102 protein-coding genes, 2 tRNA genes and 1 pseudogene (2 of these 105 running past the window's edge) are annotated in these 115,343 nt (G+C 62.0%); 29 read left to right on the top strand and 76 right to left on the bottom strand.

From position 1 onward, the window contains the following. The 3 genes in view from D3250_RS10825 to D3250_RS10835 are tightly spaced (at most 8 nt apart) and all read right to left on the bottom strand, a layout consistent with a single transcriptional unit that may run on beyond the window. Window positions 1-692: the 5' portion of a MaoC family dehydratase gene (locus D3250_RS10825; RefSeq protein ID WP_119903390.1), read on the bottom strand. The gene continues 226 nt to the left of window position 1, outside the view; 692 of the gene's 918 nt are visible here — the first part of the coding sequence; it begins with the start codon at window positions 690-692; its stop codon lies beyond the left edge, outside the window. A gap of 6 nt (window positions 693-698) precedes the next feature. After that, window positions 699-2,057 (bottom strand): 3-oxoacyl-ACP reductase, encoded by a 1,359-nt coding sequence (locus D3250_RS10830; RefSeq protein WP_119903391.1) that lies wholly within the window; start codon window positions 2,055-2,057, stop codon window positions 699-701. Between the two features lie 8 nt (window positions 2,058-2,065). Next, entirely contained in the window at window positions 2,066-3,355 is a 1,290-nt protein-coding gene (locus D3250_RS10835) for an acetyl-CoA C-acetyltransferase (protein WP_119903392.1), read from the bottom strand. Window positions 3,356-3,591: 236 nt separating this feature from the next. Between D3250_RS10835 and D3250_RS10840 the strand changes: the two genes are divergently transcribed. After that, the gene (locus D3250_RS10840; RefSeq protein WP_119903393.1) at window positions 3,592-5,661 is read left to right on the top strand and encodes an acyl-CoA dehydrogenase family protein; all 2,070 of its coding nucleotides are present in this window, start codon (window positions 3,592-3,594) and stop codon (window positions 5,659-5,661) included. 8 nt (window positions 5,662-5,669) lie between these two features. Here D3250_RS10840 and pepN read toward each other — a convergent pair whose 3' ends face one another. Next, window positions 5,670-8,285 (bottom strand): aminopeptidase N, encoded by a 2,616-nt coding sequence (gene pepN / locus D3250_RS10845; protein WP_119903394.1) that lies wholly within the window; start codon window positions 8,283-8,285, stop codon window positions 5,670-5,672. Between the two features lie 38 nt (window positions 8,286-8,323). Between pepN and D3250_RS10850 the strand changes: the two genes are divergently transcribed. The 3 genes from D3250_RS10850 to D3250_RS10860 are packed head-to-tail and all read left to right on the top strand — an operon-like array spanning window position 8,324 to window position 11,711. Beyond that, on the top strand, window positions 8,324-9,934 hold the full coding sequence (locus tag D3250_RS10850) for a circularly permuted type 2 ATP-grasp protein (protein ID WP_119903395.1): 1,611 nt from the start codon (window positions 8,324-8,326) through the stop codon (window positions 9,932-9,934). Further along, complete coding sequence (locus D3250_RS10855; RefSeq protein ID WP_119903396.1) at window positions 9,928-10,860, top strand: alpha-E domain-containing protein; 933 nt, start codon at window positions 9,928-9,930, stop codon at window positions 10,858-10,860. The genes D3250_RS10850 and D3250_RS10855 overlap by 7 nt, the downstream gene beginning before the upstream one ends. Beyond that, on the top strand, window positions 10,857-11,711 hold the full coding sequence (locus D3250_RS10860) for a transglutaminase family protein (RefSeq protein WP_119903397.1): 855 nt from the start codon (window positions 10,857-10,859) through the stop codon (window positions 11,709-11,711). Before D3250_RS10855 ends, D3250_RS10860 begins: the two co-directional genes overlap by 4 nt. On the opposite strand, the gene tatC is transcribed toward D3250_RS10860, so the two are convergent. From tatC to D3250_RS10915, 11 genes are all read right to left on the bottom strand, one after another. After that, window positions 11,702-12,445: a twin-arginine translocase subunit TatC gene (gene tatC / locus D3250_RS10865; protein ID WP_225973285.1), complete on the bottom strand. Its 744-nt coding sequence runs from the start codon at window positions 12,443-12,445 to the stop codon at window positions 11,702-11,704. The genes D3250_RS10860 and tatC overlap by 10 nt on opposite strands. A 79-nt stretch (window positions 12,446-12,524) precedes the next feature. Next, complete coding sequence (tatA, locus tag D3250_RS10870; protein WP_119903399.1) at window positions 12,525-12,776, bottom strand: Sec-independent protein translocase subunit TatA; 252 nt, start codon at window positions 12,774-12,776, stop codon at window positions 12,525-12,527. Between the two features lie 60 nt (window positions 12,777-12,836). Then, window positions 12,837-14,828, bottom strand: a complete 1,992-nt coding sequence (locus tag D3250_RS10875) for a helix-turn-helix transcriptional regulator (protein ID WP_147383528.1) — start codon at window positions 14,826-14,828, stop codon at window positions 12,837-12,839. Continuing rightward, the gene (locus D3250_RS10880; RefSeq protein WP_119903401.1) at window positions 14,803-15,207 is read right to left on the bottom strand and encodes an FKBP-type peptidyl-prolyl cis-trans isomerase; all 405 of its coding nucleotides are present in this window, start codon (window positions 15,205-15,207) and stop codon (window positions 14,803-14,805) included. Before D3250_RS10880 ends, D3250_RS10875 begins: the two co-directional genes overlap by 26 nt. 1 nt (window position 15,208) lies before the next feature. Next, window positions 15,209-16,489, bottom strand: coding sequence for an FKBP-type peptidyl-prolyl cis-trans isomerase (locus D3250_RS10885; protein WP_119903402.1), 1,281 nt, complete (start codon window positions 16,487-16,489; stop codon window positions 15,209-15,211). Window positions 16,490-16,523: 34 nt separating this feature from the next. After that, a complete protein-coding gene (gene pafA / locus D3250_RS10890) occupies window positions 16,524-18,014 on the bottom strand; it encodes a Pup--protein ligase (protein ID WP_119903403.1) in 1,491 nt (496 codons plus the stop codon). 3 nt (window positions 18,015-18,017) lie between these two features. Then, the gene (locus D3250_RS10895) at window positions 18,018-18,221 is read right to left on the bottom strand and encodes a ubiquitin-like protein Pup (RefSeq protein ID WP_119903404.1); all 204 of its coding nucleotides are present in this window, start codon (window positions 18,219-18,221) and stop codon (window positions 18,018-18,020) included. Window positions 18,222-18,230: 9 nt separating this feature from the next. Further along, window positions 18,231-19,949, bottom strand: coding sequence for a depupylase/deamidase Dop (dop, locus tag D3250_RS10900; protein WP_119903405.1), 1,719 nt, complete (start codon window positions 19,947-19,949; stop codon window positions 18,231-18,233). Further along, window positions 19,946-21,550: a proteasome ATPase gene (gene arc, locus D3250_RS10905; RefSeq protein ID WP_119903406.1), complete on the bottom strand. Its 1,605-nt coding sequence runs from the start codon at window positions 21,548-21,550 to the stop codon at window positions 19,946-19,948. The genes dop and arc overlap by 4 nt, the downstream gene beginning before the upstream one ends. Then, window positions 21,540-22,574 carry a tRNA (adenine-N1)-methyltransferase gene (locus D3250_RS10910; protein ID WP_119903407.1) on the bottom strand — a complete coding sequence of 345 codons (1,035 nt, stop codon included), beginning with the start codon at window positions 22,572-22,574 and terminating at the stop codon, window positions 21,540-21,542. The genes arc and D3250_RS10910 overlap by 11 nt, the downstream gene beginning before the upstream one ends. Then, window positions 22,571-23,272 carry an HAD family hydrolase gene (locus D3250_RS10915; RefSeq protein WP_225973286.1) on the bottom strand — a complete coding sequence of 234 codons (702 nt, stop codon included), beginning with the start codon at window positions 23,270-23,272 and terminating at the stop codon, window positions 22,571-22,573. The genes D3250_RS10910 and D3250_RS10915 overlap by 4 nt, the downstream gene beginning before the upstream one ends. A gap of 124 nt (window positions 23,273-23,396) precedes the next feature. Between D3250_RS10915 and D3250_RS10920 the strand changes: the two genes are divergently transcribed. Next, window positions 23,397-24,278 (top strand): PAC2 family protein, encoded by an 882-nt coding sequence (locus D3250_RS10920; protein ID WP_225973312.1) that lies wholly within the window; start codon window positions 23,397-23,399, stop codon window positions 24,276-24,278. Between the two features lie 34 nt (window positions 24,279-24,312). On the opposite strand, the gene mshC is transcribed toward D3250_RS10920, so the two are convergent. Together mshC and D3250_RS10930 are read right to left on the bottom strand one after the other, a co-directional pair. Beyond that, window positions 24,313-25,584: a cysteine--1-D-myo-inosityl 2-amino-2-deoxy-alpha-D-glucopyranoside ligase gene (gene mshC / locus D3250_RS10925; protein ID WP_119903409.1), complete on the bottom strand. Its 1,272-nt coding sequence runs from the start codon at window positions 25,582-25,584 to the stop codon at window positions 24,313-24,315. Window positions 25,585-25,713: 129 nt separating this feature from the next. Next, on the bottom strand, window positions 25,714-25,983 hold the full coding sequence (locus D3250_RS10930) for a hypothetical protein (RefSeq protein ID WP_119903410.1): 270 nt from the start codon (window positions 25,981-25,983) through the stop codon (window positions 25,714-25,716). 68 nt (window positions 25,984-26,051) lie between these two features. Here D3250_RS10930 and D3250_RS10935 point away from each other — a divergent pair, with 68 nt between their 5' ends. Continuing rightward, on the top strand, window positions 26,052-26,294 hold the full coding sequence (locus D3250_RS10935; RefSeq protein ID WP_119903411.1) for a DUF5703 family protein: 243 nt from the start codon (window positions 26,052-26,054) through the stop codon (window positions 26,292-26,294). Window positions 26,295-26,298: 4 nt separating this feature from the next. On the opposite strand, the gene D3250_RS10940 is transcribed toward D3250_RS10935, so the two are convergent. After that, complete coding sequence (locus tag D3250_RS10940) at window positions 26,299-27,588, bottom strand: M20/M25/M40 family metallo-hydrolase (protein ID WP_119903412.1); 1,290 nt, start codon at window positions 27,586-27,588, stop codon at window positions 26,299-26,301. A 152-nt stretch (window positions 27,589-27,740) separates the two neighbouring features. Between D3250_RS10940 and D3250_RS10945 the strand changes: the two genes are divergently transcribed. The 3 genes from D3250_RS10945 to D3250_RS10955 all read left to right on the top strand — a co-directional run bounded on the left by D3250_RS10945 (window position 27,741) and on the right by D3250_RS10955 (window position 29,352). Next, window positions 27,741-27,998, top strand: a complete 258-nt coding sequence (locus D3250_RS10945) for a type B 50S ribosomal protein L31 (protein ID WP_119903413.1) — start codon at window positions 27,741-27,743, stop codon at window positions 27,996-27,998. A gap of 64 nt (window positions 27,999-28,062) precedes the next feature. Beyond that, window positions 28,063-28,149, top strand: a tRNA-Leu gene (locus tag D3250_RS10950). A 303-nt stretch (window positions 28,150-28,452) separates the two neighbouring features. After that, window positions 28,453-29,352: a VOC family protein gene (locus D3250_RS10955; protein WP_119903414.1), complete on the top strand. Its 900-nt coding sequence runs from the start codon at window positions 28,453-28,455 to the stop codon at window positions 29,350-29,352. 10 nt (window positions 29,353-29,362) lie between these two features. Here the strand turns inward: D3250_RS10955 and D3250_RS10960 are convergent, their stop codons facing one another. Next, window positions 29,363-30,256, bottom strand: coding sequence for a sulfite exporter TauE/SafE family protein (locus D3250_RS10960; protein WP_225973287.1), 894 nt, complete (start codon window positions 30,254-30,256; stop codon window positions 29,363-29,365). A 4-nt stretch (window positions 30,257-30,260) separates the two neighbouring features. Then, the gene (locus D3250_RS10965) at window positions 30,261-31,046 is read right to left on the bottom strand and encodes an ABC transporter ATP-binding protein (protein ID WP_119903415.1); all 786 of its coding nucleotides are present in this window, start codon (window positions 31,044-31,046) and stop codon (window positions 30,261-30,263) included. A 49-nt stretch (window positions 31,047-31,095) separates the two neighbouring features. Between D3250_RS10965 and serB the strand changes: the two genes are divergently transcribed. The 6 genes from serB (at window position 31,096) to pgl (ending at window position 39,613) form a co-directional block, all read left to right on the top strand. Then, entirely contained in the window at window positions 31,096-32,064 is a 969-nt protein-coding gene (serB, locus tag D3250_RS10970; protein ID WP_158583130.1) for a phosphoserine phosphatase SerB, read from the top strand. A 73-nt stretch (window positions 32,065-32,137) separates the two neighbouring features. Next, window positions 32,138-34,246, top strand: coding sequence for a transketolase (gene tkt, locus D3250_RS10975; RefSeq protein WP_225973288.1), 2,109 nt, complete (start codon window positions 32,138-32,140; stop codon window positions 34,244-34,246). Window positions 34,247-34,278: 32 nt separating this feature from the next. Further along, a complete protein-coding gene (gene tal, locus D3250_RS10980; protein WP_119903418.1) occupies window positions 34,279-35,421 on the top strand; it encodes a transaldolase in 1,143 nt (380 codons plus the stop codon). Window positions 35,422-35,497: 76 nt separating this feature from the next. After that, a complete protein-coding gene (locus D3250_RS10985) occupies window positions 35,498-37,150 on the top strand; it encodes a phosphoglucose isomerase-related protein (RefSeq protein WP_119903419.1) in 1,653 nt (550 codons plus the stop codon). A gap of 101 nt (window positions 37,151-37,251) precedes the next feature. Continuing rightward, window positions 37,252-38,721: a glucose-6-phosphate dehydrogenase gene (gene zwf / locus D3250_RS10990; RefSeq protein ID WP_225973313.1), complete on the top strand. Its 1,470-nt coding sequence runs from the start codon at window positions 37,252-37,254 to the stop codon at window positions 38,719-38,721. Window positions 38,722-38,782: 61 nt separating this feature from the next. Beyond that, a complete protein-coding gene (gene pgl / locus D3250_RS10995; protein WP_119903421.1) occupies window positions 38,783-39,613 on the top strand; it encodes a 6-phosphogluconolactonase in 831 nt (276 codons plus the stop codon). Window positions 39,614-39,622: 9 nt separating this feature from the next. Here the strand turns inward: pgl and secG are convergent, their stop codons facing one another. The 11 genes from secG to uvrA form a co-directional block, all read right to left on the bottom strand. Next, entirely contained in the window at window positions 39,623-39,865 is a 243-nt protein-coding gene (gene secG, locus D3250_RS11000) for a preprotein translocase subunit SecG (protein ID WP_202922934.1), read from the bottom strand. 75 nt (window positions 39,866-39,940) lie between these two features. Further along, a complete protein-coding gene (tpiA, locus tag D3250_RS11005; RefSeq protein ID WP_119903423.1) occupies window positions 39,941-40,753 on the bottom strand; it encodes a triose-phosphate isomerase in 813 nt (270 codons plus the stop codon). Then, window positions 40,750-41,988: a phosphoglycerate kinase gene (locus D3250_RS11010; protein WP_119903424.1), complete on the bottom strand. Its 1,239-nt coding sequence runs from the start codon at window positions 41,986-41,988 to the stop codon at window positions 40,750-40,752. The genes tpiA and D3250_RS11010 overlap by 4 nt, the downstream gene beginning before the upstream one ends. A gap of 60 nt (window positions 41,989-42,048) precedes the next feature. Next, window positions 42,049-43,056: a type I glyceraldehyde-3-phosphate dehydrogenase gene (gap, locus tag D3250_RS11015; RefSeq protein ID WP_119903425.1), complete on the bottom strand. Its 1,008-nt coding sequence runs from the start codon at window positions 43,054-43,056 to the stop codon at window positions 42,049-42,051. Window positions 43,057-43,282: 226 nt separating this feature from the next. After that, window positions 43,283-43,906 (bottom strand): superoxide dismutase, encoded by a 624-nt coding sequence (locus D3250_RS11020; RefSeq protein WP_119903426.1) that lies wholly within the window; start codon window positions 43,904-43,906, stop codon window positions 43,283-43,285. 151 nt (window positions 43,907-44,057) lie between these two features. Then, the gene (gene whiA, locus D3250_RS11025) at window positions 44,058-45,038 is read right to left on the bottom strand and encodes a DNA-binding protein WhiA (protein ID WP_119903427.1); all 981 of its coding nucleotides are present in this window, start codon (window positions 45,036-45,038) and stop codon (window positions 44,058-44,060) included. Between the two features lie 71 nt (window positions 45,039-45,109). After that, window positions 45,110-46,132: a gluconeogenesis factor YvcK family protein gene (locus tag D3250_RS11030; RefSeq protein WP_119903428.1), complete on the bottom strand. Its 1,023-nt coding sequence runs from the start codon at window positions 46,130-46,132 to the stop codon at window positions 45,110-45,112. A gap of 24 nt (window positions 46,133-46,156) precedes the next feature. Continuing rightward, entirely contained in the window at window positions 46,157-47,047 is an 891-nt protein-coding gene (gene rapZ, locus D3250_RS11035) for an RNase adapter RapZ (protein ID WP_119903429.1), read from the bottom strand. Between the two features lie 9 nt (window positions 47,048-47,056). Next, entirely contained in the window at window positions 47,057-48,940 is a 1,884-nt protein-coding gene (gene uvrC / locus D3250_RS11040) for an excinuclease ABC subunit UvrC (RefSeq protein WP_119903581.1), read from the bottom strand. Then, a complete protein-coding gene (locus D3250_RS11045) occupies window positions 48,933-49,688 on the bottom strand; it encodes a lysophospholipid acyltransferase family protein (RefSeq protein WP_119903430.1) in 756 nt (251 codons plus the stop codon). The genes uvrC and D3250_RS11045 overlap by 8 nt, the downstream gene beginning before the upstream one ends. A gap of 40 nt (window positions 49,689-49,728) precedes the next feature. Beyond that, window positions 49,729-52,638, bottom strand: coding sequence for an excinuclease ABC subunit UvrA (uvrA, locus tag D3250_RS11050; protein WP_225973290.1), 2,910 nt, complete (start codon window positions 52,636-52,638; stop codon window positions 49,729-49,731). Between the two features lie 108 nt (window positions 52,639-52,746). Between uvrA and D3250_RS11055 the strand changes: the two genes are divergently transcribed. From D3250_RS11055 to D3250_RS11065, 3 genes are read left to right on the top strand one after another with little or no spacing between them, the layout of a single operon-like run. Then, on the top strand, window positions 52,747-53,412 hold the full coding sequence (locus D3250_RS11055) for an MBL fold metallo-hydrolase (RefSeq protein ID WP_119903432.1): 666 nt from the start codon (window positions 52,747-52,749) through the stop codon (window positions 53,410-53,412). Further along, window positions 53,391-56,027, top strand: a complete 2,637-nt coding sequence (locus D3250_RS11060; RefSeq protein ID WP_119903433.1) for a DEAD/DEAH box helicase — start codon at window positions 53,391-53,393, stop codon at window positions 56,025-56,027. The genes D3250_RS11055 and D3250_RS11060 overlap by 22 nt, the downstream gene beginning before the upstream one ends. Beyond that, a complete protein-coding gene (locus D3250_RS11065; RefSeq protein WP_119903434.1) occupies window positions 56,024-57,307 on the top strand; it encodes an alpha/beta fold hydrolase in 1,284 nt (427 codons plus the stop codon). The genes D3250_RS11060 and D3250_RS11065 overlap by 4 nt, the downstream gene beginning before the upstream one ends. A gap of 9 nt (window positions 57,308-57,316) precedes the next feature. Here D3250_RS11065 and uvrB read toward each other — a convergent pair whose 3' ends face one another. The 6 genes from uvrB to polA all read right to left on the bottom strand — a co-directional run bounded on the left by uvrB (window position 57,317) and on the right by polA (window position 68,002). Next, on the bottom strand, window positions 57,317-59,449 hold the full coding sequence (uvrB, locus tag D3250_RS11070; RefSeq protein ID WP_119903435.1) for an excinuclease ABC subunit UvrB: 2,133 nt from the start codon (window positions 59,447-59,449) through the stop codon (window positions 57,317-57,319). A 21-nt stretch (window positions 59,450-59,470) separates the two neighbouring features. Continuing rightward, window positions 59,471-60,067, bottom strand: coding sequence for a dephospho-CoA kinase (coaE, locus tag D3250_RS11075; RefSeq protein ID WP_264080535.1), 597 nt, complete (start codon window positions 60,065-60,067; stop codon window positions 59,471-59,473). 14 nt (window positions 60,068-60,081) lie between these two features. Beyond that, window positions 60,082-61,875 carry a BCCT family transporter gene (locus tag D3250_RS11080; RefSeq protein ID WP_119903437.1) on the bottom strand — a complete coding sequence of 598 codons (1,794 nt, stop codon included), beginning with the start codon at window positions 61,873-61,875 and terminating at the stop codon, window positions 60,082-60,084. Window positions 61,876-62,016: 141 nt separating this feature from the next. Then, entirely contained in the window at window positions 62,017-63,519 is a 1,503-nt protein-coding gene (gene rpsA / locus D3250_RS11085) for a 30S ribosomal protein S1 (protein WP_119903438.1), read from the bottom strand. 261 nt (window positions 63,520-63,780) lie between these two features. Further along, window positions 63,781-65,166: a GNAT family N-acetyltransferase gene (locus tag D3250_RS11090; RefSeq protein WP_119903439.1), complete on the bottom strand. Its 1,386-nt coding sequence runs from the start codon at window positions 65,164-65,166 to the stop codon at window positions 63,781-63,783. A 34-nt stretch (window positions 65,167-65,200) separates the two neighbouring features. Further along, the gene (polA, locus tag D3250_RS11095) at window positions 65,201-68,002 is read right to left on the bottom strand and encodes a DNA polymerase I (RefSeq protein ID WP_225973291.1); all 2,802 of its coding nucleotides are present in this window, start codon (window positions 68,000-68,002) and stop codon (window positions 65,201-65,203) included. Between the two features lie 41 nt (window positions 68,003-68,043). On the opposite strand from polA, the gene D3250_RS11100 reads away from it, so the two are divergent. Then, window positions 68,044-68,565, top strand: a complete 522-nt coding sequence (locus D3250_RS11100; RefSeq protein WP_119903440.1) for a hotdog fold thioesterase — start codon at window positions 68,044-68,046, stop codon at window positions 68,563-68,565. On the opposite strand, the gene D3250_RS11105 is transcribed toward D3250_RS11100, so the two are convergent. Continuing rightward, window positions 68,566-69,690 (bottom strand): glycosyltransferase family 4 protein, encoded by a 1,125-nt coding sequence (locus D3250_RS11105; protein WP_158583131.1) that lies wholly within the window; start codon window positions 69,688-69,690, stop codon window positions 68,566-68,568. Window positions 69,691-69,793: 103 nt separating this feature from the next. Here D3250_RS11105 and D3250_RS11110 point away from each other — a divergent pair. Further along, a tRNA-Gly gene (locus tag D3250_RS11110) sits at window positions 69,794-69,867 on the top strand. 34 nt (window positions 69,868-69,901) lie between these two features. Further along, window positions 69,902-70,993, top strand: a complete 1,092-nt coding sequence (locus tag D3250_RS11115) for a glycosyltransferase family 2 protein (protein ID WP_158583132.1) — start codon at window positions 69,902-69,904, stop codon at window positions 70,991-70,993. Here the strand turns inward: D3250_RS11115 and D3250_RS11120 are convergent. Genes D3250_RS11120 through D3250_RS11175 form a run of 12 tightly spaced genes read right to left on the bottom strand, consistent with a single transcriptional unit; the run spans window position 70,953 to window position 82,471 of the window. Beyond that, complete coding sequence (locus D3250_RS11120) at window positions 70,953-71,927, bottom strand: glycosyltransferase family 2 protein (RefSeq protein WP_158583133.1); 975 nt, start codon at window positions 71,925-71,927, stop codon at window positions 70,953-70,955. The two genes, D3250_RS11115 and D3250_RS11120, sit on opposite strands and share 41 nt — an antisense overlap. Beyond that, on the bottom strand, window positions 71,917-73,113 hold the full coding sequence (locus tag D3250_RS11125) for an LCP family protein (RefSeq protein ID WP_119903444.1): 1,197 nt from the start codon (window positions 73,111-73,113) through the stop codon (window positions 71,917-71,919). The genes D3250_RS11120 and D3250_RS11125 overlap by 11 nt, the downstream gene beginning before the upstream one ends. A gap of 16 nt (window positions 73,114-73,129) precedes the next feature. After that, window positions 73,130-73,867: a ribonuclease III gene (gene rnc / locus D3250_RS11130; protein WP_119903445.1), complete on the bottom strand. Its 738-nt coding sequence runs from the start codon at window positions 73,865-73,867 to the stop codon at window positions 73,130-73,132. A gap of 19 nt (window positions 73,868-73,886) precedes the next feature. Then, the gene (rpmF, locus tag D3250_RS11135) at window positions 73,887-74,090 is read right to left on the bottom strand and encodes a 50S ribosomal protein L32 (protein ID WP_119903446.1); all 204 of its coding nucleotides are present in this window, start codon (window positions 74,088-74,090) and stop codon (window positions 73,887-73,889) included. Window positions 74,091-74,125: 35 nt separating this feature from the next. Further along, window positions 74,126-74,713, bottom strand: coding sequence for a YceD family protein (locus D3250_RS11140; RefSeq protein ID WP_438830150.1), 588 nt, complete (start codon window positions 74,711-74,713; stop codon window positions 74,126-74,128). 11 nt (window positions 74,714-74,724) lie between these two features. Continuing rightward, window positions 74,725-75,633 (bottom strand): UTP--glucose-1-phosphate uridylyltransferase GalU, encoded by a 909-nt coding sequence (gene galU, locus D3250_RS11145; RefSeq protein ID WP_119903447.1) that lies wholly within the window; start codon window positions 75,631-75,633, stop codon window positions 74,725-74,727. A 9-nt stretch (window positions 75,634-75,642) separates the two neighbouring features. Beyond that, on the bottom strand, window positions 75,643-76,137 hold the full coding sequence (gene coaD / locus D3250_RS11150; protein WP_119903448.1) for a pantetheine-phosphate adenylyltransferase: 495 nt from the start codon (window positions 76,135-76,137) through the stop codon (window positions 75,643-75,645). A 2-nt stretch (window positions 76,138-76,139) separates the two neighbouring features. Then, complete coding sequence (locus D3250_RS11155) at window positions 76,140-77,366, bottom strand: glycosyltransferase family 4 protein (protein WP_119903449.1); 1,227 nt, start codon at window positions 77,364-77,366, stop codon at window positions 76,140-76,142. A gap of 30 nt (window positions 77,367-77,396) precedes the next feature. After that, window positions 77,397-77,981 (bottom strand): 16S rRNA (guanine(966)-N(2))-methyltransferase RsmD, encoded by a 585-nt coding sequence (rsmD, locus tag D3250_RS11160; protein ID WP_119903450.1) that lies wholly within the window; start codon window positions 77,979-77,981, stop codon window positions 77,397-77,399. Window positions 77,982-78,026: 45 nt separating this feature from the next. Then, window positions 78,027-80,345 (bottom strand): ATP-dependent DNA helicase RecG, encoded by a 2,319-nt coding sequence (locus tag D3250_RS11165; protein ID WP_119903451.1) that lies wholly within the window; start codon window positions 80,343-80,345, stop codon window positions 78,027-78,029. Beyond that, a complete protein-coding gene (locus D3250_RS11170; RefSeq protein WP_119903452.1) occupies window positions 80,342-81,385 on the bottom strand; it encodes a DAK2 domain-containing protein in 1,044 nt (347 codons plus the stop codon). The genes D3250_RS11165 and D3250_RS11170 overlap by 4 nt, the downstream gene beginning before the upstream one ends. An 18-nt stretch (window positions 81,386-81,403) precedes the next feature. Next, window positions 81,404-82,471 carry an LCP family protein gene (locus D3250_RS11175; RefSeq protein ID WP_119903453.1) on the bottom strand — a complete coding sequence of 356 codons (1,068 nt, stop codon included), beginning with the start codon at window positions 82,469-82,471 and terminating at the stop codon, window positions 81,404-81,406. A gap of 68 nt (window positions 82,472-82,539) precedes the next feature. Between D3250_RS11175 and D3250_RS11180 the strand changes: the two genes are divergently transcribed. Then, window positions 82,540-83,079: a DUF3515 family protein gene (locus tag D3250_RS11180; RefSeq protein ID WP_119903454.1), complete on the top strand. Its 540-nt coding sequence runs from the start codon at window positions 82,540-82,542 to the stop codon at window positions 83,077-83,079. A 25-nt stretch (window positions 83,080-83,104) separates the two neighbouring features. On the opposite strand, the gene D3250_RS11185 is transcribed toward D3250_RS11180, so the two are convergent. Both D3250_RS11185 and D3250_RS11190 read right to left on the bottom strand, forming a co-directional pair. Then, a complete protein-coding gene (locus tag D3250_RS11185) occupies window positions 83,105-84,040 on the bottom strand; it encodes a co-chaperone YbbN (RefSeq protein ID WP_119903455.1) in 936 nt (311 codons plus the stop codon). A gap of 35 nt (window positions 84,041-84,075) precedes the next feature. Further along, on the bottom strand, window positions 84,076-86,190 hold the full coding sequence (locus D3250_RS11190; protein ID WP_119903456.1) for a hypothetical protein: 2,115 nt from the start codon (window positions 86,188-86,190) through the stop codon (window positions 84,076-84,078). A 143-nt stretch (window positions 86,191-86,333) separates the two neighbouring features. On the opposite strand from D3250_RS11190, the gene D3250_RS11195 reads away from it, so the two are divergent. Then, window positions 86,334-86,642, top strand: a complete 309-nt coding sequence (locus D3250_RS11195) for an Rv1322 family protein (RefSeq protein ID WP_225973292.1) — start codon at window positions 86,334-86,336, stop codon at window positions 86,640-86,642. A gap of 25 nt (window positions 86,643-86,667) precedes the next feature. On the opposite strand, the gene nucS is transcribed toward D3250_RS11195, so the two are convergent. The 21 genes from nucS to D3250_RS11300 all read right to left on the bottom strand — a co-directional run bounded on the left by nucS (window position 86,668) and on the right by D3250_RS11300 (window position 108,423). Beyond that, entirely contained in the window at window positions 86,668-87,360 is a 693-nt protein-coding gene (nucS, locus tag D3250_RS11200) for an endonuclease NucS (protein ID WP_119903457.1), read from the bottom strand. Between the two features lie 104 nt (window positions 87,361-87,464). Further along, window positions 87,465-87,728: a F0F1 ATP synthase subunit epsilon gene (locus tag D3250_RS11205; RefSeq protein WP_119903458.1), complete on the bottom strand. Its 264-nt coding sequence runs from the start codon at window positions 87,726-87,728 to the stop codon at window positions 87,465-87,467. A 5-nt stretch (window positions 87,729-87,733) separates the two neighbouring features. Beyond that, window positions 87,734-89,191, bottom strand: coding sequence for a F0F1 ATP synthase subunit beta (gene atpD / locus D3250_RS11210; protein WP_119903459.1), 1,458 nt, complete (start codon window positions 89,189-89,191; stop codon window positions 87,734-87,736). Between the two features lie 13 nt (window positions 89,192-89,204). Next, window positions 89,205-90,098: a F0F1 ATP synthase subunit gamma gene (locus D3250_RS11215; RefSeq protein ID WP_119903460.1), complete on the bottom strand. Its 894-nt coding sequence runs from the start codon at window positions 90,096-90,098 to the stop codon at window positions 89,205-89,207. 41 nt (window positions 90,099-90,139) lie between these two features. Beyond that, window positions 90,140-91,768 (bottom strand): F0F1 ATP synthase subunit alpha, encoded by a 1,629-nt coding sequence (gene atpA, locus D3250_RS11220; RefSeq protein WP_119903461.1) that lies wholly within the window; start codon window positions 91,766-91,768, stop codon window positions 90,140-90,142. 82 nt (window positions 91,769-91,850) lie between these two features. After that, window positions 91,851-92,678 (bottom strand): F0F1 ATP synthase subunit delta, encoded by an 828-nt coding sequence (locus D3250_RS11225; protein WP_119903462.1) that lies wholly within the window; start codon window positions 92,676-92,678, stop codon window positions 91,851-91,853. Further along, entirely contained in the window at window positions 92,678-93,238 is a 561-nt protein-coding gene (locus D3250_RS11230; protein ID WP_119903585.1) for a F0F1 ATP synthase subunit B, read from the bottom strand. The genes D3250_RS11225 and D3250_RS11230 overlap by 1 nt, the downstream gene beginning before the upstream one ends. Before the next feature lie 80 nt (window positions 93,239-93,318). Next, entirely contained in the window at window positions 93,319-93,522 is a 204-nt protein-coding gene (locus tag D3250_RS11235) for a F0F1 ATP synthase subunit C (protein ID WP_119903463.1), read from the bottom strand. 83 nt (window positions 93,523-93,605) lie between these two features. Further along, window positions 93,606-94,415: a F0F1 ATP synthase subunit A gene (atpB, locus tag D3250_RS11240; protein ID WP_192892600.1), complete on the bottom strand. Its 810-nt coding sequence runs from the start codon at window positions 94,413-94,415 to the stop codon at window positions 93,606-93,608. 172 nt (window positions 94,416-94,587) lie between these two features. Next, on the bottom strand, window positions 94,588-94,986 hold the full coding sequence (locus tag D3250_RS11245) for a hypothetical protein (protein WP_119903465.1): 399 nt from the start codon (window positions 94,984-94,986) through the stop codon (window positions 94,588-94,590). Continuing rightward, on the bottom strand, window positions 94,983-96,128 hold the full coding sequence (locus D3250_RS11250) for an MraY family glycosyltransferase (protein WP_119903466.1): 1,146 nt from the start codon (window positions 96,126-96,128) through the stop codon (window positions 94,983-94,985). The genes D3250_RS11245 and D3250_RS11250 overlap by 4 nt, the downstream gene beginning before the upstream one ends. After that, complete coding sequence (locus D3250_RS11255) at window positions 96,125-96,781, bottom strand: L-threonylcarbamoyladenylate synthase (protein ID WP_438830154.1); 657 nt, start codon at window positions 96,779-96,781, stop codon at window positions 96,125-96,127. The genes D3250_RS11250 and D3250_RS11255 overlap by 4 nt, the downstream gene beginning before the upstream one ends. 4 nt (window positions 96,782-96,785) lie before the next feature. Beyond that, entirely contained in the window at window positions 96,786-97,739 is a 954-nt protein-coding gene (prmC, locus tag D3250_RS11260) for a peptide chain release factor N(5)-glutamine methyltransferase (RefSeq protein ID WP_119903468.1), read from the bottom strand. A 24-nt stretch (window positions 97,740-97,763) separates the two neighbouring features. After that, entirely contained in the window at window positions 97,764-98,840 is a 1,077-nt protein-coding gene (prfA, locus tag D3250_RS11265) for a peptide chain release factor 1 (protein WP_119903586.1), read from the bottom strand. A 123-nt stretch (window positions 98,841-98,963) separates the two neighbouring features. Next, window positions 98,964-100,871, bottom strand: coding sequence for a transcription termination factor Rho (gene rho / locus D3250_RS11270; RefSeq protein WP_225973293.1), 1,908 nt, complete (start codon window positions 100,869-100,871; stop codon window positions 98,964-98,966). A gap of 208 nt (window positions 100,872-101,079) precedes the next feature. Next, window positions 101,080-102,114 (bottom strand): homoserine kinase, encoded by a 1,035-nt coding sequence (gene thrB / locus D3250_RS11275; RefSeq protein WP_119903469.1) that lies wholly within the window; start codon window positions 102,112-102,114, stop codon window positions 101,080-101,082. A gap of 7 nt (window positions 102,115-102,121) precedes the next feature. Beyond that, on the bottom strand, window positions 102,122-103,204 hold the full coding sequence (gene thrC / locus D3250_RS11280) for a threonine synthase (protein ID WP_119903470.1): 1,083 nt from the start codon (window positions 103,202-103,204) through the stop codon (window positions 102,122-102,124). Window positions 103,205-103,216: 12 nt separating this feature from the next. After that, on the bottom strand, window positions 103,217-104,569 hold the full coding sequence (locus D3250_RS11285) for a homoserine dehydrogenase (protein ID WP_225973314.1): 1,353 nt from the start codon (window positions 104,567-104,569) through the stop codon (window positions 103,217-103,219). 41 nt (window positions 104,570-104,610) lie between these two features. Next, complete coding sequence (gene lysA / locus D3250_RS11290) at window positions 104,611-106,119, bottom strand: diaminopimelate decarboxylase (protein WP_119903471.1); 1,509 nt, start codon at window positions 106,117-106,119, stop codon at window positions 104,611-104,613. After that, window positions 106,076-107,734: an arginine--tRNA ligase gene (gene argS / locus D3250_RS11295; RefSeq protein ID WP_119903472.1), complete on the bottom strand. Its 1,659-nt coding sequence runs from the start codon at window positions 107,732-107,734 to the stop codon at window positions 106,076-106,078. The genes lysA and argS overlap by 44 nt, the downstream gene beginning before the upstream one ends. A gap of 17 nt (window positions 107,735-107,751) precedes the next feature. Beyond that, window positions 107,752-108,423, bottom strand: coding sequence for a LysE family translocator (locus D3250_RS11300; RefSeq protein WP_158583134.1), 672 nt, complete (start codon window positions 108,421-108,423; stop codon window positions 107,752-107,754). 81 nt (window positions 108,424-108,504) lie between these two features. Between D3250_RS11300 and D3250_RS11735 the strand changes: the two genes are divergently transcribed. The 5 genes from D3250_RS11735 (at window position 108,505) to D3250_RS11330 (ending at window position 111,831) form a co-directional block, all read left to right on the top strand. Then, entirely contained in the window at window positions 108,505-109,455 is a 951-nt protein-coding gene (locus tag D3250_RS11735) for a LysR family transcriptional regulator (protein WP_147383529.1), read from the top strand. A 133-nt stretch (window positions 109,456-109,588) separates the two neighbouring features. Beyond that, entirely contained in the window at window positions 109,589-109,996 is a 408-nt protein-coding gene (locus tag D3250_RS11315; protein ID WP_119903475.1) for a YciI family protein, read from the top strand. A 12-nt stretch (window positions 109,997-110,008) separates the two neighbouring features. Further along, window positions 110,009-110,497 carry a sigma factor gene (locus tag D3250_RS12155; RefSeq protein ID WP_119903476.1) on the top strand — a complete coding sequence of 163 codons (489 nt, stop codon included), beginning with the start codon at window positions 110,009-110,011 and terminating at the stop codon, window positions 110,495-110,497. Continuing rightward, window positions 110,475-110,822, top strand: a complete 348-nt coding sequence (locus D3250_RS11325) for an ArsR/SmtB family transcription factor (RefSeq protein ID WP_119903477.1) — start codon at window positions 110,475-110,477, stop codon at window positions 110,820-110,822. Before D3250_RS12155 ends, D3250_RS11325 begins: the two co-directional genes overlap by 23 nt. 31 nt (window positions 110,823-110,853) lie before the next feature. Beyond that, window positions 110,854-111,831 carry an SRPBCC family protein gene (locus D3250_RS11330; protein WP_119903478.1) on the top strand — a complete coding sequence of 326 codons (978 nt, stop codon included), beginning with the start codon at window positions 110,854-110,856 and terminating at the stop codon, window positions 111,829-111,831. Between the two features lie 64 nt (window positions 111,832-111,895). On the opposite strand, the pseudogene D3250_RS11335 reads toward D3250_RS11330, so the two are convergent. Further along, window positions 111,896-112,858 (bottom strand): annotated as a pseudogene (locus tag D3250_RS11335) (TerC/Alx family metal homeostasis membrane protein); the annotation flags it as partial. Between the two features lie 286 nt (window positions 112,859-113,144). On the opposite strand from D3250_RS11335, the gene D3250_RS11340 reads away from it, so the two are divergent. Continuing rightward, a complete protein-coding gene (locus D3250_RS11340; RefSeq protein ID WP_119903480.1) occupies window positions 113,145-113,369 on the top strand; it encodes a helix-hairpin-helix domain-containing protein in 225 nt (74 codons plus the stop codon). 3 nt (window positions 113,370-113,372) lie between these two features. Here the strand turns inward: D3250_RS11340 and D3250_RS11345 are convergent, their stop codons facing one another. Next, window positions 113,373-115,295 (bottom strand): hypothetical protein, encoded by a 1,923-nt coding sequence (locus D3250_RS11345; protein ID WP_119903481.1) that lies wholly within the window; start codon window positions 115,293-115,295, stop codon window positions 113,373-113,375. 11 nt (window positions 115,296-115,306) lie between these two features. Then, window positions 115,307-115,343, bottom strand: partial view of a rhodanese-like domain-containing protein gene (locus D3250_RS11350; RefSeq protein ID WP_119903482.1) — the end only. It continues 545 nt past the right edge of the window; only the last 37 of its 582 coding nucleotides appear in the window; the start codon falls outside the window, past its right edge — the gene reads right to left on this strand; it ends in the stop codon at window positions 115,307-115,309.

A 115,343-nucleotide genomic window follows, 5' to 3' on the forward strand; every position in this document is an offset into this window, starting at 1 on the left:
TGACCAAGCGCCTTACCAGTCAGAGTGCTGAGGTGTATGGGATTGTAGTCTCCGGAGACCGCCGCGTACTGCCTGCCAGCATCAGCTCCGAGTGTCCACACTCCAGTCTTCGACGGTGGAGTGAACTCTTGCCGCACCTGAGTCGCAGCCTCCGTCTTGGAATAGAGGTACGTGCCCAATCCAAGGTAACGGGATCTGCTCGTGTACAACTGGTCTTGGGGCCCGGCTGTCTTGACATCAAGTCCCTTCGGGTAGAACTCAAGGACGATGTCCACTTGGGTCCCGCGACGGTGTGACGCAAAATTCTCGGCTCGGGCCAGGATCTGCAGCGGGGTGCCCGCGTGAACCGACTGGTGGTGGTTGACCTCGTTTGACAGATGAACCATGCCCATCAGTGGCAGTGGAAAATCATCCCGGGACATCAGAGCCATCTGCACTGGGAAGCCGGCGATGTGGAGCATCACAGACGGCAGCGACCGCCGATGCGAGCCGTCGAAGGACTCTCCGGCGACCAGCCGCCGGTACTGCTCAGCCTGATCTTCGGTGAGACCAGGGTGCTCGGCGAGCACGGGTCGCTCCGGCAGCGCTTTGAGGCTCCCGCCAGGAGACAGCTTTGCCCGTGCCGCGCTGAGGACCGCCTTTTGGTACAGATGCTTCAGCTTCGGCAGTGGAATGCGAATCGGATCACTCATGGGTTTTCACGCTCCTACCAGGTTCTGGCCACAGACGCGCAGCGTCAGCCCGGAGGTGCCGGCGGCCGCTGGGGAGGCCAGATAGGCAATAGTCTCCGCCACGTCCTCCGGACGCCCTCCTTGGTTCAGGGAGTTCAATCGCCGCGCCACCTCACGAGTGGCCAAGGGCATCTTCGCGGTCATCTCAGTCTCGATGAAACCCGGAGCGACAGCATTCACGGTGCCGTGCCGGGCCTGCAGCTGAGCTGACGAGGCAGACACCATACCCATCACACCAGCTTTGGAGGCCGCATAATTCGACTGGCCACGGTTGCCCGCAATACCCGAGGTGGAGGCCAGTGAGACCACGCGTGGTCCCACTGTGCCCTCAGGACGGTTGAACAGCTCTGAGTTGAGCAGAGCCCGATTCATCCTCAGCTGAGACTCAATATTGACCGCGATCACGGAGTCCCATCGTGAGCTGTCCATATTTGCCAGCAGCTTGTCCCGAGTAATGCCGGCGTTGTGCACCACTATGTCCAACCGGCCGTAGTACTGCTCAGCATGATCAAGAATTCGTTCCCCGGCGTCATCGCGGGTGATGTCCAGCTGCAGGGCTGTGCCGGAGACTTCATTGGCCACCCGGGCCAGCTGCTCGCCCGCCGCTGGCACATCTACCGCAATGACTCGTGCTCCATCACGGTGCAGGGTGCGAGCAATCGCCGCTCCGATGCCGCGTGCCGCACCGGTCACTACAGCCACCTGCCCTGCCAGTGGGGCTGCCCAGTCCGTAGGCAGTGTCCCGTTGACGGAGTCCACGGTGATGAACTGGCCGGAAACAAAAGCTGAGCGCCCCGAAAGCAGGAAGCGCAGGGCTCCGGCCACCGAGGGTGCTGCCATATCCAGCTCTTCGTGGAGCACGATGCCGTTAGCCGTGCCGCCGGCCCGCATTTCGTGAGCTAAGGAACGAGTCAAACCCTCCACGCCCTTGCGAGCGGCACGTACTGCCGGATCCTCAGTGTGTTCCGGATCGCGGAACACCGTGATGACACGCGCGGAGGATTTCAGCTGCTTCAGCAGCCCACCGACTCCAAGGACGGTCTCGCTGAGTTGGGCGGGCGTGGCCACCGAGTCAAACATTGCCACCACTGCGGCAACTCTGTCCTTGGGGCCGATGTGCCTGCGCACGTCCAGCCCCCAGCCCAGCAGATGACGCGCCAAAGTGTCCGAGGCCTCGGTCGAGCCGATGACCATCACGGGCCCGTGGATGATGGGATCCTCCGGCCGATAGCGGCGGAGCTTAGCCGGCTGCGGCAGTCCCAGTGCGCTGGTGAGCTTCTTGCCAAAGCCGGTGTTGGCGAATTCGGTGTAGGAGTCCTGAGCCATGAAGCACCTCACCGCCCTTCGATGATTGCAGTGATTCCCTGACCGCCAGCGGCGCAGACCGAGATGAAGCCGAGTTTGCCCGGCTTCCCGTGGAGCAGCTTGGCAAGCGTCGCCACGATCCGTCCGCCGGTTGCCGCGAAAGGATGACCCGCAGCCAGTGAGGAGCCGTGGACGTTAAGCTTGCTGCGATCGATGCTGCCCAGCGGCTGATCCAGCCCCAGGACATCCCGACAGAAGTCCGCGGACTCCCAGGCTTTCATCTGCGCGAGCACCGTCGAGGCGAATGCCTCGTGGATCTCGAAGTACTCAAAATCTTCGAACGTGAGACCGTTGCGCTTGAGCATACGGGCTGCAGCATAGGTCGGGGCCATCAACAGGCCCTCCGCACCATCGACGAAGTCCACTGCCCCTTGCTCATAGTCCACAAAGTTCGCCAGCTTGGGCAAGTCGTGGGCATCGGCCCACTCCTCCGAACCCAGCAGCACCGCAGAGGCCCCGTCCGTCAGCGGAGTGGAGTTGGCCGCTGTCATGGTGGCGTTCTCACCCAGGTCCTTGCCGAAGACTGGTGAAAGCTTCGTCAGCTTCTCCATGCTGGAGTCGGCCCGCAGGTTGTTGTCAGCGTTGAGTCCCTTGAACGGCGAGACGAGATCGTCGAAGAAGCCGCTCTCATATGCAGCCGCCAAGTTCTTGTGCGATGCCACCGCCAGTTCGTCCTGCTCCTGACGGCTGATGCCCCACTTATCAGCGGTGATGGCCATATGCTCACCCATGGACAGACCGGTACGCGGCTCCCCAGTGCCTGGTGCCTGCGGAGCCAGGTGCCCGGGCCGAATCTTCGCCAGAGCCTTCAGCCGCTGTCCCGCGCTCTTGGCCCGCGTGGCTTCCATCAGGATCGCCCGCAGCTCATCGCTGACCACGATGGGAGCATCGGAGATGGAATCGACCCCACCGCCGATCGCTGAGTCGATCTGACCCAGCTTGATCTTGTTGGCCAGGGAACCGATCGCTTCGGTCCCGGTAGCACAGGCCATCTGCACATCGTAGGCCGGAGTTCTGGGGTCCAATGGGGTGCCGAGCGCCGATTCGCGCACCAGGTTGAAGTTCTTCGAATGCTTCAGAACCGCTCCACCAGAGACTGCGCCAAGCTGCTCGCCCTGCAATCCGTATCGGGCCACCAAACCATTCAGCGCTGAGGTCAGCATGGCCTGGTTGGAAGCCTTTGCGTAGGCGCCGTGGGCACGGGCGAAGGGAATTCGATTTCCACCGATGATGACGGCGTCGCGCGGTGTTTCTGCCATGGTCTGCTCCTGAGGGATCGCCAATATTACTCGTCAGTATCTTAGACTACCTGTGTTAGCTGTCACTTTCACCCTAGGGGTCTCTTCGTCTGTGCACTCGCCGGTTCTGGCGAGCGGCGTGGCCCGTCATCCGTCAGATTACTGTCGCACATTCGATCGAGTAGCCAAGTTACTGGTCAGTATCTTAGACTGGATGTGTTGACTATCACTGACCCAAGACACTGAGGAGTTCACCCATGGGCGCTCACGACGACGCCACCACCGGCCCCATCGACACTGCCGCAGTGGACAAATCTCACCTCGAGGAGCTCATGCTGGGCCGCTGGGCTGAGACCCGGCGGACGGCCCGGGCTGTGTTAAGAGATCCCATGTTCCACAAGGTGGAGAACCTCACCAAGGAGGACCAGCGCGAGCGCACGCTCAAGCAGTCCCACGCTTTGGTGGAGGCCAACGCCGTGCACCGCGCCTTCCCAGAAGAGTTCGGCGGGGACAACGACCACGGCGCCAATATCGCCGCTTTCGAAGAACTGGTCACGGCTGATCCCTCCCTGCAGATCAAGTCAGGTGTCCAATGGGGGCTCTTCGGAGCCGCGGTCCTCCACCTTGGGTCATACGAGCACCAAAAGCAGTGGTTGCCGGGCATAATGGACTTGTCGGTGCCTGGCGCCTACGCCATGACAGAGTTTGGCCACGGTTCTGACGTCGCCGCGCTCGGCACCACAGCCACCTATGACGCGGCTGCGCAGGAATTCGTCATCAATACGCCATTTGAAGCTGCGACCAAGCGCTACTTGGGCAACGCCGCCCTCCACGCCACGGCGGCGGTGGTCTTCGCGCAGTTGATCACCCATGGGGTCAATCACGGCGTGCACTGCTTCTACATGGAGATAAGGGACGCTGACGGGAATCCGCGGCCCGGTGTCACCATCAACGACGACGGCCACAAAGGTGGCCTCAACGGCGTGGACAATGGCCAGCTGAGCTTCGACCACGTGCGCATACCCCGGTTCAACCTCCTCAACCGATACGGGGATGTCGCCGAGGACGGCACTTACACCTCATCCATCACCTCCCCGGGGCGGCGTTTCTTCACGATGCTCGGGACTCTGGTCCAGGGCCGAGTGTCCCTATCCGGTGCGGCCATCGCGGCCTCCAAACTCGCACTGATCGGCGCGGTGACCTACGGCAATGAGCGCCGACAGTTCAATGCCACCTCCACCACTGAGGAAGAGGTGCTTCTGGACTATCAGCTGCATCAGCGTCGGCTGATTCCGCGCCTGGCGAAGACGGTGGCGCTGGGATTCGCTCAGGAGAAGCTGCTGGGGAAGCTCGACGAGGTGTTCTCCGGCAAAGACGACTCCGATGAGAACCGTCAGGAGCTAGAGACTCTTGCCGCGGCGGTGAAAGCCGTGGCCACCTGGCACAGTCTGGACACTCTGCAGGAAGCCCGCGAAGCATGCGGAGGTGCCGGATTCATCTCTGAGAACCGGTTCACCTCGCTCCGGGCCGACTTGGATGTTTACGCCACCTTCGAGGGAGACAACAACGTCCTCCTGCAGCTGGTCGCCAAGCGGCTGCTCGCAGACTACGCCGCCGAGTTCAAGAACGCCGATGTGGGCGCGCTCGCAAGCTATGTTGCGAATCAGGCTGGCGATCGGGTGATGCACCGGTTCGGCCTGCGTCGGGCATTGCAGGGAGTGCGTGACACGGGCGATGAACGGCGCAGCGCCAATTGGTTCAAGCAGACTGAGGTGCAGCGCGAACTCCTGGCCGGCAGGGTCCGCCAGATGGTGGTGGATGTGGCTGGAGAGCTGCGCCCCGTGGCCAAGCTTCCGGCTGAGAAGCAGGCCAAGGCATTCAACGAGCATCAGTTTGAGATCATAAATACGGCCAAAGCCCACACCGACCTGCTTCTTTGGGAAGCCTTCACCGACGGGCTCGAGAGTATCCAGGATCAAGGCACCCGCCAGGTCATGACATGGCTGCGCGACATCTACGCGCTCACCACCATTGAGGAGACCCTCGATTGGTATCTGGTCAACGGGCGGATCTCGGCCCAGCGCGCCAGAACGCTTTCGCCCTACATCAACCGTTTGGTGGCGAGAGTCCGTCCCCATGCCCAGGACGTTGTGGACTCCTTCGGATATGAGCCCGAGCATATACGGATGGAGGTGGCTTCCGGCGCCGAATCACGCCGTCAGGAACAAGCGATGGAGCATTATCGTAAATTGCGTGCTTCCTCGGAGGCGCCGCTGGATGAGAAGACGCTCCTGGAACGGGAGCGGGCGGCGGCAAGCCGTCGGTAGGCCCGTTTTTACATAGCAGCCTGCTGCGCTCGCAGTGAGCGCAGCAGGTGGTCCTCCTCCTCCAGGACGATTCGCCGCAGCGCTGTCGGTGCTGAGCCGTTCTCTTCCAGCCACTGCCGCGCCCGGCGCGCCATAGGATGGTCGGTCGGCTCCTGGCCGGCATCCAACTGTTGCACCCCGGGAAACAGTCCCCGGACAACGCGCGTCGCCTGCCCCTGGGACATGCGCTCCCACACCTCGGTGAGCGAGTCGAAGTACTGCGTCTCATAGCCTTTCGCGACACCGTGCGGATCGGCGGTGAAGCCATCCACGGTCGCTGTCAGGTGATCATTGGAGAGTTCAACGCCGTCGGCGTCCATGCCAGCAAGGGCCTGCTGCAGGGCCGCCTCCTTGATCTCCGGGTCAGGACGTGCGGCCAGCGCAAGACGATGCGCGATCCCGGCGCGGGCTGAAGTGCGGCGGTTGATCTCTGCGTCCAGCTCCTCCTTTCCGACGCGCCCATGCGCAGCCAGCGCCTGAAGGTACGACCAGCGCAGTTCCTCATCCCGTTCTGAGAGCAGCTCTGACTGCAGGTGATCCAGCTGGCTGGGGTGGCGCCGAGACACTGCGGCCAGCGTCCGAGTTGCGGCCAGACGGGCGTCGCTCGGCTGCGCCGCCGCAATGAACTCGGCCAGCCCTGCGGAAAAGCGTGCTTCTTGTTCCTCCTGTCGGCCTGCGGGAGTGTAGAGCTCGCAGGCCTGATTGGCCTGCCGGAGCAGTGACTGAACAACGGAGACCTCGGGGATATGCAGACCCAGTTGCAGCACTGCGTCCACGAACCGTTCAGCAACCAGCAGTCCGTCTCGGACCATGGACCACAGCGATGCCCAAACGGTGGCACGAGCCAGTGCGTCGCCGATCGGGTACGTCAGGGCCGCGTCTACTGAGGCGGCGTCCAGAACAACCTTGGCGTAGGTGAGATCCTGATCATTGGGCAGGACCACCCGAGGTGTCTCCTGCGCGGGAAGCTGAAGTCCAGGAACAGGCGTGAGTCCCTCCGGAGCTGTAGTGCTCAGTTCGGCGGGTACGGACTGCGCCCGAGACAGCACGCCTGTGCCGTCCAGGGTGAAAAGCCCTATCTGAATCACATGTGGCCGGCTGATGTGCTGTCCAGTCGCCGGATCCGTCCCTGACTGGTGCACCTGAACGAGTCCAGCTTCATCCCATGGGGCGCTGAGCACCGGTAGTCCGGAGGTCTGCAGCCATGCTGCGGACCAGTGGCTCATATCTTTGCCTGTCGCCTCTTCCAACACGTCTAGGAAATCCGCCAATCTTGCGTTACCGAAGGCGAAGCGAGCGAAGTAACGGCGAGCCGCCTGCCGGAAAGCCTCGGCGCCGGCGTAGGCAGCCAGCTGCTTGAGAACACTGGCGCCTTTGGCGTAGGTGATGCCGTCGAAGTTCTGGTCGGCCGCCTCGAGGTCAGGAATGTCGGCCACGATGGGGTGCGTGGTCGGCAGCTGGTCCTGTACATAGGCCCAACCCTTCCGCGAGCTCGCAAAAGCCACCCAGGCAGTGGTGAAGTCTGTGGCGGCGTCGACCGCGTATGAGCCCATGTAGTCGGCGAAAGACTCCTTCAGCCACAGATCGTCCCACCACTGCATAGTGACAAGATCGCCGAACCACATATGCGCCATCTCATGAAGGATGGTGTTTGCGCGCGTCTCATGCTGCGCTTCGGTGGCGCCGGTGTCGAACACGTGCTTCTCGGTGAAGGTAACAAGACCAGGGTTCTCCATCGCGCCTAGGTTGTACTCCGGCACGAAGACCTGATCGTACTTCCCCCAGGGGTAGGGGTAGGAGAACTCTCGGTGAAAGAAGTCCAACCCCTGCTTCGTAATCTTCAGGATCTCCTCGGCATCCAGGTACTCGGCCAAGGAGGCTCGGCAGAGCACCGCCAGGTCGATGCTGAACTCCTCGGCGTCTGGTGCGGCGCCGCGCCAGCTGTCACTGACCAGGTGGTAGGGACCGGCCAGCAGGGCCGTGACGTAGGAGCTCATCAGCTGTGTCTCAGCAAACTCGACGCGCACTACGCCGTCGCCTGCCCGGCGGCGGGATACTTCCGGGGCGTTAGAGCGCAGCTGCCACGACTCAGGTCCTGTGATCGAAAACCGAAACCGCGATTTTATGTCCGGCTGGTCGAATACTGGAAACACACGGCGGCAGTCGGCCGGTTCGTACTGGGTGTACAGATAGACCGACCCGTCACTCGGGTCCACGAAACGGTGCAGCCCTTCCCCTGACCGGGAATAGCGTGACACGGATTCGATCTCCACCACATTTGTCCCGGCGACCAGTCCCTCAAGAGTGATACCGGCAGCGCCCGCCGCCTCCGCGGGATCGCGCTCAGCTCCGTTGATCTTCAAAGAGTTCACAGACTCGCCCATGTAATCCAGGAAGGGCGCACCTGTCTGACCCTCAGCCGAAGCGGGGTCGAACACCAACTCAGTGCGGCTCGTCACTGGATAGGACGTGGCACCCTCTTCGGCGGCCGACGAAAGATCGACATGCACCGTGTATGACGACACACTGATGCAAGATGAGCGGAATGCGGCCTGGCGCCGAGTGAGGTTCGCAATTTCTGACATAGTGTTATTCAAACAGACCCACAGAGGACAGTAGGAAAATGTCAGATCTCTTCGCCGAGTACCCAAAGGCCATGCAGCGGTCCACCGCGTTTGACGAGATGTTCTCGCCAGAGGCCCAGCTACGTTCCGAATACTCTGGGGTGAACGATGTGCTCCAGTCACTGACCGTCCCAGACGTCTCAGCACGCGCTGAAACCATGGCCCGTACCTTCCTGGACCGCGGCGTGACCTTCGACTTCGCCGGCGAGGAGAGGGCATGGCCGTTGGACATTGTGCCGCGAATCATCCCCGGCGAAGAGTGGAACAGCATCTCGGCCGGAGTCGCCCAGCGCGTGACCGCTCTGGAAATGTTCCTCAACGATGTCTATGACCGGATGGAGATTGTCCGCGACGGTGTGATGCCCCGGTCTCTCATCACCACCAGCGCCCACTTCCACCGCCAGGTGCACGGCTTCTCAACACCGGGCGGTGTGCGGGTCCACATCTCAGGCATCGACCTGGTGCGCGACGACACAGGCACTTTTCGGGTTCTCGAGGACAATGTACGCGTCCCCTCCGGAGTCTCCTACGTCTTGGAGAACCGGCGGGCGATCGCCAAGGGGCTTCCGGAGGCATTCTCGGGTGCGGCGATCCGACCTGTGGAGGAGTACCCTCGGCGGCTGCTCTCCGCACTGCGCCGCACGGCACCCGAAGGCGTGGACGATCCCACAGTGGTGGTCCTGACTCCCGGGGTGTACAACTCCGCCTACTTTGAGCACACGCTGCTCGCCGGCATGATGGGGGTGGAGCTGGTAGAGGGCCGGGACTTAGTCTGCCGCGCGAACCGGGTGTATATGCGCACCACCGAAGGCGAGCAGCGCGTGGACGTCATCTACAAGCGGCTCGACGATGACTTTCTTGATCCGCTGCAGTTCCGGGCCGACTCGATGTTGGGAGTTCCCGGCATCGTCAATGCGGCCCGGGCCGGAAACGTCACCATCGCCAATGCGGTGGGCAACGGTGTCGCCGATGACAAGCTCGTCTACACCTACGTACCTGACATCATTCGGTACTACCTCAATGAAGAGCCCCTCATCCCCAATGTCGACACATTCCGGTTGGAAGAGCCTGAGGCCCGCGAAGAGGTCATGGACCGGCTGGCAGAGTTGGTGGTCAAGCCGGTGGACGGGTCCGGGGGCAAGGGACTGGTCATTGGTCCGGACGCCAGCCGAGATGAGTTGGAAGCCCTTCGCCAAAAGGTACTCGCCGACCCGCGCGGGTGGATCGCCCAACCTGTCCTGCAGCTGTCGACTGTTCCGACCCTCGTTGATGAGACTTTTGGGCCCCGCCACGTGGATCTGCGCCCCTTCGCGATCAATGATGGGGAAGATGTGTGGGTCCTTCCCGGTGGACTGACTCGGGTGGCCCTCACCGAGGGCTCTCTGGTCGTCAACTCCTCTCAGGGTGGCGGATCCAAAGACACCTGGGTCGTGGATCAGGACGGCGCCGAGACAGGAGAGGTCTCCACGGCTGTTCCCTGGAGTACCAGACGCGCCCATCGCTCTACCCAGCGGGTCTGGCCGTCGGCCTTCCACACCGACACCAACCCGTCCTCAGACGCCTACGATGAGCAGCAGCAGCAGCAGAACCAAGGGGGGGCCCCATGCTGAGCCGAATTGCCGAATCACTGTTCTGGATCGGTCGGTATGTGGAGCGCGCCGACGGCACCGCTCGTATCCTCGATGTGCACCTTGAGCGCCTGAATCAGCTGCCGTTGGCGGAGCAGCGCACGGTCTCCGCGAATCTCATGTCGGTCATGGGGGTCGATATCAGTGACGATGATTCCCCTCCCGGGCTTCAGCAGCTGGTCACCCGGATGGCCTTCGACCTCCGGCAGCCAAACTCAATCGCCGGGTCACTCTCCGCCGCTCGCGAGAATGCGCGGCGTGCCCGAGAGACGGTCTCCGCCCCAGTGTGGGAGTCACTCAACGCCACTTGGAACGGACTCACCAGTCACCGGCGGGACGTAGTGGGAACTTACCGGTTCTGCACCTGGGTGATTGAACGGACTGCCACAGTACAAGGAATGGCCGACTCGACAATGAGCCGAGATGACTCCTGGCAGTTTCTGGCTCTGGGTAGGTCTCTGGAGCGGGCCGATATGACCGCCCGAATGCTCGCCACCGGTGACGAGGAAGCTTTCCGGCTCTCCTGGGCCAATATGTTGCGCTGCGCTGGTGCCTATGAGTCGTTCCTGCGCAGCCGCCGTGCCGCCTTCGGTGATACCTACGCCGTGGAGTTTCTGTTGTTGGACCGCCTGTTCCCGCGGTCGGTAGTATCGTCGCTGCGTCAGGTTGAGCAGGCGCTGATCGCATTGGACCCGGAATACAGCCGTACTGGGAAGATGGACTCGGCTCGTCGGCTGGTCGGTCAGGCCTGCACCTTCCTGGAGTACCACCACTCCGAGGATCTCCTTGGAGAGCTTCCCGAACACCTGGAAAGGGTTCGCGCAGCATGTTCGGGTGCCTCCAACGCCATCACCTCGAAGTACTTTGCGCAAGCGGCCGAGCAGGCCTGGACAGGAGAGCACATATGACCCGGCTGCATGTCGTTCACACCACCGATTACCGTTACGGGGCTCCAGTGACGGTTTCGTACAATGAGGCGCGCGTGACCCCGCAGACTGACGCTGCTCAGGTGGTGTTGGAGACCGACCTGCGGATCTCTCCCTACGCCACGGCACTGTCGCACTACCGAGACTACTGGGGAGCCAAGGTCCACACCTTCGATCTGCACTCCCGCCACGAAAGACTGACGGTGACTTCAGAAGCGCTGGTGGAGGTCCACCGCACGGAGAAGCAGCACGCGCCTGAGGATCTCTTGGACTGGGAGGAGCTCACAAGCGACACCAATGTCGAGGAGTTCAGCGACTTCCTTCCGCAGTCCAGGCTCTCCGATCCGGGCGAGTCGCTCGCCGGCGCCGCCCACGGGATCGCCGCCGGGAAGACACCGCATGAGACTGCCCATGCGATCATCGCCTGGCTTCGCGAGGAAATGGAGTATCAACCAGGCACCACCGCGGTGCACTTCAATGCTGAAACCTCATTCTCTGAACGCCGCGGAGTGTGCCAGGACCTCTCACATGTGGTCATTGGGGCATTGCGCGCGGTGAACATCCCTGCTCGCTATGTCTCGGGTTACATACACCCCAACCCAGAGGCCGCCCTCGGCGAGACGGTCGTCGGTCAGTCCCACGCATGGCTGGAATGGTGGGACGGACGCTGGCACACTTGGGATCCCACCAATCACAAACCGGCGGGCGGCCACCACATACTGGTGGCCCGTGGCCGGGATTACGCTGACGTGACACCCTTCAAAGGCATTCTCTCCGGGGGCGGGCCGGACACCGCTCTTGGGGTCGAGGTGACCATCACTCGTCAGGCCTGAGCGGCAGCTTCGCGCTTCGCCTTTCGCTTGTCGTGGAGCAGGCAAAGTCCCACGGCGAGGGCGAACAGCAGCGTCAGTGGAATCATGATGAAGAACATGCTCACGGCTTCCCCGCCAGGGGCCGCCAGGGCGGACATCACCGCAATCAGCATGACTACGCCGCGCCAAGAATTCAGGATCTGCTGACCGGTGACCAGGCCCATCATGTTCAGTCCTACCAGGATCACCGGGATGACCATTGCGATCCCGCAGGCCAAGAACAAGTGCAGCACAAAGGTGAAGTAGACATCTGGGGCGATGATGTTCGACGTGCCCTCAGGATTCAGCGAAAAGAAGAACTCTATGGCCCGCGGCAACAACGTGTACGCCGTCCAAATCCCGGTCAGGAAGAGGGGCACGCTGACGGCGATGAACGCGATCGCGTACCGTTTCTCTCGCTTCTCCAGACCGGGCATGATGAATGCCCAGATCTGGTATAACCAAACCGGGGAGGAGATGACCACGCCCACAAAGAGTGAGAGCCTGATCAGCAGGTCTAGAGGTTGTCCCACGGCATTGAAGGCCAGTGCGGTCAGTCGCCCGTCGTCGTTGTTGCTGTGCTCAACCACTGGCTGCTGCAACGCCGCGACCAGCCATTCGTAGAGGAAAAAACCGGCAACTGCACCCAGGACTACTCCTGCAGCAGCAATCAACAGCCGCCGGCGCAGCTCCCGGAGGTGCTCACGAAGGGACATCCGCCCCTCCGGATCTCGTCTACGTTTCCGAGAGCCCCTGCCGGCCGGACGCTCCCGTTCGGCCAGAGTCATCACAGCCTCAGGAGTAGTCGCGGCGTTCGCGGCTCTCGTGCACATCCGCAGTGGGGTCTATCACTTTGCCCTCAACTGCGCTGGGCTCTGCGTCCGTGGCACCCTCATCCTGGTCTTTATCCTGCATGGTCTTAACCTCAGACTTGAAGATCCGTGCGGACTCCCCCAAAGACCTCGCCAGCTTAGGCAGCTTCGTCGCTCCGAAGAGCAGCAAGAGAATCAGCAGCAGAATCAACCACTGCCACCCAGCAATATTCATCACGACGTCCTTTCCTTGAACCCCTCTAGTGTAGCCGCGGCTGCGGTGCGGGCACACATTTCACTTCTGTTGTTGGCCCAACAGCTCGAGCGCGCGCTCTGCGACTTCCTCGCGCAGCTCGACCGGTCGAATGACTTCGACGTCCCCTCCGGCCCTGAGACATGTGCCGATCACAGCTTCCTTAGTGACGAAAGACGTCAGGATCGTTCGCGCTCCCGTCACCTTCTCAGTGTGCTGCTTCACCGGGTGGTACAGGAAGGCCTGACCCGCCGCGCTGGGCGAGAACCGAAGGACTACGGATACGGAATCGGCTGTCACCGGCACCTGCGGTCCGCTGCTATCGCTGAGACTCAGGGCTGCGCTGCGCTCCCCCTGCGGGTCGTGGGGCAGGGGTTTCAAATCAGCGATCCGATCCAGTCGGAAGAAACGCTCTCCCTGCGCGCGACGGCACCAAGCACGCATGTAGGTGTGCGGCCCGTCGTGGACTACCTGGACGGGTTCGACCACCCGCGTGGAGCTGCGGCCGGAGATGTCGGTATAAGCCAGCTCGACCGCATGACCGGCGGAGCTGGCCTGCTGAGCGGCTCTCAGCACAGCTCTGTGTGCGGCTTGCGGAGCCAGCGACATGGACTCCGCGGCGTGAGCAATCGGCTCCGGCACGATTGCCATGACCTTTCTCTGGAGGCTCTCTGCCGCTGCAGCGATGTGCTCGTCCCCTGGCGGGCAGAGCTCAATGAGGCTCTTCAGCGCGATCAGCAGGCTCATCGCCCCGGGTTTCGTGAGGGATACCGGTCTATCCATAGCACCGCCGGAGGCTCTGAGTTCAATCGGCTGGTCCGCTGTCAGGTATTCGGTAATGAACTGCTCGTCGTTCAGGGGCGGAAACGGCGTAACGTCGAGCGTGTCAGGATATTGGTCCGTGGTCACCAGGCTGATGCTGAGCAGATCCCTCAGCAACTGGTCAGGGGTCAGGGAGTATTTCTCCAGAAGTTCGCTGGGCCGGATCCCACCCCGGGTCAGGAGCAGGGCGATCATGTTGATGACTCGTTCAGTCTTGGTGGACGCGTCGTCCCGGCGCCTTCTGGAGGTGCCGCGCGTGAGCTTCGGCAACGTCCCGGGGGCCTCATCTTGGTGTACCCGCAGAGCCCCTTCAACTGCATCGTGTTCTGTGAACCCCGCGACGTTGCGGTCTACTTCAGCCGCGACATCCAGGGCGGCGTACCGGCCTCCCCGCGTAATCTGCTTAAGAGTCACTGACTCGGGCTCGCTGAGTGAAGCGGCTGGCAGTGTGCTGATTGTCCCGGAGACTCGATCAAGACGGAAGGTGCGCTGGGCGTCTCGGTCCAAGTCGTGAGCCAGGAGATACCAATGCCCGCGGACTCCCATTCCCAGCGGCACCACTCGCCGAGTCTCAGCCTGGCGCCGCCCGCGACCAGTGTATCGGAATGTGATCGCCGCGCGGAGACCGATCCTGGAGATATCCAGCAGGTGGGCGACCTCTGTGTCGGATCCGATCGAGGACTGAACGACCCTCGGTGCCGCCGGAGAGCCAGCAGCGTCGTCGTACTCCGGATCGATGGCCCACACGGCATGCTGGAGTCCAGCGATGGTATTCCGGGCGAATTGCAGCTGGGCGCGGTACAGTGCCGAACGCTCTTGGCTGGTCAGAGACAGGTCGGGCAACCCGTACTGAGTCCGACTGATCCGGTAGCGGTAATCGTCCTCCGCAGTGGGCTCGAGGAGTTTTATTCCGCAGCTTCTCAGGTGTTCCTTGTCGTGGCCGAAGAGCTTCTCCAAAGCGTCGTCGGCGCGTTGGCGCTGACTTCCTACGAGCCGGTCACGTTCGTCTCGGCGCGCTCTGTAAAGCTCGATCTTGTCGAAGATCTGCTCCCTGGTCAGGCCCCCGGGGCGGTTCAGCAGTGCATTTGCTAGGGAAAGTGCCCGGACCACGCCGTCTTCAGCTGCAGCAGTCTGCGGCGCCCCCTCAGCAGTGCCCTCCTCATCCAGCTGCATGATCGCTGAGGCGTCAGTCGGCTTTCTGTACCTGGACAAGGTCCACCACGAAGATCAACGTTTCGTTGGGCCCAATTGCCCCTCCGGCGCCGGATTCTCCATAAGCTAGGTGCGGCGGTATTTCAAGACGACGCCGTCCCCCCTCCTTCATGCCGATCAGCCCCTGGTCCCAGCCCTGGATAACCTGGCCGATGCCTGCGGTGAAGTCCAGCGGAACACCCCTGTTCCATGAGGCGTCGAACTCCTCGCCAGTAGCCCACGACACGCCCACATAGTGGCAGGAAACCTGGTCACCAGGGACCACCTCCGGGCCGGAGCCGGGAATCAGCTCCTCAATGACCAGTTCCTCCGGCAGGGTCTCCCCGGGAAAGTCGATCTCCGGGCGGCTGCGATCATAGCTGCGTTGTCCGAATGACATGTCACTCATCCTCATCGTCGGTGTCGTCTGCGTCAGGAGCGTCTTCAGCGTCGCCCTCATCTTCAGGCATCTGCTCGAACATCGTCTCCAGCTCTTCAATGGAGGTGACGCCGAACTGCACGGCGAGTCCTTCAAGCTCTTCGGCGGTCATGCCGGTCTCTTCAGCCAATTCTTCGAGCCGTTCGCGGTCCTCATCGCTGAACTCAAGCTGCGGGACTTCTCCCTGCTCCGGCTGTCCCTCCTGACCACCCTGAAGCTCCTCCATGGTGTCATTGTCGATAGTTCGAGCGATGTCGACCACGAAGATCAGCGCGCCACCGGGCTGCCCGTCCTCAGTTGTCCCGTCCTCGTTGGTGGATTCGCCGTAGGCAAGATCTTCCGGGATGACCAGGAGAACTTGGTCGCCGACACTGTGCCCCGGGATGCCTTCGAGCCAACCCTCAATCACGCCGCCGGTAAGGGAGAAGCCGAACGGCTCACCCGCAGAACCCGGATCAGCAGATTCACCGTCGTCTTCGTCGTCCTCGTCAGAGTCAGATTCGGTGATCCAGGAGGTGTCGAACTCCTCTCCATCCTCCCAGCGCCAGCCACGATACTGGACGAACACGTAGTCGTCCTCCGCGACTTCCTCACCGTCGCCCGCAATCAGGACTTCACTGCTGAGCTCATTGGGAGCATCAGCCGCTGGATCGTGATCTCCGAGCTCCGGAACCGTGCCGATCTCGGATTCGATCTCCGGCAGCTCACCAGACTGCTCCTGTTCCTCACCGTCTGCGTGGGCAGGTGATTGGCCCAGTACCTCAAAGAGGTAGATGGTCGGCTCGCCAATCCCCTGCTCTGCGTCGGGGACCAGGTAGAAGGCAACATCGGAGCCAACCGTCACGCCCTCCTCGCTGAGCCCCTCCGCGAAGAACTGTTCCACCTCAAAATCTGATGCGGCCAATGCGGGCAGTGCCATGAACGGGTCGATGGGATCTTCGTGGGAACTCTGCTGAATTTCGCCGGTGGAAGGGTCAACAATACTCAGCTGATAGTCCATCAGTGAGTCGCTGCTGATCTGTTCCCCGTCACCTTCATTGACCACATAGGACGAGTTTTCTTCGGCTTCGATGTCGTCGTAGATCACCACGTCGGGGGCTCCGCCCTCGCCGTCATGGTTCACCTCTATGTCGGCCAGCGCCTCAGATTCGCCAAGTCCGGGATCCTCGGCACAGGCCGTCAGCAGCAGGAGCGCAGCGGCTGAAAGGGCGAGCGGGGCTTGGGCTTTGGAATGGATGTGCATCGGATGGAACTCTACTATCTCCGGTTGACTTTCGTCAGATCAGTGGTGGCTCCGGCACAACTGTGCCAGGCGCGAGGGAGTATTTGTCGGTGAGCGCAAGGGTGACCCCCTGCTGGATGCGCTCGTGGAGGCTGCGCTCTCTCAAGTGGTTCTTCCTGTCTCCGAGTCTGTCCAACAGCGACTCGATACGCTCATCGTGCTGAGCGAAAGGGTCTTTAACCATGATGGCCTCCAGGGGCCGGTCGGTGAGTTTGTGGTGAACCCAATCCACCGTGCACTCTGCACCGTAGACACGGGCCGTAGAGAGAAACTCGCCGCGAATAGCTGCTCGAGTCGGCGGAGGGGTCGTCATGGCTCGGGTGACCTGTTCATCTGTAACGAAGTCGGTGGCCCGGCCACGGCGGACTAGCAGGTGGAACAGTCCGCGGTCGGGGTTGACGTCGTGGTAGGCCATATCGATCTGCTCCAACCGAGGATGGTCCATGCCCAATCCCCGCTGGTTGCTGACGTCTTCCACCAGCCGCTTCTTGATCGCCCAGTCGATGTCCTGGTCGATCAGGCTGTGATCGCCGCTCTCGACGGCCTCAAGTGCACGTTCCCAGAGCTCGAGTATCTGGTCGACGTGTTCGTGGTGTGCTCCGTGCTCGGAGATGAAACGGCTGACGCGCTGGAAGATTCCGCGCTGGATCTGCACAGCTGTGACCTGCTCACCGTTGCGGGTGCGCACCCCGGCCCGTCCAGTGATGTCGTGACTGATGGCGCGGATAGCCGCAATGGGGTTCTCCAGTTCGAAGTCCTCGATGGGGACCCCAGCTTCGATCATTCTGAGCACCAGGTCAGTGGAGCCGTAGCGAAGCAGTGACGTTGCCGTCGACATATTGGAGTCGCCGACAATCACGTGGAGCCGCCGGTGGTTGGCCGCGTCAGCGTGTGGCTCATCTCTAGTGTTGATGATGGGCCGGGACCTGGTGGTCGCGCTGGAGATCCCTTCCCACATGTGGTCCGCTCGCTGGGAGAAGGCGAAATGCGCCTCACGGCTGTCCTCAGCCGGCACAACGCGCCCAGCTCCGCTGATGATCTGTCTGGTCACCAGAAAGGGCAACAGGATTCCTGAGAGTCTGCGGAAATGAGTCGTGCGGGGTATGAGGTAGTTCTCGTGACTTCCGTACGAGTTGCCAGCGGAATCAACATTGTTCTTCAGCACGTAGACCTGCCCGGTGAAACCGTCCCGGTGGATGCGTTCCTCTGCTTCTACGGCAAGGTCATGCATCACTCTCTCTCCCGCCCGGTCCGAAGCGATGAGATCGATCAGGTCGTCGCACTCTGCGGTGGCATATTCGGGGTGGGAACCGACGTCGAGATACAGACGCGAACCGTTCGGGATGAAAATATTGGAGCTTCGGCCGAACTCCACCACAGGTCGGAAGAGGTACCGTGCCAGCTCGTCAGGTGGAAGGCCTCGCCCAGTCTCAGGCCGATGGGTAAGTCCGAACTCCGTTTCAACGCCGTAGACGCGATGATCCACGCCTTACTGGCCACCCTTCTGCACAAATCCTTTGACGAACTCCTCGGCATTCGCTTCCAGCACCGTGTCAATCTCGTCGAGCAGACTGTCCAGCTCCGCTGCGCGTTCGGTGGCTTGGGGATTTCCCTGCACCTGTGCGGCGTCTGCGGACTCAGGCTGGTCTCCATCACCGTGACGGTACGGCTGTTTCTGCGGCTGTGCTGACATGGGACTATCCTACCGCTGGCCCAGCACGTCCTGCAGACCATGGACCAGCTCTGCAGGTTCCTCAGCTCGCTCCAACACCTGTTCGGTCTGCTCTCGATTGCCGCTGAACGGGTCCGCGAGTTGGAGCCTGACCACCGGTGAGGCCTCATCCGGACGCAGCAGTATCTGATCCCAGGAGGCACCGGCCACCGACTCGGAGTGTTGAGATATGAGTTGCCCACGCAGCCAGGCGCGGGTCTCCTCGGGCGGGTGCGATGCTGCCCAGGCAACCTGTTCTTCTGTGAAGAGCCGCCGCATGCGCCCAGCACGAGCCAGGCGGTAGTAGAGGCCCTTGTCAGGCCGCAGGTCGTGATACTGAAGATCAATCATGCCGAGCTGCGGAGAGTCCCAGCTCAGGCCATCGCGACGTCGGTAGGACTCCAAGAGGTTCCACTTGGCCACCCAGTCCACGCGGTCCCCCGCCCTGCTGATGTCTTCGCCGAGGTCCGTCAGCAGGTCAGCCCATGCCTCCAAGAGCTCAGCAGTCTCGGTGTCAGGCGCGGCGTGCGGCAGTCGAGCAGCGCTGACTTCACGTGCATGGTCGATCGCTGCCTGGAGGTATTGCTGCTGAATCTGCAGAGCCGTCAGAGGACCCTGGGTTGTCGCCACGGTACAGGTGAGAGTGGGGTCGTGAGAGATCTCCTTCAGTGCCAGGACCGGGTCGTTGAGCCTTATTGCAGGGGCTTTCCCCGACTCGATGAGGTCGAGTACGAGTGCGGTGGTACCCACCCGCAGCCAGGCGGAGAATTCACTCATATTGGCGTCTCCGATGATGACGTGCAGCCTGCGCCAGCTGTCGAAGTTGGCGTGCGGCTCATCGCGGGTGTTGATGATCGGGCGCCGAACTGTGGTCTCCAGGCCCACCTGTTCTTCGAAGAAATCGGCCCGCTGCGAGATCTGGAAGCCAGCGGACTGCGACCGCTGGCCGAGGCCGACCCGTCCGGCACCGCACATAACCTGACGAGTTGCGAAGAACGGCAGCAGGCCTTCTACCAAAGAGTCAAAGGGCACGGCTCGCGGTACCAGATAATTCTCATGCGCGCCGTAAGAGACCGACTTATTGTCTGTGTTGTTCTTATAGAGCAGTACTTCCGGCGCCCCCGGTTCCTGAGAGAGCCGCTGGGCCGCTGCTCGGGCAATGACGTCACCGGCGACGTCGTAGAGCACCGCCCGTTTGGCGCCTACGGTCTCGGGGGCAGAGTATTCGGGATGCGCGTGATCTACGTAGAATCTGGCACCGTTGCCTAGTACCAAATTCATCAGCATCTGGGGCTGGCCTGCCTCCATCCGGTAGAAGTCGCCTCGCCAATGATCCGAGCCTGGCGGGTGATAACCCCGCTCGGCTGAATCGGCTGGGCTGGGGTCTCCGCCTGAAATATTGCCCAGAGCATCCCGTACTGCTCCGGAGCCAGGCTCCTGCTCGGCGGCGTAGCTGACGGCCTCTGTGGTGTCAGTGAGCTGAGTGGGGTGGGCTGCCGACCGGGGCAGCACCCACCCTCTGGCGTCCACGAGCGGAGACTCTGACTGATAGTCCCACTCCGTACCTGCCACCGCTCCCCCGGATTCAGTAACATGTGCCGCATAAGCATTGATCAGCTCTATGGAAAGGCTCACGTGGCTGGCTCGGGGATTTGCCGGAGCATGGATTCCATACTCGGTCTCCATTCCGATCAGACGTCGGGCACTCATGCTGCGGGACCGTTTCCTGAGGGCGCCGCGGGTCCGGGCGCCGACTCGGTGATCCTCAGCCCGGCGATCATATCTCGCTGTTCGGCCAATTCCTGCTGGATGGCGGCATCGAGGTGTTTCTGGGTAATGCCCTTGAAGTTCTCCTCTTCAGCTCGCGCCAGGTACTCCTTGATGGCCAGTTTTTTGGTGCGGTCAACGATATTGCTCAATACCGCGCCAGACATGAAGCCGGCATGCGCGGGGTAGAGTTGGGAGACTGTGGTTTCGATCAGTGCAACCCGAAGTGCCTCTCGGCTCCCGTACTCTTCGATGAGCGCCGACCGCAGCGGAACCGAGTCTCCGAGGTGGATCCGGAGTATTTCGCGTGCCCCTTCAGCGCTTGGGCGCTGGACACGGATCTTCACGTCGAGTCGTCCCGGTCTGAGGATGGCGGGATCGATCATGTCTTCCCTGTTGGACGCGCCGATGACGATCACGTTCTCCAGGGACTCCACGCCGTCTATCTCGGCCAGCAGCTGGGGGACAATCGTCGTCTCAACGTCGGAGGAGACCCCTGTGCCGCGGGTGCGGAAGAGTGCCTCCATCTCGTCGAAGAACACCACGACCGGGGACCCTGCTGAGGCTCGCTCACGGGCTCGGGCAAAGATCACTCGGATGTGCCGCTCAGTTTCTCCTACGTATTTGTTCAGCAGCTCGGGCCCCTTGATGTTAAGGAAGTACGCGGCCGATTCCTCGCCCGCTGCCAGTGAGGTGGCCACAGCCTTGGCGATCATGGTCTTGCCGCAACCGGGTGGCCCATAGAGCAGTATGCCCTTGGGCGCGCGCAGGCCGTGTTCGCGGAAGAGGTCGGCATGCAGGAATGGCAGTTCTACAGCGTCACGGATCTGTTCGATCTGTTCAGCGAGACCTCCGATATCTCCGTATGAAATATCCGGGGTCTCCTCCAACACCACATCTTCGACATCGGAGAGTGGGACTACTTCCGTAGCCGTGCCGGTGCGCAGGTCAACGACGACAGTGTCGCCAACTCGTACGGGTTTCTCCCCCTCTGGGGCTTGGCTGGCCGCCGCGGACGACAGCTTCACCACCCGCTCTTCCTCCCCCCTGGCGAGGATGACCAGTCTGCCGTCCGGCAGGATCTCTTTGACCCGGGCGATCTCTCCAGTTCCCTCCGGGTCAAGGACTGCGATGACGGTGTAGTTCTCGTTGAGCAGGACCTCACTGCCCGAGGTGACCTCCTCCGGGCGGATCAGTGGAGAGACCGAGACTCGCAGTTTCCGTCCGGAGTGAAGGACATCACAGCCGGGCGCGGTGGCGGCGTCGATCTCGCGTCCTTCCGTGCGCTCTCTCTGTTCCCGGTAAGCAATCACGGTCGCGAAGGTGAACGGGGGCTGGCCGTCGGCTTCAAGCGCTTGTTTGAGTTGATCTATCTGGCCGCGTGTGGCCTCGAGCAGACCGGTCAGGCGGTCGTTGCTTCTCCCTGCGCTCTGCAGCTGCTGTTCCAGACTTCGCTGGCGCTGCCGGAGGTGGTCGATCAGCCGGTGGGCTTGGTCGAGCTTGCCGCGCAGCTCCGCAGTATCTGTAGGAGTCTCACTCGTCATTCACAACCTCCTTGGCTGCTTCGGCGTGCTTGAGGGAGTTGGCTGCTGCCTTACGAGCCTTCTTCCTGGATACCATGCGAGTCTGAAGAGTCTCTTCATCCCACGTCTCATCGTCATTGGTTCCCGCCCACGCCTGCGTGTCCTCACCGGCAGGTTCGGAGACCTTCTCCCGCTTCTTAAGCTCCAGGGGAAGCTGGTCATCAGCGAGCCGCCGAGTGGAAAGCAGGAATCCGGTGTGTGCGACCATTCGATGGTCAGGGCGCACCGCAAGGCCGTCAAGGTGCCAGGTGCGCAGCATAGTTTCGTGCGCCTCGGGCTCGGTGAAGCCGCCGGAGCGCCTGATTTCTTCGGTCAGCCGAGAGAGCTGTGTCACGGTTGCCACGTAGCTGACCCACACGCCTCCCGGGGCCAGGACGGTCCGGACTGCGGTGAGGCATTTCCATGGAGTCAACATATCGAGCACGACGCGATCCACGCCTCCTGGCTGCTCCACCTCAAGGGATTTCTGCCCGGCGTCACCGACGTGTATCTTCCATCCCGGGTGCGGCTCGCCGAAGAACGCTTCTACATTGCTGCGAGCGATATCGGCGAACTCCTCTCTGAGTTCATACGAATTGAGCGTGCCGAAATCACCTGTGGCACGCAGCAGAGAGAGGCTCAGCGCTCCGGAGCCGACACCGGCCTCCATCACATGGGCACCGGGGAAGATATCAGCAACCTGGATGATCTGGGCGGAGTCCTTCGGGTAGACCACCGTGGCTCCACGCGGCATGGAGAGCACGTAGTCATTCAGCAGCGGGCGCAGCACCTGATAGCGGTAGCCCGCACTGTTCTCCACCACGATGCCCTCTGGCTGGGAGATGAGCTTGTCATGGTGGAGGACTCCGCGATGCGTGTGCCATTCGCCTCCCTCGTGGAGAGTGATGGTTGATTTGCGACCCTTGTAGTCCGTGAGTTGGACACGCTGCCCCGATTTCAGCAGTCCGGTGCGCATGTGCTTACCGATCGGTGCGTTCCCGATCATGCGACGGCCGGAGAAGGTTCACGAACCAGCAGCTCCTGCAGGTCAGCAAGCCCGGTGCCGGCAAGTGTCTCCAGCAGGTGCCACTGGCCGGTTGCCGGCAACGGTGAATAGTGCGGAACGGCGACCGTCACCAACCCGGACGCGGCTGCTGCGGCAGTGCCGGGAACCGAGTCTTCGATCGCCAGGCACTTCTGGCGACGCAGGGGCGCCCCGGTGCGAACCTCATGATTGGCTGCCATAGTGTCGAAGGCCAGGTGGTACGCCTCCGGATCTGGCTTGCCCGCTGAGACCATGTCACCGGTGACCACAAACTCCAGTTGACCGGTCGGCAGAGCATCCGCGATAGCCCGAGCCAGTGGCGTGAAGCTCATTGTCACCATCGCACTTCGCACGCGCTCACGGTGCAGCTCCTGAAGCAGATCTCGTGCACCAGGACGCCAGGGAATCCGTTCAGCGCAACGGTTGACGACTTGAGCCGTGAGATGGTCAATGATCTCCCGGACCCCCATCTGGACTCCGGCGTCTTGGAGCACCGATGCGGAGTAGGTGAGAGCCTGGCCCACCAGGTGGTGAGCCTTTTCCTCGTCCCACGTGCCCCCATGCTCTGTGACGAGCCTGTACTGAGATTCGATCCAGTAAGGTTCTGTGTCCACCAGTGTGCCGTCCATGTCCCAGAAAACGGCCTGCAATTCTGACATGCTCACCATCGTACGCTTCCACCAGCTGTGGCTTGCCAGTACTGTGAGAAATGTGAGTGAGGACAATCAAGCATCCGGTTCAGAGGATCCCGACGCTCCTGTTGAGCGGATTGATCGCTCCGAGGTGCTTGCTGCCCATCTGCGGAAAACCGCGACAAATGGTGCGGAGAGTCCCAGCCGCCCCACATTGATGGTGCTGGCTTTCGAGGGCTGGAACGACGCCGGCGGCGCCGCCTCCACTGCCGTGCGCACAGTTGCACAAGCTTTGGGAGCGGAGCTCGTGGAGAAGCTCACCGATGAGGAGTACTACGACTTCCAGTTTTCTCGACCCAAGATTGCGCGCAATCCCACTGGGCGCGAGATCATCTGGCCCTCCACCACCATATTGCACGCCTCCCCAGCATCCGGGGAGTTCGACCTGCTTTTCGTGCACGGAGTCGAGCCCAGCTTCCGATGGCGAGCCTACACCGCTGAGCTGCTGACCAAGGCGGCGGAACACCACGTAGCCGCAGTGGTTCTTGTCGGCGCGCTTCTGGCGGACGTGCCGCACACCCGGCCCATTCCAGCCTCGTTCTCTTCCGAGGACGCCGAGATCCAGGATCTGCTGGATATCGATGAACCGACATACGAGGGCCCGGTCGGAATCGTCGGCGTCTTAGCGCACACCGCCTTTCAAGCGGGTATCCCGTCACTCTCCCTGTGGGCTGCAGTGCCGCATTACGTAGGACAGGCGCCCTCACCGAAGGCCCAACTGGCCCTCATGCGGAAGCTCGAGGAACTTCTGGGTGTGCCCCTGGACCCACAGCAGGCAGAGGAGATCTCTGAAGACGCCGCGGCGTGGGAGCGAGGTGTCGATGACCTGGCTGAGGAGGACGCGGAGATCGCGGATTACGTGAAGCGCCTCGAAGAAGCCACCGACACCACGAACCTGCCGGAAGCTTCCGGCGACGCGATCGCCGAAGAGTTCGAACGCTACCTGCGGCGCCGAAAACCCCCGGAGAGCTGAGTGGTCTCCGTGAGCTCGGTCTGGTAGGCCAGGCTCACACCGCCAGATCGATGCCCAGCAGGGCCAGAACGACCTCGCGGACCTCAGTGGCGGAAGCACTTGCCGCCAGATGGCCTGCGGCCCAGAGATCGAGTGTATCTAAAGCAGCTGGAGAGTTGAGGTCACCGGCCAAAGCGCTCATGAGGGCATATTGGAGGTCTCCCGGCGAGGCGGAGTGGCCGGGCTGCTCGGCTGTGTCCTGCAGCGCTGATTGCCAACTGGCAAGGCGGTCACCGGCTGCTTTCAAAGCTGTCTCGGTGTAGGACCAGTCCACTCGCCAATGATTGGAGAGGATGAGTACACGGATGACCTGTGGATCGGTTCCCCGCGCGCGCAGCTGAGACACCAGAACCAGATTGCCCCGTGACTTGGACATCTTCTCACCAGTGAGACCCACCATTCCGGTGTGCATGTATCCCTCCGCCAAGGGCTTGCCGTCGGCAGCGGTGGCGTGTGCTGCGGAAAACTCGTGGTGGGGAAAACGCAGATCAGAACCCCCGCCTTGGACGGTGAAAGGTGCTGGAAGATGACGCCGCGCAATCACAGAACATTCGATGTGCCAGCCGGGGCGGCCCTCCCCAAGCTGGCCGCCTGGCCACTGAGGTTCACCGTCGCGGGCCGCACGCCAGAGCAGCGGATCGAGCGGGTCCCGCTTTCCGGGCCGGTCGGGGTCTCCCCCGCGTTGCGGAAAAAGCTCCTCCATGGCAGAGCGATCGTAGGCCCCGATGCTTCCCAGTCGCCAACCGGTACTCTGCTCTGCGGCGGAGACATCGAAGTAGTAGTCGTCACCGACAGCATCTGCTGCAGGCACCGGATAGGCCAATTCTCGGACGAGGAGCTGCTCGACGTCCTCCACCACAGCTGGGATCATCTCGACCGCACCCACAAAGTGGTCCGGAGGTATGACCCCCAGCGCGGTCATGTCCTCACGGAACAACTGGGTCTGCGACTCGGCGAGCTCGCGCCAGTCGACGTGTGTCTCGGTGGCACGCTCCAGTAGAGGATCGTCGATATCCGTGACGTTTTGAACGTACTGCACGTCGAGCCCGCAGGCTCGCCAATACCGGACCAGGATGTCGAAGTGGACGTACGTGTTGGCATGACCCAGGTGCGTGGCATCGTACGGGGTGATACCGCAGACGTAGAGCGAGGCGATGCCCTGCGTAGAGGTGGTGCTGACCGTTGCCCCCCGGGGTGTGTCATAGAGCTCCAGGCTTTCAGGCACAGGTGGCAGGGCAGGCACGGTGGGGGCGCTCCACGATCTCACGCAAATGTTCCTTTCACAGGCGGGTGACTCCACCACCGGTCAACTCCGAGGAGAGGTTGATAATTCCAATGGAGCGTGGAGGCAGGCACCGCTCACAGCGCCATGCGGCGGAATGTGCACAGCAGGAGGTTAGTCCTCTTCGACGTCCTCCTCGAGGTCGTCGTCGTCCTCGAGTATGTCGTCGCCGTCGTCGGAGTCTTCGTCGTACAGATCCAACGGGGTCACTTCACCCGTGGAGGCGAAGAGGGCATCTTCATAGGCTTCGAATGCATCGGAGATGTTGTAGAACGCCGTTTCGACCGAAGGATCGTCCTCGCCCCGGCGATTGACTGCTGCTGAGAGGTGTTCCTCAAGTGCGTTGCTGAGCGCGTTGAGAGCGATGCGCGGATCGAGGTTCATACGGCCACAGTATCAACGTCCCAGCCCTCAGCGGTAGCCCTCTTGACGGGTGTTCTAGAGTGGTTCTGATGGCAGAGCAGACCCATGCCTCCGCGATGAGCCGGTACACCGCTGCGGACGACGACGGCCGCGGGTGGGAGTACCTTGTCCTGACGTGCCAGCCGCGTGAGTCACTGGCTGAGGTCAGGCGTCGGGTAATTGACTATGCCGAGTATGGCCGTTGGGAGCTGCGCCGGTCCGCACTGTACACCGGTGGCGTGAGGAAGTACTGGCTTCGCCGTCGCGTGATCCGTGTCCGGCGCACATTCTGAGCGCTCACTGCTCCAGCAGGAAGCGGTGCAGCACGCGGACGCCGAATTCCAGCGCTGCGACAGGAACACGCTCGTCGACCCCATGGAACATTCCGGTGAAGTCCAAGTCCGCCGGAAGTTGCAGCGGCGCAAACCCGTAACCGGTGATTCCCAGCTTCGCCAGGTGTTTGTTGTCGGTCCCACCGCCGAGCATGTAGGGCAGCACTACGGCGTCGGGGTCTTCGTCCTTAAGCGATTGGACCATCTGCTCGACAAGGGTTCCGGAAAATGGCACCTCGAGGGCAGGACCCTCGTTCATGAGCTCAAACTCGACTTTCTCACCGGCCAGTCCGCGCAGCGTGGAGGCGACCTTCTCATCCTGCTCCGGCAGCGTGCGAGCATCCACAAGCGCCTGAGCCTGACCTGGAACCACGTTGTGCTTATAACCAGCCTCGAGCAGCGTGGGATTGGACGTGTTGCGCAGAGTGGCGGCGATAAACTTGCCCGCAGACCCGGACGCTTCAATGAGCGGTGAGGGATCTTCCGGATCGAACGGTATGCCTGTGATCTCGGAGAGCTGTTCGAACAGAGCGCGCGTGGTCTTGGTGTAGTCGAGCGGCCACTCGTGTGCGCCGATTGCTGCGACAGCTTCGGCGAGGTGCACCACCGGGTTGTCTTGGTGGATGGCGGAGCCGTGGCCTGCTGTGCCATGGGCGGTCATTTTGGTCCAGTGGATGCCCTTCTCCGCCGTCTGGATGAGATAGGCCCGGGTGCCAGCGATATCGGCGGAGAACCCTCCCACTTCGCTGATCGCCTCGGTGGCCCCGTCGAAGAGCTCCGGGTGGGCATCAGTCAACCACCGCGCGCCGTACGCCCCGTTGTCCTCTTCGTCGGCGAAGAAGGCGAAGATGAGGTCACGTTTGGGGCGGTGTCCGTCTTGAGCCATCTGCAGCATTGAAGCCAAGATCATCGCGTCCATGTCTTTCATGTCGACCGCGCCGCGGCCCCAGATGAGCCCATCAACGAGTTCGGCTGAGAAGGGATCAACTTGCCAGTCGGCGGCTTGGGCGGGGACTACGTCCAGGTGGCCGTGAACTACCAGCGCCCCCGCGTCCTTGTCAGTTCCCTTCATACGGGCGACGACGCTGGTCCGACCCGGGACCTTCTCAAAGAGCTCCGGTTCGAGTCCAGCCCGGCGCATAATCTCAGCGCAGTACTCCGCAGCCTCACGTTCTCCGTTCGACTTGCCCTCACCCCAATTGGAGGTGTCGATTCGAATCAGGTCACGGCAGAAGTCAACGACATTACTCTCCATAACGTCACCTTATCGTCCTACACAGCGGCAGGGTCTGTGTGGCACCGCAGCACAGCTTAGGGTAGGATCGAGTGTTGGCCGTTCAGCGGCCTATGATCTTTATTTTCCCAGCTTCTGGCAAAAACCAGCGGCGTATGAAAAGGAACTCGAGCATGAAACCTGATATTCACCCGACCTACCAGCCGGTGATCTTCAATGATCTCTCCTCCGGCGAGAAGGTGCTGACACGCACCACCGCTACCAGCGAGAAGACCATGGAGTGGGAGGATGGCAACACTTACCCGGTCATTGACGTCGAGGTTTCCGCAGCCTCGCACCCCTTCTACACTGGTAAGCAGCGCATCATGGACTCCGCCGGCCGTGTGGACAAGTTCAACAAGCGCTTCGCCGGTTTCGGTGGCAAGAAATAAGAGTTTCTGACTCAGCCTGCCGACGTGCTAAGCTCTCTTGGCTTCACGTTGAGGCAGGCACCCTGCGCGGGTGGCGGAATAGGTAGACGCGCTAGCTTGAGGTGCTAGTCCTCTATTAATGAGGGTGGGGGTTCAAGTCCCCCTCCGCGCACAGGCTGAACATGGAATGCAAGTCTTGCGTTTCAGTTAGCCGAAGTCAGCACAGCAGGGCCCTCTCCTGGGAAATCTGGGAGGGGGCCCTGCTGCGTTCCGCCTCGGGCATCCCCCAACGCAAGACATCCACTGTCCTGTCCGCTTCTGGCCAGCGACCAGGAACGCCAGAAGTCATCTCCCTTACTTGTAGCTTGAACTAAAATGTGGGACACTTTAATTACTTGCTCCCACAACTAAAATGGGGCGGCTTGGATTTCTCTCCCCCGACTCCCCCGCTGCCGCACTTGATCGAAGGAACCCCATGCAAGCACCGACCTGGGCCCCTGAAACTGTCCCAACACCCGGGGCGGCGGCCGCCGAGACACGTATGGACACCGTTGAGCTGCTCGTCCACGACCTCGACGCCATGACCGCGTTCTACCATGATGCTGTCACCCTCGATGTCCTGGACCAGTCCGGCGACACTGCCACGATGGGCCGCGGGGCCCGCCCCATGGTCGTGCTCAAGCAGGAGAAGCACCTCCCTGGGCGTGACCGCTATGGAGCCGGGTTGTTCCACACTGCGATCGTCTTCGAGGATCAGACCCGGCTGGCGGCAGCCCTCGCCTCCATGGCCGAAAACGCCGGAAAGCTCTATCAGGGTGCTGCGGACCACCTGGTCAGCGAAGCTTTCTACTTCGCTGATCCGGAGGGCAACGGGATTGAGCTTTACCGCGACAAGCCACGGAGTCAATGGCCGACCGGCCCCGGCACACTGATCCGCATGGCGTCCAACCCATTGAGCCCCAGGGAGTACCTGACCCAGTGGTACAGCCCCGACTTGAGCGAGGGCGGAACCACCGCAGCCATCGGTCACGTGCACCTACAGGTCGGCGACATCCCCACCGCAGAGCACTTCTACACAGACATCCTGGGCCTGGATACGACCTTCGCGATGGGAAGCTCTGCGCTCTTCGTCTCAGCTGGCGGGTATCACCATCACCTGGGGCTCAACACCTGGAACAGCGCCGGAGCGGGCCCCCGCGCCGCCACCCTGGGACTGGGCGATGTCCGCATGCTGACCCCCACCAGGGCAGATGTGGAGGCTCTCGCCGAAAGACTCCGGCACTTCCAGGTCGCATTCACTGACGATGGTCGCGCACTGCGCTTTGAGGATCCCTGGAAGACTCAGCTGACGGTCAGCCCCGAAGAGGCATCCTGAACCGAGCTGATCAACCGATCAAAAGGTTCCGGAGCATGACACCCAGCGCCAGCAGCCCGAGTGCAATGATCACAGAGCGCAGCACCACTGGGGACAGGCGACGACCCACCCAGGCGCCGATAAAGCCCCCAACGGTGGAGCCGACGGCGATGATAGCCACCACTCCCCAGAGAATTACCCGATCGTCCGGCTCGCGAATGAGGTAGTCCACCACGACGTAGCTGATCGCGGCGGTGAGGTTCACGAAGGCCACCAGGAGGTTCTTGACCCCATTTGCCTGCTGAAGCGTGGCCGCAAGCAGGATACCCATGATCCCCATCAGCAGAATTCCCTGAGCGGCCACGAAGTACCCGCCGTAGATTCCAGCTAAGAAGACCAGGAGAATCAGCGGCCAACCGACAGAGTCGGCAGCCTTGCGTGCCACCGTCTCCGCATCATCTTCCGGCTGTGGGGTGCGCGGATCGGGGTCGTCAGTGCGTTCCACTGCTCTGCGTCTGACCCAAGCCGCCAATTTCGGCTGGGCGATGACCATGACCAGTGAGACGACGATCAGCACCGGTGCGACGGTGCCAAAGACCTCCTCAGGAAGTGTGATGAGGAGCGTGGCGCCTATGACACCGCCGAGGAAGGACGCGGGAATCAACCGGCCAAGGACCGATCTGACCTGCACGATTTCACGCCGATATCCCCAAGCGCCGGTGAAGTTCCCCGCGATCAGCCCCATGGCATTCGAGACCGTGGCGGAAACCGGCGGCACGCCCATTGCGACCAACACAGGAAATGTCACCAGGGTTCCTGAGCCGACCACCGTATTGATGGCGCCGGCCCAGATCGCAGCGACCAGAATCAGCAGCAGGAGTCCTGCGCCTAGACCGTGCAGTTCGAACTCAAGCAGCGCCTCCAAAGCGTCAGCTCTTCATGAAGGCGCTGAAGCGGCCTTCACGCTCCGTCAGCTTCAGCGGCATGTCGAAAGTGGCACTGAGATTCTCCGAGGTGAGTGTATCGGCGATGGGACCCGCTGAGACCACCTGCCCCTCACGCAGCAACAGCACGTGGGTGAAGCCGGGAGGGATTTCCTCCAGGTGGTGGGTTACGAGCACCGTTGCCGGAGCAGACTCGTCCTCCACCAACGCTGAGGTCCGCGCCACCAGGGCCTCACGACCCGCTAAATCCAGCCCCGCGCCGGGCTCATCCAGCAGCAACAGCTCAGGGTCAGTCATCAAAGCTCTGGCGATCTGCACCCGCTTTCGCTCCCCCTCGCTGAGCGTGGCAAAGGGTCGATCGAACACTGTGCCCACCCCCCAGTCGTTGAGCAGCTCGAACGCCCGACGCTCATCAAGCTTTTCGTACTCTTCGTGCCACCTCCCGGTGACGCCATAGGCGGCGGTGACCACCACGTTGAGCGCGGTTTCGCGGCCAGGCAGCGTATGCGCCACCGAGTTCGAGCAGAGGCCGATGCGCGGACGCAGCTCGAAGACGTCGACCCCGCCCAATGTCTCGTCGAGAATCTGGGCACTGCCGGCCGTGGGGAACAATCGGGCAGAAGCGATCTGCAGCAGCGTGGTCTTGCCGGCTCCGTTGGGGCCGAGGATCACCCAGCGCTGACCCTCCGCAATCCCGAAGTCGACTTCGTCGAGGAGCAGCTTGCGACCACGGCGCACGGTCACACCGGAAAGATTCAGCACGGGACTCATGCGCCCAACCCTACCGAACCGGCTTGGCGGTTATAGGCTGAGACGCGTTATGACTGATCTGCCTTCCGGGACCGTTGCCATGCTCGCCGCCGAGGAGCCCGACGGAGCCCTCATCCGTTCTCTCACCGCCGAGTTTGACCGCCGCGGGAGTGTGCACCACGCTGAATCGACCGAATTCCAGACAAGGTCCGGGCCCGTGCGTGCTGTCAGGTGGTCCTTGGAACTGGGCGACTCCGATGACACTTTCGGCACCCAACTGATCAGTTCGCTGCTCGACGACGCCGCTGAGAAGCTGGGCAGCCGCGCTGTCACCACTACCGTTCTACCCTCAGGCCAGCGACCCAAGGGAGACATGATGCTGATCATGGACGTGGACTCCACGCTGATCGATCAAGAGGTGATCGATCTGTTGGCTGGTTTCGCCGGGGCAGCCGAAGAAGTGGCCAAAGTCACAGAAAGCGCCATGCGCGGGGAGCTCGACTTCACGCAGAGCCTGTACGCGCGAGTCGAGACTCTGGCTGGCCTGCGGGACACAGTGCTTCATGAGACCTCGGCTGCTCTGACGGCGACAGCCGGTGTCCGCGAAGTCATCAGCACCTGGCAGCGGCGACACTGGCCGGTCTACGCGGTCTCTGGGGGCTTCCGGCAGATTCTTGAACCTCTAGCGACAGAGCTCGGTCTCACCGACTTTGATGCCAACACTCTTGAGGTCGTCGACGGCCGTCTCACGGGCCAAACTGTGGGACACATCGTTGGTCCTGAGGCGAAGCTGCAGCGCATGTTGGAGTGGAGCCAGCGCAGTGGCACACCTGTTCAGAATGTGGTCGCCGTGGGCGATGGGGCCAATGATGCGGATATGGTGAAGGGGGCAGGTGTGGGGGTAGCCTTCTGTGCTAAGCCAGCCCTGGTAGAGCGCGCTGATCTAGTGATCAGTCATCGCCATATGGGATTGGTTGCCTACGCAGTCGGCTTGGACGTGGAAGCGACGAAATCCGCTCCCGCCGGTATGGTGGAGTGAGACGCGGCACAAGGGCGTGCCTCCTACTTCAGCCCCACTCAGAGACACATCACCGCTTTGGAGGACACTCACCGTGACCGAAATCTTCACCGACCTCGACAAGAAGGCCGTGGACACTCTGCGGGTGCTCGCTGCCGACGCCGTCGAGAAAGTCGGCTCGGGCCATCCCGGTACTGCGATGTCGCTGGCGCCAGCAGCTTACCTACTGTTCCAGAAGGTCATGCGCCACGATCCGTCGGATCCCGAGTGGATCGGCCGGGACCGGTTCATCCTCTCCCCCGGACACTCCAGCCTGACTCTCTATCTGCAGCTTTACTTCTCCGGGTACGGACTTGAGTTGGAAGATATCCAAGCTCTGCGCACCTGGGGGTCCCTGACGCCGGGGCACCCAGAGTACGGTCACACAGACGGTGTGGAGATCACCACAGGTCCGCTGGGTCAAGGGTTGGCCTCCTCGGTCGGCTTCGCGTACGGCCAACGCCGATTGCGCGGACTCTTGGACCCTGAGGCTGAACCGGGCACCTCTCCTTTCGATCACAACGTGTGGGTGATCGCTTCCGACGGGGACCTGCAGGAGGGCGTAACCTCGGAGGCCTCCTCCTTGGCCGGTCATCAGCAGCTGGGGAACCTCAACGTCGTATGGGACGACAATAAGATCTCCATTGAGGACGACACCGACATCGCCTTCACCGAGGATGTCATGGCCCGTTATGAAGCCTACGGCTGGCACGTGCAGCGTGTTGACTGGTTGAAGACGGGTAACTACGCGGAGGACATTGATGAGCTGAACAGGGCCCTGACCGCCGCCAAAGCAGAGACGTCCAAGCCCTCGCTGATCGCACTGCGCACTGTGATCGGTTGGCCGTCCCCCGGCAAGCAGAACACCGGAGGGATCCACGGCTCCAAGCTCGGCGAGGAGGAGCTGGTCGCTACAAAGGAAATACTCGGCTTCGACCCTGACCAGCATTTCCACGTCGATGACGAGATCATCACCCACGCGCGCCGTATCGGTGAACGCAGCGCTGAGGCCCGTGCCGAATGGGACAAGAGCTACGCAGCGTGGCGTGAGAAGCACAGCGATTCTGCCGCACTGTTCGACCGGCTGGTCGCCGGAGAACTGCCACCGGGTTGGGAGGATCGACTGCCCGTCTTCCCAGGCGGCGAAGCCGTCGCCACCCGCGCGGCCTCAGGCAAAGTGCTCAACGCCGTCGCACCTATCCTCCCGGAGCTGTGGGGCGGTTCAGCGGACCTGGCGGGTTCGAACAACACGCTGATCGCCGGCGAAGACTCTTTCGGGCCGCAGAGCTGGTCCACGGGCAAGTTCTCCGCGCAGCCCTTCGGTCGGAATCTCCACTTCGGCGTGCGGGAACATGCCGCTGCAGCGATCACCAACGGGATCCAGCTCTCAGTCCCGCTGCGCACCTACAACGGCACTTTCCTAATTTTCTCCGACTACCAGCGACCAGCCGTACGTCTGGCAGCGCTGATGGGCGTCGGCTCAATCTTTGTGTGGACTCACGATTCCATCGGCTTAGGTGAGGATGGTCCCACCCACCAACCGGTCGAGCAGCTTGCCAGCCTGCGGGCGATCCCCGGCCTGGACGTCACCCGCCCGGCCGATGCCAATGAGGTGGCGGTAGTCTGGCGCGAGATCCTCAAACGCGCCGACCGGCCCGCAGGCATCGCCCTGACCCGACAGGGTGTGCCGACTTTCGCGCGCGGGGACGGTGAAGCCACGGCAGAAGAGTTCGGCACGGTCGAAGGCGCCGCCCACGGAGCCTACGTGCTGGCAGAGTCAGTCCGCGACGGGGCCGTCGCAGCCCCGGATGTCATCCTCATCGGTACCGGTTCCGAAGTCTCCCTTGCCGTGCAGGCCCGGGAGAATCTCGCTGCCAAGGGCATCGCCGCCCGCGTCGTGTCCGCTCCCTGCCTCGAGTGGTTCGCCGATCAGGACTCCGCCTACCGGGAGTCCGTACTCCCGGCTTCTGTGAAGGCTCGAGTGGCGGTGGAAGCTGCGCACCCGATGAGCTGGTACCCATACGTCGGCGACGCCGGGCGGATTGTGGGCCTGGATCACTTCGGCGGTTCGGCCGACTACAAGGAGCTCTACGAGCAGTTCGGCATCACTGCCGAAGCAGTGACGGCTGCGGCCGAAGACTCCATCAGCGCGGCGAAGAACTAAACTTTCACGACCTTCTGACCAAGGAGCACATCATGACAGCCGAATCCCATTCCACAATCGGCAACCCCCGCACTAAGGCGCTCTCCGATGTGGGAGTCTCTATTTGGCTGGACGACCTCTCCCGAGATCGGCTCAACTCCGGCTCTCTGGCGAGTCTCATCGAGACCCACCATGTAGTCGGGGTGACCACCAACCCAACAATCTTCGAATCAGCCGTGGGCTCCGGGGATGCCTACGAGCAGCAATTGGCCGAACTGGCCGAAAAGGGTGCCGACGCCGAGCAAGCCGTCTTTGAGATCACCACATCGGACGTGCGGGAAGCATGCGATGTATTCGCAGGGACCTACGGGGCCACCAACGGCGTAGACGGACGAGTCTCCATCGAGGTGGATCCGCGCATGGCCCGTGACGCCGACGCCACCATCGCCGAGGCCAAACGCCTCTATGAAGCCGTCGGACGCGAGAACGTCATGATTAAGATCCCGGCCACCGTCGAGGGCATCGAGGCTATCGCCGCAGTGATCTCTGAGGGGATCAGCGTCAATGTCACCCTGGTGTTCTCCTTGGAGCGCTACCGTGCTGTCATCAACGCATTCATGCTCGGACTGGAGAAGGCACACACTGACGGCCTTGACATCTCCAAGATTCACTCCGTGGCGAGCTTCTTCGTCTCCCGGGTGGACAGCGAGGTTGACAAAAGACTGGAACTGGCAGCCGAGGAGGGCAAACCCGGCACGGAGAAGCTGAAGTCGAAGGCCGCCATTGCCAACGCTCGGCTGGCGCACCAAATCGCCTCTGAGTCATTCAGCTCCGAACGGTGGCGACTCTTGGCAGAACGGGGAGGCAGACCGCAACGCCTGTTGCTGGCCTCGACGGGCACCAAAGACCCCAGCCTCTCCGATACCCTCTACGTGACTGAGCTGGCCGCGGCCGGGGTGGTCAACACCATGCCGGAAAAGACACTTGACGCGTTGGCCGATCACGGTGAAGTGGACGGAGACACGATGACAGACACCTACGTGGAGTCCAATCGAGTCCTCGACGGCATCTCCGCCGCCGGGATCAGCTACCGTTCCGTGGTCGACGCGTTGGAGACTGAAGGTCTGGAGAAGTTCGACAAGTCTTGGGAAGGGCTGCTCAGCACTATCGATGAGGGCCTGAAGCGCCAGAAATAGCAGGGTTGGAGGATATCCGGACACCCCCGTGCGGGACTCCCCCGCCGTCGCACACCGCAGAGAAGGGAACACCCAGATGAGCTCGTTGTCGTTGACCTTAACAGGTGCAGCAAGAGAGGCTGCCGAGGCCCAGGCTCCCGGACTCGTCGACCATGAATTCGCTTCGCGGCTTGCGGCCCAGGACTACACACTCTGGGGACCTGCCGCAGAGGAGGAATCCGCCAAGCGACTTGGCTGGGTCGCCCCCTTCGAAGCTGCGCGGCCGCTGGTGGGACTGGTGGGCCAACTGCGCCAGGAGCTCGCTGCCGAAGGCGTAGACCGGGTGGTCCTGGCTGGCATGGGAGGCTCGTCGCTGGCGCCCGAGGTGATCTGCGCCTCAGCCGGTGTGGATCTGGTAGTCCTGGACTCCACCGACCCCAAACAGGTTCGGTCCGCGCTCACCGCGCTCGAGCGCACAGTGCTGGTAGTCGCCTCCAAATCCGGTTCCACCGTGGAAACTGACTCACAGCGGCGAATAGTTCAGCACGCCTTCGACCAGGCTGGCATCGACCCGTTCTCCCGGACCGTGGTGGTCACTGACCCTGGCTCCCCCATGAATGAGCAGGCTCGCGAACAGGGTGTCCGTGCCGTTTTTGAGGCCGACCCCACCGTGGGCGGACGTTACTCCGCGCTGACTGCATTTGGCCTGGTCCCAGCAGGTCTAGCCGGGTCGGACATTGCCAGTCTCTTGGATGAGGCGGAAAGTGCAGCAGACTTGCTGGCGGAAGACGACGCCGACAACCCTGGGCTGCAGCTGGGTGCTGCCCTAGGCGGCACTTTGCCGTTGCGCGACAAACTGGTGATCACGAATGCTGGGTCTCCGCTGGTGGGACTGGGAGCGTGGATCGAGCAACTGGTCGCGGAGTCCACCGGCAAAGCGGGGACTGGACTCCTTCCGGTGATCGTGGCCGACGGTGAGCCGGAGCTCACCCGCGACGCGGAGGACGCACTGGTAGTCCAGCTCATCGACGCTGATGCTGAAGAGGGCGCCTCAGTGGACGCCGATTCCACAGACACCGTGGTCTCCCCGCACGGCGTGCGGACCGGTGGAAGCCTGGGGGCGCAGTTTCTGCTGTGGGAAGTCGCCACCGCTGTGGCCGGAGCCCTGCTCGGCGTCAATCCTTTCGATCAGCCGGACGTGGAGTCGGCCAAAGTTGCGGCACGAGGACTGTTGGACTCCCCCGCACCTGCCGAGGCAGAATCCAGCACCGACGGCGTGGTGGAGATCCGTGCCTTCGGTGAGGCGAGCATGCTCTCCGCGGGTGCGAGCACCGTTGCTGGAGCAGTGGAGACTCTGATGCAGCGAGTCCCGGACCACGGTTACCTCGCGATCATGGCATATCTGGACCGCGTCTCTGAGAGCCGTCTGGAAGAGCTCCGGCCCCAGCTTTCAGCTCTGTGTGGGCGGCCCGTCACGTTCGGCTGGGGTCCCAGGTTCCTGCACTCAACCGGCCAGTTTCACAAGGGAGGTCCCGCAGTAGGGGCATTTCTGCAGATCACTGCCTCAGCGGACGAGGACCTGGAAGTGCCTGACCGTCCGTTTTCGCTCGGCCAGCTGATTGCTGCCCAGGCCAGTGGTGACGCCCAGGTGCTGGCCGACCACGGTCGGCCAGTGCTGCAGCTGCACCTGCGGGAGCGTGAATCCGGGATCAGTCAAGTGCTCGACGCGGTCTCGACACTCGCCCAATGAGCAGCGGCGTTCACGGCGACCCGCTGGCCTCCGCGTTCGCGCGCGGGGCCCAGAACCAACGGTCGCAGAGCAACGGGTCACGCCCCGCAGGGGACTGCGCGATGGTCATGTTCGGTGTGACGGGTGATCTTGCGCGGAAGAAGCTCCTCCCGGCACTCTACGACCTCGCAAACCGCGGTCGGCTGCCGGAGAGCTTCAGCCTGGTGGGTTTCGGTCGGCGGGACTGGGATGATGCAGAGTTTGCTCGTCAGGTCAAAGGTCACGTTCAGGAGCGTGCACGGACGGACTTCCAGGAGGAAGTCTGGGAGAAGCTTTCGGCCGGACTCCGATTCATCCACGCTGAGGGGTTCGACGACGACGCTGCCTATCAGCGTTTGGGTCAGGTGTTGGTCGAACTTCAGGACGAACGCGGCACCGGCGGCAACCACGCCTTCTACCTCTCGATTCCCCCCAATTCCTTCGAGACCGTGTGCGAGAAGCTCTCCAGCCACGGATTGGCCCGTCGCTCACAGTCACCCGAAGACCCGTGGTCACGGGTCATTATTGAGAAGCCCTTCGGGCACGATGAATGTTCAGCGCATGAGCTCAACCAGGCGGTTGAGCGAGTATTCGCCTCCGATGATGTCTTTCGCATCGATCACTATCTGGGCAAAGAGACGGTGCAGAATCTCTTGGCCCTGCGATTCGCAAACCGGCTGTTCGAACCACTGTGGAACAATCAGCACATCGATCACGTCCAGATCACCATGGCCGAGGATATCGGCATAGAAGGCAGAGCCAGTTACTACGACGGCGTGGGCGCTGCTCGGGACGTCATCCAAAACCACCTGCTCCAACTGTTGGCGCTCACCGCTATGGAAGAGCCCATCAGTTTCGACGCGGACCATCTCCGTCGCGAGAAGGAGAAGGTTCTGGAGGCGGTCCACGTGCCTGCAGATCTGGGTGCCGCCAGTGCCCGTGGGCAGTATGCTGCCGGGATCCAGCACGGCAGTGAGGTGTCGGGGTTCCTGGAAGAGGAGGGTTTTGACCCAGAGTCGACCACGGAGACCTATGCAGCCTTCAAATTGGACATCCACACCCGTCGCTGGGATGGCGTGCCCTTCTATCTGCGCAGCGGGAAACGCCTGGGTAAGCGCGTCACAGAGATCGTCGTCCTGTTCAAGAGGGCACCCAACCTGCTGTTCACCGAAGCCGATGAGAACCAGTTCGGTCAGAACGCCCTGATTGTTCGGATTCAGCCCAACGAAGGTGCCACGCTGAGACTGGCGTCCAAGGTCCCAGGCACAGGTATGGACATCCGTGATGTGGACATGGACTTCAGCTACGGACGGTCCTTCACTGAGGAGTCCCCCGAAGCCTATGAGCGACTTATCCTCGATGTCCTGCTGGGTGAGCCGCCGCTGTTTCCCCGGCACCGAGAGGTTGAGCTTTCCTGGCGGATTCTCGACCCGTTCATCCAGCGCTGGGAAGCTATGGATGAACAGCCTGAACCTTACAGTCCAGGTTCATGGGGACCCGACTCTGCTCACCAACTTCTGAGCCGCGACGGCCGGTCATGGAGGGTCCCCTAAGTCAGAGTCCATAGCCTGACACGCGGAAGCATACAGACGTCCAGCAAATAAGATTGGTGCCATGGGAATCAGAATCAACACTCACACGGCAGATCCGCAGGTCGAGATCTTTGAAGATCGGCGCGCAGTCACCGAGGCGATCGCCGAAAAGCTCCTCAGGGTCCTTACGGAGGCTCTGGAGACCAGGACCACCGCTCACATCTCCCTGACTGGTGGCGGTGCCGGGATCGCAGTCCTCAAAGCCGTGAAGGATCTGGTCGGGCGCGGCAACACCTCCGTCCCCGACTGGACAGCAGTCCACTTCTGGTGGGGGGACGAGAGGCTTCTGCCGCGCGGTGATGCGGAGCGTAACGAGACGCAGGCGCGGGATGCGCTGCTGGATACCCTCGTGGCTGATCATGGACTCCCTGAGCAGAACATCCACCCGATGCCTACTTCCGAAGACGCCGCACATCCGACTGCCGGCGCCGAGATGTACGCTCAGGCGCTGGAGAGCTTCGCACCCGAAGGTGGAGTTCCGGGCCCGCATGGAAATCTCAATATGCCGGTATTCGAGGTCATGCTCCTTGGGGTGGGGCCCGATGGTCACATCAACAGCCTCTTTCCCGGCAAGGAGTCACTTACTGTGGTGGGACACAGCACCACTGGCGAAGACGACGCTCCGCAGGAACTGGGGCCGCCCTTACGGGTCACTATGACTTTCGACAGTATTCACACAGCCAGACGAGTGTGGACAGCGGTCACAGGATCGGACAAAGCTGAGGCAGCGGCCCAAGCCCTCAATGCTGACCCAAAAGATGTGTCGGGGGTTCCTGCTGCTAATGCGCGCGGGGCCCACGAGACGATCTGGCATGTGGACCACGCCGCCGCGGAGCAGCTCCAGCAGCGCTGAGCCGAGGCCTTACCAGGAGCCGGTAGTCTGGATGAGCAGTGCGAGGGTCACGATGATCAGGCCCCAGACTATTCCAAGCACGATCGTGAGCCTAGTGAGGTTCCGCTCGGCCACACCGGAGGATCCCAGCGATGAGGTGATGCCTCCGCCGAACATGTCAGACATGCCGCCGCCACGCCCCTTGTGCAGCAGGATCAGCAGAATCAGTAACAGGCTGATCACCAATAGGGCGACCTGAAGCCCGATGGTCATTGCAGTCACATGTGGCCTTTCGTGGACGTTCAGCAGATTTGCGCGGCTACCAGCCTAGCAGGACTCACCTGACAACTATGCCTTGATGTGCTTTTCGAATTGGGCGATTTTGGCGAACTCCTCTGCGTCCAAAGACGCTCCCCCAACCAGCGCGCCGTCGACGTCCGAACCGTCAAGGATAGAAGCCACATTGCTGGACTTCACTGAGCCTCCGTAGAGCAGCCGGACTGAATCGGCGAATGCAGGACTGTAGAGGTCCGCTAACCTGGACCGGATGGCCTGGGCCAGCTCTTGGGCGTCCTCCGGTCCGGCGGTCTTTCCTGTGCCGATGGCCCAGACCGGTTCGTAAGCGATCACCAAATTGCTCAGTTGCTCAGAGGTGAATCCCTTCAGGGCCGCCTCCACCTGTAACAACGTGTGGGTCACATGCTCCCCTGCCTCGCGAACCTCCAGGCCCTCCCCCACACACAGCAGCGGGGCCAGCCCGTGGCGCAGTGCAGCGGCGATCTTGGCGTGAATCACATCATCGCCTTCGTGGTGGACCTCGCGGCGTTCGGAGTGCCCGACGAGCACCTGGGTGCAGCCAAGCTTGGCGAGAAAGCCGCCCGGAACGTCGCCGGTGTAAGCCCCAGAGTCCTCTGGAGAAATATCCTGCGCCCCGTAAGCGAGTGAGAGCTTATCGCCGGCGACCAGCGTTTGGACGCTGCGCAGATCGGTGAACGGTGGAAACACAGACACTTCGACGCGGTCATAGTCGTGCCCGGCGTCTTCGAGGGTCCACGCCAGTTTCTGCACCAGAGCGATGGCCTGAATATGGTCCATGTTCATTTTCCAGTTGCCAGCTATCAGCGGGCGGCGAACGAAAGCGCCGTTCCGTGTGGTGGTCATGCTGCTCCTAAAGCGTCGATTCCAGGCAGGTTCTTCCCCTCAAGGTACTCCAGAGATGCACCGCCTCCAGTGGAGATGTGTCCGAACAGGGATTCGTCGAATCCCAATGCCCGCACTGCGGCCGCAGAATCCCCGCCGCCCACCACGGTAAATCCGCTGGTCTCGGTGAGCGCCCGAGCGACCGCCGCAGTCCCGCGGGCGAACGCCTCCATTTCGAACACCCCCATAGGGCCATTCCAGAACACTGTCCGGGAGCGTGCAATCTCCGCGGCGAAGAGCGCGGCAGATTCCGGACCGATGTCAAGACCCAACGCGTCAGCACCGTAGGTGCCCGACTCGAGTGCATCGAGGGGGCGGACCTCGTGCTCGGCATCTTCAGAAAAGCGGGACGCCATGACGATGTCGGTGGGGAAGAGGATCTTAGTGTCATGCTGCTCCGCCAACGTCATGAGTCCTGTGACGGACTCATCGGTCAGCAGATCTGTCTCGACCAGTGACTTTCCGATTCCGTAACCCATGATGGCTTTCGCAAGCGTGAACACCATCCCGCCTCCGATGATGAGGCTGTCCGCTTTGGGAATGAGATTCTCGATCACGGCGATCTTGTCCGACACCTTTGAGCCTCCCAGAACCACCGTGTACGGGCGCTGGGGAGAGCGTGTGAGTCTAGTCAGCACCTCGAGCTCAGTGGCCACAAGGTCTCCCTGGTAAGCCGGTAACTTCTGGGCGATGTCGTAGACAGAAGCGTGTTTGCGGTGCACTGCGCCGAAGGCATCATTGACAAAGGCCCCGTCCTTCCCGGTCAGTGCGGCGAGCTCCCCGGCGAGCTCCCCTCGGGCGGAATCATCCTTAGAGGTCTCACGAGCGTCGAACCGGACGTTTTCAAGCAGGAGGATCTCACCCTCCCTGAGGTCGGCCACCGCGGCGCGGGCCTCAGGGCCGACCAGATCCTCCGCGTGATTGACCGACACGCGAGAGAGGTCATTCATACAGGCAGCCACCGGCGCGAGCGAGAACTCAGGGTTGGGTTCACCCTTGGGTCTGCCCAGATGGGCGGTGACCAAGACCCTGGCTCCGGCTTCGGCGAGCTTCTCCAACACCGGCAATGAGGCGCGAATCCGACCGTCGTCACCCACAGAGCCCTGTGTCAGCGGCACATTGAGATCCGATCGAACCAGGACGGTGCGGCCGGAGACACCCTGAGCCAACAGATCATCGAGAGTCGAAGCAGTCATATGTCGCGAGCTTTCCCTTCTCATCGCGTCGCGCTGAACCGGGGCCCCGGCTCGCTCTCTTCAGAGTTTACTGGCAACGTGCTCGGTCAGCTTCACCAGCCGTGAAGAGTAACCGTACTCATTGTCGTACCAGGCGAACACTTTCACGGTGTGACCGATGACTTTGGTCAGTGGTGCGTCGAAGATTGAGGCGTGTGGGTCTCCGACAATGTCGGAGGACACGATGGGGTCTTCGTTGTAGGCCAGGGCCCCAGCCATGGGCCCCTCGGCAGCGCGTTTGAAAGCGTCGTTGACTTCCTCTGTGGTGACTCCGTCTTTGGCGACCGTCACGGTGAGGTCTGTGCCGGATCCCGTGATCACTGGGACGCGGACGGCGAAACCATCAAGCTTGCCGTCGACATCGGGGAGCACAGCGCCGATGGCCGCTGCCGCTCCCGTGGAGGTGGGCACCATATTGTTCGCAGCGGCGCGGGCACGCCGGGCGTCCGAGTGCGGAGCATCGTGGAGGCGCTGATCACCGGTGTAGGCATGGACTGTGGTCATCAGGCCTTCCACAATGCCGAACTCATCGTTGAGCACCTTGACCAGTGGCGCCAAGCAGTTCGTCGTGCACGACGCGTTGGAGATTACGGTGTGCTGGCCGGGGTCGTAGGTGTCCTCGTTGATGCCGGGCACGAATGTGCCGTCGACACCCTTGCCCGGTGCAGAGATGATCACCTTCTTGGCGCCAGCCTCGAGGTGTTTGCCGGCTGACTCCTTGGTGGCGAAGAATCCGGTGCACTCGATCACGATGTCTACGCCAAGCTCACCCCACGGCAGATGAGATGGGTCTCGTTCAGAAAGCAGCTTGATGCGACGGGCACCGATCACGAGACTGTCGCCCTGCAAGGTCACCTCGCCGGGGAAGCGCCCCAGAATAGAGTCGTACTTCGTCAGGTTCACCAACGCTGCCGGATCGGCTAGGTCGTTGATCGCAACGAGCTCCAGATCGGATCCCTGGTCCTCCAGCACACGCAGCACATTGCGTCCGATGCGTCCGAATCCGTTGATTGCGATCTTCGTCGCCATAGTTCTTCCTTCCGTTTCCGGCTCGAGGGCGTCTGCATCCACCAAATCCAGCTAAAAAGTGCCGAGAAACAGGTTGGGGATCAGCGGCGCCGGATTCTTTCTCCAGCGCTGCTGACCCCCAACAACTTCGTTGTTCTCAGGTGTATCTGCAGAACGTGTTCAGTTTTCTTCAGCCTATTGTGTCATAGGCGAGACGCCGCGGCGTCGTCTTCATCACATTTCTCAACTATGGCGTGACGAGAGTTGCTGCCCCGGCGCGGGCGGCTTCGAGGCGGGCGGCGACGTCGTCCCAGTTGACGATGTTCCACCAGGCCTTGACGTAGTCAGGCTTGACGTTCTGGTAGTCGAGGTAGAACGCGTGCTCCCACATATCCAGCATCAGCAGGGGTGTGGTGGCCACCGGGATACCGTTCTGCTGGTCATAGAACTGCTCAATGACTAGGTTCCCGCCCATGGGCTCAAAGGCCAACAGAGCCCAACCCGAACCCTGAATCGTCAGCGCGGCCTGGGTGAACTGCTCCTGGAACTTCTCAAAGCCTCCGAAGTACTCATCAATGGCAGCTGCCAATTCACCTTCTGGGCGACCCTGTCCATTGGGGGTCAGGTTCTTCCAGAAGATCGAGTGGTTGGTATGACCACCGAGGTTGAACTGCAAGTCTTTCAGCAGCTTGGGGGTCGTGGCGTAGTCGCCCTTGTCGCGAGCCTCGGCCAGCTTCTCCAGAGCGGTGTTGGCACCACCGACGTAGGTGTTGTGATGCTTGGAGTGGTGAAGCTCCATGATGCGGCCGGAAATGTGCGGCTCCAGAGCACCGTAGTCGTAGTCGAGCTCAGGAAGGGTGTACTCAGCCATGCGTTCCTCCTTGTGACAGGGATTCCGAGGTCGCTGCCTCGCTGCAGATTCATCCTATGCCGCCAGTGCTCTGCGATGAAGGGGGTGAAGCCGTGTGACAGGCTCTGTTCACCAATGGAGGAACCATCTGCCACGGTTCACGGCCGGAGGCTCAACTGTCGAGCATGTCGTCGGTCACGTGAGCGTCAGTGCCTGGGATGCCTTTGTCCTCCGCGAGCTTGTCCGCCATCGCCAGCAGCCGGCGGATCCGTCCGGCCACAGCGTCCTTGGTCATAGCCGGTTCGGCCAGTCTGCCGAGCTCGTCCAACGAAGCCTGTTTGTGCTGCAGACGCAACTTTCCTGCGTACTCGAGGTGTTCTGGAACCTCATCACCGAGGATCTCCAAGGCCCTCTCCACACGGGCCCCGGCAGCGACTGCTGCCTGGGCTGAGCGCCGCAGATTGGCGTCATCGAAGTTGGCCAACCGGTTGGCGGAGGCGCGATGCTCACGACGCTGCCGACGTTCCTCCCACACCTCCAGCGTCTTATGGGCGCCCATTGCAGTCAGGAGCTTAGCGATCGATTCAGCGTCGCGGATCACCACCCGATCGGCGTTGCGGACCTCCCGCGCCTTCGCGAGGATGTCCAACCGACGAGCGGCCCCGACCAGCGCCAGCGCAGCCTCAGATCCGGGACAGGTGACCTCCAGGGAGCATGATCGGCCAGGCTCTGTGAGTGACCCGTGGGCGAGAAAAGCGCCGCGCCAGGCCGCCACGGCGTCGGCAACCGATCCGTTGACAATGACGGCGGGGAGCCCTCGCACCGGCCGTCCACGACCATCTAACAGGCCTGTTTGGCGAGCCAGAGCGTCGCCGTCGCGGACCACACGAACCACGTATCGGGAACCGCGCTTGAGCCCGTTTCCAGAGACAACGATGACCTCACAGCCATGGCCGTAGACCTCACCGAGCCCAGCGCGAAGCCTCCTGGCTGTGTGCGCGTGGTCCAACTCCGCTTCGATGACAATTCGGCGCGAGATGACGTGCAGACCGCCGGAGAAGCGGAGCATGGCAGAAATCTCAGCCTTGCGTTGGGAGGTGGTGAAGACCTCCACTCGGGAGAGTTCATTCTTGACCGATTCGGTCAGCGCCATTGTTATCTGGTCCTCATGTGTGGTTCGGGTCGGCTGGTGCGCTGGAGCGTGCGCAATAGTATCTCAGGATCTCAGGCGTGGAACACCTCGCTGAACGAGATGGCCAGGCGCAGCGGATCGTGTACGTCCTGCTGAGCTTCGCGCCGGACGTGACCATAGGTGATCGTGGCGCCCAGATTGGCGGCAGACCGCTCGAAGTCCTCCCGCTCGGGACGGGCGACAGCGCGTGGATCCGCTATCACCGAGTCAATCCGGAGCCCGGGAGCGTACTCGGCAATCACGTTGAGGTGATCTGCCGGACTCATGCCTGAGGTCTCGGCGGTGTCAGGCTTCAGATTCATCACGATGCATCGCTTGGCCTCCGTTTCGCCCAGCGCGATGCGAAGCCCATCCAAGAGGAGGTGGGGCAGCACCGAGGTGTACCAGGAGCCGGGGCCGAAGACCACCCAGTCCGCGAGTTCGATGGAGGTCACTGCTTCTAGGCAGGGCTCTGCGTCCTGCGGATCGAGTTGAAGGTCGGTCAGCCTGCCGAGGCTGCCTGCGCGGGCGATATCGGCTTGGGAGGTCATGCGCACTGCCCGCCCACCATCCTTGGGATGGACCATGCCGGACAGCGACAGAGGTGTGCGGGACATCGGAAGCACCTGGCCGCGAGCCCCGAGCAGTGCACCAGCCCAGCGGAGCCCATCCACAGAGTCTCCCAGGAGCTCCCACAGCGCCACGATCAGCAGATTGCCCATGGCGTGGTCGTCGAGACTCCCGGAGATGCCCGCCTTGGACCTGAACCGGTGCTGCATCACATCAGCCCATGTCCGGCCCCAGTCGGTGTCGTCGCAGAGAGCCGTCAGCGCCATACGGAGGTCTCCGGGAGGCAGTACATCCATATCCTTCCGCAGCCGCCCCGACGAGCCCCCGTCGTCGGCAACCGTGCAGATCGCGGTCAGGTGCTCCGCCGCCACAATGCGGAGGGCTTTCAGCGTGGCGGAAAGGCCGTGGCCACCACCCAGCGCGGTCACCCGAAAGGTGCTCCGGTTCATCGGTGGGATCATGGGCTGAGTGCTCAACGTCGGCACGGGCCCGGTCATGTGGTTCATTGCGTATCAGCCATCAGCCATCAACTATTCGCGTCCGAGATCGCGATGGACGACATTGACAGTGACATTCGGCAGCTGAGCCAGCCGACGGGCCAGCTCCTCACTGATGGCCACCGAGCGGTGCTTGCCACCAGTGCAGCCCACCGCCAGGGTCGCGTAATGTTTGTTCTCCCGCCGGTAACCGTCCAACACCGGTTTCAGTGCTTCCACGTAGCGGTCCACGAACTCTCCGGCACCCTCATTCTCCAGGACGTAGTCTCGAACCCTGGCGTTCTGCCCAGTCAGCGGCCGCAGTTCAGGAACCCAATGCGGATTAGGAATGAATCTGACGTCGGCGACGTAATTGGCGTCAGCGGGGACCCCGTACTTGAAGCCGAAACTCATCACGTTCAGTCGTAAAGTGATGGGGCCGTCATCGTTGAACAGCTCATTAATGGTGTTCGCCAGCCCATGAACGTTGAGTTCAGTGGTGTCGATAACGATGTCGGCCTGTTCCTGCACGGGGGCAAGCAGCTCACGTTCCGCGCGGATGCCGTCGAGAATGCGGCCCTCCCCCTGCAGCGGATGCGGACGGCGACCCTGCTCGAACCGGCGCACCAGGAGCTCATCACTCGCCTCTAGGTACAGCACCCGGTAATTGATGCCCGCCGCAGAGACTTGGGCCAGGCCTTCCTGCATCGAGCTGTAGAGCCCGCGGCTTCGAGCGTCGAGTACGACCGCCAACCTCTCCACCGATCCGGGATTGCGCGCGACGAGGTCCATCATTGTAGAGATCAGCTCCGGCGGCAGGCCTTCCACCACGTACCAACCCATGTCTTCCAATGCGTGGGCCGCCGTAGTGCGGCCGGCACCCGACATGCCGGTGAGAATCAGCAGTTCGTTCTCGGGAGGTTTCACCGGTGAAAGGTCACTCATAGGTCCACCCTACTGCGCCGGCTCGTCTCCCCGCAGGTGCTGAAGAATCTTTTGGGCCGTCTCCAGACCCAAGCCGGGGACTTCCGCGATCTCCTCAGGGGTCGCCTTCGTGAGATTTGCCACCGATCCGAAATGAGCGACGACGGCGGCGCGCCGTTTGGGTCCGAGACCAGGCACATCATCCAGGGCCGAGGCTGTCATCTTTTTGGACCTGGTCGACCGGTGATAGGCGATGGCGAACCGGTGCGCTTCGTCCCGGATGCGCTGAAGCATATAGAGCGCCTCGGAGGTTCTCGGCAGCACCAAGGGGAAGGTGTCCTCAGCGACCCAGACCTCCTCGAGTCGCTTCGCCAGACCCACTACTGGCATGTCGGTAAGGCCCAAGTCGTCCAGCGCGCGCCGCGCAGCTGAGACTTGAGGCTGACCGCCATCAACCACCACCAAGCTCGGCGGGTAGGCGAACTTTCCGGGATCGTCGACATCGAGGTCAGCCGACTCCTGCAGATACTTTCTGAACCTCCGAGTGAGCACGTCATACATTGCGGAGGTATCGTCACGCGACGCTTCTCCGCGAATGCTGAAGCGCCGGTAGTCCTTCTTCTTGGGCAGTCCGTCCTCCAGAACCACCATGGAGGCGACCACATTGGTGCCGCCGGTGTGAGAGATGTCGAAGCATTCAATGCGCAGCAGCGGCTCAGCGAGTCCCAGCTGCTCCTGAAGTTCGCGCAGGGCCGCGGAGCGTGTGGTGATATCGCTGGACCTGCGAGCTTTGTGCAGACTCAGCGCCTGTTCCGCATTTTCCCGCACCGTCTCCAGAAGAGCGGCCTTGTCTCCTCGCTGGGGCACGCGAAGGTCCACAGCTGCCCCACGCCGCGCAGAGAGCCACTGAGTCAGCTCGACGCGATTCTCCGGGACCGCTGGCACCAGGACCTCCCGCGGCATACGTTCGGAGTCAGCCATATCCCCATAAATCTGCAGGACGAGCTGCTCTACCATTCCGGCGTCGTCGATCTCCTCCACTTTCTCCGAGATCCACCCCCGCTGCCCACGAATGCGGCCCTGCCGCACGTGAAACACCTGGGCGCTGGCCTCCAGTTCATCCTGGGCGAAGGCAAAGATGTCGGCGTCGGTCTCGTCGGCGAGCACCACTGCATTGCGCTCGAACACTCTTTGGATCGCCTGAAGCTCGTCGCGGTGCCGGGCAGCGTCCTCATACCGCAGCTCCGCGACAGCCTGCTTCATCTGCGTCTCGATCCGTCTGATGTGCGGGCCTGGGCGTCCGGCCATCACATCGACGAACTCCTGCGCAAGCTTTCGGTGGTCCTCCACCGAGATGCTTCCCACACAGGGTGCGGAGCACTTGTCAATGTAGCCGAGCAGACAGGGGCGCCCCGCGGCTTCAGCTCGCCTGTAGACACCAGCCGAGCAGGATCGGACGGGGAAGACACGCAGCATGGTGTCTACGGTGTCTCGGATTGCTTTGGCGGGGTAGAAGGGGCCGAAGTACTTGACTCCGGGCTTCTTGTCCCCGCGCATCACCTGGACCCTGGGGACCTTCTCATTCATGGTCACTGCGAGATATGGGTAAGACTTGTCGTCGCGGTACATGATGTTGAACCGCGGCGTATGCTGCTTGATCCAGGTGTACTCGAGCTGGATGGCCTCCAGCTCGGAGCCGACCACGGTCCACTCCACAGATGCCGCAGCATGCACCATCGCGTACGTCTTGGGATGCAACTGGTGCACGGAGGCGAAGTAGGAGTTCAGCCGGGACCGAAGATTCTTTGCCTTACCTACATAGACCACGCGGCCGTGAGTGTCGATGAACCGATACACCCCCGGCATGGTCGGGATCTCACCGGTTTTCGGTCGGTAGCTGGCTGGGTCAGCCATCGGCTCCCGTGGTTCCGCCAGCATCTGTGTCAGGTTCGGTGGGCCGGGTGTTGTACTCTTGCACGCGCTCCTGCCCGGAGAGCGCGGCGATAGCGTCCATGACAGCGTTCGTGGCTTCCTTGCGCGGCTTCATGGAGTGCTTCTCCCCCAGCTTGTCGAACTGCAGCGGTGCACCGACTCGCATCTCAAACTTGGCCGGACGCATCATATTCTTGCCCGGCGGCTGGAGCTTCTCGGTGCCGCGCAAACCCACCGGGATGACCGGTGCTCCGGTGGCCAAGGCTAGCCAACCGACTCCGTTCTTGCCTCGGTAGAGCCGCCCATCACGACTGCGGGTGCCCTCTGGGTAGATGCCCACCCCGTGTCCTGCATTGATAATGGACGTCAGTCCGAAGAGCGCCTCCACCGCCCCGGACTGGCGATCACGGTCCACCGGCACTGAGCCGAAGGACTCGAAGAAGAAGCGCATGCCCTTGCCGCGCAGACCAGGTTGCGTGAAGTACTCGGCTTTGGCGAAGAAACTCACCGCCCTGGGAAAGATCCCCTGCATCAGTACTGAGTCCAAGAAGCTCAGGTGGTTGGAGGCGACGATGAACCCACCGGTGTCGGGGACGTGCTCCAAACCTTCGACCGTCGGTCTGCAAAGCAGCCGCAGGGTGCGTCCGCCGAGTCGGCGAATGTTCTCCTGGGCCACTGTGCGCCCTTCGACGAGTGCGGCCGTGGCTGGTGGTTCCGGTACGGTGTTCATCGCAAAAGAGCTTAGCAACTGTGCGGCGTACAAGGGCCGTTCAGAGCAGTGACGCTAGAAACTTCCCAGTGTGCGAGCCGGTGGAGGCATAATTCTCAGCGAGGGACTCCGGGACGCCTTCGGCGATGATCCTACCCCCGCCGGAGCCTCCTTCGGGTCCGAGATCGATCACCCAGTCTGCTGACTTAACCACGTCCAGATTGTGCTCAATAGTCAGCACGGTATTGCCTTTGTCCACCAGGCCCTGGAGTACACCGAGCAATTTTCGAATGTCCTCGAAGTGCAGTCCTGTCGTGGGCTCGTCCAGGACATAAATGGACCTACCATTAGAACGCTTCTGCAGTTCGGAGGCGAGCTTCACGCGTTGGGCCTCCCCTCCGGAGAGCGTCGTGGCTGACTGACCAAGGCGCACATAACCCAAGCCGACTTCAACCAAGGTGTTGAGATGCCGCGCGATGGGCGCGAAAGCCGAGAAGAAGTCCGCTGCAACCTCGATAGGCATGTCCAGCACATCAGCGATCGATTTTCCCTTATAAAGGATCTCCAGGGTTTCTCGATTGTAGCGAGCCCCATGGCAAACTTCGCAGGGAACATAGACGTCAGGCAGGAAGTTCATCTCAATCTTGAGGGTGCCGTCGCCCGAGCACGCCTCGCAGCGTCCGCCCTTGATATTGAAGCTGAACCGGCCAGGCTGGTAACCGCGTGTCTTGGCCTCGGGCGTTGAGGCGAAGAGTTTTCGGATGTGGTCGAACACCCCCGTGTACGTGGCGGGGTTGGACCGAGGAGTACGTCCGATGGGGCTTTGGTCCACCTGGATGATTTTGTCAAGATGGTCGGCGATGCCGTCGATGCGACGGTGGCGCCCCGGAACTTGGCGCGCTTTGTTGAGACGATTAGCCAGCGCCTTCGACAGAATCTCATTGATAAGTGTGGACTTCCCCGAGCCAGATACCCCCGTCACCGCGAGGAATACTCCCAGGGGGATGTCGACGCTGACGTTGGTGAGATTGTTTTCCTCTGCCTCCACAATCCGCAGTTTCCGCTCGTGGTCAATGGGACGGCGTTCGACGGGCACCGAAATGGTCCGCCGTCCGGCAAGGTAGTCACCGGTGATGGAGTCCTCATTGGCCCGCAACCCCGCCACAGAACCGGAGTGGACGATGTTGCCGCCGCGTTCTCCCGCGCCGGGGCCGATGTCGACGATCCAATCAGCTTCGGCAATGGTCTCTTCGTCGTGTTCGACCACGATGAGCGTATTACCGAGGTCCCGCAGCCGAGTGAGTGTCTGGATAAGTCGGGCATTGTCCCGCTGGTGGAGGCCTATTGAGGGCTCGTCGAGCACATACAGCACACCGACCAACCCGGAGCCGATCTGGGTGGCGAGTCGGATGCGTTGGGCCTCACCCCCGGAGAGGGTTCCGGCAGCGCGCTCCAAGTTCAGATAACTCAGACCCACATCGAGGAGAAACTGCAGGCGGGCGTCGATTTCCTTCAGCACCTGATCCGCGATCTTGGCATCCCTGGCAGAGAGCTCCAGGCTGCCGAAGAATGCCGCGCATTCGTCCAGCGGCAGCCTAGCGACCTCGGCGATCGAACGACCGTCCACAAGCACTGACAGCACAGCCGGGTTGAGCCGCTGGCCGGCGCAGGCCGGACAGGGTGTCTGCCTCATGTACTGTTCGTACCTGTCCCGCGCATTGTCCGATTCGACCTCTTCGTGCTTGCGCTCGATATACGCCAAGACGCCCTCGAAGCCGCTCGTATAGCGACGCTCTCGCCCCCAGCGGTTGCGGTAGGACACTTTGACCTTGAAGTTGCGTCCCCGCAGAAGCGCCTTCTGCACTTTTGGGGTGAGGTCCCGCCACGGTGTGCTGATGGAGAACTTCAGCTCGTCGGTGAGACCTTCGACGATCCGGACCCAGTACTTCTTGGTCTCGGCGCCCATAGCCCACGGGGCGATCGCCCCGTCGCGGATGGAGAGGGAATCGTCGGGAACCACCAGATCCGGGTCCACCTCTAACCGAGAGCCGATGCCGGAGCAGACATCGCAGGCGCCGAATGGGGAGTTGAAGCTGAACGTGCGCGGCTCGATCTCATCAATGGGAAGTGGGTGTTCATTGGGGCACGCCAAGTTTTCGCTAAATGTGCGGAACTTGGGTCCGGTCAGCCCTTCGGGCACACGCGAAGGGTCAGCAGGCTCGCCTGCGGCGTCGAGATCGACCATGTCGATCACCACTCGTCCCGCAGCCTGTTTGAGCGCGGTCTCGACAGAGTCCGTGAGCCGCTGCCGCATGCCCTCTCGGATGACAAGCCGGTCGATGACCACTTCGACAGAGTGCTTGTACTGCTTCTCCAGGGTGGGCGGATCGTTGAGCTGAACCAGATCTCCATCGACGACGGCGCGGGAGAACCCGGCGCCCGCCAACTCCCGGAACAGATCCTTGAACTCCCCTTTTCGCTCGCGAACCACCGGCGCGAGGACCTGAAAACGCGTGCCCTCCGGAAAGCTGAGCACCTGGTCCACAATCTGCTGGGGAGTCTGCCGATCAATCTTCTCCCCACACTCGGGGCAGTGCGGCACTCCTATGCGCGCCCATAGGAGGCGCAGGTAATCGTGAATTTCGGTGACGGTTCCCACAGTGGACCGTGGGTTGCGGGAGGTCGACTTCTGGTCGATGGAGACAGCGGGTGACAGACCTTCAATGAAGTCGATATCCGGCTTGTCGACCCGGCCCAGGAACTGCCGGGCATACGCCGAGAGCGATTCCACATAGCGTCTCTGGCCCTCGGCGAAGATCGTGTCGAAAGCCAAAGATGACTTTCCGGAGCCGGAGAGTCCGGTGAAGACGATGAACGAGTTTCGAGGCAGCTCAACGCTGACGTTCTTCAGGTTATGCTCACGTGCCCCTTGGACAACGATTTCGGTAGCTTCCGCTCTGGTTTCAGGCACGCGCACAAGTGTAAGCCCGCCCTGGTATTCGAACAAGTGTTCTAGGTTGGCGACGGAGTCAGCAACTTCCCCTGTTGGGGGTCCGGGCGTAGGCATAGACTGGAGCGCATGGCTCCGGACGACTCTCTGATCTACGACTTGCCCGCCGTGACTCTTCGGCACATCGCCGTCAGTGATATGAGTAACAACGTGTATCTGCTCACGGCCAAGAAAACCGGGATCCAAGTATTGATCGACGCCGCTGACGATTCGGGGGCCATCCGCTCCATGATCGATGAGGCTACCGGTGACACTCCCTGTTCACCCAGGCTGCGCGCCGTGCTCACCACCCACCGACACTGGGATCACATCCGCGCCCTCCCTGACTTCGCCCTGGATGGGGTAGAGCTGGCCGCCGGTAAGGACGACGCCGCCGAAATCGAATCCGAACAGGAAGTCACCATCCACCGCAGGCTGGAGCACGGCACAGTGGTCAAGTATGACGGTGTCGGCCTCGAGGTTCTCCACCTTCGCGGGCACACCCCCGGATCGGTGGCTTTTGTCTACCCCGTCGAGGATGGACCCACGCATATCTTCACCGGGGACTCGCTGTTCCCGGGGGGCGTGGGAAAGACCTGGAGCCCTGAGGACTTTCAGCAGCTCATCGACGATGTTGAGGCCCGACTCTTCGCCCAATACGACGACGACACCATCATTCATCCCGGGCACGGTGATCCGACAACTCTGGGAGCCGAGCGTCCGAAGCTCGCCCAATGGCGGGAGCGCGGTTGGTGACGTCGCCGAACGCGCCATCGTCAGCAACTCTTCGAGTTCCCGGATCCTGGAGCACCCCCACCCCCGAAGAGCTCTTTGAGACGTTTCAGCAGTGGGCAGCGGGTCAGGGACTCAGCCTGTATCCGGCCCAGGAGGATGCCATCCTGGAGCTGGCGGACTCTCAGCACGTGATCATGGCCACACCCACCGGGTCCGGAAAGTCTTTGGTCGCGCTGGCGGCTCATTTCTTCGGACTGGCTCGTGGCCAACGCACTATGTATACGGCGCCCATCAAAGCGCTTGTCAGCGAGAAGTTCTTCTCGCTGGTCGGCGTCTTCGGGCCTGAGAATGTCGGGATGGTCACCGGTGACTCTTCCGTCAACGCAGGGGCGCCCATTATCTGTTGCACTGCCGAAATCCTGGCCAACGAAGCTCTGCGGGAGGGTGCGGAAGCGAATCTGGGCCCTGTGGTCATGGACGAGTTCCACTTCTATGCCGACCCCCACAGAGGATGGGCCTGGCAGGTTCCGCTGATCGAACTGCCGCAGGCTCAGTTTCTGCTGATGTCCGCAACACTGGGTGATACCACCCGTTTCGAGAGCCGCATCGCTGATGGGACCGGACGCGACGTTGTTGTCGTATCCTCTGCGGAGCGACCTGTGCCCTTGAGCTTCGAATACTCCACCACGGCGTTAGTGGAGAAGTTAGAAGAACTGGCTGCGAAGCAACTGGCCCCGGTGTATGTGGTGCACTTCTCACAGCGGGAGGCCGCTGAACAGGCTGCCGGACTGATGAGTCTGAACCTGCTGTCAAAGGCTGAACGGGAGCGGTTGGGAGAGCGCCTCAAGACCTTTCGGTTCGCCAAGGGTTACGGCCAGACGCTCTCCCGTCTGCTCAAGTCCGGGGTAGGCGTCCACCACGCCGGTATGCTGCCAAAGTACCGCAGGCTGGTCGAGCAGCTGGCGCAAGAGGGTCTCCTTAAGGTCATCTCGGGCACTGACACGCTCGGCGTCGGCATCAATGTGCCCATCCGGACTGTCCTGCTGACCGGATTGTCGAAATACGACGGAACGCGTGTCCGGCAGCTCAACGCACGAGAATTCCATCAGATCGCCGGTCGGGCCGGTCGGGCAGGGTTCGACACTGAGGGAACCGTGGTTGTGCAGGCGCCCGAGCACGTCATAGAGAATGAGGCCTCAGCGCGCAAGCTGGCGGCCAAACATGGCGGGGACGACGCCAAGATCGCGCAAGCCATCAAGTCAAAGCCGAAGAAGAAACCGCCCGAGGGTTTCGTCTCCTGGAGCGAGAAGACCTTCGAGAAGCTCATGGTGGCAGCCCCCGAACCCATGGTTTCCCGGATGAAGGTCACCTACGCCATGGTCCTCCACATCCTGAACCGGCCGGAGGACCCGGTGACGGCTATGCGCCGGCTCATCACCAGCTCCGATGAGACACCTGTGCGGCAGGCCCAGCTGCAGCGCAGGGCTCTCCAGATCCTTCGCGAACTGCTCGCGGCCGGGGTCCTGGAGAAGTTCGATGAGCCGGACGAAGACGGCCGCACAGTGGATCTGACCATCGAGCTGCAGGACGATTTTGCGCTCAACCAGCCGCTCGCCCCCTTCGCGGTGGCGGCCCTGGATCTCCTCGATCCAGAGTCGGAGACCTATGCACTTGAGGTGATCAGCGTCATTGAGTCCATTCTGGAGACCCCCTACCAGGTGACCGGCGCCCAGGTGAAGAAGCTCAAGTCCGAGCGGCTGGCCGAGCTCAAGGCTGATGGCGTCGACTACACCGAGCGGATGCGAATTCTGGATGAGCTGACTCATCCCCAACCGCTGGCCGAAATCTTGGAGCAGCAGTTCGAGGTCTACCGCGCTGCGGCACCCTGGGTGGCTGACCACGAGCTCCAGCCCAAGTCTGTGGTCCGGGACATGATTGAGCGGGCTTTCACCTTCATCGACGCAGTGAACTTCTACGGATTGGCCCGCAGCGAGGGTGTGCTGCTGCGCTACCTCACCGACGCCTACCGGACGCTCAGGCAAACGGTCCCCGCAGCCAAAGTGAGCTCGGACCTCGAGGACCTACTCGAGTGGCTCGGAGAGGTCATTCGGCAGACGGACTCCTCCCTCCTTGAGGAATGGGAACGGATGGCTGCAGGGGAGGACCCGGAAAGACTCGCCGAGTGGGACAGACAGCGCACTCAGGAGATCACCTCGGCTCCCCCAGTCGGTTTCACCGGCAATGAGCGAGCCTTCGCCGTGGTGGTCCGAAATGCGATGTTCCGCCGAGCAGAACTGTTCTCACAGGAGAAGGAGGGAGCGCTAGCAGCCTTGCAGCGGGAACACACTCCCACCTCCGAGTGGTCGGACCCGAATCGCTGGGCTGAGGCCTTGGATGCGTTCTTCGACGAATATGAGGACGTCTACGTGGACGCTGAGGCTCGCAGTGCCGAGCACTTCCGGCTGAACAAGAATCCCGCGGATAGGCCGGGCTGCTGGCATGCAGTCCAAGTGCTTGACGACAATGAGGGCAACCGCGATTGGGGCATCCATGCCTATATTGATCTCCCCGCCTCAGACGAGGCCGAAGCAGCCATTATCACCGTGGACCATGTCGGCGAGTTGAGAGGGCCATGACCACTCGGCAGCTGCTTGACGGCACAAGGACCACCGAACACTGGGTCAAAGTCCCGTTGAACTGGTCGGCTCCGGAGGGCGAGCAGATTCGCGTCTTTGCCAGAGAGTTCGTCGGGAAAGAGGCACTGGCTCAGGGGGAGCTCCACGTCGAAAGCCTGCCGCACCTGCTGTTTCTCCAAGGCGGTCCCGGTGGGAGAGGAACCCGTCCGGCCAAGCTCAGCGGGTGGATGGCTGATCTGGCCAAAGACTTCAGAATTGTGATGCTCGACCAGCGCGGAACCGGTCTGTCCGCCCGGTTGGACCGTCACACTCTGCCCGCGCGGGGAGCAGCTGATGAGCAGACCGAATACCTGAAATGCTTCCGCGCGGATTCGATTGTGCGCGACGCTGAAGCCCTGCGCCGTCAACTGGGACTACGTTCCTGGACCGTCTTCGGCCAAAGCTACGGGGGCTTCTGTACCCTGACCTATCTCTCGCTCTTCCCGCAAAGTATGGACCGAGCGCTAATCACGGGAGGACTGCCGCCACTGACCGGGCACCCGGACCGGCTGTACCGCCACACGTACCGCCGAATGGCGGTGCGCAATACCGAATACTTTGACCGGTTTCCCGAGGACCGAGAGCGCCTCGACGCAGTCTTCCAGCATCTGCACAAGCACGAGGTGCGCCTGCCGGACGGGTCGCCACTGACCCCGCCGCGCCTTCAGATGCTGGGCCTGGAGCTCGGCGGCAATACCAAAGCCGACTCCCTGCACTACCTTCTGGAAGAGGCCTTCGCGGGAGACGAGCTCTCCGATGCATTCTTGGCCGGGGTCGGCCACCGCATCAGTTTTGCCAGCAATCCCATGTACGCAGTGCTCCATGAGTCTATCTACGGACTCCCCGGCGAAGCGCCCACCAACTGGTCGGCCGAGCGGGTCCTGCCGGAGTTCCCTGAGTTCTCCGCTGCGGCAGACTCACCACTGCTGACCGGAGAGATGATCTTTCGCAGTCACGTCCGCCTTGACCCGGTGCTGGCACCATTGCTCGCTACGGCCGACGCCGTGGCTGCAGTGAGCGACTGGGGCTCCCTGTACGATCTGGAGCAGCTCGGTCGCAACCAAGTGCCAACTGCTGCCTGTGTCTACACCGATGACGTCTTTGTGGACCGTGCACTATCCCTGGAGACCGCTGAACGGGTCTCCAATCTGACGGTGTACGAGACAGCCGAATTTCACCATGACGGGATCCACGACGACGGGCCCGCCATCCTGCGTGAACTGCTCCGCCGCACTGAGTGACAGTGCACCCTACTCGGCGGCTTGAATTGCCCTGAGCTCACGTTTAAGGTCGCCGAGCTCATCGCGGAGCCGGGCCGCGAGCTCGAAGTTCAGATTCTCTGCGGCGCGATGCATCTGCTCTGTGAGCTGGGCGATCAGATCAGCGGTGTCCTTAGCTGGTGTCTGCGAAGCGAAGCTGGGGGCGGCGCCATTTTGCTCAGAATCAGCATCGTCCTCCTTGTGGAACCCGGTGAATCCTCGGTGGCCCTTGCCGTATTGGAAACCGGTGGCCAAGCCTCCCATACCCTGCAGAAGGTCAGCAGTGTCCGCGTCCTCCCTGGCCAACTGATCAGTGATGTCGGCGATCTTCTTCACCAACGGCGCAGGGTCTATCCCGTGCTCAGTGTTATGCGCGATCTGCCGGTCGCGACGCCGTTCAGTCTCGTCGAGTGCCCGCCGCATGGAGTCGGTGATCTTATCGGCGTACATGTGCACTTCACCGTTGAGGTTTCGCGCGGCGCGTCCGATGGTCTGGATGAGGCTGGTGGTAGATCGAAGGAATCCTTCCTTGTCGGCGTCCAGAATCGCCACCAGGGATACCTCGGGCAGGTCGAGACCCTCGCGCAGCAGGTTGATGCCGACGACCACGTCGAATGTGCCCTTGCGCAGCTCACGAAGGATCTCAATCCGCTTGAGTGTGTCCACATCGGAGTGCAGGTACTCGACCTTGACTCCGTGCTCCAGCAGGTATTCAGTGAGGTCCTCAGCCATGCGTTTGGTCAGTGTAGTGACCAATGTCCTCTCGCCGCGCTGTGCTCGGTTCCGGATCTCGCCGAGCAAGTCGTCGATCTGGCCGCGGGTGGGTTTGACCTCGATTTTGGGGTCCACCAAACCAGTGGGCCGAATGATCTGCTCCACCACCCCGTCGGACTGCCCCAGTTCGTACTTTCCAGGGGTCGCGGAAAGGTACACCGTCTGTCCGACACGTTCCAGAAACTCATCCCACTTCAGCGGACGATTATCCATTGCGGAGGGCAGTCTGAATCCGTGCTCCACCAGCGTGCGCTTGCGGGACATGTCGCCTTCGTACATGCCGCCGATCTGCGGAATGGTGACATGGGACTCGTCGACGATCAGCATGAAGTCGTCGGGGAAGTAGTCCAGCAGGCAGTGTGGGGCAGAGCCGGCGGGTCGCCCGTCGATGTGCCGGGAGTAGTTCTCGATGCCGTTGCAGAAGCCCATCTGCTGCATCATTTCCAGGTCATAGGTCGTGCGCATCCGCAACCGCTGCGCCTCGAGGAGCTTATTCTGGGACTCCAGTTCCTGCAGACGTTCGCGCAACTCGTCCTCGATCGCGGCAATGGCCGTCGCCATCCGGTCCTCGCCGGCCACATAGTGGCTCGCCGGGAAGATGTACATCTCCTCCTCGTCGCGAACCAATGTGCCGGTGAGCGGATGGAGAGTGTTGATGGCCTCTATCTCATCGCCAAAGAACTCGATGCGCACAGCCAGCTCCTCGTACATGGGGATAATCTCCACAGTGTCCCCGCGAACCCGGAATGTTCCTCGGTGAAAGTCAGTGTCGTTGCGCACGTACTGCATGCCGACAAACCGGCGCAGCAGCTCATCCCGGTCGATCACCTGTCCCCGGCGTAGGGACACCATCTGCGCGATGTACTCCTCGGGGGTGCCCAGTCCGTAGATGCAGGAGACCGTCGCGACGACGACAGTGTCGCGCCTGGTCAGCAGCGCATTCGTAGCCGAGTGCCGGAGTCGTTCGACCTCCTCGTTGATCGAGCTGTCCTTCTCGATGAAGGTGTCCGTCTGCGGGACGTACGCCTCAGGCTGGTAGTAGTCATAGTAGGAGACGAAGTACTCTACGGCGTTGTTCGGAAGCAGCTCGCGGAACTCATTTGCCAGTTGTGCGGCGAGGGTCTTGTTCTGCACCATGATCAGCGTCGGGCGCTGCAGCCGTTCGATGAGCCAGGCAGCCGTAGCGGACTTTCCGGTTCCCGTGGCGCCCATCAGGACGACATCCTTCTCGCCCCCCTCTACACGCTCCGCAAGCTCCTCGATGGCTTGGGGCTGGTCACCCGAGGGGCGATAAGGACTCTCAACCGTGAATGGGGCTACCGTTCGGGAGATCTTGGGGGCAAGACTCATGAGGAGTAGTCTACGCTCCCATCATCGAATACGTGTTCGAAGCTCCTCCCAGAGGCGATCGGTCTGGGCGTAGAGCTCCTCGAGCGTTCCAGAATTGTCCAGCACCACATCGGCGGCCGCGGCGCGCTGCTGGTCTGTGGTCTGCGCACTGATGCGCAGCTTCGCCTCGCGGCGGTCCATCCCGCGATCCTCCCGCATCCTCCGGAGTCGCTCAGCTTCGGGCGCCTGAACTACCACAAGCACGTCGAACCGGTCCTGTTGCCCAGTTTCCACCAGTAGGGGGATGTCTTCGACTACCACCGCACCCTCTGGCGCCGCCTCTCGACGCCGCGCCGCGGCCTCCCGGACTTTGGGATGAATGATGGCGTTGAGCCGCTCCCGGGCAGCCTCGTCGTCGAAGACCATCTGCCCTAGTGCTGCCCGGTCCAGAGAGTGGTCCTCGGCAACGACCCCATCTCCGAATTCGTTGACAATCTGCGCGAGCCCCTCGGTGCCGACATCGACGACCTCTCGTGCGAGCTGGTCGGCGTCAATGACGACTGCCCCGTGCTCCGCGAGGCGCTGAGAAACTGCGGACTTTCCGGAGGCAATCCCGCCGGTGAGTCCCACATGAAGGATTCTTGGCATGAATATCAGCGGCGCGGCGGAACTTCTCCAGCCTCCGGCGCTGCCGGGTCGACCACGGGGTTCTCCCCGGTGCGGATACGGTACTCAGTGACCACGTCCGGCTGTTCGACGTGTTCCACCTCTGGGGCATTCTCCGGTTGGGTGCCCTCGGCGTAATCGGGAGCGACCACCGCATTGGCCAATGTGTCGTCGTTCTCCGCCATACGGCGTTCGAACTCCTCCGGCGGCAGGGTCTGCAGCCAACGTCGGGTTTTCAGGTGGCGGATCTCCCCTGCGTCCTCGCGCATGGCACGGGAGAGATTGAACATGATGAAGTATCCGAGAACGAAGAACGGCAGGCCGAAGACCAGTGCCACATTCTGCAGCGCTTCGAGGCCGCCTTCTCCGGTGGCGGTCAGCAGGACCGCGGCGATTGCACCGATCGCGATCGTCCAGAACGCCCGCTGGTGAAGGGGGGCTTTGCCCTCGAAGCCGTTGCACATATCATCCAGCACCAGGGAACAGGAGTCCATGGAGGTGATGAAGAAGATGCCGACCAGCATGATAGCCACTGAGGAGGTCAACGTGGCAAGCGGGAACTCAGCGAGGAAGCTGAACAGGGCCGTCTCCACACCCTCCTCGATCACAGAGTCGACCAACCCTCCGTCACCGTTGAGCTCGATGTCGAACACCCCGGTGCCCCAGACGCCGAACCAGATAATGGTGAACAGGGTGGGCAGCCCCAGCACACCGGTGACAAACTGGCGTACAGTGCGTCCGCGGGAGATTCGGGCGATGAAGATGCCGACGAACGGGGCCCAGGCGATGGTCCACGCCCAGTAGAAGATCGTCCAACCTTCCTGCCATCCCGTGTCGGAGAGGGTGTCGTTCCACCACGCCACCTCAGGCAGCAGACCCAGGTAGACACCCGTCCACTCAAACATGCCGCGCAGCAGGTACACGGTGGGGCCTGTGGCGAGAATGAACACCAGCAGGGCGATGGCGGTCCAGATATTGAAGTTGGAGAGCTTCTTGATGCCTCTCTCCACGCCAAGAACCGAAGAGATGGTGGCCACCAGGGTGACCACACCGATGATCACGATGAATGCCCACCAGACGTCTGGAAGGCCGACCAGCTGGGCGAGCCCTGCGTGAATCTGCATGGTGCCCAGTCCGATGGAGACGGCCACACCGAAAATCGTGCCGACGATGGCAAAGACGTCAATAGCTTTGCCGATGGGCCCGTGGATCCGGTCTCCGAGCAGCGGCTGGAAGAGGGAGGACACACGCGGAGGCAGCTTGCGCTTATAGATGAAGTAGGCGAAAGCCAGCCCGGGAAGCGTAAAGATCGTCCAGGTGTGCAGTCCGAAGTGGTAGAGGGTGAAGCCCATGGCCTCCCGAGCCGCTTCCTCCGAACCGCCCTCGATACCGAGCTGCTCACCACGCGGCGGGTTCTCGAAGTGGTTTGCCGGTTCGGCCACCGCCCAGAACATGAGAATCGTTCCGATGCCAGCAGCGAACAGCATGCCGAACCATGAGATGTCACTGTGCTCGGGGCGCTCATGATCGTCACCCAATCGCATCAGACCGAACCGGCCCACTGCCATCCAGAGCAAGAAAATCAAGAAGATCGTGACACCGGAAACGTAGAACCATCCGAGGTTCTCGTAGAGCCATCCTGAACCGGTGCCCCAGAAATTCCCCATATCCGTGGGAATCATGAGCGTCACGATCACAAAAACGGTGATGATGGCCGCGGAAATGAAGAATATGACCGGGCTTGTCCTCAGCCGAAACAGGTCGTGCACCTTCTTGAGCATGTCTTCCCCTCACGTCGAGCAGCGGCCTGGGTAGGCCCTGGACAGTGCTTTACCGTAAGCAGGATTGGCCCCCAAACGCAACAGAAGCCGTTCATCCCAAGGGGACGAACGGCTTCTGTTCAGCTTACGCTCAGGTAATGACTACTTTCCGGTGAGCTTCTCCCGCAGTGCAGCGAGCGCCTCATCGGAGGCAAGTGTTCCTGCATCCTCAGTTTCAGGCTGCGCTGACGAGTAGTTGGACGGAGCCGGCTCCGGCTTGCGTGCGCTGCTTGACGAGCTGGAGGACATTGACGCTTCGGCCGCAGCCTCGGCGTCGGCCTCGATAGCCTTGCGCACCTGCTGCTTGTGGCTCTCCCAGCGCTCCTGCGCAACGGCGTACTGAGCCTCCCAGGTGGCGCGCTGCTCCTCGTAACCTTCCATCCACTCGTTGGTCTCGGGATCGAAGCCTTCTGGGTACTTGTAGTTGCCCTCGTCGTCGTACTCGGCATCCATACCGTACAGAGCTGGATCGAAGTCTTCGGCCTCTGGCTCAACACCTTCGTTGGCCTGCTTCAGCGACAGGCTGATCCGGCGGCGCTCCAGGTCAATGTCGATGACCTTGACGAAGACATCATCGTTGACGGACACAACCTGCTCGGCCAGGTCCACGTGGCGGACTGCCAGCTCAGAGATGTGCACCAGGCCTTCGATGCCGTCTTCCACCCGCACGAAGGCACCGAAGGGCACCAACTTGGTGACCTTGCCGGGGACAATCTGGCCCAGGGCGTGAGTGCGTGCGAAGGTCTGCCACGGGTCTTCCTGAGTGGCCTTCAACGACAGCGAGACACGCTCGCGGTCCATGTCCACCTCGAGGACCTCCACGGTGACCTCGTCGCCGACCGCCACGACTTCCTGGGGGTGGTCAATGTGCTTCCAGGAGAGCTCGGACACGTGAACCAGTCCGTCCACGCCACCCAGATCGACGAAAGCGCCGAAGTTGACAATGGAGGACACGACGCCGTTTCGCACCTGACCGCGCTCGAGCTTGTTCAAGAATGTGGAGCGCACCTCGGACTGCGTCTGCTCCAGCCAAGCGCGACGGGACAGGACCACGTTGTTGCGGTTCTTGTCCAGCTCGATGATCTTCGCTTCGAGCTCCTGGCCGATGTAGGGGGCCAGGTCACGGACGCGGCGCATCTCCACGAGAGATGCGGGCAGGAAGCCGCGCAGACCGATGTCCAGAATCAGACCACCCTTGACCACCTCGATCACAGTGCCGGTGACGACGCCGTCCTCATCCTTGATGCGCTCAATGTCGCCCCAAGCTCGCTCGTACTGAGCGCGCTTCTTGGAGAGAACCAGGCGGCCTTCCTTGTCCTCCTTTTGGAGCACGAGAGCTTCAATCTGATCGCCGACGGAAACGACCTGGTCGGGGTCGACGTCGTGCTTGATTGAAAGTTCGCGGGAAGGGATGACGCCTTCAGTCTTGTACCCGATGTCCAGCAGGACCTCGTCACGGTCGACTTTGACGATCGTGCCTTCGACCAGGTCGCCGTCGTCGAAGTACTTCATCGTCGCATCGACTGCTGCGAGGAAGTCCTCCTCCGTTCCGATGTCGTTGACGGCGATCTGAGGGGCACCGGGTGCGGTTGCAGTGGTGGTCATGTAGTAGGTGTTCCTATGGGGATTGTGTGATGAGGTCAGTGCACTGTTCATAGCTGGCACTGATCGGCGGACAATTGCAGGGCGCCCGGAGCCATATGAAACTCATATGATTCTCGAGCGGGATCTGTCAGAAGCCAGTCACGACTCTGTGCGCAGAACGCGCCCGTTTAGTCTATACGCCTGCGCCAATTTGGCACAACCGCGCTCACGCCCGCCCACTGGTGCCATGGCTGGGCGTTTCGATGGGACACTTCCCATGTGCTAGAAGTGTGTGGCGCAGTGCGGAGCAGTCGGCAGGTCGAAGGTCGCGGAGAAGGCTTGCCAGTCAGCCTCATCCTGGGCGGCGACACGGCCAGCGTCGCGCATCGTCAACACCGAGACATCACCCAGATAGAGCGAGCTCAGGGTGGCGACGTCGAGTTCGAAGTGTTGAGGTGCAGTGGCGCTGTCGGTGCTGGTCACCTGAGCAACGCCTCCGGATACAGACACCGTGAACACCCCAGACGCGATTCCGAGGGAGTCGCTGACGGTCAGACTGAATTCCCCGTCGGCGTTCCAGGCTCGAGACTCCAATGCGGTCACCGGGTTCAACAGGCGCAGCCAGAGCACGTCGGCGAGGCTGGTGGTCTTCACGGCCCGCGGATTGGTCAGGGCGTAGTCCAGCGGGTCCGACACCGGCGATCCGTTGGGGGCGACGATACGCTCCACAAGGTCCATCTCCACCAGATGTCGGAGGAGCTCAAGGCGACTGGTCGCATCTTCGGCGATCAGATCACGGATCCGCATAGTGGCAGGCTCACTGTCCCATCCTGCAAAAGTGAAGACCACGTAGCCGCCAATGCTCCCGTCTTCCCGAACGTGCACCGCAGCTCGGGCCTTGCGGTCCCAGCTGGTGATGTTCTCGGGGTCCCAGCGTGCAGTGCCGGTCTCCCAGTAGGTTGCCTGCCGATCCACCGATCCCCGCGTGCTGCGGTGGAACTGAGCGAAGACGTCTTTGAGTACATCTCTGGTCTTCGACGGATCTACGGTGAGGACTTTCCCGACTTTCGGTGCGGTCGAAGCGAAGCTGTCCCCGGAAGCAGAAGCATTGATCTGCAGACCGCGCAGCCGGGTCGCAGGGCCAAAGCCGAAACGTCCGTAGATGCCACCTTCCGAGACGGTCAGCGCAGCGAGGGCCATACCGTCCTCGACGGCAGCAGCCAGTCGACTTGTCATCATGTGCTTGAGGATCCCGCGCCGCCGAAAGCTCGGGTTGACCGTCACCCCGGTGATCAGACGTGCCGGCAGCGGCTCTGCACCCCCGGCGTTGAGCGTCTTGTCATAGTCGACAAATGTTCCCACCGGATGCTCGGAATCGAACCCAATGGTCTCGAATGCTGAGCCCCAAGGCTCAAGCGCTGCGAATCCACGGTCCACGTAGACACCGGTCAGTTCCTGGGCGTCCTCACTGAAGACAGGCTGAAGACGCTCGAGCTGCTCATCGCTGTACCACGGCTCATAGAAGCCGTACTCGACCGTGCGAGTGAAAGCTGCAGTCGTCGCCTCCGGCTTGCCGTCCCCGCCGACGCCGGGCTCAAATGTTCGGCTGGAGAGTCCTTCCGCGAGGGGAGGAACGGAGGGCATTTGGGGTGCGTACTCAGAAGTCACGGCTTAACCCTATCCGCTGGCCCCACACAGCTCCTCAGTGCGCCGCGCTGTGCCAAGACTCGCCCACCCCAACATGCACATCAAGCGGGACGTCTAGCTCGGCGGCGGCTCCCATCTTGTCAACAAGCAGGGCCTCCACCTGGTCCTGCTCGCCGTGTGCGACTTCCAGGACAAGTTCGTCGTGCACCTGGAGCAGCACTCGTGAGCTGAGACCTGCCGCTGTGAGTCCGGCATCGACATCGATCATGGCGCGCTTGATGATATCTGCCGCCGAGCCCTGGATGGGCGCGTTGAGCGCCGCGCGCTCAGCCATCTGCCGCAGCTGTCGATTCTCACTGTTCAGGTCAGGAAGATAACGACGCCGCCCGTAGAGCGTGGAGGTGAACCCGTCCTTCTTGGCCTGGGCGACCACATCATGCAGGTAATCACGGACCGCTCCGAAGCGCTCAAAGTACTCGTTCATGAGATCACGGGCTTCGTCCACCCCGATTCCCAGCTGTTTGGAGAGGCCGAAGCTGCTCAGACCATAGACCAGCCCGTAACTCATCGCCTTGATCTTCGATCGCTGCTCAGCTGAGACCTCATCGGTCGCTACCCCGAACACGCGCGCCCCCACGAAGTTGTGCAGGTCTTCGCCGGCGCGGAACGCCGCGATCAGGGCTTGATCCCCTGACAGATGAGCCATGATCCTCATCTCGATCTGCGAGTAGTCCGCGGTGAGCAGGGTTTGGTAGCCCTGTCCAACGACGAACGCATCGCGGATCTTCCGGCCCGATTCAGTGCGCACAGGAATGTTCTGCAGGTTTGGGTGCAGGCTCGACAGCCGGCCGGTGGCCGCCACAGTTTGGGCGTAAGTGGTGTGCACCCGGCCGTCGTCCCCCACCGCGTCCATCAGACCGGTGACAGTCTGGCGAAGCTTCGATGCGTCCCGGTGGCTCATCAGATGCACCAGAAACTCGTTCTGCGTCTTGGCCAGCAGGTCTTGCAGAGTCTCCACATCGGTGGAGTACCCCGTTTTGTTCTTCTTCACCCCAGCAGTGGGCAGGCCCAGTTCCTCGAACAGCACGTGCTGAAGCTGCTTCGGAGATCCGAGATTCACCTCATGTCCGACCACCGCATAGGCGGCACGCGCCGATTCACTGATCGAGGACTCGAACTCTGCGTCCAGGGACGCCAGACGTTCCCGGCTGACCGCGATACCAGTGAGCTCCATCTGCAGGAGAATCTCAGCAAGTGGAAGCTCCAGCTCATAGAGCAGCTTCTCAGCTCGGCGCCGTGTGAGTTCATCGTGCAGCGCCGCAGAGAGCGGGTGAAGGAGCATCCCGTGCAATGCCGCGCGAGCCAGGTCCTCCTGCGTCACACCTGGGACGACATCTTGGTCGAATAGGTCCAGTTGGGCTCCGTCGGCACTTTGGGGGGCGAAGTCCTCGCCCCCGATGTAGTCAGCCGGTTCGGTTGAGCGTCCTAAGTACTGCGTGACCAGCCCGGGGAATGCGAAATTCCTCCGGTCCGGCTGAACCAGGTATCCGGAGAGCAGAGTGTCCTCGACGGTGCCCCGAAGTCTGAGTCCCCGCCATGCCAAACGTTTGCCAGCATCCTTGACGTCGTGGACCAGGTGGGGGGCTTCGGGATCAGTGAGCCAGGCGGCCAGTGCCGCTTCAAGGTCTGCGTCGGCATCAGCCAGCGATACCGCTATGGCCGTGACGGAAGCCTCCGGCGAATCCGTCGCGGGGACGATGATGAGCGCGAGCACTTCAGCAGCGCGCGCGGCCTCATCCCGCTTGGCTTTGGTCGACAGGGACTCTCCCGAACGGTCTAGGCACAGTGCCAAACCCAAGGGGACGCCCTCGTGCTGGTCCATGAAAGCCGTGAACTCCGGTGCAGCGGTGACCACCTGGACCTGGGGCAGGCTGTCGGTAGGTTCAGCCGAGAGCCCAGCGTCGGGGAATAGGGCCGCAAAAGTGTCAAAGAGACGTTCGCGTATCTGGTTGAACTGCAGAGCATCGAACAGCGGCTCCACCGCATCCCGGTCTGGAGTGGTCAAGAGGCAGTCCTCGAGTTGGACCGGCAGGTCCAGGTCCGTGACCAACCGATTGAGCTCCAGATTTCGCTCCACATCTGCGAGCGCAGCACGCAGGTTTTCACCCGCCTTGCCCTTGATGTCTTCGGCGTGTTCAAGAATTCCTCGCGCGGAGCCGTACTCCGCGAGCCATTTTGCGGCAGTCTTGGGTCCCACTTTCGGCACGCCCGGCAGGTTGTCGGCGCTCTCCCCCACCAATGCCGCTAGGTCCCGGTATCTGTTCGGCGCGACCAGGTACTTGGCCTCCACGCCCGCAGGGTCCAGGCGAACAGACTTGGTGAGGCCGCTGGTGGGATAGTCCAGATGGGTGTTCTCAGTGACCAGCTGCAGCGCATCCCGGTCGCCGGAGACGATCACGGTCTTCCAATCGGCTGCCTCGGCCTGGGTGACGTAGGTAGCGACAATATCGTCAGCCTCGTACCCTTCGACTGTGACCGCAGGGATGTTGAGGGCGGCGGCAACCTCTTTGATCAGTCCGATCTGGCCGGCGAACTCAGGCGGCGCTTTGTCGCGTCCCCCCTTATAGTCACTGTAAGCACCGTGCCGAAACGTGGGGGTGTCCAAGTCGAAGGCCAGGGCAATATGCGTCGGAGCCTCCTCGCGGATCAGCTTTAGCAGCATATTCGTGAAACCGTGCACAGCATTGGTGTACTGCCCTGTCGAGGTGCGGAAGGACTCAGTCGGCAAGGCGTAGAACGCCCGGAATGCCATGGAGTGTCCGTCAATTACCAGTAGTTTGTTGCCCTCGTCGCTCACACGCACAGCCTACCGCCCGGATCCTGGCTAAGCTGAAGCGTATGAGCTTTGAAGGATATGGTCCGGACTTTCCGACCCCAGGCGTTCCTACCCCTCTCCCCAATGAGTCCGAGCGGATTGCGCGGATGGAAGCTGCCGGTGTTGCCAAAGAATATTGGGACTGGATGGGCACGCACGGAACCTCTGCGATGAGCGCAAAGTTGGGACTGAAATTTGTTGAGATGAGTCCGGAGAAGATGGTGGGCACTGTGCCGGTGGGGGGCAATGAGCAGAACGCTGGATTGTTTCACGGCGGCGGGCACTTCGTGATGGCTGAGACGTTGGGGTCGATTGCGGCGATCTTCCATGTGCGTGCCAATCTGGGGATGGACCGGCAGGTGGTCGGCACCGAACTCTCAGCCACTCACCACCGGGCGGCGACCAGCGGCCTTGTGTGGGGAACCTGCACCCCCATAAACCTGGGCAAGCAGCTGACGGTTCATGAGATTGTGATGCGGGATGACGAGGACCGCCGCCTTTCGACGGCCCGCATGACCAACATGATTCTTCATCCGCGGGGCTGATCAGGACTTCAGGAAGCGGCGCAGGGCGGCATCGATCGCTGCTGCGTGTGCTTCGGCGGTGTAACGCTCGCGCACCAGTTCCAACCCGTTTTCTCCCATCCGGTGGGTTTCCGCGGACGCGAAGAGCACCGTGATCAGGGTGTTGCGCAGCGACCCAGGGCTGGCGGCCTCGAAGTAACGCCCGGTCTGGCCCTCAATCACAGCTTCGATCTCGGGTGAGGAGTCGCGGTTGCCTGATTCGGCCACGACGGGAACCCCGAAGCCCAGGGCCTGGATGACGTTGAGCCCTGCTCCTCCGATGGCAAGGGCCGCATCTGCCTGTGTGTAGTACTCCTTGAGCTCGTCGAAGTCGTACACGGCGCCGAGGAAGGTCGCCTCGACTCCGGCCCGGGCGAAGACCTTCTCGAGACGTGGCCGTTCGGAGCCGTCACCAATGATTATCACTCGGGGAACGTGCAGCTCCGCGGGCCAGGCCGACAGCGCTTCCGCGAGTACATCCAGCCGGTGCCGGGTGGTCAGCCGGGAGGAGTAGATCAGAGTCGGACGGTCCCCCGTGCTGCTGCGAAGAAGCGGCTCGGGTGGCAGCAGCTCCTGAGAGTAGAGGCTGTTGTAGACGACGTGGATCTTCTCCGCAGGCACGCCGTATTCTGTGCCGAGTTCCTGAGCACGGTCGCCGTATACCAGGAGGCCGTCCATCAGGGCGTAGAACGCGAGCCTGAGCAAACGTTTGGGGCCTGATTCCGAGCGCTTCCATCCGTGGCCCCAGAGCAGCACGGGACGCCCCAGGAGCTTGCCGAGCGCTCCTGCGGCCCAGGTGGATACGGTGTAGATTCTGCCTTCCAGGACATAGGCGCTGTGGTCGCCCCGCCAGACTGCAGCGACCTGCCCCGCCTCCCACCAGAGCAGGCCCAGCGCTCTGGTCTTCAGCGGCGTCACCTGGGAGAGCACGCCGGCGGAGGCTGAGGCGATGCGGTCAGCTGCGCTGGCCTCACTGTTCTTGGGCCGTCCCACGAGGTCGTAGGTGAACTCCTTTGAGGCCAGGAGTCGCTTCACCAGTGGTTCGCGGTAGTGCGAGACGGTGGGCTGGATCTGGAAACGAATGCGGGACAGCTGTGTGCGCTTCACGGAGTCCATCCTGCCCTGGGGAGGCCCCAGGGCGGCTGATCAACACTGAGTTTTGCACCTGCCTGGGGGCTTGATAAGGTGACTAGGCGCTCAACGCGGAGCGGGGGGTGTAGCTTAGTGGCAAAGCTCCAGCCTTCCAAGCTGGTCACGCGGGTTCGATTCCCGTCACCCCCTCCAATATGTTTTTGTGCTCGCCCGGTACAGTCGAGGGGTGGCCGCACACAAACTCAGTATCATCGTCCCGGTGTTCAACACTGGTGAATATCTTCGCACCCGCGCGTTCCCCTCTTTGGTGAGGTTGCCTCGTTTTGAGCAGATTCACGTGCACCTCATTGACGACGGGTCGACCTACTCCGAAACGCGGGACGCCGTGAGTGAGCTGGCCGCCGCTCATCTTAATGTGACGGCATTCTTCCACGAGCCCGGGGGGTCAGGTTCGGCGTCCAGACCCCGCAACACTGGTATCGACTTGAGCGATACGGAGTTCCTGGGGTTCTTAGACCCTGACGATGAGTTTCTTGGCTCGGGTCCCTGGCCGCTAGTTGAGGCACTCGAAGCCCACCCAAGCGCTGAGCTGGCCATCGGTCAGCAGCAGCGGATCTATGGCGACCGCACCGAGCAGGTGAACAATGTGTCCCACTACACCCGTAGGCGGCATGCCTCCGGCGCCTGGCCGGCCGGCGGTGACGTGCTGACTTCCGCTCAGTTCCGGCCCACCAACCTCAGCAGCTTCTTGGTGCGCACCGCGTGGTTAAAGGAAAAGGGACTGCGGCAGGTGGTCGGAGCGGTCGGACAGGACTCCCTGTTCTTCCGTCAAGTCTTCGCCGCAGCTTCGGCGTTCGTTCCGTCAGCCGAGAAGATATACGCCTATCACGCGGAAACTCCGGGATCGATGGTCAACACTGTCACCGCCGACTATTTCGCCAAGTGTCTTGTGCGCGAGCGCGCTCAGGTGGACTGGCTGCGCTCAGCGGGCCTCTTTGACGACTACGTCGAGAGTGGTTTCGAACGTTCCTTCGCCTGGTACCTGCCCCGACTGCGAAGGATGCCTAAGGACCGGCGCGAGGAGGCCCGCGCGATCCTGCGCACCATCGCCGAACTGTACGTGAAGCCTGAGGAGCACCGTTGGCGGTACCCCGAAGCAATGGCGTTCTTTCGGCGTCCCTCTGTCCCCTCCCTGGAAGGGCTCAAGCCGCTCTCCGGCGTGGCCAAGCGCCGGGCTCGGAAGACGGCGGAGGCTGCTGTCGCAGCCGGACGGCGGTTCAGTTCTTCCGTGCGTACTCGGCGCCACCTCGACCAATGACTGCCTGCAGCATTCCCAGACCCTCACAGAGGTAGTAATCATCGGTGTAGGTCACGGAGTGGCCGCGGAATCTCCTGCCGAATCTGCGCACTGCCCCGTAGCTGGCACGTGCGAGACCTTCGGCGGCCACAGCGAATGCTGCTGCCGCAGGTCTTGAGTCTGCGCTGCGCAGCTGCCTTTTCGCGGCCCGCACCTGACCCCCGCGCAGGGCACGACGCCGCAACCAGTGCTGGGTTGCCCGGTCGGCGGGAACGTGCTCGGTCACCACTGCTTCAGCGCACCACCAGTAGTGAGCGCCGGCGCGCATCATGCGTTCGAAGAGCTCGGAGTCGGAGCCTCCGATGAAGTTGAACGTCTCATCGAATCGGTAGCCTCTTCCCCCGTGGCGTGCAGGATGGAACCAGTCTGCCAGCACCAGGGTGTTGTTGGTGGCCAACCTTCGCTGGTGCGGACCACTTGGAAAGTCTGTTCTGCGCACATAGCCGTAGGTGCGAACCCACTCAGGCTCACCGTGATCGAAAACCGGCAGCACCGGCCCGCCCACAGCGTCTGCCGAGGATTCGAGGGCCGCGCTGAGCAGGTGCGTGAACCAGTTCGGAGTGACCTGCTCGTCGTCGTCGACAAAGATCACCGCTGCAGCGTCCAGCGGCAGTGCGTCCAGGGAGGCATTGCGGGCGGTGGCAATACCCGGGCGAGGCTCGTGGACGTAGACGGCACCCGGATAGTGGCATCCCACCAGGTGCTGGGCCGTTGGCTCTGGAGCGTTATCCACAACGATCAGCTGTGGCTGGGCAATTGTGGCATCGGGCGGCATTCTCACTGAGCGAAGTGAAAGCAGAAGCTGAGCCAGGAGGTCATTCCTCCGGTAGGTGCACACCAACACCCAGGTATTTTCTGCTGTGGGGGCGCAGGCTGCGACCGGTTCATTCCTCACGGTTGATGCTCTCGCCCAATTGGCGGCCCAACTGGCGGCTGAACGGCTCTTCATCATCGGTGACTGTGAACGTTGCGGTGCCGGGCTCTGGCTCCAGTGCCTCGGTGTACCTCATGAAGCCATCCATGTTCTCGCTGGAGAGGGACCGCCGCAGCAGGTCCATCATGTCATCATCCGGGAGAATGACCTGCGCTCCGCCGGAGGTGGTGTGCGGCTCGCCTGCCGGCATAGTAAAGGTGTGGATGTCGCTTCCACGCATATGGGTCATGTCGAGGGCGTAACCGACGATGGTGTTGGCATCCAGGCCGGCGTCCATCTCCATGTAGGGCAGGATCGCTTCCAGCACCGCGAAGACGCGTTCCGGGTTCGTCAGCGTGTCACCGGACAGGAAGCGCTCTGCGATGGCCCGCATCACCAACTGCTGGTTCTCGACCCGGATGTGGTCGCTGGTGGGAAAGGACTTCCGTTCACGGACGAACCGCAGCGCATCGGAACCCTCGAGGCGAATCGCTCCCTCGGGGTAGAAGGCGGGATTCTGCTGACCCGCGGCGAAGGGACGGGGGTTCTCCACGTAGACGCCGCCCAAGGCCGTGGTGAGGTCTTCGAAACCGTCGAAATTAATGGTCACCACGTGATCGATGTGGGTGTACAGCAGGTCTTCCACGGTATCGAGAGCCAGGTCGAGTCCTCCGGCGGAGAGCGCGGTATTGATCCGCCCCTCCCCTTCGCCGGGGATGTCGACCCACAGGTCGCGCATAATGGACATGACGTAGATACCTGAACGGTCTTCAGGGATGTGCACCAGCATCATCGCATCTGAACGCTCACCGTCTTCACCCGTCTCCTCGCGGTAGTCCTCCTCCTCCTCGCCTCGACTGTCCGAGCCGAGCAGCAGAATATTCACAGTCCCCTCAGGGGTGCGGTACGCGGTCTCATCGTCGAGGTCGTCCAGCTCCTCGATGACGTTGCGCTCTTCCTCGAAGACGGTCTGCAGCCTATTGATATAGCTGTAGGCGACGATACCGGCGACTATCAGCAACGTCGTCAGTACCGCCAGAGAAATGATGATGATGCGCGCTTTGCGGCTTTTCGGCGGCTCGGGCTCCTCGGTTTCCGCTTCGGAGGAGACGTCGGCAGGTGGGATGAAGCCACCTTTGGCGCGTCGGGGCCGGTGCTTTTCACTCACCGCTTCGGCCTGCCTCTCACTCTGCGTCCGCCTCGTAGCGGTCCAGAACCAAGGTCAGGATATCGGCCTGTCCCCGACCACCGGTGAGGTCCTCGACGGTGACCCGTGCGGCGTCGCGCTCGGCTTCCTTCTTCGATGGTCCCGTGCCCTGTCCGTAGGTGCAGCCGCCGATGCTAACAGTGGCTCGGAAGGACTTGCGGTGATCGGGCCCAAAGTCCTCAATGAGATACCGGATCTCCCCCATTCCGCGGGCTGCCGCTAGCTCCTGGATGGTGGTCTTCCAATCTTTGCCCGCTGTCATGGCCTCGGTGTCACTGAGCAGCGGGGTCACCAGACGCAGCACCAGTGCTTTGGCTGTTTCGAATCCGTGTGCGGAGTAGACCGCACCGATGATCGCCTCCATAGTGTCGGCCAGGATGGAGTCCTTCTCAGCACCCTGAGTGCGCAACTCGCCGGTCCCAAGGCGGATATGCGGACCGAGCTCCAAGCTGCGCGCAATTCGGGCCAGAGCGCGGGTGGAGACTAAGGCCGGACGCAGCTTAGCAAGGTCACCCTCTGCCAGGTCCTCGAATGACTGAAAGAGGTAGTCCGTGACGACAAGCTGCAAAACGGCGTCACCCAGGAACTCCAGACGCTCGTTGGTCGCCAGACCGTCATTCTCGTAGGCGTAGGATCGGTGCGTCAGGGCAAGACGAAGAGCCTCAGGGTCAACGGGGACCCCAAGGCTCTTCAGTAGTTGCTCTGACGCGCTCAATCCTTGCGAACCGGCGAGATCAGGCGTCGGCGACTTTGCGGCCCTTGTACTCGTAGAACAGCGGGGTGTCTGCAGAGTCGGTCACCAGCTTTGCCTGGTGCGGACGACTGTAGACGACACGGCCGTTCTCTACCGTCTTCACCAGGGTTGGCGCATCTGCCTTCCACTGCGAGCGGCGGTGACGGGTGTTGGCACGGGACTTCTTCCGCTTCGGAACAGCCACGGTGTCCTCTTCTCTCTCAGTTGACTAACAGTTGATTACGACGACGCGTCGTCGTCCTCATCATCATGATTCAGTGTATCCGCCAGGCTTGCAAGCGCAGCCCAGCGTGGGTCGAGCTGCTCGTGGGCATGGCCGGGATCATCCTCCATGCGAAATCCGCATTGAGAGCACAATCCCGGACAGTCTGCCCGGCACACCGGCTGAAACGGCAGTGCCGAGACCAACAGGTCCCGCAATACCGGCTCCAGCTCGAGGGTCAGCTCTGCGGTGACTTCCCGAGTCTCCTCGTCGTCACCATCTGTCTGGTTCGCCTCCGGGGTCCAGGTGTAGAGCTGCATAACGTCAACTGTCAATGGGTAGCCTATGGGATCCAGGCAACGTCCACATTGACCGGTGACCTCTGCGGAAGCCGTTCCTGTCAGCAGCACCCCCTCATGCACGGACTCCACTCGAAGGTCGAGGTCCAGGTCGCTGTGTTCGGCTATGCCGACCAAGACGGTGCCTAGGCCCGACGGAGCTTCCACCGTGCGGGAGAGGGTTCGCTGAGCTCCAGGATGGCCTTTGAGCTCTTTGACGTCCACGTGCAGCAAATAGTTCTGCTGTGGATGTTTCACAGCGGACAACTCTACAGGATCTAAAAGCTTTGGGCGAACTCTTTCAGCCAAGGTCTCAGCTCAGGACCGAGGTCCTCGCGCTCGGCGGCCAACGTGACCACGGCTTTGATGTAGCTGAGCTTGTCGCCAGTGTCATAGCGGCGACCGCGGAAGATTACTGCGTGCACGCCACCGCCCTCCTCAGGAGCTTTGGCGGCCATCGCTTGGAGGGCGTCGGTCAGCTGTATCTCTCCGCCCTTGCCCGGTGGGGTGCGTTCGAGCTCAGAGAAGACGGCGGGATGCAGAACGTAGCGGCCGATGATGGCGAGGTTGCTGGGAGCCTCCTCAACGGGCGGCTTCTCCACCAGACGGTGCACTGGTACCACCTGTGCCCCGGGTTCCCGGTGATGCCCGCCAGCGTCGACCACTCCGTAGGCGGAAACGGACTCCTCCGGCACCTCCATGACAGCGATCACAGACCCACCGAGACGCTCCTGTGCTTCCATCATGGTGGTCAGGAGCTCATCGCGGGCATCGATGAGGTCGTCGCCCAGCAGCACCGCGAAAGGCTCGTGGCCCACGTGCTGTTTGCCGCACAGCACGGCATGGCCCAGGCCCAGCGCCTGACCCTGGCGGACGTAGTGCAGGTCACCGAGGTTGGTCGCATGCTGAATGGCCTCCAACTTCTTGCTGTCACCCTTGTCTCTGAGGGTCGCTTCAAGAACAGGAGCGCGATCGAAGTGATCTTCCATAGATCGCTTGTTCTGACCGGTGATCATCAGAATGTCGTCCAAGCCGGCCTGCGAGGCTTCAGCGACCACATACTGAATCGCAGGTTCGTCCACGACCGGAAGCATCTCCTTGGGCATCGCCTTAGTAGCAGGCAGGAAACGTGTTCCCAAACCGGCCGCTGGGATGACGGCTTTTCTAATCCGCTGACTGGTGATCATGAACTTACCCTATCGTGAGTATCCCTTGTGCCCTTTGTCTTTGAGTCTTTTCTGCACCGCACGAGGGATGTATTCCGACACATCCCCGCCCAGCGAGTGCACCTCTTTGACCAAGGTTGAGGACAGGTGCGTATACCGTCCGTCCGCGGTGAGGAATACCGTCTCCAGACTGGTCAGGTGACGATTCATGGTGGCCATGGAGGCCTCGTATGCCAGGTCGTGAACGCCGCGGAGGCCCTTGATCACAGCGGAGGCGCCCACCTCCTTGCAGAAGTCGGTGAGCAGGATCCCGGGCCGCAGCGGTCTGACCGTGACTCCCTTGAGGTAGGAGAACGTTTCTTGCGCCATTGTGATCCGTTCCTCGAGAGGAAACAGCGGGCTCTTATGCATATTGGCCGAGACCGCCACGACAACCTCTTCGAAGAGGTTGGCGGCGCGGGCGATGATCTCAACGTGACCATTGTGCATCGGGTCGAAGGATCCTGGGCACACTGCTAACTGCATCGTTACTCCACCTGGCTTGCCGTCGTCGTACTGGTCATGTTGTGGTCAGGTGCTGCGTTCTCCACGACGCGCAGGAACCGGTCGAAGAGCAGATCTCGGTCGAATTCTCGCCGCGCTAGATCCAGGGCGGCCCGAGATCCGGAGTGGAGGTCGATCTCCCCGGAACGTATGCCCTTGAGCAGCTGATCAGCAGCTGTGGCGGGATTGCGGGAGAGCTGCCACCCTGCACCGTTTTCCTTGAGCACCTCAGGCAGCCAACCTGCGTGGTTGAAGACTACCGGTCGCGCCGCAGCCAGGGCGTCGAAGACTTTGTTCAGGGAGTTGATCTCCAAAGCTGGGTTATCCACGAGAGTGGACACCGCAATGTCAGCAGCTGGGAGCATCCGCTCGATTTCTGTACGTGGGATCTTGCCGGGGAGCACATCCAGAGGGTTCAGTCCGAATTCGCGGGCCACCCTGCGGCACTGCTCAGTGTCGGCACCTTGACCGTAGGCGACCACTCGGAAGTTCTCTCCGCGCCGACGGAGCTCACCGGCCAGGCGAATCAGCCAGGGTACGTCATAGGTCACCCCGAAACTGCCTGCGTAGAAGAGCACCGTCTCATCATCGGCCCACCCGAGATCAGCCCGGACTTCGCTGCGCTTCTCGCGCGATGCAGCGAAGTTCTCCACATCGGAGGCGTTGGGCACCACTGTGGTGCCGACCTCCGGACAGACGCGCTTGACTCCCGCTTCCATCCCGGGTGAAAGCGCGATGACGTGATCAGCCGATCGGTACGCGAGCTTCTCCAGCTTCTCTGCAGCCCAGATCGCGCCGCGGTTCTTCAGGAATCCCAGCGCAACCGGCGCTTCGGGCCAAAGGTCTCGGACTTCGAACACGAAAGGTGCACGCCGCAGTGTAGCGGCGATCATGCCCGGAACAGCAGTGGTGAGCGGGGTAGAGGAGGCGAACACCACGTCTGCCTTGACCTTGGAGGCGAACCAGCTGGCCCGGGTCATGAATGAGATGAACGATCGGACCCGCTGACCGAAAGCCATCGCGTTCTCGTAGGGGACGGTGAGTCTGTGCACCTCCACGCCGTCCATATGCTGGCGTACAGCTTCCCGACCTCCACAGATTACTGTCACTTCATGTCCCGCACGCGCCAGTCGACGGGCGAACTGCCAGGGCCGCTGCCAGCCGGACTCCCAGGGGAAGTTGAAGTGCTGGTGGATGTAGACGATGCGCACGAGAGTCAGTGTACGTGGATGTGGAGCCGCTCATTGCGGTTCCGCTAACCATATGCGGGTGGACCCGTAGCTCTTCTCATGGAATCGCCGGAGGTTAGGGGGCCAGGAAGGTTCTGGGGCACGGGCATCCCGTTCCACCACTACCGTGGCAGCGGGATGCAGCTGCGGGGAAGCCGCCTCGAGCACTCTCGTCAGCTCAGCTTCACCCAGGGTGTACGGCGGGTCCAAGAACAGCAGCTCGATGGGTTCGCCACGCCGTGATCTGAGGTACCTCAGCGCCTGGGCCTTATGTACATGAAGTGCGCTTTGGGCGCCCTCGGCGTCATCAGGCTTGCCCTCCCGAGCGAACAGTCCGGCGTTCTTGCTCAGTGTGCGATAGGCCGACTCTGCGACGTCTACCGCCTCGAGACTGCGAGCTCCTCGGCTGATGGCTTCCAGACCGAGTGCCCCGGACCCCGCATACAGGTCCACCACGACCGCGTCCTCGAGCGCATCGTAGCCCTCCAGTCGAGAAAAGAGAGACTCCTTAACCCGGTCACTGGTAGGTCGCGTGCCCGTGCCGGGAACGGCCGATATTCTCCGGCCCTTGTGCGTGCCGGCAATGATGCGTGCCACCGTTCGCTCGCTCTCCTTCTGATACTGTGCAGACTTTCTTGCCCTTCATCCCTGACTGACGTAGTCGGCCGCGTCGTCGTGCTCACGCTCCCACTCGGTCACTGCCAGTGCCAGCTGCGGGGCGGTCTGCCAGGTGGGATCCGCCGTGCCCAGTCGGGTAAGGTGATCCGCCGCCCGAACGATCAGTCTTTCATCACGCAGAATGCTGAGGTGCTGCAGGGAGCTTATTCTGCCGGACTGGCTGGCACCGAGAACGTCACCTTCGCGCCGTCGGGCTAGGTCCAGCCGAGCCAGTTCCATGCCGTCACGGTGCTGCGCGACCTGTCGTAGCCGCTCGACCGAAGGATGATTCTCTGGCATTCGAGTCACCAGCAGACACAGGTTCGTAGTGGTGCTCCCCCGGCCGATGCGGCCACGAAGCTGATGGAGGGTGGACATCCCGAAGGACTCGGCGTCCAGTATGACCATAGTGGTGGCGTTCGGGACATCGACGCCGACCTCGACCACCGTTGTGGCCACGAGCACGTCGATCAGACCAGCCTCGAATCGGGACATAGTGTCTGCTGCGGCCTCGGTGGGCAGCTGACCATGCAGTGTGTCGATCCGCGTCCCGGTCAGCTGCTCGTTGCTCGCCAGACGCTCTGCGATGAGTTCCACTGAGGCGTCCTGTGAGACGAATGCCTCAGCCCACTCCCGGGTGATCGAGGTCCCCGTGGCAGGGCCCCGCTCGGTCTGCGAGGCGAGGGTGGTCTGTTGCTGGCCGGGCCGCAATCCAAACCGAAACTCCACCTGACGCTCGATCTCCTCGGCAGTCGTTGCCTTTGTGGTGATCTTGGGGCAGACCACGTAGACCTGATGACCGGCACGTACCTGTTCCGCGACCCGCTCCCAGACGCGCTGAATCCATACCGGGCCTCTCATAGTGGGGACCAAGTGGGTCTCGATCGGGCTGCGTCCCCCCGGGAGTCCATCAAGCACTGTCAGCTCCAGATCACCGAATACTGTCATGGCCACGGATCGCGGGATCGGAGTGGCGGACATGACAAGCATGTGGGGCGTGGGGTTGAAGCGTTCCCGCAGGGCGCTGCGCTGCTCGACACCAAATCTGTGCTGCTCGTCAATGACGACGAGGCCCAGCTGCGCGAAGTGCACCGCATCACCGAGCACCGAGTGTGTTCCGACGATAATGTCCGATCGGCCGGAGGCAATGTCCAAGAGCGCCTTCTTGCGTTCTAAGGTGCTCAGCGACCCAGTGAGCAAGGTCATTCTGACGCTCGACTCAGAAGCACTGTGCACCGATCCCTGTGGTCTCTCCTCCCTCAGCGGCTCAATGGATCTGCTCAGGGACCGGAAGTGCTGAGCGGCCAAGACCTCCGTAGGTGCCACAAGTACTGATTGGGCGCCCGCGTCAGCCGTCTGCAACATAGCTCTGAGTGCTACCAGCGTCTTTCCTGAACCCACCTCACCTTGCAACAGCCGGTTCATGGGACTCGGCTGGGCGAGGTCGTGGGCAATGAGCGTGCCGCAGCGCTGCTGCCCTTCGGTCAGCTCAAACGGCAGTTGTGCATCAAAGGCAGAAAGCGCTCCTGCCTCTCTCAAGGGCATGACTGCGGCGGCGGAGCGTGCGGTCGCTTGGCGGCGACGCAGGAGAACGCCCTGCATGATCAGCGCCTCCTGCAGTCTGAAACGCTCCAGGCCCTCTTGATGCGCATTGTGTCCCTGAGGCTGGTGCACCTGGCGGTAGGCCGTGGCCACATCAGGGATCTTCTCCGCTGCCGCGATGCTGGGCGGGACCGGATCGGGCCAGGTGCTGAAGTCGACCAACTCCAACAGGGCGGTGATTCCCCGTCCGATCTCCCAACTGGTGATGTGTCGGTTGGCGGGGTAGAGCGGCATCGGACCGCTGGTGAGAGTCGGTTCGGCTACCAGCTCAGCCGCTGCGTCGTCTGGGGTGGAGTGAATGTCGTAGGCCGGGTTGTTCAGCGTCAGCTGTGCGTTGAACGTGGTGACTTTGCCGTGAAACAGGGCTCGGACGCCAGGGGCGAGGTCCTTCCGGGCCTGATATCCGTTGAAGTAGGCCATGCGCAAGGCGCTGCCGTGACTGTCCTCTACGGTGACTTCCAGGATGAACCCCCTGCGCCGCTGGAGGGATCGTTGACTGGTGCGAGTCACAACGGCCATGAATGTGACGTGATCACCTTCGCCGAGTTCGCTGAAGTCCGAGAGGGCGTTGGCGTCGATGTACCGGCGCGGAAAGTGGTCCAGCAGCTGCTGAACGGTCACGATGCCGAGTGCCTTGGAAAGTCGCTTGGCCTCTTTGCCGAGGACTCGGTCCACGGGGGTGTTCGGGAGAACGCTGCTCATCGGCTCAGCAGACTGGTGGAGCTGCTCTCCAGCGGACCGGCCTCCTGAACCGTCCGCAGCGTCTCCTCTGAGTCCATAGTGTGGATGTGGATGCGCCAGCGCAGTCTGCCGTCGGATACCGTCTCTGAGCCGATCGGGGTGATGATCACTGAGTCACCGAGCTCATCCAACCGGTGACGAAGCCCCGCAGCTTGGAGGGGACTCAGCTGTACCGTGCACATCAGCTCCACCCCGCTCATTGGTGGTGCCGCCTCATTCCCTGCCCCTGGTCCGCGTCCTGGGGGCCCCGCAGAGGTCTTCTGATCTGGGGAAGCGCCCCAACCGGACAGCCCCTGCATGAGGTGATGATCGACCTGCTCAGCACGCACGGTGGCCGAGAGGGCATCGAGCACCAGCAGCAGACCCAAACCACCGGCGTCCACCACCTGTGCGCGAGTGAGCTCGGGAAGCTGCTGCTCCGTCTGAGCGACCGCCTCACGCGCGGCGTGCACCACCTTGGGCAGAGCCGCTTCCACAGCGGCGCGGGAATCCGGTTCGGGCGCTGCGGCTGCACAGCTGCGGGCTTGATCCCGGGCCGCGTCAAGCACGGAGAGCATGGTTCCGGTCACGGGTTGGGATAGCGCTGACCATCCACGCAGACTGGCTCGGTCCAGACCACGACTGAGAGCCTTGACGGTGAGTCGGTGCTCACCATGAAGGGGTTCAGCGAAACCACTGATCAGCACGGCCAGCAGCGTGCCCGAGTTTCCGTGGGCTGAGCCCATCGCCTGGGCCCCCGCTGCGCCAAGCAGTGCCCCCAGATCGTCCTGGTCGGTACGCTCCAGTGCCGCCCTGCTGGCGCGTATTGTGGCAAGCATGTTTGAGCCGGTGTCCGAGTCAGGAACTGGATACACATTCAGCCGATTAAGCCGTTCGCGGTGGGTCTCGAGGGCATCTTCAGCCAGGGCGAACCATCGCCTGACTGCGACTGCTCCCTTGACCTTGCCTCTCACTTCAGACTCCCTCAGACTGGCACCCACATTGGCGCTTCGGAACCCCATTGTTCCTTATCAGAGGGTTTAATCTGAAAGGTAGTCGCCGAGCGTGCCGTCCTGCATCGCCTGCGAGATCTCTGCCTGAGCCTCGGTGTCCTGGTACCAGATCCACTGTCCGTCGGGGGATGTCCCCGAGCCGCCGTTGGGGAGCGTGGCGAACTGAATGTCGCCCGTTGCATCGCGGGCGTCCCAGACAAGTGATGCTGCACGCGAAGCGGTGAGGTCAGGATCCGTGATCAGGTGTGATGCGAAAGTGGAGACCATATTGTTTGTTTGGATGGGATTGGCCAAGTTCGACGGCGAGGCCGACTCCTCGATGACAGCGCGAATGAAAGCATGCTGATTGCGGATACGCTGCAGGTCACCGTCCGGGAAGGTGCTGCGGTGCCTGACAAAGCTCAGTGCCTGATCGGCGTCCATGAACTGCTCCCCCGGAGTGAACGTGTAGCCCTCCGAAGTGGAGAACGGCTCCGAGTATCCAGAGTCCACGGTCACCCCGCCGAGCTCCTCGACGAGGCCGACGAAGCCGAGGAGGTCCACCGCGGTGACATGGTCGATGCGAACATCCAGCAGATCCTCCACCGTGGCCCGGGCGAGCCAGTGGCCCTGATCCCCACCGAGAGCGAGGCCTGCGTTGACCTTATGCCAGCCGTGTCCGCCCGGGACCTCCACCCACAAGTCACGGGGGATGGACATGACCTGAACGGAGTCCCCTGATTCCGGTATGTGGATCAGCATCATTGTGTCGCTTCGTCCACCGCCGGGGACCCGTGGAAGATCCTCGTCCTCGCCGGATCCTCCGCCGGCGTCGGTGCCGAGCAGCAGAACGTTGGTGGCATCTGTCTCCTCCGGTCGCTCATCCTCGGCCAATCCGAGGGAATCCGAACCGGGGTCCGCCTCCGCAAAGTGCGTGACGTTGGAGCCATAGGAACGCTGGAGACTGAACAGGTAGATGCCAGCAGCCAGCAGGGCCATTATCACCAGCAGCGCGGCACCGCCCAGAATCCACCGTGAACCGCGACGTCGCGTCCGACGAGGCGAGTCATCATCGTCATAAACGAAGAACTGATCAGCGGGTCCGGCTGCGGTCATGGGACGTCTCCTGAGTGCGCGTACGGTGCAGATAGCACCATGTGGACTATTCCTACAGAATAGGACACATGCATCGAAAGTTGTCTCTTATACCCGCGACACCCCGGCACCGCCACTTCTGCGCCGCTGCGGCAGCCCTGGTGGGGCTGGTGGGCTGCACCTCGGCCTACTCAGTGGAGCCGGCAGCGGAAGCCCACCACCCTGACTGCGCTGACGTGATGCTGAGCCTTCCGGAACAGGTGGGCGATTACGAGCAGCGCCGAAGCTCCTCCCAAGCGACCGCTGCGTGGGGCGATCCTGCAGCCGTGGTGCTGCGCTGCGGAGTGGAGCCGATCGGACCCACTGAACATCCCTGCGTCTCTCCTGCGGGCGTGGACTGGGTGTGGATCGAACACGATGATCACACTCAACTCATCAGTTTCGGCCGGGACCCCTCGGTCGAGCTTCTCCTCGACCAGGACTACATCAGCGAGTCAAGCATGATGGATGTCCAAGCGGCATTGTCCGGTCCTGTCCAGGAGATCGATCAGGATCGTGAGTGCCTGCCTATCGACCAGGAGCAGGCAGATCCTTTGGAGGATGAATCCGGCGACACCGGCTCAACCTGATCTGCAATCGAGCTGGTTCCCGGGACTAGAAGAGCGCGGTGGCGAGCTTCTTCCGTGCAGCAGCTACCCGCGGGTCGGTGTCCCCAACAATGCTGAACAGCTCCACAAGATGTTTCCGCGCAGTCTCGCGCCCCTCTCCTGGGTGCGTCTGAATGAAGCGAATGAGACGGAGAAACGCGTCTTCGACGTGACCTCCGAGTACGTCAACGTCCGCCACATCAGTTTGAGCCTGTACATCATCCAGGTTCTCGGCAGCGCGTTGACGCACTTCCGCCACGTCGACATCTTGGGTCCGCCTCATCAGACGCACCTGAGCGAGTCCCAACTTGGCTTCGGAATCGTCCGGCTTCTCCTTCAACGCCTCTGAAAAAGCTTCAGCTGCTCCTGCATAGTCCCCGTTTTCCAAGGCCTCCTGGGCTTTGCGGTGCAGCGGCGGCAGCTCAGGCTCAGTCTCCGGCTCCTCGCCTCCGCGCTGGGACTGTGGCGGCACCGTGCCGGTGACTCCATTCTGCGTGGCCAACTGCAAGATCTGGGTGACGACCTGGGGCAGCTGCTCCACCGGGGCGGAGGAGTCGAACTCCCCAATCGGTTGACCGGAGAGGAATGCAGTCACGACGGGGAGTTTGCCGGCCTGCTCCGCGACCTCCGGTGCCGAGGCGGCGTTGATAGTTGCCATGACAATCCGTCCCTGGTGGGAATCCACCGCGCGTTCCAATGTGGAGACGAACTGCTGAGAAGTGGCGTCAGCGCCGTGGATAAGCACCAGCGCCGGCACTTGAGCGGAGAGCTGAACGATCTGCTGCAGCTGCTGCGGCGCGACGGCGATCACCCAGGAGTCCTGAGCGCCTTTCGCCTGGTGAGCGGCCCCGCCATCCTGGCCTGAACTCTCTGCCAGTGCAGAGAGGTCTACTGCGCCATGGGCGTTGACGGAACGGTCGTTGGCTGAGGGATTCTCATTCATCGCTTGTTATCCTACCGCTCCAACCTTCCGGCGTCCTAGTAGTCGTCGAACCCCTCCGGAGTGTTGATTTCGGCGTCGGAGATCAGATTGTCTACTCCCACGAGCACCACCTCTTCCTCGGAGTCCTCGGGCGGAATGTGCAGGACCACAAATTCGCGGGAGGTGATGCGAGTCGGGAAGGTGGTCCAATCCGTCCCCACGATCTCCACGACCAGGTCATGTTCGAGGAAGATAGTGTCGCCGTCGCCTATCGGCGACATCTCCATCGTCATGTCGAACGATCCAGCGACCACCACTGTTCCGTCGGGGAGCTCAAGGGCAGACGCGTCGTCGAGGTCGACCTCAGGGTTGACGAACTCAATCTCTGTATCGTCGGCGGCCTCAGTGAGCTCGTCGTGGTACTCATGCAGGGCGTCGATGTAGACGCTCTCTGCCATCTGCTCACCGAAGTCGTGGTCCTCATCAACGAACCAGCGCGACACTCCCTGCAGGGCGGCTGCGGGGGTGCCAGAGTCCTCAGCATCCCCAGGTGAGACGACAGAGACGCCGCCCTGCTCGGCAGACACGGCTGGGAACTCGGTGCCCGGCGCCATCATCGCGGTGTGAACGAGCTTGTAGTTCTCACGAGCTGTGGCCTGCTCAATGATGAGCACCTGTGGGACTTCTGCATCCGAGTGTTCAACGATCACGACAGCTTGACGGGGAAAATCGGTGTCCCCGGTCACGGCAGCGGAGAGCACCTCGGTGCCGATAGGCGTCGGCATGGAGGTTTCAGCCAGGTCATAGTTGCGGTAGGCGAGTTCACGGTAGTCCAGCGCATCACCGGCGACGCGATCCTCCAGCAGCTCAGCGTCGCGCTCCTCATCTGCATTCTCGACTGTCTGAGCTATGTCTTCCATAATGCTCTCCAGCTGAGAGCTCAGCAGCACAGAATAACCTTCAGAAGGCACTTCACCTTCGATGCCGGTCTCTTCGTCCGCCTCGTTGTCTTCCTCAAGTTCTTCTGCGTCCACATCAGCCGGGGCGTCCTGTTGGACCTCGCTGTCCTCATCCTCCTCCGGGTCGTCCTCACCGTTGTCGGCGTGCGCGGGCCCGGCGAGCCCCAACCCGGACGCGAGTGCCACCAGTACGGCAAGCACAGCAGCAAACGGCGATCTTCCGCCTCCGAGGCGGTCGCGCAGCCCCTTGGCCCAGCCAGAGAGCCTCTCACTGTCGTCATGGGTGGCCGGAGCCTGATCATCGGGAGCGTTCATGGGCCCGGCGTCGTCGTCTTCGTCAACGTCTTGCTCATCGACGGGGTCGTTCACGGTCTCAGGGTGCTCGACTGCCGTGACCTCAGTCGTTGAGTATGCGCCAGCTGCACCAGGCGCAGAGTCTTCCACAGCTGGCTCCTCAGCGACTTCTGCCGGCGCGCTCCCTGCTGGAACGAATTCCTGTGTCGCATCCTCCTCTCCCGGTGCGGGCGCATCAGTAGGATTCATCTCCCCCGCTGCGGGAGCGGCCGGGGCCGCGGATGTCGCTTGGGCATTCCTCCTCCGACGCGGCCCACCGACGGCCCAGTAGAAGAGTCCCAGCGCCAGAAGAATGACCAGCGCGCCACTGACCAGCAGAGCAATGCCGCCGGTGGGTGAGTAGGTGACGGTTTCTGTGGTGGTGATGGCCGCAGGCGCTGGCTCATCGCCCTCCCGATAAATCAGAAGTGCCCAATCACCTTCTTCATCTGGAGTGTCCCAGCGGTAAGGCATCTCTCCTTCTGCGGTCTCGACGCTGACCCAAAGGTCAGAATCCGTGGGCTCCGGCACGTCCGTCTCACCGTCGATGTACTCGGCCGTGATTCTCGACGGATCCTCCGGGTCCTCGGATGCCTCGAAACCGGTTACACGGTTATGGGCGGCGTCGTCGAGCCACGCTTCGACATCATAGGTGCGGCCCAGGGCAATGAGGTACTCGCCCTCGGCCTCGATTGTGAATTCGTCGCGGCCCGCTTCGGCGTCGATTACATCGTTGGTCACCACGGTGAAGGGTGCATCCTCCGCGCCTTCGGTCTCCACGACATGGGTCTCTTCGGTCTCAGCTGTCAGCTGGCTAATGCCCAAGCCGAGCAGCGCCAAGCCGGCGGCGAAAGCTATGATGGCGTAAACGAATCGCACGGGGATGTTGTCCTTAGATTTGGCGGAGCGGGGCGTCAGTCACCCCGAACATTGGCGTCCAACGCACTAGAATACAGAAGATAACGATATGGTTACAATTCAGCCTATTCTCAGGTCGCTGAGTGCTCTGACAGAATAGCCACGTGGCGAAAGGTGGACGACGACGTGGCAGCTCCAAGTGGCAGCAGCAGCGACGACCGCTGAACGCTGATTCCCTGGCACCGGGAGGTCTCAGCTCCGGCCGGGTCAAGCGCCGCGATGGTGAGTACTATGTGCGGCGCATCTCAGGCTCTGCAGCCTTTAAAGAGTACACCTGCCCAGCCTGCCGGCTTCCCATCAACGCAGGAACGGCCCATGTGGTGGCTTGGCGAGCTGATTGGATTCTGGGTGATGACAATGCGGCCTCCGAACGTCGACATTGGCACACACACTGTTGGAGAATCTCAGGATAGCTCGACTCCAGCACGGCTGCCAGGCTCAGAAGAGCCGGGGAGCGCCAGACTCTTCCCCCTTCATGTCTTCGTAATCCAGCACCACGCAGCGAATTCCGCGATCCTCCGCAAGCGTGCGGGCCTGGGGTCTTATCTGTTGTGCGGCGAAGACACCGGCCACCGGCGAGAGCAGCGGATCCCTGTTCAACAGCTCCAGATAGCGCGTGAGCTGCTCGACGCCGTCAATATCGCCGCGGCGCTTCAGCTCCACCGCGACCACTCCGTTGGGGCCTCTGGCCAGAATGTCCACGGGGCCGATGGGGGTAGCGTGTTCCCTCCGGATGAGCGTATGGCCATCACCCAGCCGCTCGATCTGCTCAGCCAGCAGACGCTGCAGGTCTGCCTCCACCCCGTCTTTGACCAAACCTGGGTCCGAGCCCAGTTCATGGGCTGTATCGTGATGAAACTCCGAGATCAGGATGTTCAGCTGGTCATCGGTCTTCTCAGCGGAGACAGTCCACACCTCCTGAATCCCAGCCCGGGCCTGATGCTCATCGGGTGCAGCAACTTTCAGGACGGCCGGGGGGGACATCCAGTTGAGCGGCTTATAAGAACCGCCGTCAGAGTGGATCAGCACGGCACCATCGGCTTTGATCATGACGAGCCGCTTAGCCAACGCTAGATGCGCGTTCAAACGCCCAGAATAGTGCACGGAGCAGCTGGCAATGACTAATCGCACGGTTATTGATCCTATCGGAGAACTGCACAGCGGGGTCTCAACGAACTGGTGGCCCCGGCATGCGCCGGAGCCACCAGTTCTGCCAGCGAGTGAAAATCTCCCGATCAGTCAGTTACGTCTGCCTCGTCGGCGACGACTGTGATCTTATCCGAGTCAACGGAGAAGAAGCCTCCCTTGACGTACGCCTTCACGGTGGGCCCCTCCACCGGCTCAATGGTGAGGTCTCCCTGAGCCAGGAGAGCGAGGAAAGGCGAGTGTCCAGGCAGGATGCCGATATCACCCTCTACGGTGCGGCCGGTCAAGGACCTCGCCTCACCGGACCACACTGCGTGATCCGCAGCAACAACCTGTACATCGAGAGTGGCCATCAGGATCAGCCCTGCTTCTGCATCTCGGCGTACTTGCGCTCCACGTCGTCCAGGCCGCCAATGTTGTAGAAAGCCTGCTCTGGGACATGGTCAAGATCACCGTTAGCGATCGCGTTGAAGCCCTCAATGGTGTCCTTGATGGGAACCGTTGAGCCTTCCACGCCGGTGAACTGGACAGCGGTGTAGGTGTTCTGAGACAGGAACTGCTCTATGCGGCGGGCTCGGGAGACAATGATCTTGTCCTCTTCTGAGAGCTCGTCCACACCAAGGATCGCGATGATGTCCTGCAGTTCCTTGTTCTTCTGCAGAATCTGCTTGACCCGAGTAGCACAGTCGTAGTGCTCCTGCCCGATGTACTGGGGGTCCAGAATTCGGGAGGTGGAAGTCAGTGGATCAACAGCTGGGTACAGACCACGCGAGGCGATGGCGCGGGATAGCTCCGTCGTGGCGTCCAAGTGCGCAAACACGTTGGCTGGAGCAGGGTCGGTGTAGTCGTCGGCTGGCACGTAGACCGCCTGCATAGAGGTGATCGAGTGACCGCGAGTCGAGGTGATCCGCTCCTGCAGCACACCCATCTCGTCTGCGAGGTTCGGCTGGTAACCCACTGCCGAGGGCATGCGACCCAGCAGCGTGGAGACTTCGGAGCCTGCCTGTGAGAAGCGGAAAATGTTGTCAATGAAAAGCAAGACGTCTTGGTTCTTGACGTCACGGAAGTATTCCGCCATGGTCAAGGCGCTCAGCGCCACACGCAGACGGGTTCCCGGCGGCTCATCCATCTGTCCGAAGACCAGGGCGGTGTCCTTGAGAACTCCTGCTTCTTCCATCTCCACCCAGAGGTCATTACCCTCACGGGTGCGCTCCCCCACACCGGCGAAAACGGAGGTGCCACCGAAGTTGCGTGCCACACGGGTGATCATCTCCTGGATGAGCACGGTTTTTCCGACGCCCGCGCCGCCGAAGAGGCCGATCTTGCCGCCATTGATGTACGGAGTCAGAAGGTCAATCACTTTGATGCCGGTTTCCAGCATCTCCGTAGAGCCTTCCAGCGCCGCAAAGTTAGGAGCCTCGCGGTGGATGGGCCAGCGTTCGGTGAAGTCTAGCTCTGCGGTGGGGACGTCAAGCGTCTCTCCCAGCACATTGAAGAGGTGGCCTTTGACCGTCTCCCCTACGGGAACGGAGATCGGCGCGCCCGTGTCCTGGACGTTCACTCCGCGAACCAGACCGTCAGTGGCCTGGAGCGAGATGGCGCGGACAAGGTTGTCGCCCAGGTGGGCGGCTACCTCGAAGGTCACGGTCTTTGTCTCCCCGCCGAGGGTCAGCTCAGCGGTGAGGGCGTTGTACATGCCTGGGATAGCGTCGGCGGGGAACTCAATGTCCACCACCGGGCCGATGACACGGGCGACCCTACCGGTCGCGCCGGGCTGCACGGCCTCTGTGGGCTGTTCTGCAGTAGTGGCAGTCATCTCTCTCACTTTCTTACGACGACGCCAGCGCGTCGGCACCGGCGATGAGCTCGGTGAGCTCCTGGGTGATTTCAGCCTGGCGTGCATTGTTCCGAAGCAGCGTGTACTTGCGGATCAGCTCGTCGGCGTTGTCGGCTGCGGACTTCATGGCCTTCTGACGTGCTGCCAGCTCGGAAGCAGACGCTTCCAACATGGCGGAGAAGATGCGCGACTCAATGTACCGAGGCAGCAGCGCGTCCAGCACCTCCTCGGGCGAGGGTTCGAAGTCGTAGAGCGGCATCGGCCCAGCACCGGAAGTTTCCTCAGACTCCACCACCGAAAGGGGAAGGAGCCTCTTGACCACCGGTTCCTGGGTCACCATCGACTTGAACTCTGTGAAGACGAGATAGATCTCGTCCACCCCGCCGGACTCGACGGGCTCTACGAACTGGTCCACCAGGGTCTTGCCGATCTCACGGGCACGCTCGACTGACGGAGAGTCGGTCTGACCTGTCCATACCTGGTCGTACTCGCGGTCTCGGAAGTCGTAGAAGGCCTGAGCCTTGCGCCCGTAAAGATAAGGCCGTGCCTCAATATCGTCCTGCCTGAGGCGGGCCAGCAGAGACTCCGAACGCTTCAGCACGTTGGTTGAGTAGGCGCCTGCGAGACCGCGGTCACTAGCCATGATGAGCACGGCAGCGCGCTGCGGGTTGTTCGCTTTCTCTGTGAGAACATGCTCCACATCGTCCTGCGAGGCAACGGCCGACACCGCACGGGTGATGGCCTCCGCGTACGGCGAGGCCGCTTGTGCACGGCTGCGTGCCTTGCCGACCCGCGAGGTCGCGATCAGTTCCATCGCCTTGAAAATCTTCTTCATCGACGAAGTCGATGCGATTTTCTGGCGATAGACCCGGATCTGGGCTCCCATGCTTGTCCTTCCTTAGTTCATGTCGAAGAGTTCTGCCACACTCACTTGGAGGCGGGGATCTCTTCCTGCTCGATGTCCTCGTCAGAAAGCGCCTCAGCGGTCTCATTGCCGACCAGTGACTCTGCCCCTTCGGAGTGGAAATTTCGCTTGAAAGTCTCAATTTCCGCATTGAGCGTGTTCATGGTGTCGTCCTCGAGCTTGCCGGTGGAGGCGACGTTGGTCAGCACATCGGTCTTGCGGCGGAGGTGTTCGATCCATTCCGCCTCGAAACGCTTGATGTCTGCCAGTTCCACGTCGTCGAGGTGCCCCTGGGCTCCGGCCCAAATGGATACCACCTGCTCCTCAACGGGGAACGGGGTGTACTGCGGCTGCTTCAGCAGTTCCGTCTGTCGCTCACCCCGAGTCAGCTGCTGACGCGTTGCGGGATCTAGGTCGGAGGCGAACATGGCGAACGCCTGCATATCCCGGTACTGGGCCAGGTCCAGCTTCAGCGTGCCGGAGACCTTCTTCATGGCCTTCACTTGAGCGGCTCCACCCACGCGGGAGACTGAGATGCCGACGTCGACAGCAGGGCGCTGGTTCGCGTTGAACAAGTCCGACTGCAGGAAGATCTGGCCGTCAGTGATCGAGATGACGTTGGTCGGAATATAGGCCGACACGTCGTTGGCCTTGGTCTCTACCATCGGCAGACCGGTCATCGACCCGGCACCGAGCTCGTCGGAGAGCTTGGCACAACGTTCCAATAGGCGGGAGTGCAGGTAGAACACGTCGCCGGGGAAAGCTTCCCGACCCGGCGGCCGACGAAGCAGCAGCGAGACTGCGCGGTATGCTTCCGCCTGCTTGGACAGGTCGTCAAAGATGATCAAAACGTGTTTGCCGCCGTACATCCAGTGCTGTCCAATGGCGGAGCCGGCGAACGGTGCCAGGTACTTGAAACCAGCTGGGTCAGACGCAGGTGATGCCACGATCGTGGTGTACTCGAGGGCCCCGCGGTCAGCCAAGGTCTGACGCACTGCGGCGATCGTAGAAGCCTTCTGTCCCACAGCCACGTAGATGCAGCGCACCTGCTTGTTCACATCGCCGGACTCCCAGTTCGCCTTCTGGTTGAGAATCGCATCGATTCCGATGGCGGTCTTTCCGGTCTGGCGGTCACCAATGATCAGCTGGCGCTGACCACGACCAATGGGGATCATTGCATCAATAGCTTTGATGCCCGTCTGCAGCGGCTCATGGACCGACTTGCGCTGCACCACTGACGGTGCCTGCAGCTCGAGCGCCCGACGTGACTCCGCCTCGATTGCACCCATGTCATCAATCGGCGCGCCCAGCGGGTCCACCACGCGGCCCAGGAAGCTGTCGCCCACTGGAACGGAGAGCACCTCTCCTGTTCGGGTGACCTCCTGACCTTCTTCGATACCTGCGAAGGCCCCGAGAACCACGACGCCGATTTCGCGAGTGTCGAGGTTCTGTGCCAAGCCCAATGTGCCGTCTTCGAAGCGAAGAAGTTCGTTCGACATGGTCGAGGGAAGACCCTCTACCCGTGCAATGCCGTCAGCCGCGGAGATCACGCGCCCCACCTCGGTGCGCTCGGCACCGCCCGGCTCATAAGACGCGGCGAACTCGTTCAAGGCGTTGCGGACGTCATCGGCATTGATGGTCAAATCAGCCATCTGCAGTCCCTGCTCTCCTCTATCAGTGGCCGTGTCCTGCACGGCCGTACGGGTCAAAAAGTTGTCTGTCGGGCTAGCTGAGCTAGCGGGCAATAGTGCGGTTCAGCTCGTTCAGTCGGGCGGCAACAGTGCTGTCAACCACTTCGTCGCCCACTTGGACTCGGATGCCCCCGACCACAGACGGGTCGACAACTACATCCAACTTCAGCTCCCTGCCGAAGTACTTGTCCAGACTTGTCGACAGCTTGGTCAGGTAGGTACTGCCGAGATCCTTGGCCACAGTGACCTGTGCGATCCAGCGGTCCTGGCGCTTTGCAATCACTCCAGCAAAACGTTCAACCAAGGCCGACGTCCGCAGTCCGCGCGGAGCGGTTACGGCACGATCAATCAGCAGTCGCGTTTCCGGGGAGGCATCGGCACTGAGCTGTGCTGCGAGCTTCTGCTTAGCTGAGGCTGGTGCCTGGTCCTGACTCAAAGCTCGCTGCAGATCGTGCGATTCAGCGATGGTCCGGCGAAAGGTCAGGAGTGCGGTCTCCAGATCCTCGAGACCTTGGAGACCCCGACTCTCCGCCTTCGCCGCGACAGCTATCACCGCGAGCGTCTCCACCGCATCACCCAAATCACGCTCGGTGCTCCAGCGCTGGGAGACTGCTGCCTCCAAGATTTGCAGCGTGGCCTGCTGCGCCTGGTGCGCGAACAAAGACCGAACGACTCCCACGCGGGCATTTGGCTCCCGAGAGGGGTCAGTCAGCGACCGACGCAGGGCCGCCGAGCCGTCCAACACATCGAGCGCGGTGAACAACTCATCGGCCACCGCCAGATCAGCTGCGGAGAGGATAGTCTCCAGCTCGCTCTGCAGCGTCTGCAGTGAGGCTCTGGACCGACTGGATCCGCTGAACTGCACTGCCATTACTGTGGTGCCCCCTGAGATTGCTGCTCAGCATCCAAGTCAGCGAGGAAGCGGTCCACCACTCGGTTGGAGCGAGCATCGTCATCGAGGGCCTCGCCGACAATCTTCGAAGCAAGCTGCGTAGCCAGCGTGCCGACCTCAGCCTTCAGGGATGCGGCAGCGGCCGCACGGTCAGCTTCAATCTGAGCCTGCGCCTGCTCGCGGATCCGCGCCCCTTCTGCGGCAGCTTTCTCCTGAGCCTCAGCGACCAGTTGTGCGCCCTCCGCGCGTGCTTCTTCACGAATCTTGGACGCCTCGGCGCGCGAGTCTGCCAGCTGCTGCTCGTACTCAGCCCTCAGAGCCTCGGCCTCGGCCTGAGCCTCCTCAGCCTGGTTGAGTCCGCCTTCGATGGCCTCAACCCGGTTCTGGTACGACTGCTCAAACCTTGGGGCGATTACCTTGACGACGATGATGAAAAGCACGATGAAGCCGATACCGGCTACGGCAGCTTCCCAGGGGTTGGGGAGCAGCGGGTTGGCGTCCTCGTACTCCGCTGCCCGGATCAGTGTTGTGCTGACCATGTTTTCACCCATCTTCACTAGTCTGACGGTCTTCTGGCGCCACCGTCACATACGGCGGCTGCGTGTCTGCTGAACCTGTGTCAGAGCACAAAGGCGAAGACGATGGCCAGAATGAACACGGCCTCAGCAAGGGCGAAGCCCAACAGCGCAATAGGCTGCAGCACACGCTGAGCCTCCGGCTGACGTGCCACACCATTGAGGTAGGCAGCGAAGACCATGCCGATCGCGATGGCCGCGCCGAATCCAGCGAGGCCGAGGCCGATCATGTTCAGGGTGCCTTCCATGTATTTCTCTCTTTCTGTCTCGCTCCCGGTGTCTTTCACCGGAAAATTGTGCGGGAACTCGTTAGTTTGGGGTTCTTACAGGGTCAATGAGCGTCGGCTTCAATGGAGCCTTGGATGTAGATGGCGGTCAGCAGGGCGAACACAAACGCCTGCAGCACCATCATGATCAATTCAAGAAAGTACAGCGGGATGGAGCCGAGCAGAACAGCTACGCCCAAACCTGCGTTGGCGATGCCTTCCTGCTGTGCGATCAGGAACTCAGCTCCCGAACCCGCAAGCATCACGATGATGTGCCCAGCGAGCATCACAGCCATCAGACGCAGACTGTGCGTCAGCGGGCGGATGATGAAGTTGGAGAGGAACTCCAACGGAGTGAGAATTAGCAGCAGCGGCTTCGGCACTCCTGAGGGCACCGTCATCAGCTTCATGAACTTCGCACCATGGAGCTTGAAACCCAGTCCGATCCAGGTGACCCAAATAATGGCAGCCATCGCATATGCGGGACCCGCATGGGAGAAGGTCGGCATTTGGAGTCCTGGAATCGCTCCGAAGAGGTTGTTGAACAGGACGAAGAAGAAGACTGTGAATAGAAGTGGGATCCAGGGACGGAAATGCTTGTCCCCCAGAATGTCGCGTCCCATGGTGTTGCGCACGAAACCGTAGGCCGATTCGGCCAGATACTGCCCGCGGGAGGGGACCAGAGCCTGCTTGCGGATTGCAAAGCTGAACAGCCAGGTAATGAGCACGACGGCCAGAATCACCATCAGCATGTTCTTGCCGAAGCCGGTGCCCCAAGGCGCCATCCACGGGAGGATATCCGGAAGGTGGGTCTCACTGATAGTGGGCGGCTGGAAGCCACCCTCTTCGGCGGCACTCAGGGCAAGCGATGACAACGCTGGTCCTCTCATCGGTCGTCGAATGATCGAGACATACGGATCTCGGGTTTGGGCGAGGGAAGTCGGCGCATAGACAACCAGCCGCGGCCCGCGCCAAGCCTACCAAAGCTCACCGCCGCGCACGGCACGTTATCCAGCGGTGACAACACTACTACAAGGGGTAGAAAAACTACGCATCAGGTTCGACAGCAAGTCGCATCCGCGCGAAACTGAGAACTTCCACGGTTTGCCATACCAACAGAACGGCGATTCCGGCTCCCAATGCCCACTCCGGCTGCAGCCACTCTCCGGGCTGAACGAGGGGCAGCGCTAAGGCCAGTGCCACTATCTTCACTCCGAATCCCATCATGAACAGAGGTATGGAGAGGTGCGGCCGGTGCCGCTCGGCCCAGTCGATCAGCGCCAAGGACATGAACGACAGCACCACCACGAGACCGCCCCCTGCCCCTGCCGACGCGGCTGCCGCTGTCCCGTGAACCAGCGCAGCGATCCCAGTTGACAGCCCAAGGGTCCCGAGCCCTGCCGCTGTAGTTCTCGTGAGTACTTCTCGCCATCCCGCAGCGCTCATCCCGGACCCTCCTCCGCCAGGCGCGCCGCTGAGCGCCGATTAGTGGCCCGAACACGTTTTCGCATCCCAGGCCCGAGAGTCAGTACGGTCGCGATGCCGAGAGTCAGGATCATCGATGCGGTGACCAGCTGCCAGGAGAGGAAGTTGAAGGAGATCGAGCCAAAAGCGATCAGGCCCGCCCAGAGGTAGAGCAGCAGGACGGCCTGCGCGTGCGAATAGCCTGAGTCAAGCAGCTTGTGGTGGAGATGTCCCCGGTCCGGGGCAAATGGGCTCTGTCCCCGCAGGGCCCGGCGAATCACCGCGAGCACCAGGTCCAGGACCGGCAGCACCATCACCGCCAGCGGGAGGAGCACAGGCATGTAGGCAGGAATGTTGCGGAAGCGAAACTGTTCCTGGTGCAATTCCAGCGAGCTTGTCGCGATGACGGCACCGGTGGCCATCACGAAGCCCAGAAGCATGGCACCGGTGTCCCCCATGATGAGCTTTGAAGGGTAGAAATTGTGCGGCAGGAACCCGAGACAGGAGCCCACCAGGACCGCCATGAGCAGTGTCACCAGATGGGAGGGTTCGAACTCGCGGATGGCGAGCGTCAACAAGTAGCTGTACATGAAGAACGCCGCACCGCCGATCGCGGCCACCCCTGCTGCGAGTCCGTCAAGTCCGTCGATGAAGTTGAAGGCGTTGATCGTCAGTACGACGAGGAAGATGGTGAGGAGACCCTGCAGCAGGGGTCCGCCCACACCGAGCCAGCCCACCGGCATGACTTCGAGCTGGATCCCATGGATAACCAGGAGAACCCCGGAGCCGATCTGAGCGGCAAGCTTGATCAGCCAGTGAATGTCCCACGCGTCGTCTGCCATCCCTGTGACCATGATGAGCGTCATAGCCAAAATTACGCCCATGATCTGGGTCAGATCAGCGAATATTCCCGAGAACAGCGGTATCAAAGCGGAGATCCCGATGCCGGCGAGCATGCCGAAGTAGATGGCGACGCCGCCCCACCGGGGCTTGACCTCGGTGTGAATATCCCGTGAGCGGATGCCGGTGTAGATGCCCAGGCGCAGTGACATCCTGCGGACCGGCGGGGTCAGCGCATAGGTGGCGACAGCCGAGACTGTGAGAACAATCAGAAAATAGATCATTCCGTCGCGACCACCTCGGGCACCACGGCCTGGAGCTCATAGAGGGGAATCGCGCCGTGGCGCACCACAATAGGAGCCGGACTGGTGCAGTCCACGATGGTGGATGCCTGCTGCAGCGCACGTTCGCCATCATCGAGGTACACAGCGACAGATTCTGCGAGCATCTCCTGCGCGGCCGCTGCAGTGGTCGCCGCTGGCAGACCGGTGCGGTTGGCGCTGGAGACCGCCATCGGGCCAACCGCGCCCAGCAGCTCAAGGGCGACCTCGTCGGCCGGCATGCGTAGAGCCACTGTTCCGCGCGTCTCCCCCAAGTCCCATGCCAGAGAAGGCTGAGCATGCAGGATGAGGGTCAGCCCTCCGGGCCAGAAAGTGGCGGCCAGCTCGCGGGCAGCCTCTGGAATGTCGGTCGCCAGTGCGTCCATCACCTCTGCGCGTGCGATGAGGACCGGCGGGGGCATGGTCCGGTTCCGGCCCTTGGCCGCGAGCAGAACGGCCACGGCCTGAGGGCTGAAAGCGTCCACCCCAATTCCGTACACAGTGTCTGTCGGCAGGACCACCGGCTCCCCCCGGCCAAGGGCACTGCGGGCAGCGTCTATAGCGGTTTCGCGGCGCTTATGCTCCGTCACGTCGTAAGTCTGGCTCACGCGCTGTATTCTTTCACGCTGCCGACTCTGATGTGCGCTGATCCCCCGCCGGGCAGCCACGCTTGACCGTTGCTGAGGTGGATCGCTGCCGGTCAGTCAGGTCCCGGTGAGTCTCCACGTTCTCAAGCATCGGGTCGGCACGGCAGAGCCCAGCCAAGGCCTCTGCATGCGCTTCCGCATGCTCCAAAATCAGCCAGCCGCCGGGAACCAGCAGGTGCTTGGCGGCCCGTATGACAGCCTCGGGAAGCTCCAGCCCATCGGATCCCCCGCCGTAGAGCGCGATTTCTGGATCGTGCTCACGCACCTCCGGCTCCACCGGGATCATACCGGGGGGAATGTAGGGTGGGTTGGACACCACCACGTCAAAAAGGGCGCCCGCATTGGCTGGATCCGTGTGCCACTGCCGGGAGAAGTCGCGCAGATCGCACAGATGCATGACCACCGGACTCGAGCCGTTAGGAATTTGCCGGAAGTTCAGCTCCGCCCAGGCAGCGGCCTCAACGGAGACCTCGACGGCATGAACCTCGGCGGCCGGGTACTCTGTGGCGATCGAAGCCGCTATCGCCCCGGACCCGGTTCCGAGATCGACGACGCGCGGATTCGGAACTCCGCAGGCACCTAGGGCGCGCAGCTTCTGCAGGACCAGCTCAACCACGGTCTCCGTTTCCGGACGTGGGACGAAGACCCCAGGCCCCACCTGGAGCTCTAGCCACCGGAAAGGCGCCACGCCTGTGAGGTGCTGCAGAGGGACTCGGTGCGCTCGCTCCTCAATGAGCTCCCAGAACCGGTCCTGGATCTGGTCCGCAGCTTCCGCCTCGGCGGCCCCGGAGATCACTTGCAACTTCAGCTCAGCGCGGCTTATCCCCCAAGCGTGAGCGGCCAGCAGCTCGGCGTCGGTCTGCGGGCTTGGAATCTCAGCGGCCGCAAGTCGTTCAACGGCTCGGCGAAGCGTTGTTAGGAGGTCCACGTCAGCGTCTTTCGGAAACCGAGCTTACTGTTCGGAGAGCGCGTCGAGTCGTTCCTGCTCATCCAGCTGGATGCAGGACGCGATGACAGCTTCCAAGTCTCCGTTGATCACAGCGTCCAGGTTGTAGGCCTTATAACCTGTGCGGTGGTCCACAATACGGTTCTCGGGAAAGTTGTAAGTGCGAATTCGTTCGGACCGATCCATAGTGCGCACCTGCGACTTTCGGGCCAACGCACTTTCCTCATCAAGCTGTTCCTGCTGGTGGGCCAAGAGCCTGGAGCGCAGAACCCGCATGGCGGCCTCCTTATTCTGCAGCTGGGACTTTTCGTTCTGCATCGCCACCACGATCCCGGTGGGGAGGTGAGTGATGCGCACCGCGGAGTCCGTGGTGTTGACGCTTTGCCCCCCTGGGCCTGAGGATCGATAGACGTCGATCTTGAGGTCGTTCTGGGAGATATCGATCTCCTCAGGCTCGTCGACCTCGGGGAGGACCAGAACACCGGCGGCAGAGGTGTGGATGCGACCCTGCGACTCAGTCTCTGGCACACGCTGCACTCGGTGGACCCCACCTTCGTACTTCAGATGAGCGTAGACACCTTCGGCTGGGTCGTTGGTATTGGACTTGATCGCGACCTGGACATCTTTGTAACCGCCTACATCTGACGCAGTGGCGGACAGGAGCTCCGTCTTCCACCCTTTGGACTCGGCGTAACGGGTATACATGCGCAACAGATCGCCTGCGAACAGTGCGGCCTCGTCCCCTCCTGCTCCGCCTTTGACTTCGACAATCGCATTGCGCACATCGTTCTCGTCTCGGGGGATGAGCATTCGCAGCAGGCGCTCTGAGGCCTCCTCCAGCTGCGCCTCCAGTCGGGGCACCTCGGCGGCGAATTCGGCGTCGTCTTCGCCGAGCTCACGTGCTGTGTCGAGGTCCTCCTGGAGCTGTGTCCAGCGGCGGTGGGCCTCGACCACGCCGTTGAGCTGCGCATAGCGGCGACCAAGCCTCCGCGCCAGCGATTGGTCGGCGTGCGTCTCGGGCTCAGCAAGCCGGGCTTGGAGGTCTTTGTGCTCCTCGATGAGGCTGCCGACGGAGTCGAACATACGCGGGTTGATCTCGGTGCTCATAGGCCTTCCTCCGGGAACAGCATAATGGGACGTGATCTGAAAAGACCCCGTCAGTTCCGTGTTCGGACAGCTGACGGGGTCTTCCCCTGTTTCGCGAACCTAGTCGCCGTTGCCGCCCAGGGTCGTCTTTTGGGTCAGCAGCAGGAACTCTGCATTGGAACTGGTCTCCTTGATTTTCTTCAGCAGAAGATCCAAGCCCTGTTCCTGCTCCAGTCCGGAGAGCACGCGGCGCAACTTCCACATGATCTGCACCTCTTGCGGTGAGAGCAGGTTCTCTTCACGACGGGTAGAGGACTCAGACACGCTGATAGCCGGGAAGATGCGCTTGTCGGCCAAGCGGCGTGAGAGCCGAAGCTCCATATTGCCGGTGCCCTTGAACTCCTCGAAGATGACCTCATCCATCTTGGAGCCGGTCTCCACGAGGGCGGTGGCCAGAATCGTCAGCGAGCCACCATTCTCAATGTTGCGGGCGGCGCCGAAGAATCGTTTGGGTGGGTAGAGCGCGTTGGCGTCGACGCCCCCGGAGAGGATGCGGCCCGAAGCCGGGGCTGCTGTGTTGTAGGCGCGGCCCAGTCTGGTCATGGAGTCCAGGAGGACCACGACATCCTTGCCGACCTCCACAAGTCGCTTGGCTCTTTCTATGGCCAACTCTGCGACCGTGGTGTGGTCGTCTGCAGGTCGGTCGAAGGTCGAGGCAATGACCTCACCGTCGACGGTGCGCTGCATATCGGTCACTTCCTCGGGACGCTCATCGACCAGTACCATCATGAGGTGCACCTCAGGATTGTTGGCCTTGATCGCCTTCGCCAGCGCCTGGAGGATGATGGTCTTACCCGCCTTCGGCGGGGAGACGATCAGGCCGCGCTGACCCTTACCGATAGGCGCCACGAGGTCTATCACGCGGGTGCCGAGATCCTTGGGGTCTCCCTCAAGCCGCAGACGCTCCTGCGGGTAGAGCGGAGTCAGCTTGTTGAAGTCAACCCGGTCTGTGTTTGCCTCTGCCGGCCGGCCGTTGACTTTGTCCACCTTCACCAGAGCCGCGAACTTCTGCCGCTTGTTCTGCTTCGGGTTGTCCTGCGGGGCCTTGATGAATCCGGTCACCACATCGCCTTTTCGCAGGTTGTTCTTCTTCACCTGCTGCAGGGAGACATAGACGTCGTTCTGGCCGGGGAGGTATCCGGAGGTGCGCACGAACGCATAGTTGTCCAGGACATCGAGGATGCCAGCGATAGGGATGAGCTGGTCGTCCTCGGTGAAGTCGGAATCATCGTGCTCGGGTCCGCGGTTGCGGTCGCGTCCCCGCCGATTCCGGTCGTTTCGGTTGCGCCGCCGGTTTCGGCGATCGTTGCGGTCCTCGTCCTGCTCGTTGTCGCTGTCATTGTCCCGACCAAAGCTTTCCTGGTCCTTGCGATGGTCCTGCGAATCTGACTGACTGGACTGATGGGACTGCTTTTTATCACCGCGCTGGTGGCGTTGGTTGTCACCGCGATCGCGACCCTCACCACCGGAGGATGAGGAGTCGGTGCCCGAGGCTGCGTTGTCGCGACCCCCACGGCCTTCCTCGCCCTTGCCCCGCGAGCGGCGATGACGGTTGCTGCCCTTGGGCTGGGCCTCACCTTTGGGCTGGGACTCGCCTTTGGGCTGGGCCTCGCTCTCTGGCTGCGCGTCCTCATTGGACTGGTTGCTCTTGGGCTCGTCTTGGGCAGCAGTACTGCGGTCGGCGGCGTCGGTGGTGGCTGCCGTGCCATTGTTCTCTGCAGCACTCTTCGTCTGCTCCGCCGGCTTTTCCTGCTTCTTGTCGCGGTCAGCAACTGCTCCACCGCGCTGGTGGGCAGAGATGGCTTCGACCAGGTCAGACTTCCGCATGCGGGAGGATCCGGCGATTCCAAGTTGGGAGGCCAGTGCCTTGAGCTGTGCAAGTTTGAGGCCGGCGAGACCGGTGTTCGCGCTGCTGTCGGCGTCGTTCTTCACGTCCTGAGGTGCTCCCTCAGTGGTGGTTTCTGTCACGAAGGTTCCTTCTCCCTCGTCAGGCAGACCGCGTTCAGATGCGGCCAACGGTTTCCATGGCAATCTTTCGCGTCAACGCGTTGAAGAATTCCCCTTAAGTACACTTATGTACACACTCGGGTTTGAACACTTCAATAGGTGCGTGCTGTGTCAATAACCCGGCTGGGAGAGCGCGAACTGCGCGAAAGTCACGCGGCGATAACTTCGATCACCGCAGTGACTCAACTATAGCACCTGTGTGGGCTATAGGCAGATTCGACGCTGCGAACGTCTCCCGGCCCGGATGTTGGCTGGTGAAGGCCTGGATGGATGCGGCGGCCTCCGGGGCGTGCGCCTCGTCGGTCAGCACAGTCACGGCGGGACCCGCGCCGGAGATGACCGCGGCGAAACCTTCTGCCCGCAGCTCATCGACCAGCGCCATGGACTGTGGGAAGGCTTGTCGGCGGTACTCCTGGTGAAGGTAGTCCTCTGTGGCATCCAACAGCAGCCTTGGGTTTGCTGTGATCGCGTGCACCAGCAGGGCCGCACGCGAGCTGTTCTTGGCGGCCTGCTCGTGGGGCACGCTTCCGGGCAGGAGATCCCGGGCTGCCTGGGTCGACTGGGTGAACGACGGCACCGCCAAGACACAACGGAGTTGCGAGTGTACCTGCAGGGGTGCGGTGCGGAACACCAGCTCGGAGGTGTGCGAGGCCAACCAGGAGACTGCTGCTCCTCCGCGAAGCGCCGGAGCATAGTTGTCCGGATGGCCTTCCATGCGCGATCCGATCTGCAGCTGCTCATCATCGCTGAGCCCACCGGGCAGGAGCTGATCAGCTGTTTTCACTGCGGTAGCAATGGCCGCGGCAGAGGATCCGAGGCCCCGGGAGTGCGGAATGGTGTTGTGCGCCCGGACATCGAGATCCGGCAGGTGGTACCCCTTAGCGGCGAGTATCCGTTCCACTGCGGTGATCACTAAGTGTGACGCGTCGGCGGGAAGGTCCCCTGCTCCTTCCCCGGTCACAACGACCCCGACCTCGGGCTGCTCCGGGTCGCGGCGGGGCCGGGCACTGACCTGAATCTCGTCGCGCCACTCCAGGGCCAATCCGAGGGTGTCATAGCCCGGGCCCAGATTCGCGCTGGTGGCCGGCACCCGGAGGCGGAAGTGCGTTTCGGCACTGATTGGGGCGTGCAGCTTCTGGGCTGGAGCGCCTACTGCGGCGCTCGGGCCGAGCCCCTGCCCCAAACGTCCGGTCTGAAGTCCCATGTGATGTTCAGAGCCCCAGGGTTCGGGCTACAGTCTCGACGTCCTGCGGAACCTGAGTCGGGGCGGCATCGTTGCCGTCACCGGTCTGCAGCTGAGGGTTGTTGATCGCCCAGTCTGGATCCTTAAGCCCGTGTCCGGTCACCGTAATGACCCACGTCTTGCCGGCTGGGACCTGACCTTCCTGGTGCTTCTTCAGCAGCCCAGCCACTCCAGAGGCTGAGGCGGGCTCCACGAACACGCCCTCTTTTGCTGAGAGCCACCGGTGTGCGGCGAGGATCTGATCATCGGTGACCGACTCGATGACGCCGGAGGACTCGTCTCGGGCTGCTTCGGCATACTCCCAGGAGGCCGGGTTTCCAATGCGGATCGCAGTCGCCACGGTCTCCGGGTCGGTGATCGGGTGGCCGGCGACTATCGGTGCTGCGCCTGCAGCCTGGAAGCCCCACATCTGCGGTAGTGATGTGATCACGTGATCTTCTAAGTACTCCTGATAACCCTTCCAGTACGCGGTGATGTTGCCTGCGTTGCCCACCGGAAGCAGATGATAGTCCGGAGCTGAGCCCAGCGCGTCGACCACTTCGAAGGCGGCGGTCTTCTGCCCCTCAATTCGGGCGGGGTTGACTGAGTTGACGAGGAAGACAGGGTAATTCTCCGCAAGTTTTCGCGCAACATCGAGGCAACCGTCAAAGTTCCCGTCAATCTGGATGAGCTCGGCCCCGTGTGCTACCGCCTGGGAGAGTTTGCCCATAGAGATCTTGCCTGCTGGCACTAAGACTGCGCAGGTCAACCCGGCCTGGGTGGCATACGCTGCTGCGGAGGCTGAGGTGTTGCCAGTCGAGGCGCAGACTACTGCTTTGGCGCCGTCAGCCACCGCTGCGGTGATCGCCATGGTCATCCCTCGGTCTTTGAACGAACCCGTGGGGTTCATACCCTCTACCTTCAGGTGCACGTCGCCGGCTACCAGGGCAGAGAGAGCCGGGGCGTACACCAAGGGAGTCCCACCCTCGCCGAGGCTGATGATGCGGTCACCCTCCTTCACCGGCAACCGGTCAAAATACTCCCGGATGACTCCTCGCCACTGGTGCGCCATGTGGTGTTCTCCCTACCTATTGACTTCGACTCGCAGCACAGAGTTTACGGTCTTGACCACATCAAGCCCGCGCAGCTCCTCCACGGTTTCGCGGAGGTCCTTCTCACTGGCAATATGTGTCACCACCTGGACTTTGGCGCCGTTGTCGCTGTCCTCGACCTCACCTTCGACGGTGACGCTGCCCGGCTGGCGCATGGACTCAATCGAGACGTGATGGTCCGCCAGGACCCGAGCGATTTCCGCGATCACACCTTCGCGATCCGCGACCTCCATGTCGATGTAGTACTGCGTGGTGGCTTTGTCGATCAGCAGCGGTGGCAGATTGACCTCGCGTGAAATAGTGGGAGCCTCGGGCACCGGGGCGCGCAGCCGCCGAGCCACGGCAACCACGTCGCCCATAATTGCGCTCGAGGTGGGACGCCCTCCGGCGCCCTGCCCGTAGAACATCAGTTCGCCAGCGTTTTCGGCCACGACGAATACCGCGTTGAACGCTCCGCGCACGCTGGCCAAGGGGTGAGTCCGCGGCAGCAGTGTCGGGTGCACGCGCAGGACCACACCGGGAGCTTGCCCCGCGGTGTGCTTCTCAGCGATGGCCAGGAGCTTAATGACATATCCGGAAGCCGCGGCTGCTTCAATGTCGTCTTGCGTGACCTCGGTGATCCCTTCGCAGTAGACGTCCTCGAAGCTGAACGGGGCATGGAAAGCCAGAGTGCCCAGAATGGCGGCTTTTGCAGCGGCGTCGAGCCCAGCAACGTCGGCGGTGGGGTCGGCCTCGGCGTAGCCAAGTTTCTGCGCCTCTTCCAAGGCGTCGTCGAAGGCTGCCCCGGTTGTGTCCATCTGATCGAGCACGTAGTTGGTGGTGCCGTTGACGATTCCCATCACCTTGGTGATCCGATCCCCGGAGAGCGACTCCTCGATCGGACGCAGGATAGGAATGGCCCCGCCCACAGACGCTTCGTAACGCAACAGCGCACCGGTCTCGGCAGCGATGGCATCGAGCTCAGTGCCTCGGCTGGCCAGCAGAGCCTTGTTGCCAGTGACCACGGCTGCCCCGCGGCGCAGAGCACGCTCGATCAGCGCGCTGGCTGGTTCGATGCCGCCGATGAGTTCGATGACGAGATCCGCCGTATCCACCAGACCCTCAGCGTCGGTGGTGAGCAGCTCTCCAGGAATGCGCCAGTCTCGGGGAGACTCTGGGTCACGCACTGCGACGCCGATGAGTTTGATCGGCGTGCCGACACGAGCGGATATCAGCTCCCGCTCCTCCACGAGCGTCTTAGCGACTTGGGCGCCGACATTGCCAGCTCCGAGCAGACCAATTGTGATCGTTTCGCTTGATTTGGACTGCGACCGCAGAGCCATCATCACCTCTTCAGTTTGGGAGTTCAGTATCGGCGACGCAAGCGTCAGCCAGCTTGTGCTGTGTAGCCAGTGTCGCGGGCGAGCATCATGTGTTCGGTCTCCCGGCGGATGAGCACCTGGGTCTGTCCGTCTCGAACGGCGACCACGGCGGGCCGGGTGAGGTAGTTGTAGTTGCTCGACAGCGAGTGGCAGTAGGCCCCGGTAGCAGGCACTGCAATGAAGTCCCCCCGGGTCACAACCGGTGGCAAGTATACGTTTCTGACCACAATATCTCCGGATTCACAGTGCTTTCCCACAATGCGAGACAGAATGTGCTCCCCGGTGACCCTTCGGGAGGCGAGCACGGCAGAGTAGTCAGCGTCGTAGAGCACTGGCCTGGCATTGTCTCCCATACCCCCGTCCACTGCGATGTACCGACGACTGATGCCGTCTTCGACCACCACGTCTTTGGTGGTCCCGGCACTGTAGAGCGTGATGCCGGCAGGGCCAGCGATGCTGCGTCCGGGTTCTATACTCAGCCGCGGTATCGCTACTCCGTGTTCGCTGCATGCAGCGCGAACTGCAGATGCCAGAGCCCGCGCGATCGTTTCTGGCTCCCTGGGGTGATCGGCTTCGGTGTAGGCGATCCCGTGCCCTCCGCCGAGGTCCAGCTCGGGTAGCACGACGCCGCGGCTGGACTCGATGCAGGCGAGGAAATCAATGAGTTTCGATGCGGCGAGTTCGAAGCCGGTGGGCTCGAAGATCTGCGAGCCGATGTGGCAGTGCAGACCAATCAGATCGACTCCGGGTGCCTCAATGGCCTGTTCCACCGCTGTCCAGGCCGGGGAGCCCAGGTAAGGGTTGGCCGATTCATGCTGGGTTCCAGGGACTGGGGTGAGAGAGAGTCCGAACTTCTGATCTTCGTGAGCTGTGGCGATGTACTCGTGAGTCGAGGCATGAACCCCGGGGGTCAGGCGCAGCATGACTGAAGCCGCACGCCCCATAGTGGAGGCGATCGAGGAGATGCGTCCGATCTCCTCCACCGAGTCAGCGATGATGCGGCCGAGACCCAACTCCACTGCTCGGGCAATTTCTGCATCGGACTTGTTATTGCCGTGCAGTCCGATGCGAGCTGGCGGGATCTCAGCCGCGAGCGCGATCGCGAGCTCTCCCCCGCTGGCTGTGTCTATGTTCAGCCCCTCCTCCGCGGCCCACCGTGCAGCATGGGTGGAGAGGAATGCTTTGCCAGCGTAGAACACATCCACTTCTGCATCCGGTGCGAAGGCTTCCTTGAACGCCCCTCGGAACCGCCGTGCTCGAGCGCGGAAGTCCGTTTCCGAGAAGACGTAGAGGGGAGTGCCGTAGGTGGCCGCCAATTCACTGACCGGGACCCCGTCAAGGACGAGCTCACCGGTGTCACTCCGAGAAGTGGTGCTCGGGAAGAGTGCGGCCTCTAAGTCGTCGGTATTGTTACGGGGGCTCAGCCATCCTGGGGCAAGCGGGTGTGGTCTCGATGTCACATGGACTCCTTCACATCTGCTCCGGGGCGCTGACACCGAGCAGTGCGAGTCCATTGCGCAACACCTGCGAAGTGGCGCTGTTGAGCCAGAGCCTGGTCCGGTTGAGCTCGGTGACCGGCTCCACGGTGCCATCATCGAGAGTGGAAGGTGCGATCCTGCACTTGGCATACCAGGCGTGATAAGCGCCCGCGAGATCCTCCAGGTACCGTGCCACCCGGTGAGGCTCGCGCAGCTCAGCGGCTCGAGCCACCGTAACGGGGAAGGTGGCCAGATGCGCCAGAAGTTCCTCCTCCCGCGGGTGGTTCAGCTGAGCGGCGTTGAAGCTGGAGTGGTCGACGCCCTGGGCCTCTGCGTTGCGCGCTGCGTTGCAGGCACGAGCATGGGCGTACTGAACGTAGAAGACCGGATTGTCATTGGTCTTTGACTGCAGCACGTCGGGGTCAACGTCGATGGGTGAGTCCGCAGGATAGCGGGCCAGTGTGTACCGAAGCGCATCGGTGCCCAGCCATTCGATGAGGTCATCCAGTGCTATCACATTGCCCTTGCGCTTTGAGAGCCGCGCACCTTTGACGCTCATCAGCTGGCCGATGAGAATTTCGATGCTTCGTGCAGGGTCGTCTCCTGCACAGGCCGCCATAGCTTTCAGGCGACCCACGTAACCGTGGTGGTCGGCCCCGAGGATGTACATCTTTTCGCTGAAGCCGCGCTCGCGTTTGCTCAAATAGTAGGCGGCATCTGCAGCAAAGTACGTGGGTTCCCCATCGTCCTTGATGAGCACTCGGTCTTTGTCGTCACCGAAGTCTGTGGTGCGCAGCCACACCGCGCCATCGCGGTCGTCGATGTGCCCCTGTTCGCGCAGGGTGGCGATGGCCGCATGGATCCTGCCCTCATCGTGCAGCGACTTCTCCGAGAACCACTCGTCAAAGTGAACGCCGAAGCTCTCCAGGGTGCCGCGGATCTGGGCAAGCTGAGCCTGGTAGGCGAGCTCACGGACCAGGCCGTGGGCTTCCTGGCGGGGCAGGTCCCGTATGTCGGGACGCTGAGCCGCCACTGTGTCAGCGAGCTCAGTGATGTATTCGCCGGGGTACCCGCCCTCGGGACGGTCCTCCCCGTGGATCTCGGCGAGGACTGTAGCGGCGAAGACATTCATCTGGCTGCCCGCGTCATTGATGTAGTACTCGGCGGTGACCTCTGCACCGGAGGCGCGCAGCAGCCTCAATAGCGCATCTCCCAGGGCAGCCCACCGAGTGTGGCCCATATGCAGCGGTCCCGTGGGATTCGCTGAGACGTACTCCAGGTTTATGACGTGCCCTTGCAGCGCTTGGTTGTGGCCGTAGGTGTCTCCGGCTTCCACAATGGTGTGAGCAAGTTGGCCCGAGGCCGCGGCGTCGAGAGTGACGTTGATGAAGCCTGGTCCGGCAACTTCTACCCGCGTGACCTGTGCGTGTTCTGCGAGTCGGGAGGAGAGAATCTCCGCCAACTGGCGTGGGGCCATCCCGGCGGGTTTCGCCAATTGGAGGGCAATATTGGTGGCCCAGTCGCCGTGATCGCGGCTCTTGGGCCGTTCCACCCGCACATCCTCGGGGAGCGTCTCGAGGGTGATGTGGCCAGCGTCGACGGCCTCAGCGAGTGTGGTCTTCACGAGGACGGAGAGTTCTTCAGGAGTCACCCGACCATCCTAAGGGCTCAGGGCAGAAGTCCCAGGGTGCCGACGATCACCATATAGACGCCCAACCCCAGCAGCATCAGTCCGCTCACAAGCTCGATCCATCCCGTGACCCGCGGGTTTGACAGCCAACGGTTGGCTGCGTCAACCAGTAACACCACACCGATCAAGTAGGCGTAGACGGTGAACACCACCGTTCCGCCCAATACCGCGATGGCGAATGCGGGTCCCATGCTGGTCGGGGTGAACTGTGGAAACAGCGCCAGGAAGAACAGTCCCACCTTTGGGTTGGTCATACAGGTGGCGACGCCGGCGAAGAAGGGAGTCAGCGGCGTCGTGGTCTGTTGCTGAGCGGGAGAGGCCTGCTGGAGACCAGCAGCAGTGATCACCGCGGCGTCACGGAAGCGGCCGCGCGCAGTGAGGGATGTGCGGACGCCCAGTAACAGCAGATAGCAGCCGCCGAGCAGACTGACGATGTAGTAGGCGATGTCTGAGGCTTCGAACAGCGCGGCGAGGCCCAGCGCGGCCAATGCAGCCCACACGAACATCGCGACAGAGGAACCGGCTGCCGCCGCGGCACCTGCTCGGCGGGAGACCAATGCATAGCGCAGCGACAGCAGAGTGTCGGGGCCCGGGGTGACCGCGAGGATCACGGCAACTCCGAGGAATGCGAGGTAGGTGCTGAGTGTCACCGCTCTATCCTGCGGCAAAGCTGGAAATGGGACAAGCAATGAATGGTGGACGACCGTTCGCAATTGACGAATAATTGAGACGTGCTCAATCCGCAGCGTCTTCGCGTCTTCCAGGCTGTAGTGGCGGCCGGTTCCCTCCAAGCCGCAGCGCGAAACCTGCACTACTCCCCCGCTACAGTGAGCCAACACGTCACCGTGCTGGGCAAGGAGACGGGTCTACAGCTGTTCGAACGAGACGGTCGCGGCATTCGCCCCACCGCCGCGGGACTGAGGCTGGCAGAATACGCTGATGAGGCTCTTGCCGGGCTGAACCGATTGGACCGAGTGGTCGACGATCTGCGGAGCCACCGCAGCAGACATCTGGCCATCGCATGTTTCTCCTCCGTTGCGAAGGAGTGGATTCCTCTGGTGGTTCTTCGCGCTCGGCAGCTGGAGCCGAAGCTGACAGCTGAGATCAGTCTCAATGAACCGCACGGCGGTCAGGGTCGGCGACCTGCGGATATCGATATTCGCAACGAGTCCTTTGACGAGCCCGCTGCTGCGCTGGAGGGTTATCAGCGACACGAGCTGTGCGTCGAAGACTTCGCGGTCGCGGTTCCGGCCGATCACCCGCTTGCAGCGGTGCACAGCGTCAGTATGCAACAGCTGGAACATGAGCACTGGGTGGACCACGACATCTATGAGAGCCCCACCGGCCGGATCATCCGCTCGGCGTGTCAGGCTGCGGGGTTCACCCCCGAGTTCAGCGCTCGCCTGGATGACCATCACGCCGCGCTGAGCCTGGTCGCGGCGGGGCTCGGGGTGACGGTCCTTCCGCATCTCGCCCTGCGGGAGCTGCCTCAGGGGGTGATCGTTAAACCACTGCACAAACCGAGGGTGCAGCGGCGGATCGTGGCGCACGTCCGGCGTTCTACCAGCCAGGAGCCCCTGGTGGAAGATGCTCTCCAGTGCTTGAGCCAGCAGGCCGAGCATCTCATGACCGCCCAGCAGCAGTGGACACCGACCAGTGACGCCGGAGGGCCGGCGCAGTAGGATCAGCACGATAGCGATCCTGACCTAGGCTCCGGCAGAAGCCCACGCCCTGACGGATGTCGAAATCCCGGCACGAGCTCCGTCCCGGGTATAAACGCAGCACAACAGCTGCGCTGAGACTCAGGAGGACATCATGGCCAAGTATCTGCTGCTGAAGCATTACCGCGGCGCCCCCGAAGCGGCCAACAACTCACCCATGGACCAATGGACACCCGAGGAGATTGCCGCCCACATCCAATACATGAATGAGTTCGCTGATCGTCTTGAGCAGTCCGGCGAATACGTGGACAGCCAGGCGCTCGCTCCTGAGGGCGAATGGGTCCGGTATGGCGGCCACGCGCGCCCACCTGTGACCGACGGCCCCTTTCCTGAGACGAAGGACCTCATCGCCGGATGGATGATCATTGACGTCGACACTTATGATCGGGCTTTGGAACTGGCCGGGGAGCTCTCTGCCGCCCCGGGAGCTGGCGGCAAGCCGATTCATGAATGGCTGGAGCTGCGCCCATTCCTCACCGATGGCCCCACGGGCAACGACTAAGGACGAACCCCCGTGGATGAGGCCCTGCTGAGAGACCTGGTTCCCCAGGTTTTAGGGGTCCTCATTCACCGAGGGGCCGATTTCCCAGCCGCCGAAGACGCAGTGCAAGAGGCGCTCGTTGAAGCCATGCAGCGTTGGCCTGGCGCACCACCGAGAAACCCGAAGGGCTGGCTCGTCACAGTGGCCGAGCTGTCGCTCTCGGACATACAAGAAGTCCTGACGAGGGCCTCTCCGCACTTCATGAGCTTCCTGACTCTCTGCCGAGGCGCAGCGCAGCGGCAGCGTACCTGCACGAGCTCCGCGGAGACCTGGCCACAGCGGCTCAACTCTATGCAGACGCCGCCTGCAAGGCTTCAAGCCTTGCCGAACGCCACCATCTCTTGCTTCAAGCCAGCCGTCTCAACGCTTCCGAGAGCTGACAACCGCGCAGTTCACCACCTATTGACCTCATCACCGCAGCACCTTAACATACAACCTAATGGTTGCATATCAAGCTGCTGACACGAACCTCACCAACGAGGAGGTGGACCGCATCTTCCGTGCCCTGGCGGACGCCACGCGCAGAGACATTGTGCACCGCACGCTCACGGCAGAAGCTTCAATATCTGATCTGGCAGATCGCTATGACATGTCCTTCGCAGCCGTCCAGAAACACATCGCTGTCCTGGAGGAAGCAGGACTCGTGACCAAACGCCGCAGGGGGCGCGAACGCCGGATTCGCGGGAACCCAGAGACCGTACGAAAAGCCCAGACCCTGCTGAACACTTACGAACGCATCTGGCAAGCACGCATTGGTCAACTCAATACACTCCTGGCAGGGGAATGACACCGCAAGCACCCACAGAAAGGCCCACGCCATGCCTCTCACATCCGTCCAAAAAGACCTCAGCCGACTCACCATGACCATCGTTGCGGACTTCTCCGTGCCGCTGCCACGTCTCTGGGACGCTTACGCAGACCCCCGACAGCTCGAAAAGTTCTGGGGCCCTCCGGAATGGCCGGCCACATTTCTCCGTCACGACCTCTACCCCGGCGGCCGCTCCGAGTACTACATGACCGGGCCGGAGGGCGAGCGCTCCCACGGGTACTGGGAGTTCACCAGTGTGGAGCCAGGGCACTCCTTCGAAGTGGTTGACGGCTTCGCAACACAGGACGGCCAACCTCAGGAGGAGATGCCTTCTATGCGGATGGTGTTCAGATTCGAAACGACCGAGACCGGCTCACGTCTGACCACCACTACATTCTTCAACAGTGTTGCCGAGCTGGAGCAGCTGATCGCCATGGGCATGGAAGAGGGTGCCAAGGCTGCCATGGGCCAGATCGACGACGTCCTGGCTGACTTGAAGACTTTCGCCGCAGAGCGCGCCCTGGAAACACACCTCCTCTCCGACAACCAGGCTCGCTTCAGCCGGATCATTCGCGGCACCCCGGAGCAGATATGGGCCGCTGAGCACGATCCCGAACTTCTGAAACGCTGGATGCTCGGTCCCGATGGGTGGCAGTTCACGGACTGCCAGGTCGCCTCGTCCGCCGGAGACACCTACCGCTACGCTTGGGTCGATGCCACCGGTGAGAACGGCTTCGCCCTCACGGGTGAGGTCCTGGAGTCGGATCCTCCGCACCGAGAAGTCACTACGGAGTCCATGGAGGGGGTGGACGGTCCGCCGTCCCTCAACGAGCAGACCCTCACCCCAGTTCAGGGCGGGACTCTTCTCACGCTGGTCAGCACCTACGCCAACAAGGACCTGCGCGACGCAGTCCTGGCAACCGGCATGGCCGAGGGTATGGAAACCAGCTACGCCAGACTTGAGCGTGAAATTGCGGCCCCGGCCTGAGCTGCTCAGCTGCACCCCGACCCCATCATGAGGGAAGACTCTCCGACTCAGCTCTGGTAGAGCTCCGCGCACTCAGCAGCGACGCTGAGACCGTGACCGCCAGGATGCCGGCGATCACCACCAACGAAATACCGGTGGGGATCTCGGGAACGGGAACACCCTGACCCGAGTTGATGAAGGTCAGATTGTTCTCATGCAAAGCGTGAAGGATCAGTTTGGTGCCGATAAACCCTAGAACGGCGATGAGTCCGTAGGAGAGATAGGCCAGCCGGTCCAAGAGCCCGTCCAGCAGGAAGTACAGCTGCCTCAAGCCCAACAACGAGAAGGCTGTCGCCGTGAAGACTATGTACGGTTCACTCGTCAGCCCATAGATCGCGGGAATGGAATCCAAAGCAAATAAAACGTCAGTGCCGCCAATGACGACCATGACCAACAGCATCGGCGTGAGCATGCGCCGGCCACTGATCACTGTCGTCAGTTTGTCACTGTCGTAGTCATCCGAGGTCTTCAACCACCGGCGTGCGGTGCGAATGACAATGTTATCGGCGTTGTCTGATCGCTTTTGATCTTGGACTTCGTTGCGCAGCATATTGCCCGCGGTCAGCAGGAGGATGATCCCGAACAGGTAAAAGATGTCGCTGAAGACATTGATCAGCCCTGCGCCCAAGAAGATCAACACCGTGCGTGCCATAAGGGCAAACACGATGCCGAAAAGCAGGACTTTCTGCTGGTACTTCCGAGGAACGTTGAAGCTGGAGATGATCACCAAGAAGACGAAGAGGTTGTCGACTGAGAGGGCCTTCTCAGTGAGGTACCCAGCGTAGTACTCCACTGCCCTCCCGGGGTCCCCCAAGACGACAAAGAGCAGACCGAAAAGCAGCGCGATGCCCACGTAGAACCCTGACCATGCGGCAGATTCTCGCAAGGTGGGGTCGTGGGCTTTGCGGACGTGTCCGAAGAAGTCAACGGCGAGCAGCGCCGTGATGGATACAAGTGTGAGAGCCCACAGCAGAGGGGTGATCTCCATAGAGGGAACCTTTCGGGAGCGCGACCCGCGGCGTCGCCGTCGCAAGTCTCTCCGCCTGAGATCGAGATCTCAGACTGCTGTGCCCGGCGTAGCTCAGGGGCTTCGCGTGCTGACGGTCACAGCTCTGTGGGATACTCCCTTACGCGTTTCATGGTACACCTGAGCAAGTGCCGTTCGCTTGTCGCATTGAGGAGCACCACCAGCCGGCAGATGCCCAGGTCCGCCGGTTCATCATGATAGCCGAACCACAGCGCAATGAACTCTGCCTGGGGCTGAAAGGAGATCCGTGAGCAACACTCCAGATGTTCGTCCCGTCGGTGACTTGCCAAATTCAATGGGCAAGACGGCAGCCCGCGAACTCAAGAACGCTGGCATCGACTCTCTGCTGAAGGCCAGCGAACACACTGAAGAGGAGCTGGGGGCCATTCACGGGGTCGGTCCCAAAGCCGTACGTATTATCAAAGAGGCACTGAGCGAGAAAGGGCTAACCCTTCGCGACGGAGGTTCTTGAACGTCACAGTTGGGAGCACCGTGCTCTGAAATCGTGTATGGCACCTTTGTAGGCGGTCTCCCGCTCATAGTCCTGGTGCCCAGCCACATCAGACCACGCCGGCCGCAGAGATTCGGGGTCCTCGGGCTCTAGCGGGAAGTTCGACGCCGTGGCCTCAGCTGGATCCGGAACCATGCAATCAACTTCCGAGTCACCTGAGCCCAGCACCTGGCCACCGATGGGGTCAGTGAGTCGATAGAGGTTGACCCATCCGCCGCAGCCAGGGGCGATCCGCCGGGCCAAATTCTCCACGGGCCGCTGCCCGAAGTACGCTGGAAAAGCCTGACCGTAGAGCGTGGTGATCGGTGAACCATAGGTCAGAAATCCGCAACGGCGCAACATCGCATCACTCATGGGCGCTAGGGCAGCGAACGTCAGGACGGACCCTTGGGAATGTCCGGAGACTGTGAGTCCTCCATCCGTTTGTACCCGGTCCGCAATCAGTCCCTGGAGCTCCGGCACCGCCCGTTCGGTGAACGGACGCACCGCGAAAGGGTGGTACCGCCGCGGCCAAAAAGTCAGCACATCCCAGACCATCGCGACGATTCGCCGCAGCGTAACACTCCGGTTCGACTGCCACACCAGAAGAATCGCTCCCACGGCAATGCCAGGAAGCAGAACAGCAGCGGCCAAAGACAAGAGACTTCGCTCCGGCGGTGGAACCCACCCCATCACGGGTTCAGTCACATCGACACGCAGCACCACAGAGACCACCGCTGATAGGAGAAAGAGCCCTGCGAACAGGGTCACCAGCTGCGGCGCCTGGTGCGCTGCAGCGGCTCGTGAGCGTTGGCGTGCCACCTCGGCTCGCAGCTGCTTGGTCACACCGTCAGGGGCTTGGTCCTCGGGGGTTGTGCGAGCAGGCAGGTCATCGGCATTGGCGCGACCGCGGCGTCGTACTATCCACACTGCTAAGCCCACGGCCCAGAGAACTACTGTGATGACGAAGGATTCAATCAGTGCCAGTTCCTGCCCCCAGCGGTCCCAAGGGACTCCCGCAAGCCGAGCGAACAGCACCGCGAATCCAGCGCAGACCCCGTTACTCAGTGCAACCGCGAGGCTCACAGCCGCTGCAGGAAGCGCTCGCGGTCCAACGACCCCCGGAAATCTTCCCGAAGGGTTCCAGCAGAGGGCCGCCAAGGCTGCAATCACCACAATCTGCAGCACCCCGACCAGCAGGAATAACCGACCCACCCCTAAACTTGCTTCCCCCCACCGCACGTAGACAACCAACACCACGGCAGCGAAAGTCAGCAGAGTGATCAATCCATGCCAGCGGAGCAGTTTCTTGAGGCTGCGGTCATGGGCGAAGAATTGGGGACTGCTGAGATCCTCTCCGTGCGACCACCGCGCCTGGCCATCGCGGGGACCGATGCCGTGGCCGAATTCCACCTGCTCAAAGCGCCGCCTGGTCACGTTAGCCACCGTCATCAGCAGAGTCGGGACTCCCGCGGCCAGGGCGAAGCCCAATACGACGCCGAGAACTTGGGCGACCCCACCGATCCGGCCGATTGTCTGATAACCCAGGTAGTCAATACCGATTATGGCCGTCCACAGCATAAAACTCGCAGTCAGGAGTCCGGCTGAGACATGGACTGCCCAGCGAGTGGCTCTGAGACGTAGACGGCCTGCCGAGAATTCACCGTGCGCCCAGCCGGCCACGTTAATGAGGGTGAATGGGAGCAGCAGCACCCACAGCGGCTGCAGCGGAGAGTCGGTGGTCAACCGCCCCCAGTCGTAACCCTCTACGCGACGATCCCCAGCACGGGCAATGACCCTGGTGCGTCTGCCCTGCTGAATCACCACAGTGTCTTCTGGAGGTACGCCCAACATCGAAGCGCCGGGTGACCCGCCCACCCCGTGAACTCTGAACTCACGAATGTCCATGTACGGAGTGTCTAGACAGTGGTCACATCAGGGATGTTCTGAAGAAAG

The organism is Nesterenkonia natronophila (assembly GCF_003595215.1).
Lineage (GTDB): Bacteria > Actinomycetota > Actinomycetes > Actinomycetales > Micrococcaceae > Nesterenkonia > Nesterenkonia natronophila.

What these genes read in the sequence shown, in the direction of transcription:
- D3250_RS10830 (WP_119903391.1), bottom strand. Translation starts at nt 2,057, where the DNA reads ATGGCTCAGGACTCCTACACCGAATTCGCCAACACCGGCTTTGGCAAG.
- D3250_RS10835 (WP_119903392.1), bottom strand. Translation starts at nt 3,355, where the DNA reads ATGGCAGAAACACCGCGCGACGCCGTCATCATCGGTGGAAATCGAATT.
- D3250_RS10840 (WP_119903393.1), top strand. Translation starts at nt 3,592, where the DNA reads ATGGGCGCTCACGACGACGCCACCACCGGCCCCATCGACACTGCCGCA.
- pepN (WP_119903394.1), bottom strand. Translation starts at nt 8,285, where the DNA reads ATGTCAGAAATTGCGAACCTCACTCGGCGCCAGGCCGCATTCCGCTCA.
- D3250_RS10850 (WP_119903395.1), top strand. Translation starts at nt 8,324, where the DNA reads ATGTCAGATCTCTTCGCCGAGTACCCAAAGGCCATGCAGCGGTCCACC.
- D3250_RS10855 (WP_119903396.1), top strand. Translation starts at nt 9,928, where the DNA reads ATGCTGAGCCGAATTGCCGAATCACTGTTCTGGATCGGTCGGTATGTG.
- D3250_RS10860 (WP_119903397.1), top strand. Translation starts at nt 10,857, where the DNA reads ATGACCCGGCTGCATGTCGTTCACACCACCGATTACCGTTACGGGGCT.
- tatC (WP_225973285.1), bottom strand. Translation starts at nt 12,445, where the DNA reads ATGTCCCTTCGTGAGCACCTCCGGGAGCTGCGCCGGCGGCTGTTGATT.
- tatA (WP_119903399.1), bottom strand. Translation starts at nt 12,776, where the DNA reads ATGAATATTGCTGGGTGGCAGTGGTTGATTCTGCTGCTGATTCTCTTG.
- D3250_RS10880 (WP_119903401.1), bottom strand. Translation starts at nt 15,207, where the DNA reads ATGTCATTCGGACAACGCAGCTATGATCGCAGCCGCCCGGAGATCGAC.
- D3250_RS10885 (WP_119903402.1), bottom strand. Translation starts at nt 16,489, where the DNA reads ATGCACATCCATTCCAAAGCCCAAGCCCCGCTCGCCCTTTCAGCCGCT.
- D3250_RS10895 (WP_119903404.1), bottom strand. Translation starts at nt 18,221, where the DNA reads ATGTCAGCACAGCCGCAGAAACAGCCGTACCGTCACGGTGATGGAGAC.
- dop (WP_119903405.1), bottom strand. Translation starts at nt 19,949, where the DNA reads ATGAGTGCCCGACGTCTGATCGGAATGGAGACCGAGTATGGAATCCAT.
- arc (WP_119903406.1), bottom strand. Translation starts at nt 21,550, where the DNA reads ATGACGAGTGAGACTCCTACAGATACTGCGGAGCTGCGCGGCAAGCTC.
- D3250_RS10910 (WP_119903407.1), bottom strand. Translation starts at nt 22,574, where the DNA reads ATGATCGGGAACGCACCGATCGGTAAGCACATGCGCACCGGACTGCTG.
- D3250_RS10915 (WP_225973286.1), bottom strand. Translation starts at nt 23,272, where the DNA reads ATGTCAGAATTGCAGGCCGTTTTCTGGGACATGGACGGCACACTGGTG.
- D3250_RS10930 (WP_119903410.1), bottom strand. Translation starts at nt 25,983, where the DNA reads ATGAACCTCGATCCGCGCATCGCTCTCAACGCGCTCAGCAACGCACTT.
- D3250_RS10935 (WP_119903411.1), top strand. Translation starts at nt 26,052, where the DNA reads ATGGCAGAGCAGACCCATGCCTCCGCGATGAGCCGGTACACCGCTGCG.
- D3250_RS10940 (WP_119903412.1), bottom strand. Translation starts at nt 27,588, where the DNA reads ATGGAGAGTAATGTCGTTGACTTCTGCCGTGACCTGATTCGAATCGAC.
- D3250_RS10945 (WP_119903413.1), top strand. Translation starts at nt 27,741, where the DNA reads ATGAAACCTGATATTCACCCGACCTACCAGCCGGTGATCTTCAATGAT.
- D3250_RS10955 (WP_119903414.1), top strand. Translation starts at nt 28,453, where the DNA reads ATGCAAGCACCGACCTGGGCCCCTGAAACTGTCCCAACACCCGGGGCG.
- D3250_RS10965 (WP_119903415.1), bottom strand. Translation starts at nt 31,046, where the DNA reads ATGAGTCCCGTGCTGAATCTTTCCGGTGTGACCGTGCGCCGTGGTCGC.
- serB (WP_158583130.1), top strand. Translation starts at nt 31,096, where the DNA reads ATGACTGATCTGCCTTCCGGGACCGTTGCCATGCTCGCCGCCGAGGAG.
- tal (WP_119903418.1), top strand. Translation starts at nt 34,279, where the DNA reads ATGACAGCCGAATCCCATTCCACAATCGGCAACCCCCGCACTAAGGCG.
- D3250_RS10985 (WP_119903419.1), top strand. Translation starts at nt 35,498, where the DNA reads ATGAGCTCGTTGTCGTTGACCTTAACAGGTGCAGCAAGAGAGGCTGCC.
- zwf (WP_225973313.1), top strand. Translation starts at nt 37,252, where the DNA reads ATGGTCATGTTCGGTGTGACGGGTGATCTTGCGCGGAAGAAGCTCCTC.
- pgl (WP_119903421.1), top strand. Translation starts at nt 38,783, where the DNA reads ATGGGAATCAGAATCAACACTCACACGGCAGATCCGCAGGTCGAGATC.
- secG (WP_202922934.1), bottom strand. Translation starts at nt 39,865, where the DNA reads ATGACCATCGGGCTTCAGGTCGCCCTATTGGTGATCAGCCTGTTACTG.
- tpiA (WP_119903423.1), bottom strand. Translation starts at nt 40,753, where the DNA reads ATGACCACCACACGGAACGGCGCTTTCGTTCGCCGCCCGCTGATAGCT.
- D3250_RS11010 (WP_119903424.1), bottom strand. Translation starts at nt 41,988, where the DNA reads ATGACTGCTTCGACTCTCGATGATCTGTTGGCTCAGGGTGTCTCCGGC.
- gap (WP_119903425.1), bottom strand. Translation starts at nt 43,056, where the DNA reads ATGGCGACGAAGATCGCAATCAACGGATTCGGACGCATCGGACGCAAT.
- D3250_RS11020 (WP_119903426.1), bottom strand. Translation starts at nt 43,906, where the DNA reads ATGGCTGAGTACACCCTTCCTGAGCTCGACTACGACTACGGTGCTCTG.
- whiA (WP_119903427.1), bottom strand. Translation starts at nt 45,038, where the DNA reads ATGGCGCTGACCGAATCGGTCAAGAATGAACTCTCCCGAGTGGAGGTC.
- D3250_RS11030 (WP_119903428.1), bottom strand. Translation starts at nt 46,132, where the DNA reads ATGAACCACATGACCGGGCCCGTGCCGACGTTGAGCACTCAGCCCATG.
- rapZ (WP_119903429.1), bottom strand. Translation starts at nt 47,047, where the DNA reads ATGAGTGACCTTTCACCGGTGAAACCTCCCGAGAACGAACTGCTGATT.
- uvrC (WP_119903581.1), bottom strand. Translation starts at nt 48,940, where the DNA reads ATGGCTGACCCAGCCAGCTACCGACCGAAAACCGGTGAGATCCCGACC.
- D3250_RS11045 (WP_119903430.1), bottom strand. Translation starts at nt 49,688, where the DNA reads ATGAACACCGTACCGGAACCACCAGCCACGGCCGCACTCGTCGAAGGG.
- D3250_RS11055 (WP_119903432.1), top strand. Translation starts at nt 52,747, where the DNA reads ATGGCTCCGGACGACTCTCTGATCTACGACTTGCCCGCCGTGACTCTT.
- D3250_RS11060 (WP_119903433.1), top strand. Translation starts at nt 53,391, where the DNA reads ATGGCGGGAGCGCGGTTGGTGACGTCGCCGAACGCGCCATCGTCAGCA.
- D3250_RS11065 (WP_119903434.1), top strand. Translation starts at nt 56,024, where the DNA reads ATGACCACTCGGCAGCTGCTTGACGGCACAAGGACCACCGAACACTGG.
- uvrB (WP_119903435.1), bottom strand. Translation starts at nt 59,449, where the DNA reads ATGAGTCTTGCCCCCAAGATCTCCCGAACGGTAGCCCCATTCACGGTT.
- D3250_RS11080 (WP_119903437.1), bottom strand. Translation starts at nt 61,875, where the DNA reads ATGCTCAAGAAGGTGCACGACCTGTTTCGGCTGAGGACAAGCCCGGTC.
- rpsA (WP_119903438.1), bottom strand. Translation starts at nt 63,519, where the DNA reads ATGACCACCACTGCAACCGCACCCGGTGCCCCTCAGATCGCCGTCAAC.
- D3250_RS11100 (WP_119903440.1), top strand. Translation starts at nt 68,044, where the DNA reads ATGAGCTTTGAAGGATATGGTCCGGACTTTCCGACCCCAGGCGTTCCT.
- galU (WP_119903447.1), bottom strand. Translation starts at nt 75,633, where the DNA reads ATGATCACCAGTCAGCGGATTAGAAAAGCCGTCATCCCAGCGGCCGGT.
- coaD (WP_119903448.1), bottom strand. Translation starts at nt 76,137, where the DNA reads ATGCAGTTAGCAGTGTGCCCAGGATCCTTCGACCCGATGCACAATGGT.
- D3250_RS11165 (WP_119903451.1), bottom strand. Translation starts at nt 80,345, where the DNA reads ATGAGCAGCGTTCTCCCGAACACCCCCGTGGACCGAGTCCTCGGCAAA.
- D3250_RS11170 (WP_119903452.1), bottom strand. Translation starts at nt 81,385, where the DNA reads ATGGGGTTCCGAAGCGCCAATGTGGGTGCCAGTCTGAGGGAGTCTGAA.
- D3250_RS11175 (WP_119903453.1), bottom strand. Translation starts at nt 82,471, where the DNA reads ATGACCGCAGCCGGACCCGCTGATCAGTTCTTCGTTTATGACGATGAT.
- D3250_RS11180 (WP_119903454.1), top strand. Translation starts at nt 82,540, where the DNA reads ATGCATCGAAAGTTGTCTCTTATACCCGCGACACCCCGGCACCGCCAC.
- D3250_RS11185 (WP_119903455.1), bottom strand. Translation starts at nt 84,040, where the DNA reads ATGAATGAGAATCCCTCAGCCAACGACCGTTCCGTCAACGCCCATGGC.
- D3250_RS11205 (WP_119903458.1), bottom strand. Translation starts at nt 87,728, where the DNA reads ATGGCCACTCTCGATGTACAGGTTGTTGCTGCGGATCACGCAGTGTGG.
- atpD (WP_119903459.1), bottom strand. Translation starts at nt 89,191, where the DNA reads ATGACTGCCACTACTGCAGAACAGCCCACAGAGGCCGTGCAGCCCGGC.
- D3250_RS11215 (WP_119903460.1), bottom strand. Translation starts at nt 90,098, where the DNA reads ATGGGAGCCCAGATCCGGGTCTATCGCCAGAAAATCGCATCGACTTCG.
- atpA (WP_119903461.1), bottom strand. Translation starts at nt 91,768, where the DNA reads ATGGCTGATTTGACCATCAATGCCGATGACGTCCGCAACGCCTTGAAC.
- D3250_RS11225 (WP_119903462.1), bottom strand. Translation starts at nt 92,678, where the DNA reads ATGGCAGTGCAGTTCAGCGGATCCAGTCGGTCCAGAGCCTCACTGCAG.
- D3250_RS11230 (WP_119903585.1), bottom strand. Translation starts at nt 93,238, where the DNA reads ATGGTCAGCACAACACTGATCCGGGCAGCGGAGTACGAGGACGCCAAC.
- D3250_RS11235 (WP_119903463.1), bottom strand. Translation starts at nt 93,522, where the DNA reads ATGGAAGGCACCCTGAACATGATCGGCCTCGGCCTCGCTGGATTCGGC.
- D3250_RS11245 (WP_119903465.1), bottom strand. Translation starts at nt 94,986, where the DNA reads ATGAGCGCTGCGGGATGGCGAGAAGTACTCACGAGAACTACAGCGGCA.
- D3250_RS11250 (WP_119903466.1), bottom strand. Translation starts at nt 96,128, where the DNA reads ATGATCTATTTTCTGATTGTTCTCACAGTCTCGGCTGTCGCCACCTAT.
- prfA (WP_119903586.1), bottom strand. Translation starts at nt 98,840, where the DNA reads ATGTTCGACTCCGTCGGCAGCCTCATCGAGGAGCACAAAGACCTCCAA.
- thrB (WP_119903469.1), bottom strand. Translation starts at nt 102,114, where the DNA reads ATGGGACTTCAGACCGGACGTTTGGGGCAGGGGCTCGGCCCGAGCGCC.
- thrC (WP_119903470.1), bottom strand. Translation starts at nt 103,204, where the DNA reads ATGGCGCACCAGTGGCGAGGAGTCATCCGGGAGTATTTTGACCGGTTG.
- D3250_RS11285 (WP_225973314.1), bottom strand. Translation starts at nt 104,569, where the DNA reads ATGATGGCTCTGCGGTCGCAGTCCAAATCAAGCGAAACGATCACAATT.
- lysA (WP_119903471.1), bottom strand. Translation starts at nt 106,119, where the DNA reads ATGGACTCGCACTGCTCGGTGTCAGCGCCCCGGAGCAGATGTGAAGGA.
- D3250_RS11315 (WP_119903475.1), top strand. Translation starts at nt 109,589, where the DNA reads ATGGCCAAGTATCTGCTGCTGAAGCATTACCGCGGCGCCCCCGAAGCG.
- D3250_RS11325 (WP_119903477.1), top strand. Translation starts at nt 110,475, where the DNA reads ATGGTTGCATATCAAGCTGCTGACACGAACCTCACCAACGAGGAGGTG.
- D3250_RS11330 (WP_119903478.1), top strand. Translation starts at nt 110,854, where the DNA reads ATGCCTCTCACATCCGTCCAAAAAGACCTCAGCCGACTCACCATGACC.
- D3250_RS11345 (WP_119903481.1), bottom strand. Translation starts at nt 115,295, where the DNA reads ATGGACATTCGTGAGTTCAGAGTTCACGGGGTGGGCGGGTCACCCGGC.